This is a genomic window from Arthrobacter sp. 135MFCol5.1 (assembly GCF_000374865.1).
GTDB lineage: Bacteria > Actinomycetota > Actinomycetes > Actinomycetales > Micrococcaceae > Arthrobacter.
In genome coordinates, this window is the sequence record NZ_KB895467.1 from 1 (window position 1) to 96,650 (window position 96,650).

Consider the following 96,650-nt stretch of genomic DNA (forward strand, 5'->3'; position numbering starts at 1 on the left):
CTGCTTGCGTCCACTATGTGGTTCCCAACCAACAACCCCCACACCCGGGGTTTGATACGGCACGGAACCAACAATTGAATACAACAACACCACACATGTTGTAACCACAGTCTTCCCACCAACCCCAGGGTTGGGACGGGTAACAAGGTTACGGCGGTCATAGCGTGGGGGAAACGCCCGGTCCCATTCCGAACCCGGAAGCTAAGACCCACAGCGCCGATGGTACTGCACCCGGGAGGGTGTGGGAGAGTAGGACACCGCCGGACACACATTGGTCGAGGCCCCAACCACACGGTTGGGGCCTCCCACATTTAAAAACACCACCACCCACCCACACGACCACGCCCGCTCACACCCGACACGTAACCCCGCAACCCCCGCACACATCTGAGCGGGCGTTGGGGGAGAAGCTGCAGGCAGTGAGCGGGCGTCGGGGTTGGAGTTGCAGGATGTGAGCGGGCGTTCGGGTTGGAGCTGCAGGCAGTGAGCGGGCGTCGGGGTTGGAGCTGCAGGATCTGAGCGGGCGTTCGGGTTGAGGCTGCAGGATGTGAGCGGGCGTTCGGAGCACGAGCCAGGCCTCCTTTGTGAAGATTGCCACGATTCGGCCGTCAGGGCTATCGCCGTCCCGGGGGATTTGGCGTCTCCACTAGAATTGATGAAGATACACGGACTTCGAAGCGGTTGATTTCGGGTTGCGTAGGAAACAAAACGAGCGGCTGCAGTTGCGCCAGTGGTCGGCTCATAACAGGAGGAATCCAAATGGCCGAGCACAACGGTGGCAACCGCGGCAATGACCGGGGGGCCTTCCGAGGCAACAACAATTCCGGCGGGGACCCGCGCGGGTTCCGCTCCAGGTCAGACCGTGACCCCCGTGGCGGTTCTGCAGGTGGCGGTGATCGTGATCGTAAGCCGTTTGGTGATCGTCCGCGTCGTGACGGTGAAGGGGATCGTCGCGGATTCAGCGGTGGTGGTGATCGTGATCGTAAGCCGTTCGGTGATCGTGATCGTAAGCCGTTTGGTGATCGTCCGCGTCGTGATGGCGAGGGGGATCGTCGTGGATTCAGCGGCGGTGGTGACCGTGATCGTAAGCTGTTCGGTGATCGTGATCGGAAGCCGTTTGGTGATCGTCCGCGTCGGGATGGTGAGGGTGACCGCCGTGGGTTCAGCGGCGGTGGCGACCGTGATCGTAAGCCGTTCGGTGATCGTGATCGTAAGCCGTTTGGTGATCGTCCGCGTCGGGATGGTGAGAGTGACCGTCGCGGGTTTAGTGGCGGCGGTGACCGTGATCGTAAGCCGTTCGGTGATCGTGATCGTAAGCCGTTCGCTGACCGTGATCGTAAGCCGTTTGGCGACCGTGATCGAAAGGCGTTCGCTGACCGTGATCGTAAGCCGTTCGGCGACCGCGATCGTAAGCCGTTTGGTGACCGTCCCCGTCGTGATGGCGAGGGTGACCGCCGCGGATTCAGCGGCGGCGAGAACCGCAAGCCGTTCGGGGACCGCCAGGACCGCGCGCCCCGCAGTTTCGATCGTGGAGATTCCCGTGCAGACTCCGGGCGGGGCGGCTCAGGTCCCCGCGGCTTCGGCCGTGACCGCCAAGAGGAGCGGCCCGTCCGCGTGCCGAACGCAGCCGATCTCCGCAGCGCCAACCGGCCGGACCGCGAACGTTCGCCCGAAATCGATGAGGACGTCACGGGTAAGGAACTGGACCGCGCCACCCACCACCAGATCAAGACCCTCGAGCCGAAGAGCGCTGAGTGGGTGGCCCGCCACCTGGTGATGGCCGGCCGGTTGATCGATGACGAACCTGAGCTGGCGTTCCAGCATGCCCTCGCCGCGAGCCGGCGTGGTGGACGGCTTGCGGCCGTCCGTGAAGCGGTGGGCCTGACCGCCTACGCCGCCGGGCATTACGGCGAGGCGCTCCGCGAATTCCGCACGTTCCGCCGGATCAGCGGCTCCAACGTCCACCTACCTGTCATGGCCGACTGCGAACGCGGCCTGGGACGTCCGGACAGGGCGCTGGACGTTGCCCGTTCCGAGGAAGCCCAGGACCTTGACGCACCCGGCAAAGTGGAACTGGCTATCGTCGCCGCCGGCGCCCGCACCGACCTCGGCCAGCTGGATGCCGCTGTAGCCGAGCTCGAGATCCAGCAGCTGGACATCAACCGCGCATTCTCCTACAGCCCGCGGCTGTTCCGCGCCTACGCTGACGCCCTCGCCGCTGTTGGCCGCCAAGCAGAGTCGGAGAAGTGGAGCAGGCAGGCCGTCGTTGCCGAAAACGCCCTTGGCCAAGGCGTCGATGAAGAACCCGAAATCATCGACCTCGGCTGGGATGAAGAGGAAGAAGCCCGGGAAGAAGCCGAACGCCGTAAGCTGCTGGACCGTGCGTCCGCGTCCCCGGAAGCACGGGGCTCCGAAACCGAAGACGCCGCCGCTCCTTCCCCGGAAAGCGCCCAGGCTGGTCGCGCCACCGCGGCCAAGACGGTCCAGGACAGCAACCTCGACGACCAGGACGCCGACTACTTCGTCTCCGACGACGCCGAATCCGACCCGGACTCGGTGGAAGAGGACGAGCTTGTTACCGATGCCTCGGAACAAAGCCACGAAGACGGGGCAGCCAGCGCCCAGCACTCCGACGAACGCCGGGAGGACTGACGCCGGATGAGTGACGCTTCCCTGGTTTCCCGCTTCGACGCACTCCTCGCAGACCTGGACGGCGTGGTCTACGCCGGCCCGCACGCCATCCCGGGAGCCGTCGATGCGCTGAAGCAACTCTCCGGGCTGGGCATCGGGCTGGGCTACGTAACGAACAACGCCTCCCGCTCCCCGGCGGAGGTGGCCGGGCACCTTCGCGAGCTTGGTGCCCCGGCAGAGGACAACCAGGTGGTCAGCTCGTCCCAAGCGGCGGCGGACCTGCTGGCCTCGCTTCTCCCGGCCGGCTCACGGGTCCTGATCACCGGCAGTTCCGCGCTGGCCCGGGAAATAGAGTTGGCAGGCCTGGTACCGGTTGGCAGCCAGGACGAGGAACCCGTGGCCGTGGTGCAGGGCTTCAGCCCGTCCATCGGCTGGAAGGACCTGGCGGAAGCCACCTATGTGGTGTCCGCCGGTGCCCTGTGGGTTGCAACAAACACCGACATGTCCATTCCGCAGGCCCGCGGCATCGCACCCGGGAACGGGACCCTGGTGGCCGCCGTCGCGGCGGCGACCGGACAGAAGCCCAAAGTCGCCGGCAAACCCGAGGCGCCGCTGTTCCACTCCGCCGCCAAGCGCCTCGGTGCCGAGCGTCCCTTGGTCGTGGGCGACCGGCTGGACACGGACATCCTGGGCGGCAACAACGCAGGCTTTGCCACGGTCGCCGTCCTGACCGGCGTCGACACCCGGGAAAGCATCCTCGCGGCGCGGTCCGCGGAACGGCCCGACTACATCATCGAAGACCTTGCCGGGCTGCACCGTCCGTACCCGGACGTGACGCACGACGACGGCACGTACGCATGCGGCCAGGCGACGGCACGCGTGGCCAACGGCGCGGTGGGCATCATTGGCAGCAAGGAAGACCTTGATTCCTGGCGGGCAGCATGTGCCGCCTGGTGGGCTGCGACCCCGGACGCATCCGCCCCGCAGGCGCCCAAGCTGGTGTGGATGGATCACTAGGATGGTTCCATGACTGAGCTGACCGAACCGGACAACGTGCCAGCCCAGCCTGCTCCCGAGTGGCCGCAGGCCGTCGGACAGGACATCCCCGATCCAGGCGTGGCGCAGGCGGTCGACCGTCTCCAGGAGATACCCCGGCTTCCAACCGCCGGTCACGAAGACCTGTACAACCGGCTTCACGACGACCTGCTGGCCGCGCTCAACACCGACCCCACGGATAGCGCACCTGCCGCCAATGCTCCCGCAGGAGGCAGCGCCTGATGCCCGTCCGCCTCGACCAGGCACTGGTGGCCCGCGGCCTGGCACGGTCGCGCACGCACGCGGCGTCGCTCATCGCGGAAGGCAAGGTCAGTTCCGGCGGCCAGGTCCTCGCCAAAGCATCCCTCCAGATCGATGACGGCCGGGACATCGCCGTCGAGCATGATGACCAGGATGTTTACGCCAGCCGTGCCGGTCACAAGCTGGCCGGTGCCCTTGACGCCTTTCCGGCGATCACCGTCCAGGGCAAGAGGTGCCTTGACGCCGGCGCCTCCACCGGCGGCTTCACGGACGTCCTGCTCCGCCGCGGGGCCGCGCACGTGGTGGCGGTCGACGTCGGGCACGGCCAGTTGGTGCCGCACCTCCGAAACGACCCGCGCGTGGCCGTCCACGAGGGAATGAATGTCCGGTACATGGCGCCGGAGGACATCGTCGGGACGTGCGCCCTGACGGTGGCCGACCTCTCCTTCATTTCGCTCACCCTGGTGGTGCGGCCGCTGGCGGCCTGCACCGACCCTGGCGGCGACCTGGTGCTCATGGTGAAGCCGCAATTCGAAATCGGCAAGGACCGCCTGGGCAGGACTGGCGTGGTCACGTCGGAGCGCGAACGCAGGCTGGCCGTAGAGAAAGTCGCCATGGCGGCGCTCGACGCCGGCCTGGACCTGTGCGGGCTGGCGGTCAGCCCGCTTCCGGGACAGGATGGCAACGTCGAATACTTCCTGTGGATAAAACGCAGGAACACCCAAGACTTGCCTAAGATCGAAGAGCGAGAGGCAGCAGCCGCTGCGTTGCTCGGACAAATCTGGCCGAACCACTAGAGAGCGGAACCTGATGAGCAGGCGTGTATTGGTCCTTGCCCACACCGGCCGCGAGGAATCACTGAAGGCTGCCTGGGAAGCCTGCGCCCTGCTGCACGCGTCGGGCATCGTCCCTGTGATGCAGGAGTCCGAGCTGGGGGACATGGAGCGTTTTTTTGGCCACCTGGCCCAGCCGGTGGAGGTGCTCCACGACCATGTCCAGCTGTCCGACGTCGAACTCGTCATGGTCCTTGGCGGCGACGGAACCATCCTGCGCGCAGCCGAACTGGTACGCGAGGAGGACGTGCCCCTGCTGGGCGTCAACCTTGGGCACGTGGGCTTCCTGGCCGAAAGCGAACGGGCGGACCTGGCCCAGACCGTCGACTGGATCGCCAGCCGTGAATACACGGTGGAAGAGCGGATGACCATTGACGTCCAGGTGTGGGTCAGGGGACAAAAGATTTGGCACACCTGGGCTTTAAACGAAGCCGCCATCGAGAAGGCCAACCGCGAACGGATGCTCGAAGTTGTGACCGAAGTGGATGAGCGCCCGCTCACGTCCTTTGGCTCGGACGGCATCGTACTGGCCACCCCAACCGGTTCCACGGCCTACGCGTTCTCTGCCGGCGGACCCGTGGTCTGGCCGGAAGTGGAAGCCTTGGTGATCGTGCCCATCAGTGCGCACGCGCTGTTTGCCAAGCCACTGGTTGTCTCGCCCCGGTCCAGGCTGGCCGTCGAGGTGCTCGGCCGGACCGACGCGCAGGGTGTGCTGTGGTGTGACGGCCGGCGCTCCGTGGACCTGCCGCCCGGCGCCCGCGTCGAGGTCACCAAGTCCGCCAACCCGGTGCGGCTGGCCCGCACCCACCAGACCCCCTTCTCCGCCCGCCTGGTCCGCAAGTTCGAACTGCCCATCCACGGCTGGCGCGGCCCCGTGCCCAAAGCCGACGCAGTGCACACCGGCCCCATCCCGCTGGTCCGCACGCCACGGCCCATGCCGCCGCTGCAGGTCCCGGAGCCGGACGGCGCCGGCGGCGACCCCGATCCGTCGACTGCAAAGTGAATCCATGATTGAAGAACTGAGAATCCGCGATCTGGGCGTCATCACCGACGCAACGCTGCCGCTCGGCCCGGGCCTGAGCGTGGTGACCGGCGAAACCGGTGCCGGCAAGACCATGGTGGTCACCGCCGTCGGCCTCCTGCTGGGTGCCCGGTCGGATGCCGGGGCCGTCCGCAGCGGCGCGAAGAGCGCCACGGCCGAGGCCGTCCTGAAGCTTGAAGCCGGGCATCCGGCCATCGCCCGCGCCCTTGATGCCGGCGCGGAAGCAGAAGAGTTCGACGACGGCGCCGAGCTGATCCTGGCCCGCCGCCTGGGCGCGGACGGACGCAGCCGGGCGTTCCTGGGCGGCCGGGCCGCTCCGGTGGGTGTACTGGCCGAGATCGGCGAGTCGCTGGTGGTGGTGCATGGCCAGTCGGACCAGATCCGGCTCAAGAGCGCCACGGCCCAGCGGGAGGCGCTCGACAAGTTCGCCGGCGATGCCCTGGCCGGGCCCTTGGCCGCCTACCAGGAGCTCTACGGCCGGTGGAAGGCCAGCCAGGCAGAGCTGGACAGCCTGCGCAGCGCCGCCCGCGACCGGCTCCGGGAAGCGGAGTCGCTGGAGGCGGCCCTCGCGGAGATCGACGGCGTGGACCCCCAGCCCGGCGAGGACGAGCAGCTGAAGGCCGAAGCCGTAAAGCTTGCGAACGTTGAGGAACTCCGGATCGCCGCCAGCACCGCCCACCAGGCCCTCATCGCCGAGGACTTTGGCGAAGCCGCCGATGCAACCGCGCTTGTGGATGCTGCAAAACGCACCCTGGAGCATGTGGCAGAGCACGATGCCGAGCTCGGTTCCGCCGCCGCACGCTTGGCCGAAGTTGGTTTCCTGCTCAACGACATCGCCACGGAACTTGCCAGCTACCAGTCAGGACTTGACTCGGAAGGGCCGGAACGGCTTGCCGAAATCGAGGACCGCAGGGGCGCCTTGGCCAAGCTGGTCCGCAAGTACGCACCCACCATTGACGAGGTGCTGGTGTGGGCTGAAACCGCGCGGGTTCGGTACGACGAACTGCAGGACGACTCCTCCCGGATCGAGGCGTTGGACGCCGAGGTGGTGCGGGCCGAAGCGGAGCTCCAGAAGCACTCGGCGGCCATCAGCAAGATCCGGTCCAAGGCCGCCAAGGACCTCTCGGCCCGTGTCAGCGCCGAATTGACGGCGCTGGCCATGGCAGACGCCACCCTGGTGATCAACCTGGAACCAGCCGGACAACTGGGCCCGCACGGCGCGGACGACATCAGTTTCCTGCTCCAGCCCCATTCCGGCGCTCCGGCCCGGCCGCTGGGCAAGGGTGCATCCGGCGGTGAATTGTCCCGCGTCATGCTGGCCATCGAGGTAGTGCTTGCCGCCGTGGATCCGGTCCCCACGTTCGTCTTCGACGAGGTGGACGCCGGGGTGGGCGGACGGGCCGCCGTTGAGATCGGCCGGCGCCTGGCGATGCTGGCCCGACACGTGCAGGTGCTGGTGGTCACCCACCTTCCCCAGGTGGCTGCTTTCGCTGACCAGCACATCACGGTGACCAAAACCTCGGTCAGGGGAGCGGACGGCAAAACCGCCACAGGCTTCACGTCCAGTGATGTCCGCCTCCTCGACGGTCCCGAACGGGTCCGTGAACTGGCCCGCATGCTGGCAGGCCAGGAGGACTCCGAATCCGCGCAGGCACACGCCCGCGAACTGCTGGACGACGCCAAGCTCCTGCCCCAGCGGGCCTGACGGGACAACGACGGGATGGCTGAATTGATGATAGGCTCGAATTCCGTGGTGCAGCGATCAAATTCCCGTGTAAATTCCCGGTTCCCGGGCTCCTCCAAGACGACGAAGCACATTTTCGTCACCGGCGGTGTGGCGTCCTCGCTCGGTAAGGGACTGACGGCTTCAAGCCTTGGTCACCTGCTCCGGGCCCGCGGCCTGTCCGTGACGATGCAGAAGCTCGATCCCTACCTGAACGTGGATCCGGGCACAATGAACCCCTTCCAGCACGGCGAGGTCTTCGTGACCGACGACGGCGCCGAGACGGACCTCGACATCGGGCACTACGAGCGCTTCCTCGACGAGAACCTTGAAGGTTCCGCGAACGTTACCACCGGCCAGGTGTACTCCACGGTGATCGCGAAGGAACGCCGCGGCGAATACCTCGGCGACACCGTCCAGGTCATCCCGCACATCACGGATGAGATCAAGCGCCGCATGCGCCTGCCCGCCGAGGGAAAGAACGCCCCCGACGTCATCATCACCGAAATCGGCGGCACCGTTGGCGACATCGAGTCCCAGCCGTTCCTCGAATCCGCCCGCCAGGTCCGCCAGGACATCGGCCGCGGCAACGTCTTCTTCCTGCACGTCTCGCTGGTGCCCTACATCGGGCCGTCCCAGGAATTGAAAACCAAGCCCACGCAGCACTCCGTGGCCGCGCTGCGCTCCATCGGCATCCAGCCCGAAGCGATCGTGATCCGTTCGGACCGCGAAGTTCCCGAAGCCATGCGGGAAAAGATCGGCCGGATGTGCGACGTCGACATCGACGCCGTGGTCAACGCCGCCGACGCCCCGAGCATCTACGACATCCCCAAGACCCTGCACTCCCAGGGACTGGACTCCTACATCGTCCGCGCCCTCGACCTGCCGTTCAAGGACGTCGACTGGACCAGCTGGGACAAACTGCTCGACGCCGTCCACAACCCCAAGCACCACGTCGAGATCGCCCTGGTGGGCAAGTACATCGACCTGCCCGACGCCTACCTTTCGGTGACCGAAGCACTGCGCGCCGGCGGCTTCGCCAACGAGGCCAAGGTGAAGATCCGCTGGGTCCCGTCCGACGAGTGCGAGACGCGCGAAGGCGCCATTAAAGCGCTCGACGGCGTCGACGCCATCTGCGTGCCGGGCGGCTTCGGCATCCGCGGACTGGAAGGGAAGCTCGGCGCCTTGAAGTTCGCCCGCGAAACCAAGCTCCCCGTCCTGGGTTTGTGCCTGGGCCTGCAGTGCATGGTCATCGAGTACGCCCGCAACGTGGTGGGCCTGGAGGGTGCCTCTTCCAGCGAGTTCGAACCGGACTCCAAATACCCCGTCATCGCCACGATGGAGGAACAGCTCGAGTTCGTCGAAGGGGGCGGAGACCTCGGCGGAACCATGCGCCTGGGCCTCTACGAAGCCAAGCTTGACGAAGGCTCGGTCATCGCCGGAACGTACGGCGCCACCACCGTCAGCGAACGCCACCGGCACCGGTACGAGGTCAACAACAAGTACCGCCAGCAGATTGCCGACAAGGGCCTGGTCTTCTCAGGTACCTCGCCGGACGGCAAGCTGGTGGAGTTCGTCGAGCTGCCCGCCGACGTTCACCCGTACTACGTGGCCACGCAGGCGCACCCCGAGCTGAGCTCGCGGCCCACCCGCCCGCACCCGCTGTTCGCCGGCTTGGTCAAGGCGGCCCTGGACCACCAAGGCGCCCGATCCCAGGCGGTTGCCGACACGGCTGCGCCCGTGGCCGGGAAGGCCGCGGCATCCGGTACGGTTACCGCTAAGTAGTCAATAGAGCAGAAGAAGGACGGCGCGATGCCTGGTACACCTGAAACCACCCCTGCAACGCAGGTTTCGGATGCACCAAGCCCGCGCCGTCTTTTGTCTACCGAGAAGGTGTACCAGGGCCGGATCTGGGACGTCGTCAGCGACACTTTCCAGCTTTCCGAGTCCGGGGATGCGCTGACCCGCGACTACATCGACCACCCCGGGGCAGTGGCTGCCCTGCCCATGGATGCCGAGGGCCGCATCCTGCTCCTGAAGCAGTACCGGCACCCGGTAGGGATGGATTTGTGGGAGGTGCCGGCCGGCCTGCTCGATGTCGAAGGCGAAGATTTCGTGGTGGGCGCCGCCCGCGAACTTGCCGAGGAAGCCGACCTTGCCGCCGGAACCTGGAACGTCCTTGCCGACGTCTTTAATTCGCCCGGCTCGTCCAGCGAAGCAATCCGTATCTACCTGGCCCGCGACCTCACCGAGATCCCGCACCACGAACGCCACGAGCGGACCGACGAGGAAGCGGAGATCGAGTTCCACTGGATCAGCCTGGACGATGCCGTGGCCTCCGTCCTGGCCGGGCGCCTGCACAACCCGTCCGCTGTCGTCGGGATCCTTGCCGCCGCAGCCGCCCGTGCCGGCAACTTCCAGGTACTCCGCCCCGCCGACGCCCCCTGGCCCGCGCACCCCAGCCAGCGCTGATGGGTCCCGGTCCTTCGGCTGAACCGGTGCCTTCCGCCGGACCGGCGCCGCGAACCGCTGCGGCCGCTGCAGACGCGGAACCGGCAGCAGGACGTTCCGGGGCCATCGACCGGGCCATCACCGATTATTTGCAGCACGTGGGCGTGGAGCGGGGATTGGCCGCCAACACACTGGCGGCCTACCGCCGCGACCTCGCCCGGTACGCCCGGTACCTCGCGGCCGCCGGCTGCAGCCGCCCGGAGGACATCACCCGTCATCATGTCACCGGCTACGTCCGCGCCCTCTCCGACGGTTCCGACGGCGGCTCCGCCTTGGGAGTGCGGTCAGCGGCCAGGACAGTGGTGGCGGTAAGGGGACTGCACAAGTTCTGGGCCCTCGAAGGGTACACGCCGGCCGATCCCGCCAGCGAAGTCCATCCGCCGATGGCCGGCAAACGGCTGCCCAAAGCCATCAGTGTGGACGAGGTGACCCGCATCCTCGAGGCCGCGGGCACTGATACTGCCACCGGGTTGAGGGACCGGGCCCTGCTCGAATTCCTCTATTCCACCGGAGCGCGGATCAGCGAGGCGGTGGGGCTGGACGTCGATGACATCACCCTCGCGGAGCCCGGGGCGGGTCCCGCCATCGTCCGGCTGTTCGGCAAGGGCTCGAAGGAACGGCTGGTCCCGCTGGGGTCGTACGGGGCACGCGCCCTCGATGCCTACCTGATCCGCGGCCGCCCGCTGCTCGCCGCCAAGGGCAAAGGCACACCGGCCCTGTTCCTCAATGCCCGCGGCGGACGGATCAGCAGGCAGAGCGCCTGGACCATCCTGAAGGCTGCTGCGGAGAAAGCCAACATCACCAGGGACGTCTCACCCCACACGCTGCGCCACTCGTTCGCCACCCACCTCCTCGAAGGGGGCGCCGATGTCCGGGTGGTGCAGGAACTGCTGGGCCACGCCTCCGTAACCACCACCCAGGTCTACACGCTGGTCACCGCCGACACACTGCGGGAGATCTATGCGGCGGCGCATCCCCGGGCGTTGGGCTGAACAGCCGGACTACCTGCCGGGCCACTGTCCTCTTCCGAAAAAATATTCCGGTGCTCTGTAAGAAACGCTCCCGCCCGGGACACTTAGTCTTCACAAGGAAGTCATCACGGGGTCCGGGGGAAACACTATGTTGGCCGCAAAAGAGCAGGCGTTCATTGAACTCCACACTCAGCACTTCGGGCGGATGTACCGCTACATCGCCTGCCGTATCACCGACCGGTACCGGGCGGAGGAACTGGCGGCGGACGTCTTCAGGATTGCCTGGGAGAAACAACTGCCGGAACCGCCCGGCATCGGCTGGCTGCTGGCCACTGCGCGGCATGTTCTCGGAAATGAGTACCGGGGCCGCCATCGCCGCCAGGAGCTGATCGGGCGCCTGAAGGACCAGGCCCGCGGACAGTGCCCTGAACCGGACACGGCGGAACAGGAGGCTGTGGCGGAAGTTCTCATCCGCCTGAGGGACCGGGACCGGGAAGTCCTGATGCTCAGCTACTGGGACGATCTGACCATCCCCGAACTGGGCCAGGCCGTGGAATGTTCGCCCGGCACCGCCGCGGTGCGGCTGCACCGGGCCCGGCGCGCGTTCGCGAATGCCGCACCCCCGCACCTCATGACCGAACGGAAGGATTAGCCATGGACCGCATCGAACAGCTGATGAAAGCTGCCAAACCCCGGACCAGCGAATCGGACCGGGTCGCCGGCAATGACGCCGTCCGCTCCATCATCCTTCCCGCCGACCCGGACGTCCTTTACCCGGCCGGGACCACGCCAGGAAGGCGCGCTCCGGTCCGGCGAACAGCCGCGCGGACCGCTGCCGGCGCCGTCCTCGCTGCCGCGGCGGTGGCGGGAGCAGTGGTGGTGGGCGGCAGCATGATGCCGCAACCGGTGCCTGCGCCGGCAGGGACCGGCACTGCCCCCGCCGCAACGGCCGGCCCCGCGGCGACCCCAACTCCGGCCCCAAGCCTCACGGCAAGCACCGGGCTGCCGGTGACGGCGTCTACCGCCCCCGCCAGCAATGGAACGGCAACGCCGGAAACGGGCGGTGTTGCGTGCACCATGGACAATGTTGACCTGCAGCGCAGCGACCAGCAACGAGCTATCCTGCCGATTCCCGCGGACGAACAGAAGTACTACACGGTCCTGGGCTGTGCCGGCGGATGGCTGGCGTTCTCCATCTCCGATGAAGGGGCCAGGGCGCAGCAGCTCGACGGCGGCAACGCCTGGTACCAGCTGGCCAGGGTGAAGGATGGCAGGTTCCTTTGGGACTTCCGGCAAATCTACTCAAGTGTCTTCAACTGGGAGTTCCAGGCCATGAACAACCAGGGCCTGACACCCCAGCAGGCGATGGACAAGGAATTTGGGCAGAAGGGGATCCCGGTGGAACTTCGGCCGGAACTCGTTGGTGATGGTCCGGCCGCCCGGTAACGCCGCCCGCTGCCGCCGGTTATAGGGTTGGGCACATGAGATACACCCCAGTCACCCTCTGTTTCCTCCTGCGGGAGGGGCCAACTGGATCCGAGGTACTGCTGGGACTGAAGCAGACGGGCTTCGGCAGGGGCAAGATCGTGGGCATCGGCGGCCACGTGGAACCGGGGGAGACCGACGCGCAGGCCGTGATCCGTGAGGTGCTCGAGGAAACCGCCGTCGTGCTCCGCCACGAAGATCTGTCCGACGCCGGAACCGTCCGCTTTGTTTTTCCGGCGCGGCCGGAATGGAACATGGCCACCCGGCTCTTCACCGCGCGCACCTGGCACGGCGATCCGGTGCCCAGCGATGAGATCCTGCCTGAGTGGTTCAACGTGGAGGCCCTCCCGGTGGAGCGCATGTGGCAGGACGCCGACCACTGGCTGCCTGTGGTGCTCGAAGGCCGCCGGGTGAACGTGGTGGTCACCATGCACACCGATAACGAGTCCGTCGCGTCGTCTGAAAGCCTCCTGGGCCAGGAGGGCGGCCAGGGCTGTTAAACGGCCGACGGCGGGCGGGCACCTGGGTGCCCGCCCGCCGTCGGCCGTTCCTGCCAAACGCTAGGGAAGGTGCCGTTCCTCCACGCCGTTGTACTCGCTCAACGGCCTGATCAGCGAGTTCGAGTCCAACTGCTCCATGATGTGCGCGGTCCAGCCGGTGATCCGGCTGGCCACGAACAGGGGAGTGAAGGTGGGGGTGTCGAAGCCCATGAGGTGGTAGGTGGGCCCGGCGGGGTAGTCGAGGTTGGGCTTGATGGCCTTGGCCTCGTCCATCGCGGTTTCCAGCCCGTTGTACAGTCCCAGCAGCTCCGGGCGGCCGTAGTGGGCGATCATCTTGTCCAAGGCGGCCTTCATGGTGGGAACCCGGGAGTCGCCGTGCTTGTAGACGCGGTGGCCGAATCCCATGACCTTCTTCTTCTGGGCCAGGGCATCTTCCATCCATGCTTTGGCCCTGGCGGCGGCTTCTTCGAGGGATTCCTCCTGCCGGATGCCGATCTCGTCGAAGGTGTGCATGACGGCTTCGTTGGCGCCGCCGTGCAGCGGACCCTTGAGGGCTCCGATGGCTCCGGTCACTGCGGAGTGCAGGTCCGAGAGTGTCGAGGTGATCACGCGGGCGGTGAAAGTCGAGGCGTTGAAGGAGTGCTCAGCGTAGAGGATCATCGAGACGTTGAAGGCCTCCACCACTTCCGGGACCTGTTCTTCGCCGAAGGCCATCCAGAGGAAGTTTGCCGAGTAGCCCAGGTCATCGCGCGGTTCAACCACGTCCTGGCCGTGCCTGCGGCGCTGGTCGTAGGCCACCACCGCGGGCATGGCGGCGAACAGGTCGATGGCCTTGGCCATGTTGGCGTCCCGGGACGAATCTTCGGCCAGGGGGTGCCGTGCGCCCATCACCGAGGCTGCGGTGCGGCAAACATCCATCGGATGGGCCGTGGTGGGCAACGCGTCGATGACTGTCTTGACCACCGGATCCAGGGCCCGGCCGGCCCGTTCCCGCGCGGAAAACTCGGCGAGCTGTTCTTTCGCGGGCAGCTCCCCGTTCCACAGCAGGTAGGCGACTTCCTCGAAGCTGCACTTGGCAGCCAGTTCCTGGACAGGATAGCCGCGGTAGAGCAGCGAGTTGGTGTCCGGGTTGACCTTCGATACCGCGGTGTAATCCACCACGACGCCGGCGAGGCCTTTTTTGATCTCATTTTCAGCCATGCTGAAACTCCTTTGTTCCTAACGCCTGTTGACCGGCCGGGGCCGGCAGTCCGGTGGGGGTGTCAGATTCCGGGGATCTGGAAGTTGAAGACCCCGGTGTCAAAGCGGTTGTAGGCCTCGTAGTCGACGAGGTCATAGAGACGCGCGCGGGTCAGCATGCTCGAAACCTGGGCCTCCTGGGTGCCGTCGGATTTGATCGATTCCAGAGTACGCTCAGCAGCGCCCATGGCACTACGGAGCAGCGTGACCGGGTAGATCACCATGTTGACGCCGACGCCGGCCAGTTGGTCAACCGTGAAGAGGTCGCTTTTGCCGAACTCGGTCATGTTGGCCAGGATCGGGACGTCCACGGCATCGCGGATGGCCTGGAATTCGCTGAGGTCCTTCATGGCTTCCGGGAAGATTGCGTCCGCTCCCGCGTCCACGAGGGCCTTGGCGCGCTGCTGTGCCGCCTCGAGTCCGTCGGTGGCCCTGATATCGGTGCGCGCCATGATCAGGAAGTTCGGATCGCGCCGGGCGTCGGCCGCGGCGCGGATCCGCTTGGTGGCGGTCTCGAGGTCCACCACGTTCTTGCCGTCGAGGTGGCCGCAGCGCTTGGGGTTGAACTGGTCCTCGATATGCAGGCCGGCCAGGCCCGCGTTCTCGAGTTCCTGCACGGTGCGTGCCACATTCATGGGTTCGCCAAAGCCGGTGTCGGCGTCCACGATCGAGGGCAGGTCTGTCATCCGGGCGATCTGCCCGGCCCGGGTGGCCACCTCGGTAAGGGTGGTCAGCCCGATGTCCGGCAGGCCGAGGTCGTTGGCGAGGACCGCGCCGGAGATGTACACCCCGGCGAAGCCCTTTTCCTCGATCAGTCGCGCGGAGAGCGGGTTGAAGGCACCGGGGAACTGCTGGATGGTCCCGGAGGCCAGCAGTTGCCGAAACCGGATCCGCTTCTGTTCCGGGGTGGTCTTCGAATACAGCATCAGAAGAGTCCCTTCGGTGCTGCCGCCAGGTCGATGACGCCGGGGGCGGCGGTGATGTTCAGCTGGTCCAGCTCGCCCGCGGCGAGGTCGGGGAGGCGTTCGACGGCGGCGAGGAACCTTTCGATCTCGGCCTCCTCCACGAGCCCGGCGGCAAGGGTACGGAACTTGTTGACGTACTGCTCCCGGGCGAACGGCCGGGCGCCCAGCGGGTGGGCGTCGGCGACGGCGATCTGGTCGGTGATGACGGTGCCGTCCTTGAGCGTGATTTCCACCGAACCGCCGAAGGCCTTCTCGGCGATGTCCGGGGAGTGGTAGCGGCGGGTCCATTCGGGATCCTCGACCGTGGTGACCTTGTGCCACAGTTCCACCGTGTCCGGGCGGCCGGCTCGTTCCGGGGCGTACGAGTCGACGTGGTGCCAGGCGCCGTCCTGCAGCGCGACGGTGAAGATGTACGGGATGGAGTGGTCCAGGGTCTCGCGGGACGCGGTGGGGCTGTACTTCTGAGGGTCGTTGGCGCCGGAGCCGATCACGTAATGCGTGTGGTGGCTGGTCTTGATCAGCACGGACTCGACGTTGGCCGGGTCGGTGACCTCCGGGTGTTCCCCGTGCAGCTTGCGGGCCAGGTCGATCCAGGCCTGGGCCTGGTATTCGGCGGAGTGCTCCTTGGTGTAGGTGTCCAGGATGGCACGCTTGGCCTCGCCGTCCTCTGGCAGTGGCACCGAGTAGTTGGCATCGGGTCCATCGAGCATCCACGCGATCACGCCGTCTTCGCCTTCGTAGATGGGCACGGGGGAGGTCTGGCCGCGCATGGCACGGTCGGCGGACTCCACGGCCATCTTGCCGGCGAAGGCGGGGGCGTGGGCCTTCCAGGTGGAGATCTCGCCCTTGCGTGACTGGCGGGTGGCGGTGGTGGTGTGCAGTGCCTGGCCCACGGACTGGAAGATAGTTTCGACGTCGAGGCCCAGCAGGGTGCCGATGCCGGCCGCGGCGGAGGGGCCGAGGTGGGCCACGTGGTCGATCTTGTGTTTGTGCAGGCAGATGGCTTTGACCAGGTTGACCTGGATCTCATAGCCGGTGGCGATGCCGCGCACCAGGTCCTGGCCGCTGGAGCCGACGTGCTGGGCAACGGCGAGGATCGGCGGGATGTTGTCGCCCGGGTGGGAGTAGTCCGCGGCCAGGAAGGTGTCGTGGTAGTCGAGTTCGCGGACCGCGACGCCGTTGGCCCAGGCCGCCCATTCCGGGGCCACGCGCTCCTCGATACCAAAGACCTTCGAGCCCTTGCCGCCGGTGGTAGGGCCGTGGGTGAGCGCCTGGGCGCGGGCGGCAACGATGGGGGCCCGGTTCAGGGACGCGATGGCCACGGAGGCGTTGTCGATGATCCGGTTGATCACCATGTCGGTGACGTCATCGGTAACCGCCACAGGATCCGCGGCCACCTTGGCGATCTTGAAGGCAAGCTGGTCCTCGCGGGCCAGGTTCTCTTCGCTCTTGTAGACGCGGACGTGGTGTTCCTTAACCATGGTGCTCCTTGTGGTGGGATGCGTGGGTTGCTTTGACGTGGGAGAGGCTGCGGTGCAGGTGCACAATCGTGGCTGCTTCGGCGAGCCTGGGGTTGCCTGCGGCGATTGCCTCGGCGATCGCGGCGTGCTCGGCGGCCGCGGCCGCCAGGCGCGCGGCGTCATCGGCGGCCAACCTGCGGATGCGGACCAAGTGCACGCGAAGGCTTCGCATGGCCTGGGCCAGGTAGGAGTTGGAGATGGCGGCATCGATGGCGGTATCCAGGCGTCCCACCAGCTCGTAGTACTCGTGGCGCGTGGGATCGTTACCGTTGATCATCTCCGGTGCGCGGACCAGCTCGCCGCGCAACTGTTCGAAGGTGGCGGCATCGCCGCGGCTGGCGGCCAGCGCAGCGGCCTTGCCTTCAAGGGTTTCGCGCAGTTCGAACAGTTCGTCGATGTCCTCAAGGGAGATATCGGTGACCACCACGCCGCGGCCGCCCGGCGTCGTCAGGCCTTCCGCGGTGAGCCGGCCGAGGGCCTCGCGGAGCGGGGTGCGCGAGACGCCGAGCCGTTCGGACTGCTCCACCTCGGCCAGGACCGTCCCGGGGGCAAGCCGCCATTCGACAATGTCGTCCCGGAGGGCGGCGTAGGCCTTCTCGCTGGCACGCACGGGAGTCTCCTTCCTCGGTAGATGAACATCAGTGTATACAAAGACTGCTGATCGACCAAGCAAATTCACCCATCTCCTGCCTTTTGCCGCAGTTCTGTATACACGGGTCTTGTGGTGAGCCTCCTAAGGAACTAGCATGACCTGCATCACAATGTCGTGGACGGGATGACTTCATGGGCACCAGCAGCTATCGGGAATGCTATGGGCGCAGCGTGCAGCGGCCGGAGGACTTCTGGCGAGACGCCGCCCGGGCCGTCGACTGGAGCGTCCAGCCGACCCGCGCCCTGGATTCGAGCCGCGCCCCGCTCTACCGCTGGTTCCCCGACGGTGAGCTGAATACCTGCTACAACGCGCTGGACCGGCATGTGGCCGCAGGCCGCGGAGAACAGACGGCACTGATCTACGACTCCGCCATGCTGGGCATCCAGCAGCGCTTCAGCTATGCAGAACTCACCGAACTTGTGGCCCGTTTCGCCGGAGTGCTCCGGCGTAACGGTGTGGGCAAGGGCGACAGGGTGGTGATCTACCTGCCCATGATTCCTGAGGCCGCCATCGCCATGCTGGCCACTGCCCGCCTGGGCGCGATCCATTCGGTGGTCTTCGGCGGCTTCGCCCCCAAGGAACTTGCCGCCCGGATTCGCGACGCCGCCCCCGCCGTCGTCGTCACCGCCTCGGGAGGGCTCGAGCCCTCCCGCCGGATCGAGTACCTGCCGGCCGTCGCCGAGGCGCTGGAGCTCGCCGGAACGCCGGCGACCCCGGTGCTGGTCAAGGGCCGGGACGGCTTCAAGGACTCCGCGGCGGACCACGCCGGCTGGCTGGACTGGGAGAGCGAAATGGCATCCGCGGATCCCGCCGCACCGGTGGACGTCATGGCCACGGATCCCCTCTACATCCTGTACACCTCCGGGACCACAGGCACCCCCAAAGGCGTGGTGCGGGACAACGGCGGCCACGCCGTCGCCTTGCGCTGGACCCTGGAAAACATCTACGACGTCGGTCCCGGCGACGTCATGTGGACCGCCTCGGACGTGGGCTGGGTGGTGGGCCACTCCTACATTGTCTACGGTCCGCTGCTGGCCGGCGCCACCACCGTGATCTACGAGGGCAAACCGGTGGGACCCCCCGACGCCGGTGCGTTCTGGCGGGTGATCCAGGACCACAGGGTCAACGTGCTCTTCACCGCCCCGACCGCGCTGCGGGCCATCCGCAAGGCCGACCCGGAGGCCATGCTGGTGAAGAACTACGACATCTCCAGCCTGCGGACCCTCTTCGCCGCGGGGGAGCGGCTGGACACGGACACCTTCCACTGGGCCTCCCGCGTCCTCGGCGTGCCCGTGGTGGACCACTGGTGGCAGACCGAGACCGGCTGGGCCATCTGCGCCAACCCGCGCGGACTGGACACACTGCCGATCAAGCCGGGCTCGCCCAGTGTTCCGATGCCCGGCTTCAGGCTGCGGATCCTCGACGCGGCCGGCCAGGAGGTGGAAGCCGGCACCGAGGGCAACATAGTCCTCGACCTGCCGCTCCCGCCAGGCACCCTTGCCACCCTGTGGCGGAATGACGAACGGTTCATCTCCTCCTACCTGCAGGCGTTCGAGGGGAGCTACGCCACCGGAGACTCCGGCTACCGGGACAAGGACGGCTACCTCTTCGTGATGGGCCGCACCGACGACATCATCAACGTCGCCGGGCACCGGCTTTCCACCGGTGCCATGGAGCAGGTGATCGGCCAGCACCCGGCCGTTGCCGAATGCGCGGTGATCGGCGTCGCGGACTCCCTGAAGGGCCAGCGCCCCAGCGGCTATGTAGTGCTCAAATCCGGGGTGGACATATCCCCGGAACTCCTGGAGAAAGACTTGGTCGCCCTGGTGCGGCGGGACATCGGCGCGGTGGCGGATTTCAAGCACGTCACGGTGGTGGAGGCCCTGCCCAAGACCCGATCCGGAAAGATCCTCCGCAAGACCATGCGGCAGATCGCCGACGGAGAGGAGTACACCGTGCCGTCAACCATCGAGGACCCCGGGGTCATCGGCCAACTGGCCGGCGTACTGCGGCCGGAACGCGCAGCCGGAGACTGAGCCGCAGGAGTATACGGCCCTGGACCTCAGCGGGCGGTCCACCGGTATTCGTTCTCCGGCCTGCCGGGGGTGCCGTAGCGGGCCGTACGGGAAACGGTGCCGGCATCGGCAAGGTACTCCAGGTACCTCCGTGCCGTTACCCGGGACATTCCCAGGGCCTCCATGACTTCGGTGGCAGAGACTGCCCCGGGCTGTTGGCGGAGGAACTCCTGGACTGAACCGAGGGTGGAGGTGGAAAGCCCCTTGGGCAGCGGCAACTCCGAGGGAGCCCGCAAGCTGGCGAAGGCTTGGTCCACATCACTCTGCGAAGCGCCCCCTCTGCCTGCCCCGGCACCTGCCCCGGCCAGCTGCTGCCTGAACTGGCGGTAGCTTTCGAGCTTGTCGGAGAACGTGGCGAACGTGAACGGCTTGATCAGGTATTGGACCACGCCGATGGCGACGGCACTGCGGACGATGGCCAATTCGCGGACGGCGGTGATGGCGATGATGTCGGCAAGGATTCCGGCCGAACGCATGCGCCGGGCAATGTCCAGGCCGTGCAGGTCCGGCAGGTTCATGTCCAGCAGGACCAGTTCCACGGGCTCTCCGGCCGCCACGAACTCGTTCAGCAGCCGCAGGGCCGACTGGCCGTCCGGGGCGGTCCCGGCGAGCTCGAATCCGGGCAGCCGCCCCACGTAGGCGGCGTGGGCTGCGGAGGCGATCGCTTCATCCTCAACGACGAGGACCCGGATGTTGCTCACTGGCTGTGCTCCTTTTCCGGGGGCACCGCCGCGGGCAGGAATACTTCGAACTTGGCGCCGTTCCGTCCATTGATGGCCAGCGTACCGCCCAAACGCCCCACAGCCTGCCGGACCAGCGCCAGTCCGACCCCCCGGCCTCCGGGACCGGCCGGCTTCGTGCTGAAGCCATGCCGGAAGATCAGTTCGGCATCGGCCGGGTCGATGGGGGTCCCGGAATCGTTGACGGCGATGTCCAGTCCTTCCTCGTCCGCTTCCAGGGTCAGCTGGACCCGCCGCGGAGCGGGAGCATCGGCTGCCGCGTCAATGGCGTTGTCCAGCAGGTTGCCCATGATCGTCACCAGGTCCTGGACGGCCACACCAGGCGTCGAGCCCGAACCCAGGGTGGACACGTCCAGCTGCACCCCGCGTTCGTGGGCCTCGGCCACTTTTCCCATGACCAAGGCGCCCACCACCGGTTCGTCGATGGAGCTCACCATGTCATCGGTCAGCTGCTGGCTCAACGCCAGGTCCTTCGTGGCAAAGTCCAGGGCCTCCCCGGTCCGGCCCAGCTCAAGGAGCGAGACCATGGTGTGCAGCCGGTTGGCGTGTTCGTGGGTCTGCGCCCGCAACGCATCGGACAGGGTCCGCATGGTCTGCAGCTCGTTGCCCAGCGCTTCGATCTCCGTCCTGTCACGGAGTGTCGCAACCGTTCCGTACACCGGCACCTTGCCGCGCGCACCGGGGGACTCCGGACCCCGGGCGGGGCCTTGGTTGACCACCAGCACGCGGGAACCTGTCAGGACCATCTCGTCCTTGGTGGTGCGTCCGGACTCGAAGAGGCTGCGAAGCTCGCTGTCCAGCGGGAGATCGGCCAACGATGGCGGCTTGGTGGGATCATTGCTTCCGGTCTCGGCAAGGCCCAGCAGCTCGGCGGCCTGGTCGTTGTACATCACCACCCGCTTCCTGGCATCGATCAGGATCAGCCCTTCGCGGACCGAGTGGAGTACCGACTCGTAGTAGGCGAAGAGCTGGGCCAATTGTTCGGGGCCCCAGCCGCGGGTCACTCGGCGGAGGTACCGGCCCAGCAGCCACGAGGCCAGGGACCCGCCCACCAGCAGGGCAATTCCCAAGGCGAGCAGCACGGGGAGCCGGGCAGCGAAGGCAACGTCGACGTTGCGGACCGTAACGCCAACAGCCACCAGTGCCTTGATTGTTCCCGCTGAATCCTTGACCGGAACGATGGTCCGGACGGAAGGGCCGAGGGTACCCGCCGTGACTTCCGTAAAGGTGCGCCCCTGCAGGGCGGCATCGATGGAGCCGATGTAGGGCCGGCCCAGTTCCTCATCCCTGGGATGCGTCCAGCGGGTCCGGTCGGGGGCCATGATGGTGATGAAGTCTACCCGTGCCGCGGCGGTGACATCCTTGGCGTACGGCTGCAGCAGGACGGAGGGGTCCGGCGTGGCAGCGGCCTGCAGCACGAGCGGATTGGCGGCGATGGAGGCGGCCACGCCTTCCATCCGGCGGCCGGCTTCATCATAGGTCCGGTCCCGTGCGTCGAGGTAGGCGGCAGTTCCTACGATGGCGATGAAGCACACCACGATCAGCAGGTTTGCCACGAAGAGCCGGCGGGCGATACTCCAACGGTGGATCATGCGTACCTCCATCTGACCCTGCGGGTGCCGCGACCAATATGAACGCAACGGTGAGCTGGATCACGGGGTGCCCAATGATGGATATCACATTGCAAGGACGTGTCGAGCCCAGAGCCTGTGCCGCAGCGTCTATCAGAATATCCACAAGGAGACACATCATGGCTTCTCAACGAGGAGAGTCGCTCGGAACTGCGACGCCGCGGCGCAAGGGACTGGACAAGTCCCACTACCTGTACATCGCCGTCATCTCGGCAGTTATCCTGGGCGCACTGGTGGGCCTGCTGTTCCCGGAGGTCGCCAAGAACCTCAAGCCGCTGGGCGACGGGTTCATCAAGCTCATCAAGATGATGATCGCGCCGGTCATCTTCTGCACTATCGTCCTGGGCATCGGTTCCATCGCCAAGGCGGCTACCGTGGGCAAGGTGGGCGGCCTGGCGCTGGGTTACTTCGTCATCATGTCCACCTTCGCCTTGGCCATCGGCCTGGTGGTCGGCAACCTGATCCACCCCGGTGAGGGCCTGAAGCTCACGCCCTACGATCCCAACAAGAAGGCAGCTACGGACAGCACCGTCGACTTCCTGCTTGGCATCATCCCCAGCGACATCCCCGTGCTGCCCACCCTGCTGGCGGCAATCCTGGTGGGCTTCGCACTGCAAAAGATGGGCCCCCAGGGCGCTCCGATCCTGAAGGCCATCGGCCACGGCCAGGCCCTGGTGTTCCGCATCCTCATCATGATCATGTGGCTCGCTCCGGTCGGCGCCTTCGGTGCCATCGCCGCCGTCGTGGGCGCCACCGGCGTCCAGGCCATCGTGAGCATGTTCACCCTGATGGTGGCGTTCTACATCACCTGTGCGCTGTTCATCGTCGTGATCCTCGGCGGGCTCCTCCAGGTGGTGGCCGGCGTCAACATCTTCAAGCTCATGAAGTACCTGGCCCGCGAATACCTCCTCATCTTCTCCACGTCCTCCTCCGAGGCTGCGCTCCCGCGGCTGATCGCCAAGATGGAACACCTGGGCGTGTCCAAGCCCGTCGTCGGCGTCACCGTTCCCACCGGATACTCCTTCAACCTTGACGGAACAGCCATCTACCTGACCATGGCGTCCCTCTTCGTTGCCAACGCCATGGGTACCCCGCTGGACCTCGGCGCCCAGATCTCCTTGCTGATCTTCATGATCATTGCGTCCAAGGGCGCCGCCGGCGTGACCGGCGCCGGGCTGGCCACCCTCGCCGCGGGCCTGCAGGCACACCGTCCCGAGCTGCTCGGCGGCGTGGGAATGATCGTCGGCATCGACCGCTTCATGTCCGAAGCCCGTGCGCTGACCAACTTCACCGGCAACGCCGTCGCCACCGTCCTGATCGGCACCTGGGTCAAGGAGATCGACGGCGGCCAGGTCACCCGCGTCCTCTCCGGCGAGGCCCCGTTCGATGAGCAGACCATGATCGCCGGGCATGGCGAAATGGCACCAAAGGAAGAAGGCGCCCGCGAGGTCGCCAAGGCCTGACCGTCACCTGCGGCAACGCCCGAAACCGCCCCTGCAGCCCCCGTTGCAGGGGCGGTTTTGTTGTATTCAACCCACAACCTTCGACCTCAACTAGAGGGTCAAGGCTCAACATTCGCGGAAAGTCAAGTTCCGTCGAATGCCGTGTCGGGCGCTGTAACCTAAGGATCAGAACGAACGGCGCTGGCGAGCCAGCGGCAGGAAATCACCGTCATCGAAAGTGTGGACAGATACGTGAGCAGCGAACAGGGTTCAGCAACTCTGGAGGGCACGGAATTCGACCTGGAAAACGCGGTGATGGGCCCCACCGGGCGCCCATACCGGGAGTTCCCGGAACCCGCGCCGCTGTCCTCCCACGGCCCGGCCCGCGTCATTGCCATGGTCAACCAGAAGGGCGGCGTCGGGAAGACGACCTCCACCATCAACCTCGCCGCAGCGCTCGCGGAATACGGCCGCCGCGTCCTTCTGGTGGACTTTGACCCCCAGGGCGCGCTCTCGGCTGGCCTGGGCGTCAATCCGCACGAGCTTGACCTCACCGTCTACAACGTCCTGATGGACCGCAAGGTGGACATCCGCGACGCCATCCACCAGACCGGCGTTGAGAACGTCGACCTCCTGCCGGCCAACATCGACCTCTCCGCCGCGGAAGTCCAGTTGGTCAACGAAGTGGCACGCGAGCAGGTCCTGGACCGTGCGCTCAAGAAAGTCGAAGACGATTACGACGTCGTCCTCATCGACTGCCAGCCGTCCCTCGGCCTCCTGACTGTCAACGCCCTCACGGCAGCGCACGGTGTCATCATTCCGCTGATCTGCGAGTTCTTTGCGCTCCGCGCGGTGGCGCTCCTGGTCGAAACCATCGACAAAGTCCAGGACCGGTTGAACCCGCGCCTGCAGGTGGACGGCGTGCTGGCCACCATGTACGACGCCCGCACCCTGCACAGCCGGGAGGTCATTACCCGCCTGGTGGAGGCCTTCGGCGACAAAGTCTTCGAGACCGTCATCAAGCGCTCCATCAAGTTCGCCGACGCCACCGTCGCCGCCGAACCCATCACCAGCTACGCGGGGAACCACGTGGGGGCTGACGCCTACCGCCGGCTGGCCAAGGAACTGATCGCCCGCGGCGGCGCACCGTAACCAACGCCGTGGCCGAATCAAAGCCCGGCTTCGAGGTGCGGCTGGCCAACTTCACCGGCCCTTTCGATCTCCTCCTGGGCCTCATTGCCAAGCACCAGCTGGACATCACCGAGGTGGCCATCGCCATGGTGACGGATGAGTTCATCAAGTACATCCGGAAACTCCAGGAGCTCGGCGAAGAATGGGCGCTGGATGAGGCAAGCGAATTCCTGGTGATCGCCGCGACGCTTCTCGACCTGAAGGCGGCACGACTCCTCCCCGCCGGCGAGGTCGAGGATGACGAAGACATCGCCCTCCTCGAAGCGAGGGACCTGCTCTTCGCCCGGCTGCTCCAGTACAAGGCCTTCAAGCACGTGGCCGGAATCCTGGGCGAGACCCTGCATCAGGAGGGCCGGCGCTTCCCGCGGCAGGTGGCACTGGAGGAGCAGTTCGCGGCGATGCTTCCCGAACTCGTCTGGAAGCACACGCCTGAACAATTCGCCGCCCTGGCCGGGGCCGCACTGCGGCCCAAGGCCCCGGCGCAGCCGCCGCAGGTGGCCCTAGGCCACCTCCACGGGGGCAACGTCAGCGTCAAGGAGCAGGCCGAGATGCTGGGCCTGCGCCTGCAACGGCAGTCCCCGCTGACCTTCAGCTCCCTGATCGCCGACGCCGGGTCAACCATGGTGGTGGTCGCCCGGTTCCTGGCGCTGTTGGAGCTGTTCCGGGACAAGGCGGTCTCGTTCGACCAGCTGTCCCCGCTGGCAGAGCTGGCGATCCACTGGACAGCCGATGGCCGGGACTGGTCGGCCGAGCATCTCAGCGAAGAATACGAGGAACAACTGTGAACCTGGAACCGCAACAACCGGAGCCGGGGGCGGACTTTGGGGATGACCACGACGCCGACGGGCTTCCCGGGGGCGCCAAGGCCGCCCTTGAGGCCGTCCTGATGGTCCTGGACGAGCCGGCCACGGAGGATGAGCTCGCCGCGGGGGTTGGCCTCACGCCCGCCACGGTGCGCTCCCTGCTGGAAGAACTTCAACGCGAGTATGACGGCTATACTGTTAACGCCCCGGATATGGAGAATGCCAGCCACGCTGGCTTTGGCTCCAGGCCCCGGGGTTTTGAATTGCGGAACATCGCCGGTGGCTGGCGGATCTACTCCCGCGCCGAATTTGCCGACATCGTGGGCAAGTACGTGCTCGACGGGCAGACCACCAGGCTCACCCAGGCGGCATTGGAAACACTGGCTGTCATCGCGTACCGCCAACCCGTTTCACGGGCCAGGGTGTCTGCAATTCGCGGAGTCAATGTTGATTCTGTCGTACGGACACTCGCCCAGCGCGGGCTGATCGAGGACGCGGGAACCGATCCCGAGTCCGGCGCAATCCTTTACCGGACCACCTCCTATTTCCTTGAACGGATGGGAATCGGTTCAGTGGAGGAGTTGCCCCACCTGTCGCCGCACCTACCGGGTCTCGATGGGATCGCAGAGTTCTACGACGCCGACATGATGTAGGCAGGGCACTCCCTGTCCGCGTCAATTCACTTACCAGGGCAGACGAAGTCTGCACGGCTGGCTAGGGTTGTCCTTGGACATCTCTGCGGGCCAAAACATCGAAGGACGGGTCATGACACAGGCGGGACGCCAGGGTTCACCACGTAACGGATCAGGACGCGGCGGGAGCGACCGCAACGCGTCACAGCGCGGGAATTCACCCCAGCGCGGCAACCAGGGCGGAGGCTCCCGGGGCGGCGCGGCAAAGCGTTCGTCCGCCTTCGGCGGCGACCGCCCGCAGCGGGCGCCGAAGCCGCGCGAGGAGCGCTTCATCGACCCCGACCTTGCCGGGGACCAGCAAGGACGCCCAGCAGGAGGCTCCAAGCCGGCGGCGCCGTCGTCGCGCAAGCCCGCTGCCCGCAAACCGGGATCCAAGAAGGCACCCGGAACTCCCGGCGCACCCAAGACCAAATCGCGCACGGGTGCACCCGGCGCTGCTGCGTCCCGCGCCTTCGGCAGCGAACGCTTCGGCCAGAACCTTGGCCCGGTCCGCAAACCTGCCCGCAGGAAGGGCCCCCGCGGCAACGTTCCCCAGTCCGAACTCCACGATGCCGACGGCGTCCGCCTCCAGAAGGTGATGGCGTCGGCTGGTGTGGCGTCCCGGCGTGTCTGCGAAGAGATGATCGCGGAGGGCCGCGTGGAAGTGGACGGCCAGGTGGTCACCGAGCTCGGTGTCCGCGTCGATCCCAAGACCGCCGTCATCCACGTCGACGGCCTGCGGATCCAGCTGGACGAAAACCTGGTCTACATGGTGTTCAACAAGCCCAAGGGCGTGGTGTCCACCATGGAGGACCCGGAGGGCCGCCCCTGCATCAGCGATTTCCTCAAGAACAACAAGAACACCGGCGAACGCCTCTTCCACGTGGGCCGGCTGGACGTCGCCACCGAGGGGCTGCTGCTGCTGACCAACGACGGCGAGCTCGCCAACCGGCTGACCCACCCCTCCTACGAGGTACCCAAGACCTACCTGGTCCAGGTGCGCGGGCCGTTCCCGCAGGGTGTCGGTGCCCAGCTGAAGGCCGGCGTCGAGCTTGAGGACGGCTTTGCCAGCGTCGATTCCTTCCGGCTGGTGGACTCCACGCCCGGCCACGTGCTGATCGAGGTTGTGCTCCACTCCGGCAAGAACCGGATTGTGCGCCGCCTCTTCGACGCTGTCGGGTTCCCGGTCCAGCGGCTTGTCCGCGTCAAGGTGGGCCCCATTGGGCTCGGAGACCAGCGCCAGGGCAGCATCCGCAACCTGGGCAAGCAGGAAGTCGGCCACCTGCTGGCATCCGTAGGGCTCTGATCCATGTCCGCGTTCAAAAGCCACGGCCGCGGCCACCTGGACGGGCCTGTGGTGGTCATTGGCGCCGGACTGCTGGGTGCCAGCATCGGGCTGGGCCTGCGTGGGCGCGGCGTAGCGGTGTTCCTGTCCGACCCCTCACCCACCAACCAGGCGGTGGCGGTGGATATCGGGGCGGGCCGCCCGCTGTCCGAGCTCGGCAGCGGAAAAGCCCAGCTCGTCGTGGTTGCCGCCCCGCCGGACGTTACGGCCGACGTCGTCTGCCAGGCGCTCTCCGACTACCCTGACGCCGTGGTCGTGGACATTGCCAGTGTCAAGGCGGACATCCTTGCCCGGCTCCGGAGCCTGGGCGCCGACCTTTCACGGTATGTGGGCACCCATCCCATGGCCGGAAGGGAAAAGTCCGGTCCGGTAGCCGCCCGCGGCGAGCTGTTCACTTCCATGCCGTGGGTGCTCTGCCCGTCGGAGGAAACCTCGGACCACGCTTTGCAGGTGGCCCGCTCGCTTGCCTCGGACCTGGGAGCCGTCGTCTCGCAGTTCACGGCGGAAGAGCACGATGAAGCCGTCGCCCTGGTGTCGCACCTGCCCCAGGTCATGTCTTCGCTGCTGGCGAGCAGGCTGCAGGGCACGCCGCTGCATGCCCTGTCCCTGGCGGGGAACGGCCTGCGCGACGTCACCAGGATCGCCGCCAGCGATCCCACCCTGTGGGTTCAAATCCTTGGCGGCAACGCGGCCAAGGTCGTGGAGATCCTTTATGGCGTCCGCGAGGACCTGAACCGGCTCATCGGAACCTTGGAGCAGCCCACTGCACCGGGTGCCCGCCTGGACCTTGCCCAGCTCATCAGTGAGGGCAACGCCGGGCAGGCGCGGATTCCCGGCAAGCACGGCGGGCCACCACAGGCGTATTCCTGGCTGACGGTGCTGGTGGATGACAAACCGGGCCAGATCGCGCAGCTGCTCACCGAGATCGGTGAAATCGGCGTGAACGTCGAAGATCTTCGGCTGGATCATTCATCCGGACAAAACGTCGGCATGGTGGAATTGTCAGTGTTGCCGAACAAGCACGACCACCTGATCGAAGCCCTCAACGACCGCGGATGGCGGGTACTTCAGTAATGACACAGGAACTTCTCGAAACCATGCGCGCGCTGCGCATCGGCCGGCCCCTGGTGGTCGCCATCGACGGGCCGTCCGGCTCCGGCAAATCCAGCGTGAGCAAGGAGGTCGCCCGCCGGCTCCGTCTTGCCTACCTGGACACCGGTGCCATGTACCGTGCCCTGACCTGGTACTGCGTGAGCGAGGGCATCGACCTGGCGGACACCCCTGCCGTGGAGCAGGCGTCCCGCGACTTTGTGCTGGAATTGAGCACCAGCCCGCAGGAGGAATACGTGCGGGTAGGCGGCGTGGACGTCACTGATGCCATCCGTGAGCCCGCGATCTCCTCGGCCGTCAGCGCCGTCGCCACCACGCTCGGCGCCCGGACCGAACTGATCCGCCGGCAGCGGGACCTGATCGAAAAGCACCACCGCCGCATGGTGGTGGAAGGCCGGGACATCACTACCGTCGTCGCGCCCGGCGCCGAAGTGCGCATGCTCCTCACCGCCAGCGAGGAAGCCCGGCTGCGCCGGCGCGGCATCCAACTGGGCGGCACCCAGAACGCCGAGCAACTTGCCGCCCAGGTCACGCACCGGGATGCCAAGGACTCAACCGTGGTCAATTTCACGCAGGCGGCGGACGGCGTGGTCACCCTGGACTCCTCGGACTTGGACTTCGAGCAGACGGTGGACGCCGCGCTCGTGATCGTCACCAAGGTGCTCAACCGTGACTGACACCGGAGCCGGCCTGCCGTCCGGTTTGACCACGGTATGGAGCAGGCCCGTGGGCTGGGTGCTGGACCATGTGGTCTACCGGACCTCCGTGACCGGCAGGAGCAACGTCCCCACCGGCGGTCCCGTCATCTTTGCGGCCAACCACATCAGCTTCCTGGACGGGCCGGTGATGTTCGGCGCGGCCCCACGGCCCATGCACATCCTGGTGAAGCAGGAGATGTTCAAAGGCTTCCTGGGCCGGGTGCTCACCGCCTCCGGACAACTTCCTGTGGACCGCCGGGGGGACAGGGGTGCGCTGCAGCGCTGCAAGGCCGTGCTCGACGCCGGACGCTGCGTTGGGATTCTCCCCGAGGGAACGCGGGGGAGCGGGGCAGCAGAAGACATCAACGGCGGCGTGGCGTGGCTGGCCCTGAACACCGGCGCGCCGGTGGTTCCGGTGGCCATCCTCGGGACCCGCCAGGGAGCCGAACACCTGGATTCGGTTCCGCGGCCCGGGCGGCGTTTCCACGTCAGCTTCGGGACAGCCCTTACCCTGGCCCGCCGGGCCGGCGAAAGCGGGCGTGCTTCAATGGACAGGGCGGCGCAGGAAATCCGCGCGGCCCTGGCGGGGCATGTCCAGGACACCATCACCATCAGCGGGCAGCCCTTGCCTTTCGCTGATCACCAAGACCTGACAGCAGTAGCCGGGGACGCCGGCAGATGACCACTAAGGACAGTGCAATGAGCGACACCACCCAGACTTCCGGGCATTCCGGTGCCGGCGATGACGAATACGTACCCTCCGGCAGCGACCAGGTCGCCGAACGGCTGGCGGCAATAGACGACGACGAAGCGGAGCTGCGTGCCGCCTCCCTCCGGGCCGGCCTTGAGGACTACGACCTCGACGAGGACGACGCCGCCCTGCTCAGTGGAGACTACGGCGACGAAGACCTTGAGGGTCCGCTTAAGCTGGATCCGGTCCTGGCCATTATCGGCCGCCCGAACGTGGGCAAGTCCACGCTGGTGAACCGGATCCTGGGCCGGCGTGAGGCCGTGGTGGAGGACACCCCCGGCGTTACCCGGGACCGCGTCATGTACTCGGCGAACTGGAACGGCCGCAACTTCACTTTGGTGGACACCGGCGGATGGGAACATGACGCCCGCGGCATCCACGCCCGCGTGGCCGAGCAGGCCGAGATGGCCGTGGAACTTGCCGACGCCGTCCTCTTCGTGGTGGACTCCGCCGTCGGAGCCACCGCCACGGACGAAGGCGTCATGAAGATGCTTCGCCGCAGCAAGAAGCCGGTCATCATGGTGGCCAACAAGGTGGACGACTTCGCCCAGGAAGCGGACAGCGCCGCACTGTGGGGCCTCGGCTTCGGCCAACCGTACCCGGTATCAGCGCTGCACGGCCGCGGCGTGGCAGACCTCCTGGACCACGTCATGGACATCCTCCCCGAGTTCTCCACCGTCGAGGGCGTGGAACGATCCGGGGGTCCCCGCCGGATCGCCCTGATCGGCCGTCCCAACGTGGGCAAGTCCTCCCTGCTGAACAAGCTCGCCGGATCCGAACGCGTGGTGGTGGACAACACCGCCGGCACCACCCGTGACCCCGTGGACGAATTCATCGAACTCGGCGGCCGCACGTGGCGCTTCGTGGACACCGCCGGTATCCGCCGCCGCCAGCACATGGCCCAGGGTGCGGACTACTATGCTTCCCTGCGGACGCAGGCCGCCCTCGAAAAGGCGGAGGTCGCCGTCGTCCTCCTGGCGGTGGACGAGGTCCTCAGTGAACAGGACGTCCGTATCCTGCAACTGGCCATCGAGTCCGGACGCGCCCTGGTGCTGGCCTTCAACAAGTGGGACCTGCTCGACGACGAACGCCGCCGCTACCTCGAGAGGGAAATCGAGCAGGACCTTGCCCACGTCGAATGGGCTCCGCGGGTCAACATCTCCGCCAAGACCGGCTGGCACAAAGACCGCCTGGTTCCGGCCCTGGACCTGGCCCTGGAGAACTGGGACCGGCGCATCCCCACCGGGCGCCTCAATGCCTTCCTCGGCGAACTCGTGGCCGCGCACCCGCACCCGGTCCGTGGCGGCAAACAGCCGCGCATCCTCTTCGGTACCCAGGCCTCCAGCCGGCCGCCGAAGTTCGTCTTGTTCACCACCGGCTTCCTGGACCCCGGGTACCGCCGGTTCATCACCCGGCGGCTGCGGGAAACCTTCGGCTTTGAAGGTACTCCCATCGAGGTGAGCATGCGCGTGCGTGAGAAGCGCGGCCGCAAGCGTTAATTGCGACACACCTTGGGGCTGATCGCCGGAAAGTGTCACTGGCACCCCTCCGGATCGTGTAAGCTCTTCTAGGTGGTTCGGCCGGACTGCTGATGGAAATCCTTGGAGGAATCCTTGGATCCGGGTCAGCGGAGAACGGCGGAACCAGCGGGCTGTAGCGCAGCTTGGTAGCGCACTTGACTGGGGGTCAAGGGGTCGCAGGTTCAAATCCTGTCAGCCCGACCAAAAAGCGGAAAGCGCCGGAGATCATCTCCGGCGCTTTCCGCTTTTTTGGCGTTCCCGGCCGTTCCCGGTCCGGCCGGATGCCTGGTTCCGGGACTGCCTATTTCAAGAACTTCGACGTCCTCCGGTCCGCCAGGATCTTGCCCTTGGTCTGGCACGTGGGGCAGTACTGCAGCGCCGTGTCCGCGAACGACACTTCACGCACGGTGTCGCCGCACACGGGGCAGGGCTGGCCGGCGCGGGCGTGCACCCGCATGTGGCTTCGCTTGACGTCCTTGAGGTCTTTGGGCGGCTTGCCGCGGGCTTCCACCAGCGCCTGGCCCAACACGCTGTGGATGGCGTCGTAGAGCACCTGGACCGTCTCCCGGTCCAGGGACTTGGCGATGGCGAACGGGGAGATCCGCGCGGCGTGCAGGATTTCGTCGCTGTAGGCATTGCCGATGCCGGCAATGACGCTTTGGCTGCGCAGCAGCCCCTTGATCTGCTGCGAACTGCCCTGCAGGATCTCCGCCAGCATGCCGGCGTCGAACGCCTCCGTGAACGGATCGGGACCCAGCGCCGCAATTCCCGGCACATCCTGCGGATCGCGCACCACATAGACCGCCAGGCTTTTCTTGGTGCCCGCTTCGGTCAGGTCCAGGCCCCGCGGGCCGTCCGGGCCGGCAAAGGTGCACCTGACGGCGATCAGGCCCTTGCCCATTCGAAGCTGGCTGTCGGCGGGGGAGTCGGTGAAGCGCACCCACCCCGCTCGCGCCAGGTGGAATACCAGCGACACGCCCGCGGTGTCGATGCTGATGAACTTGCCGAACCGCCGGACCCCGGAGACCAGCTGTCCCTCAAGGGCGCTGAAGGGCGGGTCGGCGGTCTTGAGGACGGCGAAGGACACGATCTGCAACCTTGAGATCGTGCACCCGCGCAGCTGCTCGTCCAGGAACGTGGCCAGGCCGGCCACTTCGGGCAGTTCCGGCATGGCTTGCCCGCCCCGCCGCAGGGATGCTGCACCAGTGCTTGCACTCATGGGTCCCATCTTGTCAGAAACCCCGGTGCCCGCCCCGGCAGTTGTGCCTATACTTTCAGCGGCGGCCCGATTTCCGGGCCCCTCGTGACCTTGGCGCGCACCCCGATGAAAGGCCCCCCATGAGCAACATTCCCGAAGACCTGTCCTACACCGCCGAACATGAGTGGGTTACGGCCCCCAATGCCGACGGCGTGGTCCGCGTGGGAATCACCGACTTCGCCCAGGACGCGCTTGGCGACGTCGTCTACGCCCAGATGCCCGAAGTCGGCACGAAGATTACGGCGAACGAAGTGGTGGGCGAGGTCGAGTCCACCAAGAGCGTGAGCGACATCTACGCACCCGTTTCCGGCGAAGTCGTGGCGCGCAACGACTCCCTGGACAGCGATTCCGCCCTGATCAACACCGATCCCTACGGTGATGGCTGGCTGATCGAGGTCAAACTGGCCGAACCTGACGCCGTCGAGTCGCTGCTCAGTGCATCGGAGTACGAACAACAGGTAGGCTAAAGCTAACCGGTTAATCCGGTCCGGCCCCGCGTCGCAGGCAGGACGTCTTCGCACGTCAGTGGCCGGATCGGGCGCCGGCGCCGGACCTGCCGGGCAGGGCCGGTGAGCAATCGTCGGTTGCGGGCCAAGGCCCTGCACATCTAAGAGGAGGAATCCATGGCTGGCCACAGACACAACCCTGCCGATGGGGATTACGGCACGGGTGCGGCTAAGGCGTCGGAGACCACCTCGATCCATCTCACGCCGGTCACCGATGAGCCCACCATCGCCCCGAAGCTTTCTTCGGACGAGCGCAATTCCGTGGAGGCCCTGCCTGCCGGTTCCGCGCTGCTGGTAGCGCACAGCGGCCCGAACGCCGGTGCCCGGTTCCTCCTGGATTCGGACGTGACCACCGCCGGCCGCCACCCGGATGCGGATATCTTCCTGGACGATGTCACGGTCTCGCGCCGGCACGTCGAATTCCGCCGCACCGCTCGCAGCTTCGAAGTCGTGGACAAGAACAGCCTCAATGGCACCTACGTCAACCACGACCGGGTGGACAGCGTGGAGCTCAAGTCCGGCAGCGAAGTCCAGATCGGCAAGTTCCGCCTCACCTTCTACCTGAGCCCTGCCACGGCTGCAGGCCGCAGCTGACCCGGGGACCACTGCCTGTGGCAATGGCACAACCGGAACGCCGGGGCCCCCAGGTCCTGAATATCGGCGAGGTCCTCGCCCAGCTCAGCGCTGACTTCCCGGGCATGACGGCGTCGAAAATCCGCTTCCTTGAGGAAAAGGGCCTGATCAATCCGCGCCGCACACCTGCCGGCTACCGCCAGTACTCCGACGGCGACGTCGAACGCCTGCGGTTCGTGCTGGCCCTGCAGCGCGACCAGTACCTGCCCCTGAAGGTCATCAAGGACTACCTTGACGCAATCGACAGGGGAGAGCGGCCGGAAAACCTGCCCCCCGGCGTCGTGGTGTCCCCTCGTATTGTCTCGGACGAACTTGCCGCCGAGTTGCAGAACCGGGGCAGGAAACTGAGCGAGGAGCAACTTCGGACCGAATCCGGAGCCAGCGTCCCCCTGCTGCAGTCCCTGCTGAGCTTCGGCCTCATCAGCCACAGCAACGGCCAGTTCGATGAGCATGCCCTCCAGGTTGCCCGCGCGTGCGTGCAGCTGGAAAGCCATGGGCTCGAGCCGCGCCACCTTCGCCCCTTCCAGGCGGCGGCCGAGAGGGAATTCGGCCTCGTGGAACGTGCCGTCGCGCCGCTGGCCTCGCGCAAGGACTCGGCATCGCAGGCACGCGCGGCCGAGGCCGCCCGCGAGATCAGCGATCTTTGCCTCACCCTGCACCGGGCCCTGGTGCAAGACCACATCTCACGCATGGACATCTGATGATTGAAGTAGAGATCGTAGGCGTTCGCATCGAATTGCCGTCCAACCAGCCGCTGGTCCTGCTCAAGGAGATGCACGGCGAACGCCACGTGCCCATCTGGATCGGCACCCCCGAGGCCAGTGCCATTGCGCTCGCCCAGCAGGGTGTTGTCCCGCCCCGGCCCATGACGCACGATCTCCTGGTGGACGTGGTGGAGTCGCTGGGGCACTCCGTGGTCAGCGTCAACATCGTGGCCGTGGAAGACAACATTTTCTATGGCCAGCTGCAGTTCGAGAACGGCACCACGGTCAGCTCCCGGGCCTCCGACGCCCTGGCCATCGCGCTGCGGGCCAAGTGCCGGATCTGGTGTGCCGATTCGGTCATGGACGAGGCCGGAGTGCGCATCACGGAACATGATGAGGGGGAGGACACCGAGCCGGGCCCCACGGTGGACGAAGAACGCGAAATGCGCCGGTTCCGCGAGTTCCTTGACGACGTGGAGCCCGAGGATTTCGACGGCTAAGGTCACGTTAAGGTTAAAGTTGAGGCTGAAAGTTTCGACACGCCTCTTCCAACCCCTCAACGTCTTTGACCTGGGGACCTGCCGGGCCTAACGTCGAAGTATCAAGTTCCCTTGCTTACGGCAGCCGCGCAAGTCACACTGGAAAGTGCGCCCCGCGACAATTACACGCATGGTCTTCATGCCGAAGCTGCCTTAGAGAGTTCCTGGGAGCGTACGACAAGGAGGATCCAGGTGAGTCCCAAAGGCGAAGCAGGCGGGCTGAAACAGCCCACAGCTGGTGTTGCTGTGCCCGTGAGCGGTGCCCAGGGCCTCCTGTTCACCGAGGACCTTCCGGTACTGGATGAGGACGCAGGCTACCGCGGCCCCACTGCCTGCAAAGCCGCAGGCATCACTTACCGGCAGCTCGACTACTGGGCGAGGACCGGTTTGGTTGAACCCGCCGTCCGCGGTGCCGCCGGCTCCGGCTCACAACGGCTGTACGGCTTCCGGGACATCCTGGTCCTCAAAGTGGTCAAGCGCCTCCTGGATACCGGGGTCTCCCTGCAGCAGATCCGGACCGCCGTCGAACACCTCCGGGAGCGCGGCGTCGAGGACCTGGCACAGATTACGCTCATGAGCGACGGTGCAAGCGTCTACGAGTGCACGTCCGCGGATGAGGTCATAGACCTCGTCCAGGGTGGCCAGGGAGTCTTTGGCATCGCCGTTGGCCGTGTCTGGCGGGAAGTGGAAGGCAGCCTCGCGTCGCTGCCCAGCGAACATGCCGCGGAGCAATCCTTTCCCGACGACGAACTGAGCAAGCGCCGTGCGGCGCGGAAGATCAGCTGACACCCGTTCCAATATTTAAGGGCCACCCTCCGGACGGAGGGTGGCCCTTAATTGTTGGAACGGGTCCTAGCGGGTACGGCTCCGCAGGCCGGCGCCTGCGGCCATGAGGTTGGCCAGGAGGTCGTCAAACAATGCCGCCGCGGACTTGGCCGAATCGCCGGGCCAGTGATGCACGGGGTGGGCCGCACCCTGGATCTGCTGCCAATTGGCCTGCTCCGGGATCCTCGGGCTCAGCAGGAGTTCGCCGAACATGGACTCCATCTCCGCCAGCCGGTAGGTGTGCTCGGAGGAACCCGTGCGGACCCGGTTGGCCACGATGCCGGCAGGCGAAAGATTGGGGGCGAACTCCTGGCGGAACAGCTGGATGGCGCGCATGGTGCGTTCCGTGCCTGCCACCGAGAAGAGGCCGGGCTCGGCGACCAGGGCCACCTTGTCGCTGGCGGCCCATGCCATGCGGGTCAGCCCGTTGAGGGACGGCGGGCAGTCGATCAGGACCAGCTGGTAGTCCCCGGCGCCGGCAAGTACGGCCGACAGCCTGCGGAGGTCGCGGCGGCCAAGGTCCGGCCGATCGTAGATGCCCGTGTAGGCGGAGCCGACGGCGACGTCCAGGACGGCGGGCCCGGAACCGTTGGCCGGGACGCGGTCAGCCCAGTTGCTTCGCACCACGTTCTCGGCCATCTTTGCCCGGCGGGGGCTCTTCAGCATCCTGCCGATGTCCAGATGGTCTCCGGGCTGGACTCCCAGTGCCGTGGTGGCGTCGGCGTGCGGATCTAGGTCCACCACCAGTGTGCGAATTCCGGCGGCCAGCGCCGCAGACGCCAATCCTGTGGTGACGGAAGTCTTGCCGACTCCACCCTTAAGGCTGCTGATGCTGACTACTTGCACTTGAGAGACCAAAACCTAACGCCGGATGCCGTGTTGGGGGTAATGTTTGCCTCGGCAGAGCCGAAGCCGGACGGTCCTGCCGCCCTACTCATCATATGTTGATGCGTCGGCGAATCCTGTTTTATCGGGCGTCGGCATGGCACCGACTGTGCTGCCGGGGCGGTTTCCGCCAGCCACGCTGAAAGCGTTCGGGACATGACGGGGAAATCTGTGATGGTGGCCACAAAGATTTGTGTTTGTCCTTGTAGGTCCTAGACACTGTGACCACTCATTCGATCCACCCCGCAATGATGCAGGAGAAGTATGTTTTCCAAAGTTCTGGTGGCCAACCGCGGTGAAATCGCGATCAGGGCCTTCCGCGCCGGCTATGAGCTGGGTGCCAAGACCGTTGCCGTTTTTCCGCAGGAGGACCGAAACTCGATCCATCGCCAGAAAGCGGACGAGGCCTACCTGATCGGCGAGGAAGGACACCCTGTCCGGGCCTACCTGGACGTGGCTGAGGTGGTCCGGGTTGCCAAGGAGTCGGGCGCGGACGCGATTTACCCGGGTTACGGCTTCCTCTCCGAGAACCCGGAGCTTGCCCGCGCGGCGAAGGCCGCTGGCATCACTTTCGTTGGTCCGCCTGCGGAAGTGCTGGAGCTTGCCGGCAACAAGGTGGCTGCCCTCAAGGCTGCCCGCGAGGCCGGTGTCCCCGTACTGAAGTCCAGCGAGCCCTCCAAGGACCTGGACGAGCTGCTGGCGGCCGCCGACGAGATCGGATTTCCCATCTTCGCAAAGGCTGTAGCGGGCGGCGGCGGCCGCGGCATGCGCCGGGTGGACACCCGCGAAGCCCTGCCTGAGGCCCTGAAGTCCGCGATGCGCGAGGCGGACGCTGCTTTCGGTGACCCCACCATGTTCCTGGAGCAGGCCGTCCTGCGCCCCCGCCATATCGAGGTGCAGATCCTTGCCGACGCAGAGGGCAACGTCATGCACCTCTTCGAGCGCGACTGCTCCATCCAGCGGCGGCACCAGAAGGTCATCGAGATCGCTCCCGCCCCCAACCTCGATGAGGGAATCCGGCAGGCCCTCTACCGGGACGCCGTGAAATTCGCCAAGGCCCTGAACTACGTCAACGCGGGCACGGTCGAATTCCTGGTGGACACCGAGGGTGAGCGGGCCGGCCAGCACGTCTTCATCGAAATGAACCCTCGCATCCAGGTGGAGCACACCGTCACCGAGGAAGTCACGGACGTGGACCTGGTCCAGGCCCAGATGCGGATCGCCTCCGGCGAGACCCTGGCCGACCTTGGACTGTCCCAGGACACCGTTAAACTCCGCGGCGCCGCCTTGCAGAGCCGCATCACCACCGAGGATCCCGCCAATGGTTTCCGGCCCGACGTCGGAAAGATCACCGGCTACCGCTCGGCCGGCGGCGCCGGCGTGCGGCTCGACGGCGGCACTGTGTACTCCGGTGCCGAGATCAGCCCCCACTTCGACTCCATGCTGGTCAAGCTCACCTGCCGCGGCCGGGACTACCCGTCAGCGGTGGCCCGTGCCCGCCGTGCCCTGGCCGAGTTCCGCATCCGCGGTGTCTCCACGAACATTCCCTTCCTCCAGGCCGTCCTGGACGACCCCGATTTCATCGCAGGCGATGTCGCCACCAACTTCATCGACCAGCGCCCTGAACTGCTCAAGGCCCGTGTGTCGGCCGACCGTGGCACCAAGCTCCTGACGTGGCTGGCCGAGGTCACCGTCAACAAGCCCAACGGCGAGCTGACCGTGCACTCCAACCCCGCCGACAAGCTGCCGGACGTCAAGGGCAAGGAGGCGGCAGCGGGTTCGCGCCAGAGGCTCCTTGAGCTGGGCCCGGAGGGCTTCGCCAAGGCATTGCGCGAGCAGACCGCCGTGGCGGTCACGGACACCACGTTCCGCGACGCACACCAGTCCCTGCTGGCCACCCGCGTCCGCACCCGCGACCTCGTTGCCGCCGGGCCCGCCGTCACGGCGTTGCTCCCGCAGCTGCTGTCCGTTGAGGCGTGGGGCGGCGCAACCTACGATGTCGCCCTCCGCTTCCTCGGTGAGGACCCCTGGGACCGGCTCGCCGCGCTGCGCAAGGCGATGCCGAACGTGTGCATTCAGATGCTCCTTCGCGGCCGCAACACGGTTGGCTACACGCCGTACCCCGAAGAAGTGACGGAGGCCTTCGTGAACGAGGCCGCCGCCACCGGCATCGACATCTTCCGTATCTTTGACGCCTTGAACGACGTCAGCCAGATGGCCCCGGCCATCCGGGCGGTCCGCGCCACCGGCACCGCCGTCGCCGAAGTGGCGCTCTGCTACACCGGCGACATGCTGGACCCGGAAGAGAAGCTGTACACCCTTGACTACTACTTGGAGTTGGCGCAGAAGATCGTGGACGCCGGCGCCCATATCCTGGCCATCAAGGACATGGCGGGCCTGCTCCGCCCTGCGGCCGCGGCAAAGCTCGTGGCCGCCTTGCGGGAACGGTTCGACCTGCCCGTCCACCTGCACACGCACGACACGGCGGGCGGCCAGCTGGCCACCCTGCTCGCCGCCATCGACGCCGGTGTGGACGCCGTGGATGTCGCAGCGGCATCGCTGGCCGGCACCACCAGCCAGCCCTCGGCGTCGGCCCTTGTAGCGGCCCTGGCCCACACGCCGCGCGACACCGGCATCAGCCTGGACGCGGTCAGCTCGCTGGAACCGTACTGGGAAGCGGTGCGCCGCGTGTATGCCCCGTTCGAGTCCGGCCTGCCGGGCCCCACCGGCCGCGTATACAAGCACGAAATCCCCGGCGGCCAGTTGTCCAACCTCCGCCAGCAGGCCATGGCATTGGGCCTGGGGGAGCGCTTCGAAGCGATCGAGGACATGTACACGGCCGCGGACCGGATCCTGGGCCACTTGGTGAAGGTGACGCCGTCCTCGAAGGTGGTGGGTGACCTCGCGCTCCACTTGGTGGGCCTCAACGCCGATCCCGCGGATTTTGAAGCGAATCCACAGAATTACGACATCCCCGACTCCGTCATCGGTTTCCTGTCCGGCGAGCTCGGTGATCCTCCGGGAGGCTGGCCCGAGCCCTTCCGCACCAAGGCCCTGCAGGGCAGGAGCGTAAAGGTCCGCGATGTCGAGCTCAGCGCCGAGGACAGCGCGGCCCTGAAGTCCGATTCGAAGACCCGCCAGCACACGCTGAACCGGTTGCTTTTCGACGGACCCACCAAGGACTACCTCAAGAGCGTGGACACGTACGGCAACATCTCCGTGCTGGATACCCGGGACTACCTCTACGGACTCCAGCGCGGCACCGAGCACGAAATCCAGCTGGAACGCGGCGTCCGCCTCATCGCCTCCCTGGAAGCCGTCTCGGAGCCGGACGAGAAGGGCATGCGCACCGTCATGTGCACCCTCAACGGTCAGTCCCGGCCGGTCGTGGTGCGGGACCGTTCCGTGGTCAGCAACGTCAAGGCGGCCGAGAAAGCCGATCCCGGCCAGCCGGGCCAGGTGGCGGCACCCTTCGCCGGCGCCGTCACTGTCACCGTCAAGCCCGGCGACACCGTCAAGCCCGGAGACACCGTGGCAACGATCGAAGCGATGAAGATGGAAGCTTCCATCACGACGCCGGTAGCCGGCAAGGTGGCCAGGCTCGCCATCTCCGCCGTCGAGCAGGTCCAAGGCGGGGATCTGCTGCTGGTGATCGAGGAGTAGACGGGCCACAGCCAGGTAAACGAAGGGGGCCTCCCGGCAACGGGAGGCCCCCTTCGTCTGCTGGCGCCTTGCTACGAACGCGGCGCGGAGTACATTTCCTCGATGACCGTTTCGAAGTCCTTTATCACCTGGGCCCGCTTCACCTTCATGGAAGGGGTCAGGTGCCCGGAAGCCTCGGTGAAGTCCGCCGGAACGATCCGGAAGGACTTGATGGCTTCGGCCTGCGAGACCGACGTGTTTGCCGCGGTGATCAGGTCCTGCACCGCCGCCTTCACTACCGGATTGCCCGCGGCCTGCTCGAGCGTCGTGTCCGCTGGAAGGCCGTGGCGCTGGAGCCAGCCCGGCAGTGCTTCCTGGTCCAGGGTCACCAAGGCGCCGATGAAGGGCCTGTTGTCGCCCACCACCAGGACCTGGGAGACCAGGGCGTCGGCGCGGATCTGGTCCTCCAGGAGGGCCGGGATCACGTTCTTGCCGCCGGCGGTAACGATGATCTCCTTCTTCCGCCCGGTGATCCACACGAAGCCTTCCTCGTCCAGCCGGCCGATGTCTCCGGTGTGGAACCAGCCGTCGGTGAACGCCTCGCCGGTGAGGTCCTCCCGTCGGTAGTAGCCCCGCATGACGCAGACGCCCTTGGCCAGGATCTCGCCGTCGTCGGCGATCTTGACCGCGTTGCCCGGCAGCGGCTTGCCCACCGATCCGATCTTGATCCGTGACGGCGTGTTGACCGTGATGGGAGCGGTGGTCTCGGTGAGGCCGTATCCCTCCAGCACCTGCAGCCCGATTCCTTGGAAGAAATGACCCAGCCGCTCGCCCAGGGGGCCGCCGCCGGACACGGCGTGCGCGACGTGTCCGCCCATTGCCGCCCGCAACTTGCCGTACACCAGTTTGTCGAACAGGGCGTGGCGCAACTTCAGGCCCAGCCCCACCCGTCCGTCCTGGCGTGCCTTGGAGAACGCAATGGCGGTGTCGGCTGCCCGGTGGAAGATGGCGCCCTTGCCGCCGTCCTCCGCTTTGGTCAGTGCGGAGTTGTAGACCTTCTCGAAGACCCTCGGTACCGCCAGGATGAAGGTGGGCTCGTAGCTCTGCAGGTCGCCCAGGAGGTTCTTGATGTCGGGGGTGTGGGCCACGGTGGTGCCGGCGGCCATCGCAAGCACGGAAATGAAGCGGGCGAACACGTGGGCCATCGGCAGGAACATGATGGTCTTGGCGTTCTCGTGGACGATGTCGCCGATGATGGCCAGGGCGTTGTCCGAGAGCTCCACGAAGTTCCCGTGCGTCAGCTCGCAGCCCTTGGGCCGTCCCGTGGTTCCGGAGGTGTAGATGATGGTGGCGACGTCGCCAAGGTTCGCTGCGCTGCGTCGCTTTTCGAGTTCTTCATCGCTGACGTCCCGGCCGGCATCGCGGAGCGCGTCCAGTCCCTGGCCCTCAAGCTGCCAGACGTGCTGCACGGCCGTGAGCCCCTCAGCCGTAACGGCCTGGCGGATGACGTTCTCGTGGTGCGCGGATTCGCCGAAAGCGGCCACAGCGCCCGAATCCCCGAGGTTCCAGGCGACCTGGGACGGGGACGACGTTTCATAGATGGGGACCGACACTGCACCGGCGAACCAGATGGAGAAGTCGACCAGTGCCCACTCGTAACGGGTGCGGGACATGATGCCCACGCGGTCGCCTGCAGCAACGCCGCTGGCGATCAGGCCCTTGGCCAAGGCTCTGACATCTGCCAGGAAGTCCGTGGCGGCAACGTTCTGCCACGCGCCCCCGGCATCCAGGCGCGAAAACAGTGCCGGATTGCTGGCCTTGCCTGCCTGCCGCAACACCAGGTCGGTGATGTTGGATTCGGGTGGGACAACAACCAGGGGCGGAACACTGAATTCGCGCACTATAGCTCCTTTGATATCTGAAGTCCCGCGCAGGGGGTTGCCTAAAGACTAATACCCCGGGCGGGACTGTGCAGTACATAAACCTACTGGCGAGTAACTTAGCCGTCAATGAGAGCCGTGTGCGCCCGCGTATGTCAAGACAATTCCGGTGCCCGCCTAGAATGGTGGACTATGTACGGAGCGTTGCCCGGCGATCAGGCCGGCCCCCTTGGAAGACCGGCTCCCTGGCGGCGCCGTCCCGCCATCCAGCGCGCCGGACGGTTGCACGGCGGCGGCGTCCGCGGGCACCTCCGCCTTGGCCGCAAGGGATTGGCCATCGGGATCGATATCGGGGGGACCAAGGTCGCCGCGGGCGTTGTGGACGCCGAAGGCCGGATTCTCAGCGAAGCGCGCCGGTCCACGCCTGGCACCGACCCGCGGGCGGTGGAGCAGGTCATTGTCGAACTCGTCGAGGAACTGGGCCGGGGCCACCGCATCTGGTCGGTGGGAATCGGCGCCGCAGGGTGGATGGACCTGGCCGGCGGAACCGTCCTCTTCAGTCCGCATCTGGCCTGGCGCAACGAGCCTCTCCGCGAGAACCTGCAACGGCTCCTTCGCCGTCCCGTGCTCCTGACCAACGACGCCGATGCTGCGGCGTGGGCGGAATGGCGCTTCGGTGCCGGCCAAGGGGAGGACCGCCTGGTGTGCATCACCCTTGGGACTGGAATCGGCGGGGCCATGGTGATGGACGGCAGGGTGGAACGCGGCCGCTTCGGAGTTGCCGGCGAGTTTGGCCACCAGATCATCATGCCCGGCGGCCACCGGTGCGAGTGCGGCAACCGCGGATGCTGGGAACAATACGCATCGGGCAACGCCCTGGGCCGCGAGGCCCGGCTCCTCGCCCGGGCAAATTCGCCCGTAGCCCAGGACCTGCTGGCGGCCGTGGGCGGACGTCCGGAGGCAATCACGGGTGCCATCGTCACGGAACTGGCCCTGGCAGGCGACCGTGCCTCGCGCGAACTGATCGAGGAAGTGGGCGAATGGCTTGGCCTGGGACTGGCCAACCTGGCCGCAGCCCTCGATCCAGGCATGTTCGTCATCGGCGGGGGCTTGTGCTCTGCGGGTGACCTGCTGGTGCAGCCGGCCCGCAAGGCGTTCTCCCGGAACCTCACCGGCCGTGGCTTCCGGCCGGAAGCGGCCATCGAACTGGCGGCCCTGGGTCCCAATGCCGGCCTGATCGGCGCAGCCGACCTCTCCCGCGTCAGCAGCCGCGTCCGCAGCTGACCTGGCCGGGGAGCCCTGCTAGACCCTCGCGCCGTCGTCGTCGCCGTTGTTTTCCTGCGGCAGCTTCATGATCAGGTACACGGTCGCGAGCACGAAGACGGCAACAATGCCGACGATCGCCAGCAGGGGTGCCGACCGCCAGAACATTGCCGACAACAGCAGCGCCACCGGTCCGCCCACGGCTCCCAGCCACGCCAGCATGGTCAGCGGATCGGTGCCGGCCAGGCTGGGCGGCTCCTCGGGCACGAACTCACCGCCGTCGTCGTCAACCTCATAGTCGCGGGGTCCCTCGGACGGGCCGGCAGGCTCCGTGCCCGTCCCGCCGGCGGCTGCCGCCTGGCGCTCCGCCGCCGGCATCCCTGCCAGCCCCAGGGGGTCGAAGTCCTGGAACGACGGCGGCTGGTGGGTTTCCGGCGCTCCGGACACCTTCCCGGACGGTGGCAGCTGGCCGCCTGCCGGGGTATCAGGGCGCGTTGCCACGGTGTCCGATTCGAGCCGTGCCACCAGGTCCAGCCAGACGGCGTCATCCTGGCTGGCCCCCGGATCCGGCTGGCCCGGGTCATGCCTGTTCATGGCGGCCCTCCTGCCCAGCAGCGGCGGGACTGGCCGGGGGCGCGGCGTTCAGGACCCGCCGAATGAAATCCACCGAGCCCTCGAAAATCAGATCTGCGTCGTTGTCCAGGGTGGCGACGTGGTAACTGTTTTCCAGCCGGACCACGTCCAGGGGTGCGTTCGCCAGCCCGCGCCGAAGGACAGCCATGCTGGCATCGGACACCACATGGTCCACGGTTGACCGGTACACCTGGACCGGGGCGGTGATCCGGGGGAGGAGCCGGACGGTGTCCTTGAACATCTTGTTGAGTTCGTGGGCGGCGGCCACCGGGGTGCGTGCGTAGGCGCCCTCATCCACGCCGGCTTTGAGGATGTCGTTGCCGATGGACGGGGTGCTCTTCAGGACCAGCTTCAGGATGCCCGCCAGCGGCGCGCGGGGGTCGTCGACCACCAGGCCGGGGTTCACCAGGACCACTCCCGCCACCGGTCTGGTTGCGGCAATCCTCAGCGCCAGGGCACCGCCCATGCTCAGCCCGGCAGCGAAAACCCGGTCGCACTGGGAGTCCAGCTCGAGGAACGCTTCATCGAGGGCGCTGTGCCATTGCTGCCAGCGGGTCCGCGAGAGGTCCTGCCACGTCGTGCCGTGGCCCGGAAGCAGCGGCATCCGGACGGCGAACCCGGCCTCGGCGAACGCCGTGGCCCAGGCGCGCAAACCATGCGGGCTTCCCGTGAAGCCATGGGACAGGACGATTCCGGTGCGGGGACCTCCGCCGCTGAAGGCACTGGAGAAGGGGCTGTGGTCGGGGCCGGAGGTCATGGGGTCTCCAAGGTACTGGTGCGGCGGGCGTGGGCGGCGACGAATGCTTCCGATTTCTCGAAGATCGCGGGCGCGTCCACGTCCAGAGTAGCCACATGTCCGCTGCTGGCAAGCTCCACCACCTCGGCGAGGTTTCCCCGCAGCCCTTTCTCCAGGAGGGCCAGGGATGATGGCGGGACCACGGCGTCCGTCCGCGATTTGAAGACCTGGACCGGGGCGTCCACTTTCGGCAGCCCGCGGATTGCGGCGCCAAAGAGCTTCTTGAGCTCATGCACGGCCGCCAACGGAGTCCGCGAATAGTCGCCGTCGTCCGTTGCCGCCGCCGTAGGCTGGTCCTCCTGGATGGGAATCGTGGTCCGCTGGAAGTACTTGAGGACACCGATCACGCGCACCCGGCGGTCATAGAAGCTCAGGCCCGGGTTGACGATGGTGACCCCCGCAGCGTGGTGGCGGGAGGCCGCAAGCAGGGCGATCGCACCGCCCATGGAGAGGCCGGCGGTAAACGTCATTTCCGTCCGCGCGGAAAGATCCAGGAAGGCTTCCTCGTAACTGCGGTACCAGTCCTGCCACCCTGTTCGGGCGAGCTGGCGCCAGTGGGTCCCATGTCCCGGCAACAGGGGAACGGACACCGCGTATCCCTGGTCCGCCAAGTGGGTTGCCCACGGCAGCACGCTTAGCGGGCTGCCGGTGAACCCGTGGCAGATGGCGATGCCAATCCGCGCATTGGGGCCGTGGCCTGGATAGCTGAAAGCGGCCGGACGGGGCGGGGTGCTGCTTTCAGTCATGACTCCATCGTGTCACTGTTCCTGCCAAATCTCACTAGAGTAGGGTTGCATTGAATCGCTGGCCAGGCCCGACGCCGGGGCTGGAAGCCGCCTTCCGGAGAGGTTCGCCACGTGTTCTATTGGGTCATGAAAAGGATCTTCCTCGGTCCGGTGATCAAGATGCTTTTCCGGCCGTGGGTCAAGGGCCTGGACAACATCCCTGCGCAGGGGGCCGCCATTATCGCCTCCAACCACCTGTCATTCTCGGATTCCATCTTCATGCCGCTCATGGTCCGCCGCCCGGTGGTGTTCCTGGCAAAGTCGGAATACTTCACGGGAACCGGGATCAAGGGCAGGTTGACGGCGGCGTTCTTCCGCCTGACCAACCAGCTGCCCATGGACCGGTCCGGCGGTGCGGCCTCGGCGGCGTCCCTGAACGCCGGGATGGACGTGCTCACCTCCGGCGGCCTGCTGGGCATCTACCCCGAGGGCACGCGCAGCCCGGACGCCCGGTTGTACCGCGGGAAAGTGGGTGTTGCCCGGCTGGCGCTGCAGGCGGGAGTTCCCGTCATTCCGGTGGCCATGATCGGCACCGACAAAGTCCAGCCCATCGGCAAGCGGCTGCCCAACATCCGCAGGATCGGCATGATTTTCGGCGAGCCGCTGGATTTCAGCCAATACCGCGACCAGGCGGAAGACCGCACCGTGCAGCGGCTTGTCACCGACGAGATCATGACCAACCTGATGCGGCTGTCCGGCCAGGAGTACGTGGACGAGTACGCCGCCGTGGTCAAGCTGCGGCTTGCCGGCAAGCCCGTGAAACCCCAGGCGGCAGCCGAGCCACTGGCCGCGCCGGTCGCCGCCGACGGCGAGTTCGTCCAGGGCAGCGGCCCGAAGGCCCCGGCGGAAGGCACTCCGGCCCCGGAGGACGACGCCGGGACATCCGCCGCCAGGTAACAGCACTGGGCTTTCCTGTGCTGTTATGACGCCGGTGCCCGGCTGAGTGACGACGCTGTGCCCGCCGGCCCCGCCCGGACGCTAGTCTTAGATGGTGACTGAGCTATCCGCAAAACCTGCCTTTTCGCTGTCCAGTACCGCCCAGAGCGGGGCGGCCAACTATCCCGGACTCGACAACTGGCGGGACCTTCCCATCTCGCAGCAGCCCAGCTGGCAGGACCGCGGCGTCTTCGAGGCCTCGGTAAAGGAACTTTCCGTCCTTCCCCCGCTGGTTTTCGCCGGTGAAGTGGACGTGCTGCGCGAGCGGCTCGCCGCCGCGGCCCAGGGCAAGGCCTTCCTGCTGCAGGGCGGCGACTGCGCCGAAACGTTCGAGGCCGCCACGGCGGACAAGATCAGCGCCCGCGTCAAGACCATTCTGCAGATGGCGGTGGTGCTCACGTACGGGGCGGCAATGCCGGTCATCAAGATGGGCAGGATGGCGGGCCAGTTCGCCAAGCCCCGTTCCTCAAACGACGAAACCCGCGACGGCGTCACGCTTCCCGCGTACCGCGGCGACATTGTCAACGGCTACGATTTCACGCCCGAGTCCCGCGGCCATGACGCCGCCAGGATGCTCCGCGCCTACCACACCTCGGCGTCCACCCTGAACCTCATCCGGGCCTTCACCCAGGGTGGATTCGCGGACCTCCGCTCGGTACACCAGTGGAACAAGGGGTTCACCGAAAACCCGGCCCACGCGCGCTACGAGTCACTGGCCCGGGACATCGACCGCGCCATCAAATTCATGGACTCCTGCGGCGCCGACTTCGAAGCCCTCAAGCGGGTGGAGTTCTTCGCCAGCCACGAGGCATTGCTGCTTGATTACGAGCGCGCCCTGACGCGCATCGACTCCCGCACCGGTTTCCCCTACGACACCTCGGCCCACTTCTTGTGGATCGGGGAGCGCACCCGGGAACTGGACCACGCACACGTCGACTTCCTCTCGCGGGTGCGCAACCCCATCGGGGTCAAGCTCGGCCCGTCCACCACCGGTGATGACGCCCTGCGCCTGATCGACAAGCTGGACCCTGACCGCGAGCCCGGCCGCCTGACCTTCATCACCCGCATGGGTGCCGGCAACATCCGCGAGAAGCTGCCTGCCGTCGTCGAGAAGGTCACAGCGTCCGGTGCCCAGGTGCTGTGGGTCACCGACCCCATGCACGGCAACACCGTCACGTCGCCCAACGGCTACAAGACGCGCAATTTCGACGACGTCATCGACGAAGTGCGCGGCTTCTTCGAAGTGCACCACGGGTTGGGCACGGTACCGGGCGGCCTGCACGTGGAGATGACCGGCGACGATGTGGCCGAGTGCCTGGGCGGCGCGGACCCGATCGACCAGGATGCCTTCCTGGACCGCTATGAATCCGTGTGCGATCCCCGCCTGAACCATATGCAGTCGCTGGAAATGGCGTTCCTCGTCGCCGGGGCCCTCGCCAAGAACTAGGCCAGGTTGGGGCCGGCACTGCCGGCCCCAACCTCCTACACCACGGTGATGGTGATGACGGAACCCTCCGGGACCTTCCGGTTAACCGGTTCCTGGTCCCGGACGGTGCCGAAGAAGCCGCCGAGGATGTTGTTGACCCGGACCTGGAAGCCCAGCGCTTCCAAGGCCTTCCGCGCGTCTGCAGCCTGCTTGCCGATGAAGCTGGGGACATCCACCATCTTTGGCCCCTTGGAAAGGGTCAGGGTGACCGTCCCGCCGCGGGTCAGTGTCCCGGTAGCCGGAGTCTGGCTGACCACGGCGCCCTCGGGAACGGATTTGTCGAACACCGCATCGGGTGATGTGTCGGCAGTGAGCCCCGCGGCCTTAATTGCGGCGACGGCGTCGTCCTTGGCTTTGCCCACGACGGAGGGAACGGGGATCGGCTGCGGTCCCTTGGATACCACCATCTCCACAGGCGTGCCGTGCCGGGCTGGAGTGCCGGCCGCCGGATTTTGCGAGAGCACCGTGCCGGCCGCGGTTTGGTCGTCATACTGTTCGTTGACCGGGCCCAGCGCCATTTGGGCTGCGTTGAGGGCGTTCTTCGCGTCCGTCAGGGTTCCGCCCGTGAGTTTGGGCAGGGGGAAGAGCTGCGGTCCCTTCGAGACCAGCAGGGAGACCGGTTGGAATTTCCGGATCTCCGTTCCGGCGGACGGATCGCTGCCCACCACCAGCCCGGTGGGCACCTGGTCATCGAAGACATCGCTGGTGGTGGAATGGAAACCCACCCCGTTGAGCAGCTGCTGGGCCTGCGCCACCGTTTTATTGGCGACGGCCGGCACCTCGGCCGCGGCGCCTGGTCCCATGCCGAAAAACCATCCGGCGCCCGTGGCCAGCAGGGCGGCAACAATAAGCACGACAATCCACACGATGCCGCGTCGGCGGGGGTTGCCCTCCCGGAGTGTCCGCGCCGGAGTGGCGGCCGCCCGCGCGCGGACCTTTTCGTCCTCCCTGTCCGACCGGCGCTGCGCCCGCTTGCTGAGCCGGGGCGGCGGCGCAGTCCAGGCGTCGTCGGCGTCGTCGGGAAGTGCGAGGTCCGGCCGCCTGGAGTGGAACATCAGGGCTTCCGTAGCAGCCCCGCCGTCCGTGCTGTCCTGCTGCAGCGGTTGCCGTCCGGGGGGATAGCCGGGGGCAGCCGGCCGTGCGGGGGGGATCAGCGTTGTGGGATTGCTGGCGCGGGCCAGGACCTCGGTCTGGTGCTGGGCCGTTGCTGCTGCAGCTGCGGGCGGCTGCAGGTCAAGTTCGGCATCCGTGAGGTTGGTCCGGATGTGGCGCAGCTCCTGGAGCAGCGCATTGCCGTCGACCGGCCGGTTTTCCGGATCATTGGCGGTGCACCACTGCACCAGCTCATCGACTTCCGCTGCGAGGCCGGGAACCAAGGCCGACGGCGGCCCGACCGTTCCGTTGACATGCTGGTAGGCGACCTGGATGGGGACGTCACCCTCGAACGGCTGCCGCCCCGTCAGCATTTCGTACAACATGATGCCCACGGAATAGACATCGCTGCGCTCGTCCGCCGGTTGGCCCAGGACCAGCTCGGGGGAGATATAGGCGACGGTGCCGATCAGCGCACCGGTGCTGGTGGAACTGGTGACCGCGCGGGCCAGGCCGAAATCGCCAATCTTTATCCTGCCGTCATCGGCGATCAGGACATTCTCCGGCTTGACGTCCCGGTGGATGAAGCCTGCTGCGTGCGCGGCTCCCAGGCCCTCCACCACGGGGTCGATCAGGGCCAGCGCCAGCCGCGGCGAGAGGGCGCCCCGTTCCCTGAGGACGTCCCGAAGCGTGTGGCCCTTGATGTACTCCATGACGAGGTAGGCGGTGTTGCCGTCGTTGCCCTGGTCCAGGACACCCACCACGTGCGGGTGCGAGAGGCGCGCGGCGGCCTTCGCTTCGCGGCCAAGCCTGCCAAGGAAGCTTTCGTCGGCGGCGAGGTGCGGGTGGAGCACCTTGAGCGCCACTTCGCGGTCCAGCCTCTGGTCGACGGCCAGGTAGACGGTGGACATTCCGCCGCGGGCGAGTCTGGAGGCCACTGCGTAGCGGTTGTCCACCAGTGTCCCTGCAAGGGGGTCTGTCACGTGTTCCTGCACCTTACGATCCTAATCCCGCGGCAAAAGGCATCCGAAACGGAAGCGGGTCCGAACCGGTAACGGTTCGGACCCGCGGTGTTTCATCCGGAGCCGGTGATGCCCGGGGGCTCAGCTGTAGTTTTTCTGGTTTGCCTTGATAGCGGCTACGTAGGCCTTGGTGTCGTCGTACATTCCGTACTTGCTCACCGAGTACTGGCCTTGGTAGTACCCGGCGATGGCCGTGTCCTGGTCCTTGCTGGTTGCCAGCAACTGGCGAAGGATGGCGATGCCTGCCGTCGCGTTGTCGTAAGGGTCGAGCAGGTTCAGCTTGCGCCCGACCAAGTCGGATGCCCACTGCCCGGAGCTGGGAATGACCTGCATGGTTCCGATCGCGTTCGCAGGTGACACGGCCCGCTGGTTGAAGCCTGACTCCTGGTAGGCAAAGGCGAGGGCCAGCGAAGTATCCACGCCCATTCGACGGGCGGTATCCGCCACGATGTTCTTCATTTCATCCCTCGAAGGGACGGGGGACGCGTTGAGGAGGGCTTTGTTCTCGTTGGCCGAACTCACGACCGCTGCCGGGTAGCTGAAGCCGAGGAAGGTGCTGGGGACCAGGGGAGCGGGGGCAGGCTGCGGGGCTGCGGGGGCGGGCTGCGGGCCTGCCTGTCCGGCGCCGCCGGGGATGACCAGTTTGCTGCCGGGGTAGATGACGGTGGTCATGCTCAACTGGTTCGCGGAGAGCAGGTCCGACAACTTGACCCCGTGCCGGGAGGCAATGGCTGAGAGGGTGTCACCGGCCTTGATCGTGTAGGAACCAGAGGCCGGAGCGGACGTGACGGCCAAGGCGGGTGCAGGAGCAGCCGGGGCGGGAGCCGCCGGTGCCGGTGCAGCAGGGGCGGGAGCGGCGTTTCCGGCGCTGACCTTGATCTTCTGGCCCGGGTAGATGATGGAGCGCATCGACAGGTTGTTCCAGGCAAAGACGTCGGAGAGGCCCACATTGTGCCGCGCGGCAATGGCACCCAAGGTGTCTCCAGGCTTCACCGTATAGGTTGCGCCGCCCGGGGCTGCCGGTGCTGCCGGAGCCTGCGCTGCCGGAGCCGGCGAGGGGGCTGCCGGTGCTGCCGAGCCGGACAGTTTGATCTTCTGGCCGGGGTAAATGATGGTGTTCGGCTGGAGGTTGTTCAGCTTGAGGATTTCCCCTGTGTCCAGTCCGAAGCGGCCGGCGATCGCGCTCACGGTGTCGCCCCGGACGATGGTGTACTCCGCAGGGGGCGCCGGCTGTGCGGGCTGCAGGGTGGCCGGAATGGTGGTGGAGACAGAAGAGGCGGGGATGACCGCGCCGGAAACCTGGGCAGCTGCCTGGGCTTTCATGGCCGCTGCAAGGCTGCTGGGAATGGTGCGTACCGGCTGCGCTGCCGCTGCGGGTTGGGCAAGGGCCAAGGATGACAGGACAACCGCTGGCAGTGCCGCGGTGGTGGCGGCAATCATCGGCAGGCTCGGCTTGGGGGGCTGCTTGGGCGAGCGGGACATCGACATGGAAAGAATCCTCTTCTCAACTGCGGGCGCGGACGCGGGCGGGGATGCCGCTGTCAATCTTGATACTACTGTGACTTAAGTTATTCGTGTTACAACTGTGATCAAAGTGAATCTCTCACGAATTTGCGATTAGCACAAGAAGCCGGAGAATGCCCGGAATGGCCACTTTCATGGAGTGTCCCGGGGCGGCCAGGCAAATGAATTGCCCCGACTAGGCGACAAGGTACGCAGCGTGGCAACCTTGGTCCGTGAGTAATGTAGAAAACCTGGTGGGTGAGTGGTTGCCGCTGCCCGACGTCGCACGTTTGTTGGATGTTTCCGTCACGAAGGTCCATGGCCTGATTGACGACCATGCTTTGGCCGCGGTGCGGGTTGGGGAGCGGAAGATCCGTTCGGTTCCCGCAGAATTCATCCAGGATGGCCAGGTAGTGGACAGCCTTAAAGGCACCATTGTGGTGCTCTCCGATGCAGGTTATTCGGATGAAGACCTCATTGTGTGGCTGTTTACCGCCGATGAATCATTGCGCGGCCGCCCTATTGATGCATTGCGGGAAGGCCGCAAGACGGAAATCAGGCGCAGGGCCCAAACTCTCGCCTGGTAAATTGCCGCTTTAGGAGGCTCGGCTGACGGTTGCTTCAGCCAGCCTCCGCAGGGCGGTCTTGGGCAGGTCTTCCAGTTCGAGTTCCTCGAGGGCATCAAATGCCGCGGCACCGAATTCCCCGATCAGGACCTCCGTAGCCTGCAGCGCGCCGGAATCCTCGATGATCCGCCTGATGTCGAGGATGTCCGCCTCGGAAAGATCGGGGCTGCCGAGGCTGGCGTCGATAAAGGCCGACTCCGCGGGTGATGCCTGGTCCAGGGCCAGCGCCACCAGGACCGTGCGCTTGCCCTCCCTTAAATCGTCCCCCGCGGGCTTGCCCGTGGTCAGCGGATCGCCGAATACCCCCAGGACGTCGTCGCGGAGCTGGAATGCTTCGCCGAGCGGCAGGGCGAACGCCGAGTAGCCGCGGAGCAGCTCGTTGGACGCTCCAGCCAAGGCTCCGCCCAGTGCCAGCGGATGTTCGGTGGAGTACTTGGCGCTCTTGAACCGGATGATGGACTGGGCCCTGCCGACCGCTCCGGCGCGGTCCCGGACCGGCCCTGCCACTTCCTCTAGGATGTCCAGGTACTGTCCGGCCATTACCTCGGCGCGCATGAGGTTGAAGATCAGCCGTGCCCTGCTGCCTGAGGCTGCACGCTCGCCGATGTCGGTGAACGCTTCCTCGCTGAAGGACAGGCAAAGGTCGCCGGCAAGGATGGCTGCTGCCTGGCCGAAGCGTTCGCCGTCCAGGGCCCAGCCCTGCGCGGTATGCAGCTGGCTGAAACGCCGGTGCACGCTGGGACCGCCACGCCGGGTGTCCGAACGGTCGATGATGTCATCGTGGATCAGGGCAGCGGCCTGGAACAATTCAAGGGCGGCACCTGCCGTCACAACCTGGCTGGCTCCGGCCTCCCCGCCGGCGCCGCGCCAGCCCCAGTAGCACATGAGCGCCCGCAGGCGCTTGCCGCCGGTGACCAGGTTCGAGATGGAGCCCATGATGGGCTCGATGTCCGGCGAGATGCCGGACATGATGGACTGTCGCTTGGTCAGGAAGCCGGTCAGTTCGCCGGCCACTCCCGCCACGAAGTCTGCCTGTTCATTCCTCAGCTGCTCCGCGGCCGTCACTTGGCCGACTCAGCTGCGACGTTCGCGCCGATCGTGAACGTGGAAACGCCGGAAGCCTCCACCACCGCGAGGTTCACGGTCTCATTGTCGCCACGGACGAAGTCCTTGGAAGCAACCCCGCCCACGGTATCGCCCGGCACCGCCTTGAAGCCCTGGCCTTCGAGGGCCTTGGTGTAGAAGTCGATGACGGCGCTGGTGGGAGCCGATACCGTGCCCACCAGCGCGGCCGTTGCCGGGGTGGATGCCTTGTCAAAGCTGCTGGACACCACCGTGGCCCCGGTCATCAGGGGAAGAAGCTGCTGGGGAAATCCTTCGACGACGGCGCCGACCGTTGCCGACGTGTTGGGGGATGCCGACGGGCTGGGCGAGGCCGTGAGGGTGGACTGCGTGGCGGCAATGGAAGCGGTCTGGGAGGACTCTGCCTGGCCTGACGGGGCTTGGCTGCACGCGGCAAGGGCGAGGACCCCGACGGCGGCAAGCGCGGCCAGGCCAGCTGGCTTGAAGTTTCCAATAACCGTCACAGAGACTTTCCTCCTGGTGTTGTGGGCGGAATCAGCCTCCAGTTTAGCCAGCCTCCGGAGGGGGCGGCGCAAACCGATAGGATTGCAGCCGTGGTGCCCGCAGGTATGAACCAGCCAGCCGCCGCGCCCCTTCCGGGCCGCCGGCGTTCCTGCATCATGCATGTGGACATGGATGCCTTCTTTGTCTCTGTCGAACTCCGTACCCGCCCCGAACTCCGCGGCAAGCCCGTGATCGTTGGGTTCCCGGGGGAACGGTCCGTGGTCCTGTCGGGTTCCTATGAAGCCCGGGCTTTTGGAGTGAAGTCTGCGATGCCCATGGCCGTGGCGATGCGGATGTGCCCGCAGGCCGTGGTGATTGAACCCCGGCACAAGCTCTACTACGAGGTCTCCGGGCAGCTGATGGCGATTTTCGAATCCATCACCGGGCTCGTGGAGCCGTTGAGTGTTGACGAAGCCTTCCTTGACGTCACCGGTGCGCTGCGCCGGCTGGGGCCGCCCCGGGGGATCGGGGAGCTGATCCGGCGCAGGGTGGCCTCGGAGCTGGGGATCACCGCCTCGGTGGGGATAGCGGAAACGAAGTTCGTGGCCAAGATCGCCTCCACCCGGTGCAAGCCCGACGGGCTCCTGATGATTGGGCCCGACGAAACCGTTCCGTACCTCCACAGCCTCCCGGTTGGCGCACTGTGGGGCGTCGGCGCCAAGACGGGTGAGGCGCTGGCGAACATGGGCATCAAGACCGTGGCCGACGTCGCGGCAACCCCGGTCTCCTCGCTAAAGAAGGTCCTGGGCGCCGCCGGGGAACACGTGCACCAGCTCGCCTGGGGCATTGACCCCCGTCCCGTGACCCCGGTGCGGCTGGAAAAGAGCATCGGGGCGGAAGAGACGTTCGCCGTGGATACGGCCGACGACGCGCTCCTGAGGCGGGAACTGCTCCGGCTGTCCCACCGGACGGCGACGCGGCTGCGCAGCTCGGGCATGGTGGCGCGGACCGTAGCCTTGAAGCTCCGGTTTGCAGACTTCTCCACCATCACCCGCAGCAGGACGGTCCACACCCCGGTCGACAGCGCCCAGCTGATCTATGCGGTGGTACTCCAGCTGTTGGAGTCCCTTGGAACCAGGGCAATGACCGTGCGGCTCGTGGGGGTCCGGGCCGAACAGCTTGAGGAAGCGGCGCGGACCTCGCTGCAGCTGAGCATCGACCGCAGGGATGAGAACTGGCGGGCCGCCGAGCAGGCGCTGGACGAGGTAACGCGCAGGTTTGGCAGCAAGTCTGTCCTGCCCGCACGCCTGATGGAGCCGGACATCCCTTCAGGGGACGGAACGGCAGGTCCGGCCTGACCGCCGAAGTCATTGCCGTCTTTCAGATCAGGCCTCAACAATCTATCCTTGGATATACATAGTTTTCGAGTGAATGGACTTACTGCCGGACCCTCTTGGACATGCTCCCGCCCCCGCGACTGCATGTAAGGTTCCCGTCTTGGCCGCCGCCGGCCGGACGGGAACTTTCCAGCTACAGCAGACGTTTTAGGGGTCAGAAGTAGTGGCTGGGATCAGCCCGGACGTTGGCCTACAAAAGGAGGTCGTGATGCCGCTGTCGGAGCACGAACAGAAGCTGCTTGAGCAGCTTGAGAAGCAGCTTCACGAGGACGATCCGAAGTTCGCGAACTCGATGGGTTCGGACCCCGGGCGGTCATGGTCCACGAGGCACGTGGTCATCGGAGTCCTGTGCGCGCTTGCCGGCGTCTTCCTGTTACTGGTTGGCGTCACCCTGCAGAACATTTTCGTCGGCGTCCTGGGCTTTGTGGTCATGGGCGGCGGAGTATATTTTGCCACCATGCGCAGTTCCCGGGGCCGCCCTGGTTCCAAGGCCGGAACGGGAAAGGCCGGCAAGCCCCGGAGTTCCTTCATGAGCAGCCTCGAGGAACGATGGGACGAGCGCCGCAGGGGAGAGTCCTGAGCGGCCTCCCGGCTACGCCGCCCCGCCCCTCCATTTCGCTCCCCTGACGTTGGGGAATCGCACGTAAAGGCCCGCTTCGGCGGGCCTTTCCTTGTTTAACCGGCGGGTGGCCGCCTCATGGTCCCGAGTGGGCCGGTTTCGGGTAAAAGTCCTCCACTTTCCACCACCAGGGCATTTTCCGCATCTTTTCAGGGGTGACATCCCATAAACGCGGCGCTGGAAAGGCCGTTTTGCGTTGACTGTGGTGGAAAGTGGAGTAATGTGGAGGACATAAGAGGGTGGTTGCAACACAGGGGATGTGCAGTTCCTGACGGCGGACAGGCGGTGGGCCAGTGTTTCTGGGCACTCACTCGCCACGTCTGGATGAAAAGGGACGGATCATTCTCCCCGCAAAGTTCCGGGAGGAGCTTGCCAGCGGGCTGGTGCTCACAAGGGGCCAGGAACGTTGCATCTACGTCTTCAGCGAGAAGGAATTTGCACGGGTCCACGAGCAGATGCGGGAGGCGCCAATCTCCTCCAAGCAAGCACGTGACTACATCCGCGTTTTTCTCTCTGGAGCCTCGGACGAGGTACCTGACAAGCAGGGGCGCGTGACCATTCCACCAGCGCTCCGGGAGTATGCAGGACTCGGAAGGGAACTTGCCGTGATCGGCGCCGGTACCCGCGCCGAGATCTGGGACGCCCAGGCTTGGAATGAATACCTTGCGGAGAAGGAAACCGCCTTCTCCGAAACTGACGATCCCATTCCTGGCATTCTCTGAATCCGGAACGGGCAGCAGGTGGCTTCTTGGATGAGATCTCCAGCCGGCCCATCGGCTGCCAACCTGGCTCAACTTCCCCTGAGCCAGGCGGGCAGGACGGTAGGCGCGGATGGGGATCTGGTCCCAGAAGCAGAAGGTGACAACGACGGCGGGAAAGGACCAGGCATGACAGATGAACCGAAGCCCACGTCCGAACGCCATGTGCCGGTCCTTCGGGACCGGTGCATCAATTTGTTGGCACCGGGATTTGAAGCTGCGAGGCTGCGGGGCCAGACTCCTATAGCCGTCGACGCGACCCTGGGCATGGGCGGTCACTCAGAGGCGATGCTCCAGCGGTTTCCCGACCTCCACCTCATCGGGATCGACCGCGACGAAGAAGCGCTGGCCCTCGCGGGGGAGCGGCTGGCGCCTTTTGCGGCGCGCACCGACCTCGTCCACGCCGTCTATGACGAAATCCCGGAGGTGCTGGCAGACCTCGGCGTAGCCGAAGTACACGGGATCCTCATGGACCTGGGGGTCTCCTCCCTGCAGCTGGATGAGCGTGAGCGCGGCTTCGCGTACTCCTTCGACGCACCCCTGGACATGCGGATGGACACCAGCCGGGGCCAAACGGCGGCGGATGTTGTTAACACCTACAGCGAAGCGGACCTGGTCAGGATCATCCGCAAATGGGGCGAGGAAAAGTTTGCAGGACGCATAGCAAACCGGATTGTCGCCGCCCGCGCCGTCAAGGAGTTCACCACCACCGGCGAGCTCGTGGAACAGATCCGCTCGGTTGTCCCTGCCTCGGCCGCGAAGTCGGGCGGACATCCCGCCAAGCGGACGTTCCAGGCGTTGCGGATCGAGGTCAACGAGGAACTGGACGTCCTGGAACGGGCCGTACCTGCCGCCGTCGACTCCCTGGCCATGGGCGGGCGCATCGTGGTGATGTCCTACCACTCCCTGGAAGACAAGATCGTCAAGGGCGTGTTCCAGGCGCGGTCCAAGTCATCGGCTCCCCTCGGCTTCCCGGTGGAGCTGGAAGAGCACAAGCCCGAGCTGAAAACCCTCACCAAGGGCACCGAGGTGCCCACCGCCGTCGAAATCGCCGAAAACCCGCGCGCTGCCTCCGCCAGGCTTCGTGCCGCAGAACGAATCAGAGCCAGGAGAGCTGCATGAGCACCGCCGCCGTCAAGAACTTTCCCGTCGTTTCCGGCAGCTCGGCGCCCGCCAGCAGGCCCGCGGGCCGGCCTGACGAAGTTCGCAAGGGACGGACCCCGCTCTCCGTGGTCCGCACGGCCCCGCGCAAGCGCCGGGCCCCGTTCGTCGTGATGTGCTTCGCCATGCTGGCCGTCGCGCTGGTGGCAGTGCTCGTCCTTAACATTTCGGTCTCCACGGCCCAGTACCAGCTCGTTGAGCTCCGGGCCAAACAGAGCTCCTTGACCAAGGCAAACCAGGACCTCACCCAGCAGGTGCAGAACTTCGAGGCACCGCAGAACCTGGCCGCCAAGGCAACTGAACTGGGCATGGTGGCCTCCACGGTCAAAGGCCAGATCGACTTGTCCACATTGTCCGTGACCGGAAAGGCGACGCCCGCGGTCAAGGGCGCACCGGCAGGGGCAGTCATCCCGTCGCCGGCTGTGGCGGGCCAGCTCATCGTGCCCCCGGCGGCCAAGGACGCAACGGCAGGCAAGGCGACGCCGCCGGACGCCGGCAGGACGTCCTCGGCCCCGGCAGCGGAGGCGGCCCAAGCCGCGGCACAGGCACAAGCCGCCGCGCAGGCCGCAGCAGCGGCCGCTGCAGCGGCTCCGGCGCCTGAACTGCACGGCGGCTCCATCCCGGCGCCGCAGCAGAAGGTCCCCGGACAGTAAGTCGCCAGGCAGGACAAGCAGCAGGTCGAACAGCAAGGAATATCACGGTGGCGCAAACGACCGGCAAAGCCGGAAAAGGCAAGGCACCCAACGCCACGAAGCGCTTGCGTCTGGGGCTGGGAATCATGCTCACCCTCCTGCTGGTGGTGGGCGGGAAGTTGTTCCTGGTCCAGGGACTCGACGTCGGCGGCATGGCGGAAGCAGCCCTGAACAGCCGGATGACCTCGGCGATCCTGCCGGCCGAACGCGGCAGCATCCTGGACTCCCGCGGCACCGTGCTCGCCAACAGCGTGATCCGCTACAACATCGTGGTGGACCAGCGCGTCAACACCAAGACAGACTCCTACAAGCGGTACGAACCGCAGGCTGACGGCCACGACAAACTGGTGGACATCAGCCGCGACCAGGCAATTTCGGAACTCGCTGCAGCCCTCGGAATGGACACCGCCGCTGTCCGGGACGCCGTGACCGGCCAGCAGCCCTATTACATCGTGGCCAAGGACGTGAAACCCGACGTCGAGGACCGCATCTCCAAGCTCCAGGTCCCGGGCATTGTTGCCGAGGGCGTCAGCAAGCGCGTCTACCCCAACGGCGCGGTTGCGGGCGGCGTGGTGGGATTCCTGCAGGACGGCACCACCGGCCAGGCCGGCATCGAGCAGACACAGGACGACAAGCTGAAGGGCACGGACGGCAAGCGGCTGTTCGAGATCGGCGCGGACGGACTGCGCATCCCCGTGGGCCTCGACCAGCTGACACCGCCCCAGAATGGCAAGGACGTCAAGCTCACCCTCAACTCCGACCTCCAGTACTTCGCCCAGCAGGCCATCCAGAGCCAAGCGGACAAGCTCAGTGCCGAATGGGGCGTCATCATCGTGATGGATGCCAAAACCGGCAACCTCCTTGCCCTGGCGGACACCAACGCACCCGATCCCAATAACCCGGGGCTGGTGGCCGCGAAGGACCGCGGCACACGTTCAGTGACCGCGGCCTACGAGCCCGGATCAGTGGAAAAGATGATGACCGCGGCGGCGGTCATCGATGAAGGGCTGGCAAGCCCGCTGGACAAGTTCACCATTCCGCCGACGTACACCGTGGACGGCCAGACCTTCAGTGACGCCTTCACCCACGGGACAGAGGAACGGACCCTGGCCGGCATCATCGGGTATTCCATGAACACCGGAACCGTCATGGCCGGCCAGCGGCTCAGCAAGGAACAGCGCTACGACTGGCTGAAGAAATTCGGCATCGGCGAAGCGCCCGACATCGGACTGCCCGCAACGGCAGCGGGCATCCTGTCGCCGGCTGACCAGTGGGACGGACGCCAGCAGTACACCGTCCTGTTTGGACAGGGCGTTTCCCAGTCCACGCTCCAGACCGTCCGCGCCTACCAGAGCATCGCCAACAACGGTGTCATGCTGCAGCCGCGGCTGATCGATTCCTACATTTCCCCCGACGGCACGGAAGAGAAGGTCCCGGCCCAACCCTCGCGCCAGGTGGTTTCGGGAAGCACCGCGCAGCAGGTCAAGGACATCCTGGAGAGCGCCGTCACAGAAGGCGAGATCAAGGACGCCGGTATCGACGGCTACCGGGTGGGTGCCAAGACCGGCACGTCGGAATCCCCGTGTGACGACGGCAAATCAGGCTACTGCGGCTACACGGCCTCCATCGTTGGAATGGCGCCGATGGATGATCCGCGGTTTATTGTGGAGGTGGTGCTCCAGCGGCCGAAGGGCAGCATCTACGGCATCACCAACGGGCCGGTCTTCCGGTCCGTCATGAGCCAGACGCTGCGGACCTACAACGTACAGCCTTCAACCGGAGCGCCGGCCAGGTTGCCCCAGTACGCGAAGTAGCCGCTGCGCCACGCTGGAAACACCAGCAGCATCCAGCGCATCACAGTGCCCGGCGCGAACCATGGCGGGCACGCACTAGCACCATCGGAGATCCCCTTGTCAGAGTTCACGACGCCCGGCGGCGACGCTGCCCGGGATGAAAACCCGGCCCGCTTCCGGCCTTCTGCCGTAGCGCCCGTTCCGCTGGCCGCCGTCGGCAATGCCCTGGGAGTAACGGTTCCCGCTCCGGCCGCCGAGGTGCAGGTCAGCGGCATCTCCATCAACTCCCGCACCGTGGAGCCCGGCGACCTGTATGTGGCACTGCCCGGGGCAAGCCGGCACGGCGCGGACTTCGCCACGGACGCCATCGAAGCCGGTGCGGCCGCAGTGCTGACAGACGACGCCGGCGCCCGGCTCCTTGCCCTTGCCGCGGACACGCCCGTCCCGGTGCTGGTGGTGGACAGCCCGCGGAACGAGGTGGGGCCCCTCTCCGCGTTGATCTACCGGAGCCAGTCCGCGGATGGCCGTCCGCTGCAGCTTTTTGGGGTTACCGGAACCAACGGGAAGACCACCACCACCTACTTCATCACCTCGCTCCTGCGGGCCCTTGGACGGCAGGCGGGCCTGATCGGCACCATCGAAATCCAGGCCGGGGGAGAACCTGTTCCCAGCCTCCTCACCACTCCTGAATCACCCGAGGTCCACGGATTGCTGGCGCTCATGCATGAGCGCGGGCTCGACGCCGCAGCCATGGAAGTGTCCTCCCACGCCATCTCCTACCAGCGGGTGGACGGGCTGCTCTTCGACGTCGCCGGATTCACGAACCTCACCCAGGACCACCTGGACCTGCACGGAACCATGGACGGCTACTTCGCCACGAAGGCGGAACTGTTCACCCCCGCGCGCGCCAGGAAGGCCGTGGTGACGGTCGACGACGAGTGGGGCCGCCGGCTTGCCGGCGATGCCCAGGTGCCGGTCACCACGCTCAGCACCAGCGGCAACACGCCCGCCGACTGGCGCGTGACATCGACGTCGCCGCGCGGGCTCGGAACCGACGTCACCCTCACGGGGCCGGCAGGGGCCGTCCTGAACCTCCACACCGGGCTGCCGGGCAGCTTCAACGTTGCCAACGCGGCCCTTGCCGCACTGATGGTCCTTGCCTCCGGCGTAGACGCCGCAGACCTCCAAGCCGCACTGGACAGTGCCGACCCCTTTACCGTTGAAGTCCCGGGCCGCATGCAGCTGGTCTCCGACCGGCCCGCCGCCGTCGTCGACTTTGCCCACAACACCGACGCACTGGCGCGGGCACTGGAAGCGGTCCGCTCACCCGAGCCCGGCTCACGGCTGATCGTGGTGTTCGGCGCCACGGGGCAGCGGGACCAAGGCAAGCGTCCGGCCATGGGCGCCATTGCCGCGCGACTCGCTGACACCGTGATCATCACCGATGACGACCCGCACGACGAAGATGCCGCGGCCATCCGCGCGGACGTGCTGGCGGGGGCCCGGGAGGCCGTGCAGAATGAAGCGCTTGAAACAGAGCTGCTGGAAGTCTTCCCGCGGGCGGAGGCCATCCGCCGAGCCGCAGAACTCGCACGCCCGCAGGACACCCTTCTTGTCGCAGGCCGCGGCCACGAGGTCTGGCAGGAGGTAAAAGGCGTCAACCTCGCCCTGGACGACCGGGTGGAACTCCGCAGCGCCTTGACAGCCAGGGGATTCAACGTTCTCCATGACGACCGGATAGAGTCCTAGACCGAGATGATTGCATTTACTGCGGCGGAAATCGCCGAAATCACCAACGGGCGCCTGGACGCCGATCCCGGAATTACGCCCCTTTCGGTGGTGACGGATTCACGCGAAGCCACGCAGGGTTCGCTTTACGTCGCGAAGCCGGGCGAACAGGCCGACGGCCACGATTTCGTGGACGCCGCCTTTGCTGCCGGGGCCATTTTGGCCCTCGTTGAACGCCCGGTCGCTGCGCCGGACGGCCGGGGCTACCCGACAGTCCTGGTTGCCGATGCCGTCCTCGCCATGGGCGCCCTCGCCGCCGAAGCAGTCCGACGGATCCGCGCCGCTCGCTCGGCAGCAGGTGACCAGCTGACGGTCGTTGGCATCACCGGTTCAGCGGGTAAGACCACCACCAAGGACCTCCTGGCCGGCATACTCTCCACCCAGGGGGCAACCGTAGCGCCACAGGGTTCCTACAACGGTGAGGTTGGCGTCCCGCTGACAGTGTTCCGGGCCGGAACCGGCACCCGCTACCTGGTCATTGAAATGGGTGCCACGGGGATTGGACACATCCGCTACCTGGCGGAGATGGTCAAACCCGACATCGGAGTTGTGCTCGCCGTAGGAACGGCCCACGCAGGCGAATTCGGGGGAGTGGATAACATCGCCCGGGCCAAGGGCGAGATGGTTGAAGGACTCACCAGTGCGGGCACCGCGATCATCAACCTCGACGACGAACGCGTGGCTGCGATGCGCAGCCGGACCTCCGCGACGGTCCTCGGGTTCTCCGCGGAAGGCCGCCCGGATGCCGTGGTGCAGGCGCTGAATGCCGACACGAACGCTGAGGGCTGCCCGGAATTCGATCTCCAGTTGCCGGACGGCGAAGCGCCACGGCACGTCCGCAGCCGGCTCATCGGCGCCCACCACGTGGGTAACCTGCTGGCGGCAGCCTCAGCTGCGTGTGCCGCAGGGGTGCCGGGGGACCGCATCGCTGAATCACTGAGCCAGCAGGCCGCCGCGAGCCGCTGGCGGATGGAACGCACCGAACGCCCGGACGGCGTCACGATCATCAACGACGCTTACAACGCCAACCCTGAATCAATGCGTGCCGCCTTGCGCACCCTGGCCGACCTTGGCCGGGGCCGCCGGACCTGGGCGGTCCTGGGCGCCATGCTGGAACTTGGCGAAGATTCCATTCGCGAGCACACCGCGGTGGGCACCCAGGTGGTACGGCTCAACATCTCCAGGTTGCTGGTGGTTGGCCGCGAAGCCCGTGCACTCTACGTTTCCGCCGTCCAGGAAGGATCCTGGGGCGACGAATGCCTCTTCGCCGAAACCGCCGAAGAGGCCTACCAGATCCTTGACGCCGAACTGCAGCCAGGGGACCTGGTGCTGTTCAAGTCGTCCAACAGCGTTGGGCTTCGCCATTTGGGCGATCGGATAGCATTACCCCCATCCCCGACACCTGCCGATGAAAGGAGCACTCTGCTGTGATTGCTCTCCTGATCGGTGCGGGCCTCGCCCTGCTGTGCGCCCTCGTCGGCACCCCCTTGTTCATCCGGCTGCTGGTCCGCCGCGGCTATGGCCAATTCATCCGGGACGACGGCCCCACCTCGCACCACACCAAACGCGGCACGCCCACCATGGGTGGCACCGTCGTCGTTGCCGCGGTCCTGCTCAGCTATGGGCTCACCCACCTCATCATGCTGATGATGAACCCCGACTCGCCCGGTCCCTCCGCCTCTGCCCTGATCCTGCTGTTCCTGATGGTGGGCATGGGCCTGGTGGGATTCCTGGACGACTTCATCAAGATCTCCCGGCAGCGGAGCCTTGGTTTGAACGCGAAGGCCAAGCTGATCCTCCAGGCGGCCGTAGGCATCATCTTCGCCATCCTGGCGCTGAACTTTCCCAACGACGCCGGGCTCACGCCGGCGTCCACCAAGATTTCCCTGGTCCGGGACCTGCCATGGCTGGACCTCGCCTTCGGCGGGACTGTCCTGGGGGCGATCCTGTTCGTCATTTGGTCCAACCTGATCGTCACGGCGGCCACCAACGGCGTCAACCTCACCGACGGCCTGGATGGCCTGGCCGCCGGCGCCTCCATCATGGTGTTCGGTGCATATACGCTGATGGGCATATGGCAGAGCAACCAGGCCTGCGGGTCGCCCCGGGAAGCCGGCAGCGGCTGCTACCTGGTCCGGGATCCTCTGGATCTGGCACTGCTTGCCGCCATACTGAGTGCAGCACTGGTGGGATTCCTCTGGTGGAACACCTCGCCGGCCAAGATCTTCATGGGCGACACCGGCTCGCTGGCCATCGGTGGAGCGGTGGCCGGATTCGCCATCCTTTCCAGGACGGAACTGCTCCTGGGGATCGTTGGCGGCCTCTTCGTCCTGATCACCCTGTCAGTCATCATCCAGGTGGGCTACTTCAAAGCCACGGGCGGAAAGCGAGTGTTCAAAATGGCGCCGCTGCAGCACCACTTCGAACTGAAGGGGTGGGCCGAGGTCACCGTTGTGGTCCGGTTCTGGATCCTGGGCGGCCTCTTCGTCGCCGTGGGCCTGGGCATCTTCTACGCTGAATGGGTTGTACTGCTGTGACCGTTTCCCCCCGCCTGGCCAACCTCGTCTCCTGGGACTCCGATTGGGCCGGCCTGCGTGTTGCCGTCACCGGCATCGGCGTCTCCGGGTTCGCAGCGGCAGACACCCTGATCGAACTTGGCGCACGCGTCGTGGTGGTGGATGCCGCCACCAGCGACACAGCGCGGGCCCACGCCGACACCCTGAAAATCGTGGGTGCGGCCGACGTCCTGCTCGGTGCGGAAGCCGTCAACCATGTTCCGCTGATCGACGGCGAACTCCCTGAACTCATCGTCACCTCACCAGGCTGGCGCCCGGACCAGGCCCTCCTCGCCGCTGCGGCCCGTGCGCACATCCCCGTGTGGGGAGACGTCGAGCTCGCCTGGCGGGTCCGGATCAGGGAAGGCCGCAAGACTGCCGACTGGCTGGCGATTACGGGAACAAACGGCAAGACCACCACGGTCGGCCTGACGGAATCGATGCTCCGGGCTGCCGGGCTCAAGGCCATCGCCGTGGGCAATGTCGGGACACCCATCCTCGATGCCCTTCGCGATCCGGTTGACTACGACGTTTTCGCCGTCGAGCTCTCCAGCTTCCAGCTGCATTGGGCCGAATCGCTCTCCCCGGTGGCCAGCGTGTGCCTCAACGTGGCCGAGGACCACGTTGACTGGCACGGCTCCTATGACTCGTACCTGGCGGACAAGGCCAAGGTTTACGAACACACCCAGAAGGCCTGCATCTATAACGCCGAGCAGATTGAAACCGAACGCATGGTGGAAAACGCCGACGTCGTTGAGGGCTGCCGTGCAGTGGGCTTCACCACGGTCACGCCCGCCGTCAGCATGCTCGGAGTGGTGGAAGGGCTGCTCGTGGACCGGGCGTTCATTGAAGAACGCCGCGACAGTGCAGCGGAACTTGCCTCCATGGCCGATCTCGGTCCGCTGGCACCGCGCCACATGGTGGCCAATGCCCTCGCCGCCGCGGGCCTGGTCCGTGCCTACGGGGTTGAGGCCAAGGCTGTCCGCCAAGGCATCCTCGACTATGTGCCGGGGGACCACCGCATCCAGCCGGTGGCTCGCATGAACGGCGTCCTCTGGGTCAACGACTCGAAAGCCACCAACCCGCATGCCGCGTCGGCATCCCTCTCCGCCTTCACCAAGGTGGTGTGGATAGCCGGTGGGCTCTCAAAGGGCGTCAGCTACGACGACCTTGTCAGGCAGCACGCCGCCCGGCTCAAGGCGGTGGTCCTGATCGGAACAGACACGGGCCCGCTGCGTGAGGCCCTCCAGCGACACGCGCCGGATGTCCCGGTCATCGAGCCGGACGCGGGCGACACTGAAGAGGTGGAGACTGCTTCGGCGCCCGGTGCCACACCGGCCGGATCCCCGGCCAACGGACAAGTGGTGATGACCCGGGCCGTCGCGTCAGCAGCCCGGCTCGCCGAATCAGGCAACACCGTGCTGATGGCTCCGGCAGCGGCCTCCATGGATCAGTTCTCTTCCTACGCTCACCGTGGTGGTGCATTCATCGACGCTGTCCGCGAGCTGGTGGAAGGGCAGGCCCAGACCGGCGAGGAGTAACAATGGTCAGCACGCCCACCCGGCCGCCGGGCAGCAAGTCGCGCTCCGGTTCCGCAGCCAAGGACGCGCGGCCGCCGGCTTCAGCCCGGATGAGACTGCAGGCACTGCACCACAAGTTCTGGTCCGCCCTGGAGGGTACCGGAACCTCCAGGAACGGCTCCACCTACTACCTGATCCTCGGAGCCACCCTTGCGCTGACCGCCATCGGCATCATGATGGTCCTCTCCGCTTCCAGCGTCGAATCGATCGCAGCCGGCAAATCCCCCTATGGGGACGCCATGAAGCAGGGCGTTTTCGCGGCGATCGGTATCTTCACCATGTTCGTCCTTTCGCGCATCAACGTCGTGTGGCTCAAGCGGCTGGCATGGCCCGCCGTCGGTGCCGCCGTGCTGCTGCTGGGGCTGGTCCAGGTAGTCGGCTCGGAGATCAACGGCAACAGGAACTGGATCGACGTCGGCGGCATCACCTTCCAGCCCTCGGAAGCGGCAAAGCTGGCCCTTGCCCTCTGGATGGCCACCGTCCTGGCCATGAAGGGCAGGCTGCTCAGCCGGTGGCAGCACGTGTTGGTTCCGGCGGTCCCCATGGCCGCGGTCGTCATCGTCCTGATCCTGGTGGGCAACGACCTCGGCACGGCCATGATCATCATGATGATCGTGGCCGCGGCCCTCTTCTTCGCGGGCGTACCGCTCTATCTGTTCGGGATCGCGGGCATCATCGCCGCCGCCGGTACCGCCTTCATGGCCGTCACCAGTTCCAACCGGATGTGCCGGATTACCTCCTGGTGGACCGGGCAGTCCTGCGCCGACGGCATCGACGCCAACTACCAGGCAACCAACGGCCTCTACGGCCTCGCCTCCGGAGGCTGGCTCGGCGTGGGCCTGGGCCAGAGCCGGCAAAAGTACAGCTGGATCCCCGAGGCCCACAACGACTTCATCTTCGCCATCATCGGCGAGGAACTCGGCTTGGTGGGGACCGTCGTCGTACTGGTCCTGTTCGCCATCCTGGGCGCCGCGATCTACCGCGTCGTGGTGGCACAGGAGGACATGTTCCACCGCGTCCTGGCCGGCACCATCATGGTCTGGCTGCTGGGGCAGGCCACCGTCAATATGTCCGTGGTCACCGGGCTAATGCCCGTCATCGGCGTGCCGCTGCCGTTCATTTCCTACGGCGGCTCGGCCCTGCTGATGTCACTGTGCGCCATCGGCGTGGTTCTTTCACTTGCCCGGGAACAAATGGCCCCAGCCATCCGGCCCAAACGGATGCTCAAGCTCAAGGCCCGGAAAGACCGCCACAAGAGCCAACCCAAGAATTCCAGAAAGCGTGCTTAACCTCAGATGACACCTGCCACACCCTCTATCGTCCTGGCCGGCGGCGGAACCGCCGGCCATATCAGCCCGCTGCTCGCCATCGCCGCGGCGCTCCGGAGCGAAGCGCCGGGGGCGGACATCCTTGCCGTCGGAACACCCTCGGGGATGGAAACGCGGCTGGTGCCGGCGGCCGGCGTCCAACTGGCCACCATCGACCGCGTGCCCTTCCCGCGGAAACCGTCAGCGGACCTGTTGCGCCTGCCCGGCAGGCTGGCCGGCGCCGTCCGCCAGGCCGGGGCCATCCTGGACCGGGCGCACGCTGATGTTCTGGTGGGAGTGGGAGGGTATGTCTGCACCCCCATGTACCTGGCCGCCCGAAAGCGCCGCATTCCCGTGGTGATCCACGAGGCCAACGCGCGCCCGGGACTGGCCAACCGGGTCGGGGCATTCCTCAACGGCAGGGTGGCCGTGGCATTCGAAGGCACCCCGCTCCGGAACGCCGTCCACGTGGGAATGCCCATGCGGAAGGAAATCTCCGGGCTGGACCGCAAAGCTGCCAGGACTACGGCCAGGGCAGCCCTGGGGCTTGATCCCCAGCAGCCCACGTTGATTGTGACGGGCGGTTCCTCCGGGGCGCAAAGCATCAACCGGACCATCGCCGCCGCCGTGGGCCGGCTTGCCGACGCGGGCATCCAGACGCTGCACGTCACCGGCCGCGGCAAGACCGTGCTGGACGGGGCCGGCCAACCCCTCACCGCAGCCGGGTACCGGCAGGTGGAATACATCGACGGCATGGAGCTCGCCTACGCCGCGGCGGACCTCCTGCTGGCACGCTCGGGCGCCGCGACCGTCTGCGAGGTAGCCGCCGTGGGCGTTCCCGCCGTCCTGGTACCGCTGCCCATCGGCAACGGTGAACAGGCCCTCAACGCCGCCGGCCTGGTGGCCGCAGGCGGCGCCGTGCTGGTGGCCGACCGTGATTTCACGCCCGACTGGGTGGAACGCGAACTGATCCCCCTGGTCACCGACAAGGCCCGGCTCGCGGCCATGGAAGCCAAGTCCTACCGGCTCGGTATCCGAAACGCCGACCAGCGGATGGCTGGTCTCGTCCTGGAAGCGGTATCCGCATGAACCCCCACACCAACGCAGGCACGGACATCCTCGGCAAGGTGCACTTCATCGGCATCGGGGGAGTGGGCATGTCCGCCGTGGCACGGATCATGGTGGCCCGCGGCGTCCCGGTCAGCGGATCCGATGCCAAGGACCTGCCCGTCATGTCGGACCTCGCGGCGGCCGGTGCCCGCATCGCGGTCGGGTACGACGCGGAGAACCTGGGAGACGCGGAGACGGTGGTGGCCGGATCGGCCATCAGGGACGATAATCCGGAACTGGCTGCCGCGAGGCAGGCAGGGCTGCCAGTCCTGCACCGCTCCGAGGCCCTCGCCGCCACCATGGGGGATGACGCCGTGGTGACGGTGGCGGGAACGCATGGAAAATCCACCACGACCTCCATGATCACCGTATTGCTGCGGGCCGCCGGGCTGGACCCCTCCTTCGCCGTGGGGGCCAACATTCCGGCGCTTGGCGTCAATGCCGCCCACGGGACATCGGGCATCTTCGTGGCGGAGGCCGACGAATCCGATGGCTCCTTCCTCAATTACCGGCCACGGATCGCCGTCGTCACCAACGTCGAGCCCGACCACCTCGACTACTACGGCACAGCCGAAGCCGTCTACGAGTCCTTCGACCGGTTCACCGCCCTGCTGCCCCCTGACGGGCTCCTCATTGCCTGTGCTGACGACGCCGGGGCGCTGGCCCTCGCGGAAAGGACCAGGGCCCGCGGCGCCACGCGGGTGGTCCTGTACGGCACGAACGAAGCCGCGGACGTTCGGTTGCTCGACGACGGTCCTGGCCGCGTCGCCGTGGCAAACCCCGCCGGGCAGTTTCCGCTGGCCTTGCAGGTTCCCGGCCGGCACAACGCACTCAACGCCGCGGCGGCGTTTGCCGTGGCCCTGGAGCTGGGCGTGGAGCCGGCGGCCGCCGCAGCCGGCCTTGCCAGCTTCTCGGGAGCGTCCCGCCGCTTCGAACTGAAGGGCACGGCGAGGGGGGTTCGCGTCTTCGACGACTACGCCCACCATCCCACGGAAGTCCGCGCTGCCCTTGCCGCGGCCCGCTCCGTCGCCGGAGACCACAAGGTGCACGTCCTGTTCCAGCCGCACCTGTTCTCCCGGACCCGGGAGTTCGCCGCCGAATTCGCCGATGCCCTGAACCTGGCAGACACCGCCCTGGTCCTGGACATCTACCCTGCCAGGGAGGACCCCATTCCGGGCGTCACCAGCCAGCTCATCGCCGACCACCTCACCGGGGGAGGACGGCTGGTAGCCGCCGATGACGCCGTCGCCACCCTGGCGGCAGCTGCTGGCGACGGCGACGTCGTCCTCACTGTCGGTGCCGGCGACGTCACGGCCTACGGTCCCCGGATCGTGGAGGCGCTCCATGCCTAGCTCGCGCCGGCCCACCTACGCCCCTCCGAAGGGAAGCAATCGTGCCGACACCACGGCGGGCACCGCTTCCCGGAAAGACCCGGCGAACGGGGCGCCCCGTGCCACCGGTGGGGACGTCATCACCGCCTCCCGCGGCATCCAGGACCCGGCCCCGGAACAATCGGCGACAGCGCAGGAACCCGCCGGCGCGACGGTCCTGGCGTTCCCGGAGCCCAAAGCCAAACGACGCCGGAAGAGATTCCTCATTGCCCTCGGAACCGTGTTGGTGCTGGTGGCAGGCATCCTGGCCGGTGCCATCTATTCACCCGTCCTCGCCCTGCAGACGATCTCGGTCAGCGGCACCCGGCTCCTGACGCCCGCCCAGGTCCAGGCGGCCCTGGAGCCGCTCCGCGGCAAGCCGCTGCCACAGATCAGTGAAGACGACGTACGCGGCCTTCTCGGGCCCCTGGTCCAGGTCAAGTCCGTCTCGGTCGAGGCACGGCCGCCTTCCACGCTCGCCATTTCCGTGCATGAGCGGGTTCCGGTAGCCCTGGTCAAGCAGGGGGAGCAGTACCAGCTGGTGGACGTCGACGGCGTCCAGCTCGGTACCACGGCCGACCCGGCATCGGCCTCGCTGCCGGTGATTGACGGCGGTGCCGGAGCGATCGGCCAGGACCTGTTCCGTGCCACGGCGGCAGTCCTGGGTGCATTGCCCGCGGACGTGCTGGCCAAGCTGTCCAACGCCTCAGCCCAGTCCGTGGATGCCGTGGAGCTGAAGCTTGTGGACGGCCAGACGATCGTGTGGGGCAACGCGTCGGAGAAGGAACTCAAGGCCAAGGTGCTGGCCGCGCTCCTGAAGGTTCCGGCGGATCCGAAGAACCCCGTCAGGGTCTACGATGTCAGTGTGCCCCGGCACCCCGTGACGCGCTGAGCGCTTTCTTTCCCCGTATTAATCCGACACGCGGACCCGGTCATTGAATGTCGGAACCAGAGGAAATACCGTCACAGACATGAGTTACTTGACATAACTATAACCTTCAAGTCGAAGGTTAAGGTTGCAGACTTCAAGCTCACCATCAGTTTTCGCAATACAGACACGAACAAGGGACACGTAACGTGGCAGCTCCGCAGAATTACTTGGCCGTCATCAAAGTCGTCGGCATCGGCGGCGGTGGCGTGAACGCAGTCAACCGCATGATCGAGGTCGGCCTCAGGGGTGTTGAGTTCATCGCCATCAACACCGACGCCCAGGCCCTGCTGATGAGCGACGCCGACGTCAAGCTCGACGTCGGGCGCGAGCTGACCCGAGGCCTGGGTGCCGGCGCCAACCCGGAGGTGGGCAAGCAGGCTGCCGAGGACCACGCTGACGAGATCGAAGAAGTCCTCCGCGGCGCCGACATGGTCTTCGTGACCGCCGGCGAAGGCGGCGGAACGGGCACCGGCGGCGCTCCCGTCGTCGCCCGGATCGCACGCTCCCTGGGGGCCCTGACCATTGGCGTGGTCACCCGACCGTTCACCTTCGAGGGCCGGCGCCGCGCCGGCTCCGCCGAGGCCGGCATCGACGCCTTGCGTGATGAAGTGGACACCCTGATCGTGATCCCCAATGACCGCCTGCTCTCCATCAGCGACCGCAACGTTTCGGTGCTGGACGCCTTCCGCTCCGCCGACCAGGTCCTGCTGTCCGGTGTCCAGGGCATCACCGACCTCATTACCACCCCCGGCCTGATCAACCTCGACTTCGCGGACGTCAAGTCCGTGATGCAGGGTGCCGGTTCCGCGCTCATGGGCATCGGGTCGGCCCGCGGCGAAGACCGCGCCGTCAAGGCTGCCGAACTGGCCATTGCCTCCCCGTTGCTGGAAGCCTCCATCGACGGCGCGCACGGCGTGCTGCTCTCCATCCAGGGCGGCTCCGACCTGGGCCTGTTCGAGATCAACGAAGCCGCACGGTTGGTCCAGGAGGTGGCCCACCCCGAGGCCAACATCATTTTCGGTGCCGTCATTGACGACGCCCTGGGCGACGAAGCACGCGTCACCGTCATCGCCGCCGGCTTCGACGACGTCAAGGCCACCTCACCGTCCATGGACCAGTCACAGCCGCAGACCGCCCCCCAGCGGCCCGCTGCCCCCGCTGCCGCCCCCGCCTCGGCCCACTCCCAGGGCGGAAACCACCAGGGCAACGGAAGCCACCAGCAGAACGTGCAGCCCATCCACGCCGGCGTTGGTGCGGCGGGCCTGAGCAACTGGGGCCAGCAGCGTCCGTCTGCCGTCCCGGCCGACTCCGGCTTCGACGTCGACCTCCCGTCCGTAGTGGAGCCGGACCTGACCGGCAACCACCCGGACGACCTGGATGTCCCCGACTTCCTGAAGTAGGCACCGGCTTGTTCCATTGGCGCGCCGACATCCTGCCCGGGGTGTCGGCCGCATTCACCGACGCGAGTGCCGGAAACCTGGCCCTCCACGTGGGAGACGACCCCGCCCGGGTCATGGAGCGCCGGAGCCGCCTGGAGGAATCCATCGGCGCCGCTCCGCGGTCACTGCGCTTCATGAACCAGGTCCACGGAACCACCGTCGCTTTAATGGACGCGGACTCTCCCGTTCCCGAAGCCGACGCCATGGTGTCCCAGGGCATTCCCCTGGCCGTCATGGTGGCGGACTGCATCCCGGTCCTGCTCGCGGGGGAGTCGGCCAACGGGCCGGTTCTCGCCGCCGTCCACGCCGGCCGTCCCGGGACCGCCAACGGTGTGCTCCCGGCGGCCGTGGAGGCCATGGAATCCCTGGGGGCGTCCCGCGTCCGTGCCTGGCTGGGGCCCTCCATCTGCGGTGCCTGCTACGAAGTACCCGCCGCGCTGCGCGAGGAGGTAGCCGCCAAGTTGCCCGCAACGTGGAGTACCACCTCCTGGGGGACCCCCGGGCTGGACCTCCCGGCCGGTGCCCGGAGCCAGCTCAAGGCCGCCGGCGTGGAAGTGGCCTACTCCGGTCCCTGCACCCTCGAGACCGACACGCTGTTCTCCTACCGCCGCAACCGGAACACCGGCCGTTTCGCCGGACTGGTGTGGTGCCATGACTGAGTATCCGCAGGACCCCCGGGACCCGGCGTCCGATCCCCGCGCCGCGGAACTCGCCATCAGGCTGGCCGCGGTACGCCACCGGATCGCGGCCGCCGCCGAGGCGAGCGGCCGCAGCGGCCGGCCGCCGTCGCTCATCGTGGTCACCAAGTTCCACCCGGCCGCGGACATCCGCCGGCTCGCGGCCCTCGGGGTCACCGATGTGGGCGAGAACAGGGACCAGGAGGCAGCGGCGAAGGCCGACGAACTGGCCGGACTGGCCCTCAACTGGCATTTCGTGGGCCAACTGCAGAGCAAGAAGGCAAGATCGGTGGTCCGGTACGCCGCCGCCGTCCACTCAGTGGACCGCCTCCAGCTCGTGGACGCCCTCGGCAAGGCAGTGCGAAACGAGATGGATTCCGGCGGGCGGGACCCTTTGGCGTGCTTCATCCAGGTCAGCCTGGAGGACGACGGCGGCACGCACCGCGGCGGGGCGGCCCTGGCCGATGTGCCACTCCTGGCGGAGAGGATCGCCGCGTCAGCCGGCCTCCACCTTGCCGGCGTCATGGCCGTTGCGCCGCTGGGCGCGTCACCGGAGCCGGCCTTCGAGAAGCTCGCTGCGGTCTCGGCCCGCCTGGTGGCCGACCACCCGGGGGCGGCTGCCATCTCGGCCGGCATGAGCCAGGACCTGGAGGCGGCCATCAAGTTCGGGGCGACACACCTGCGGATCGGTTCCGATATTCTCGGTTCGCGTCCCGCGGTGGGGTAGCGTCGGACCTGTTGGAAGTGATGGGCGGGGGACTCCAGTGCTGTCAAGTCATTGGGCGGCCCGCTTACGGGACACGATTAGGAGTCGACCATGGCCGGCGCTCTGCGCAAGACAATGATCTATCTTGGGCTCGCCGACGGCGATGAGCATTACGAGTCCGAGCAACAGACCACACGTAAGGATGAGGACGAACCCATGGAAGTCGACCGCGAGGAACGCCGTGCCCCGGCACCGGTCCGCGAAGTCAGCCGTGAGGCGTCCTACACCCCTGAAGAGGAATACCGCGCCCCAGTGACCCCGATTAAGCGTGCGGCCTCGAGCCGTGAAGAAAACACCGGACTTCGGCAGATCACTACCATCCATCCCCGCTCCTACAACGATGCCAAGCTCATCGGTGAGAGCTTCCGGGACGGTATCCCGGTGATCATGAACGTCACGGACATGGGCGAGGCAGACGCAAAGCGCCTGGTGGACTTCTCGGCCGGACTCGTCTTCGGCCTCCGCGGCAGCATCGAACGGGTGACCAACAAGGTGTTCCTGCTCTCGCCGTCCTACGTCGAAGTGATCGGTGACGACAAGAAAGTCAGCGACACCCAGGCCAGTTTCTTCAACCAGAGCTGACGGCCAAGGCCGACGACAGATGCCAGGCAGGGACACCTGTCTGGCATCTGTGCTGAAATAGACTTGACAACTGCAGCACACCGCGGCATCCGAACGGGATGGTCCGCACGAAATATGGAGATATGAAATAAGTCATGGGAATTGTTTTCGGACTTCTCTATCTCGTGTTGCTGCTGTTCTTCGTGGCCCTCATCATCCGCCTGGTCTACGACTGGGTGCAGATGTTCGCGAGGGAATGGCGGCCACGCGGTGCGGCCCTCGTGGTGGCGCACGCTGTGTATTCCATCACTGATCCGCCGCTCAAGGGGCTGCGGCGGTTGATCCCGCCCCTTCGGCTTGGCGGCATCTCCCTGGACCTGGGCTTCCTGATCCTGTTCATCGGCGTCAGCATTGCGATGAGCATCACCAGGAATCTGGCCTGATCCACCAACAAAGACTTGGCAATGCAGGATGATCCTCCCGGGAACAGCTACTGTAAAGCGAAGAAACCTCCCGTTTGACACCGCGGTGTTGAATTAGAGTAAGCAGACCAAATTTAGGTACCGTAGTTTTGACGGCCGGAAGGCCTACTGACTAACCAGACCAGTGAGGTGACCAGATGGCTTTGACGCCAGAAGACGTTGTCAACAAGCGCTTTCAGCCCACCAAGTTCCGCGAGGGCTATGACCAGGACGAGGTTGACGACTTCCTGGACGAAATCGTCGTCGAACTCCGCCGCCTGAACCAGGAAAACGACGAGCTCCGCAAGAAGCTCGCCGACGCCGGCTCCAGCGTCCCGGCAAGCACCACCGCCGCACCTGTGGTTGAGAAGGTCCCCGCCCCGGTCAAGTCCGACAAGGATGAGGCCCGCGAGAAGGCTGAAGCCGAAGCGAAGGCCGCCGAAGCCAGCAAGAAGAAGGACGTCGAGCCGGCCGCTCCGGTTGCAGCCGCCCCCGCAGCGCCCGCCGCCTCCACTCCTTCCGCCGAGTCCGCTGCCGGCCTGCTGGCCATGGCGCAGCAGATGCACGACCGCCACGTCGCCGAAGGCCAGGCCCAGAAGGACAAGATCATCGCCGAGGCGCAGATCGAAGCCAGCAGCCTCGTCAACGACGCACAGGAAAAGTCCCGCAAGATCCTGGGCGCACTGGAGCAGCAGCGTTCGGTCCTCGAGCGCAAGGTGGAGCAGCTCCGCGGCTTCGAACGCGACTACCGTTCACGCCTGAAGGCCTACATCGAAGGCCAGCTCCGCGACCTGGACGCACGTGGTTCCGTTGCGACGCCGGAAGTCAGCGAAGCAAACTAACCCTGGCAACACGTATTCTGAAAGCCGGTGGCTGAGGATTCCTCGGCCACCGGCTTTTGGCATTGACACCTAAGTTTTTCGAAGTGAAAGCACCATGACTGACGAACTTGCAGCCGACGCCGCACGGCCGGCCCCCTCCTCTCCGCGCCCCCGACGGGCTGTGCTGCTGTCCCTCTTCGGCGGGTTCGCGGTCTTTGCCTACGTCCTGGACCAGCTCACCAAACTCTGGGTGACGTCCACCATGGTGGAAGGCGAAAGGATCCCGGTCCTGCCGCCCCTGCTGCACTGGTACTTCATCCGGAACTCAGGTGCCGCGTTTTCGATCGGGGAGAACGTCACCTGGGTGTTCTCGATCATCATGGCCGGCGTCGCAATCGCCATTCTCTTCCAGGTCCGGAAGCTGGGCTCGGCCTGGTGGTCCCTGGCTCTCGGGCTGCTGCTGGGCGGCGCCCTGGGCAACCTCACCGACCGGCTCTTCCGCGAGCCCTCCTTCGGCATGGGCCATGTGGTGGACTTCATTCAGCTTCCCAACTTCGCGATCTTCAATATCGCGGATTCCGCCGTCGTGTCTGCCGTCGCCATCATCTGCATCCTGACCATTCGCGGAATCGCGCTGGACGGAACGCGCCTCGGGACTGCACACAAGGACAAGCCCGGCCATGAGTGAGCGAATCGTCGTGGCCGAGGAATTCGGCGGGACCCGGGCCGACGCCGGACTGGCCGGCCTCCTGGGCGTGTCCCGGTCCGTGGCCGCATCCTTGCTGGCCGAGGGCCATGTCCTCACCCGGGGGAAGGCGCTCGGGAAATCGGCAAAACTTGTGGCGGGGGATGTCCTTGACGTCACCGTCCCGGAGCGGCGGGACCCGCTGGAAGTCGTGGAGGAAGTTGTGGAAGGCCTGAAGATCCTGCTGGACGACGAGGACTTTGTCGTCGTCGACAAACCCGTGGGTGTCGCTGCGCATCCCTCGCCCGGCTGGGTTGGCCCCACTGTGGTGGGCGGACTGGCCGGTGCAGGCTACCGCATCTCCACCTCCGGCGCACCGGAGCGGGCGGGGATCGTGCACCGGCTCGACGTCGGCACCTCCGGGGTGATGGTGGTGGCGAAGTCCGAGCGGGCCTACACAGCCCTCAAGCGGGCCTTCAAGGAGCGCACTGTGGACAAGGTGTACCACGCGGTGGTCCAGGGCCTCCCGGACCCGCTGACAGGAACCATCGACGCGCCCATCGGACGGCATCCCGGCCACGACTGGCGCTTTGCCGTCATCGAGGACGGCCGGCCCTCGGTAACCCATTACGAAGTCCTGGAGGCTTTCGGGAAGGCAAGCCTGGTGGAAGTGCACCTGGAGACGGGCCGGACGCACCAGATCCGGGTCCATTTCTCAGCCCTCCGCCATCCCTGCGCCGGTGACCTCACCTATGGCGCCGACCCGCGCCTCGCGGCCACCCTGGGGCTCACCCGGCAGTGGCTCCACGCCCGCCAGCTGGGATTCGACCACCCGGTGACAGGGGAACGCGTCACTGTCACCAGCGACTATCCGCAGGACCTGGCCTACGCCCTGGAACTGCTGGAGTCGGGACAGGCCTGACACGGGCGGCCTGGCCGGGCCGCCAACTGCCAGCGCTTAGAATGGTGCGGTGAGTTCCAGCAAAGATTCGTTTGTCCACCTGCACACCCACACCGAATATTCCATGCTGGATGGAGCTGCCCGCCTGGGCGAGCTGTTCGATGAAACCGAGCGCCTGGGGATGCCGGCCCTTGCCACCACAGACCACGGCTACTTGTTCGGGGCGTTCGATTTCTGGCGCAAGGCCACGGACAAGGGCATCAAGCCGATCATCGGCGTCGAAGCCTACGTAACCCCCGGCACGGCCCGCACGGACAAGGAACGCGTCCGCTGGGGCGACGAATCCCAGCGCAAGGACGACGTCTCCGGTGGTGGCTCGTACACCCATATGACGCTCCTGAGCTACAACAACGTGGGCATGCGGAACCTCTTCCGGGCCTCCTCCATCGCCTCCCTCGATTCGGTGTTCGGCAAGTGGCCGCGGCTTGACCGCGAACTGCTCAACACCTACTCCGAGGGGCTGATTGCCACCACCGGATGTCCCTCCGGCGAAGTGCAGACCAGGCTCCGGCTCGGCCAGTACCGCGAAGCGCTGGAGGCGGCCGCCGAGTTCCGGGACATCTTCGGCGCGGAAAACTACTTCTGCGAGCTGATGGACCACGGGCTGGACATTGAGCGTCGGGTCACCGGCGACCTCCTGAGGCTCGCCAAGGACCTCAACCTGCCGCTGGTGGCCACCAACGACCTCCACTACACCCACGAGCACGATGCCAAGGCCCATGAGGCCCTGCTGGCCATCCAGTCGGGCTCCACGCTGCTCGAACCCACGTACGACAACGGCGGTTCGCGGTTCGCCTTCTCCGGCAGCGGCTACTACCTCAAATCCCCGCAGGAGATGCGCGAGCTTTTCCGCGACCACCCGGAAGCCTGCGACAACACCCTGCTGATCGCTGAGCGCTGCGAGGTGTCCTTCAATACGGACGCCAACTTCATGCCCAGGTTCCCCTGCCCGCCCGGCGAGGACGAGACCTCGTGGCTGGTCAAGGAAGTGGACAAGGGCCTGCAGTACCGCTACCCGGGAGGCATCCCGGACGAGGTCCGCAAGCAGGCGGACTACGAGCTCGGCGTCATCACGTCCATGGGGTTTCCGGGCTACTTCCTGGTGGTTGCCGACTTCATCAACTGGGCCAAGAACAACGGCATCCGCGTTGGCCCCGGCCGTGGTTCGGGTGCCGGTTCCATGGTGGCCTACGCTATGCGCATCACCGACCTCGACCCCCTGCGCCACGGCCTGATCTTCGAACGGTTCCTGAACCCGGACCGCGTCTCCATGCCCGACTTCGACGTCGACTTCGATGACCGGCGCCGTTCCGAAGTGATCGACTACGTGACCCGCAAGTACGGTGACGAACGCGTCGCCATGATCGTCACGTACGGCACCATCAAGACCAAGCAGGCCCTCAAGGACTCCTCCCGGGTCCTGGGCTACCCGTTCAGCATGGGTGAACAGCTGACCAAGGCCCTGCCCCCCGCCGTGATGGCCAAGGACATTCCGCTCGCGGATATCCAGAACCCCGAAGCCAAGCGCTACAGCGAGGCCGGCGATTTCCGGCAGCTGATCGCCACCGACCCGGAAGCCGCCAAGGTCTTCGAAACGGCCCTTGGCATTGAAGGGCTGAAGCGCCAGTGGGGCGTGCACGCAGCCGGCGTCATCATGTCCTCGGACCCCATCATCGACGTCATCCCCATCATGCGCCGCTTCCAGGACGGCCAGGTGATCACCCAGTTCGACTACCCGACGTCCGAGGGCCTTGGCCTGATCAAGATGGACTTCCTGGGCCTGCGGAACCTGACGATCATTTCCGATGCCCTCGAGAACATTAAAATGAACCGCGGCATCGACCTCGACCTGGAAAACCTGGAGCTCGACGACGCCCCGTCCTACGAACTCCTGGCCCGCGGCGACACCCTGGGCGTGTTCCAGCTCGACGGCGGCCCCATGCGTTCCCTGCTCAAGCTCATGAAGCCTGACAACTTCGAAGACATCTCCGCCGTGCTGGCGTTGTACCGGCCAGGCCCCATGGGCGCCAATGCCCACACTGACTACGCGCTGCGCAAGAACGGGATCCAGGAAGTCATTCCCATCCACCCCGAGCTGGAGGAACCGCTCAAGGAGATCCTCGGCGGCACGTACGGCCTGATCGTGTACCAGGAGCAGGTGATGGCCGTGGCGCAAAAGCTGGCCGGCTACTCGCTGGGCCAGGCAGATATCCTCCGGCGCGCCATGGGCAAGAAGAAGAAGTCGGAACTGGACAAGCAGTTCGCCGGCTTCTCCCAGGGCATGCAGGACAACGGTTACTCCATGGAGGCCGTCAAGACCCTGTGGGACATCCTCCTGCCCTTCTCCGACTACGCCTTCAACAAGGCCCACTCCGCCGCGTACGGGGTGATCTCCTACTGGACGGCCTACCTGAAGGCGCACTATGCGCCGGAGTACATGGCTGCACTGCTGACCTCCGTCGGTGACGATAAGGACAAGTCGGCAATCTACCTGAACGAATGCCGCCGCATGGGCATCACGGTGCTTCCGCCGGATGTCAATGAGTCGGCCCTGAACTTCACCCCGGTGGGCAATGACATCCGCTTCGGCATGGGCGCTATCCGCAACGTGGGTGCGAACGCCGTCGATGCCATGGTCACCGCGCGCGAGAGCGAAGGTGCCTACACGTCCTTCAAGGACTTCCTGATGAAGGTTCCGGCGGTGGTGTGCAACAAGAGGACCATCGAATCCCTGATCAAGTCCGGGGCCTTCGACTCCCTGGGCCATCACCGGCGTGCGCTGGCCATGATCCACGAAGAGGCAATCGACTCCGTCATCACCTTGAAGCGGAACGAGGCGATCGGCCAGTTCGACCTCTTCGCCGGCTTTGAGGAAGCCGAATCGGAAGCGTCGCTCAGCATCGAAATCCCGGACCTGCCCGAGTGGGAGAAGAAGGACAAACTGTCCTTCGAACGGGACATGCTGGGCCTGTACGTCTCGGACCACCCGCTGCAGGGCCTCGAGGGGCTGTTGAGCCAGCACGCGGAGATGAGCATCACGACCATCATCGGCGAAGACGGGCCGCAGGACGGCGCCATCATCACCATCGCCGGCATGATCACCTCGTTGAGCCGCCGCATCGCCAAAGCCAGCGGCAATGCCTACGCCCGGGCCGAGATCGAGGACCTCGGCGGTTCCATCGAAGTGATGTTCTTCGGCCAGGTCTACGGGCCTATCGCCTCCGTGCTCGCCGAGGACCTGATCGTGGTGGTCAAGGGGCGCCTGCAAAAGCGCGACGACGGCGCAATCACCCTCAACTGCATGGAGTTGTCCGTTCCGGACCTGAGCGAAGGCCTGCACGGGCCGCTGGTCATCACCATGCCCACCTACAAGGCAACCGAGGCAGTGGTGACGGAGCTGGGGGACGTGCTGCGCACGCACCGGGGCAACTCGGAGGTGCGGCTGCACCTCCAGGGCGACACCCGCACGGAAGTCATGGGCCTGCCCGTCCACCTGCGGGTGAACCCCAGCCCGTCGCTGTTCGGCGACCTGAAAGTGCTGCTGGGGCCGGCCTGCCTGGACGCCTGACGCAGGGGAGCACGACGCCGGAAGCCGGCTTCCGGCGTCGTCCGCGCCTTTGGCGTCTGGTCGCTTCAGCCCGGACCCGGGACGATGGAGTGCGCTAGATTTCGTAGTCCAGCGGGACAGGCTGCCCGTAGGCGCCCCCGTGGTAGAGCAGCGGCGCACCATCGCCGCCCACCTGGCCGTCCACCACCTGGACCACCACCACGGCATTGTTTTCGAACGACAGCCGCATCTGCACCTCGCCGATGAGCCAGCCGGCCACATCCTTCAGGATGGGCACCCCGTGCGGTCCGATTTCCCAGTGGTTCCCCTCGAACCGGTTGCCGGGCCGGGCGAACCGGGCTGCCAGTTCCTGGTTTTCGAGGCCCAGCATGTGCACGCCCAGGAACTGGGTGTTGGCAACGGCGGGCCAGGACCTGGAACTGCGGGCCATGTTGAACGTGAATCGCGGCGGTTTGGCCGACAGGGAGGCCACCGATGTTGCGGTGAATCCGTAGGGCTCGTCCTGGTAGTTCACGGTGATGATGGCGACGCCCGCGGCATGCCGCCGGAACATCTCCCTGAACGTCTGCTCAAAGGGCTCGCTGTTGTCGGTCACCGGAACTCCTGCACTAAGTGGCATATCTCTTTCCCCAAGCGTATTGGCCCGCGGGCCAGGCGGGAAAACACAGAGCCCTTGAACCGCTGACGGGCTCCGCAGGAACCTTTGTTAAGGTGTCTGTCATGACGAACTTTGGCCGCCCCGCGCGGCGGCTGCCCTGGTCCCTGCTGCTGGTCCCGGCGGCGGCAGGCGTTCCGGCCGGGCTCCTCTGGTGGCTGCTTGCCCCTGGCGGCCTGAACCTGATCACCCGGAACCCCGCTTTGGCATCGGGAACGGCACCGCTGGTGTGGCTGCCACGCGACCTGACACTTGCCGGGATTATGGTGCTGGCCGGTTGCCTGCTGGCCGTGTTCCTGGCCGACGGCAAGCGTCCGGACCCCCGGACGGCTCTGCTGGCGGGCCTGGTCGGCGCGGTGGCCGGCAGCCTGGCCGCCTGGGGAACCGGCCTCCTCGCGGGCCGGCTCTGGGGCCCGGCGGTGGACACCTCGGCCAATGCCAGCATCGCCTTCTCGCTCCGGGCGTTGCCGGTGCTGCTGCTGTGGCCGGCTGCCACGGCGGTCTCGGTCTTCGTTTTGGAGTTGGTGGGGATGGCAGGCCGGAAACCCGCCGGCACCGGCGGCGGAACGGCGGGCGGGAACAGCGCCGTAAAATAGTCCGGTGACCACTTCCCCGCAGCCTCCTGCCCCCGCGACTACCGCCGTCGACTTCCGCACCATCGACCTTCGCGGCCGCACCCTGACCCTGGCGGCCCTGCGCGCCGCCGTTCCGCGCGCCAAGGGCCAGACCGTGGCGGACGCCGAGGAAAAGGTCCTGGACATTATCGCCGCCGTCCGGCAGCGCGGCTTCGCGGCGTTGTCTGACCTTGCGTCAAGGTTCGACGGCGTGGATCAGCGCCATCCGCTGGTTCCCCGGGAGGCGATCGCCGCAGCCCTGGACGGTCTTGACCCGAAGGTGCGGGCAGCACTGGAGGAATCCATCAGCCGGGCACGGAAATTCGCCGACCGGCAGCGGCCCCGCAACGTTGACGTCGAACTGGGCGACGGCGCCGTCGTCAGCCAGAACTGGGTCCCCGTAGCGCGCGTTGGGCTGTACGTTCCGGGCGGCCTGGCAGTGTATCCGTCATCGGTGATCATGAACGTGGTGCCGGCGCTGGCGGCAGGGGTGGAATCCATTGCCCTTGCTTCGCCGCCCCAGAAAGAATTCGGCGGCCTGCCGCACCCCACCATCCTCGCCGCTGCGGCGCTGCTGGGTATCACCGAGGTCTACGGCATCGGCGGCGCACAGGCCATCGCCGCGTTTGCCTATGGGGTGGACGCCGGCGACGCGGGCCCCGCACTGGAACCGGTGGACGTGGTGACCGGGCCCGGCAACATCTTCGTCGCCACCGCCAAGCGCCTGGTCAAGGGAGTGGTGGGCATCGATTCGGAGGCAGGAACCACGGAGATCGCCATCCTTGCCGACGACTCCGCCCAACCGGCGCTGGTGGCCGCCGACCTGCTCAGCCAAGCCGAGCACGACCCCAAGGCAGCATCGGTGCTGGTCACCGATTCGGAGCCGTTGGCCATGGCGGTACGGGACGAGCTCGATCGGCAGGCCGCCGCAACCAAGCACTCCGCCCGCGTCCGGGAGGCCTTGTCCGGCCCCCAGTCCGGCGTCGTCCTGGTGGACAACCTGGACCAGGGAATCGCCGCGTGCGATGCCTACGCCGCCGAGCACCTGGAGATCATGACGCGGGACGCCGCCGCCGTGGCCGCGCGGATCCGGAATGCCGGCGCGATCTTTGTGGGCGACTACAGCCCCGTCAGCCTGGGGGACTACTGCGCAGGCTCGAACCACGTGCTGCCTACCAGCGGGACCGCTGCGTTCTCGTCCGGGCTTAACGTCACCACGTTCCTGCGCGCCATCCAGGTGGTCAATTACAGCCGGGAGGCCTTGGCGGAGGTCAGCGGCCACATTGTGAGCCTGTCCCGTGCCGAGGACCTGCCGGCCCACGGGGACGCCGTCAGCGCGCGGTTTCCTGGACGTGATTAGCCACTACATATAGGCCAACGGATACTACATGTAGTAATTACAGGCTTGTTATTACCCGGGATGCAGCCGTAAACTGGGACGGTAACACTGCGGTCCGGCGGCACTGCCGGTTTCGTTGCCGTTAGACGCCGGAAGGGAAGGGGAAACGCCATGTATTGTCCGTTCTGCCGCAACCCCGATTCCCGCGTCGTTGACAGCCGGATGGCCGATGACGGCTCGGCTATCCGACGCCGGCGCCAGTGCCCCGAATGCGGGCGCCGGTTCACCACCGTCGAAACCACCAGCCTCTCCGTCATCAAGCGCTCCGGCGTGGGCGAGCCGTTCAGCCGCAGCAAAGTGATCAACGGCGTGCGCAAAGCATGCCAGGGCCGGCCGGTCAGCGAAGACGACCTCGCCATGCTGGCCCAGGAGGTGGAAGAGCAGATCCGTTCCTCCGGCGCCGCCGAAATCGACGCGCACGAGGTAGGCCTGGTCATCCTCGGACCGCTCCAGAAGCTGGATGAGGTAGCGTACCTGCGCTTCGCCAGCGTGTACCAGGCATTCGAGTCCCTGGAGGACTTCGAATCGGCTATTGCACTGCTCCGCCACGAAGCCGTGGAAGGCGCCAAGGGCGCCTCCGGCCCGAAGAGCTCCGAGAAGAGCCCGCTCTAAGCTCCGGTGGCGGCAGCGGAGGGGAAGCCGCAGCCGCCACCGGCACCACCTTTACTTGGTGAGCTTGTGCTGCAATGCGATTTCCAGGGCCGCGCCAACGATCCCGGCCTCGTTCCGCAGGACGGCCGGAACAATCGGCGTCCTTAACTTGAGGTTGGGAAGGTACTCGTCCGCGCGCTTGGAGATTCCGCCGCCGACGATGAACAGCTCCGGGGAGAACAGGAACTCCACATGCGAGAAGTACCGCTGCAACAGCACGCTGTACTCGTCCCAAGAGAGCCCGTCCCGTTCGCGGGCCACGGCGGAGGCCTTCGATTCGGCATCGAAGCCGTCGATCTCCAAGTGCCCCAGTTCCGCGTTCGGCACCAGCTTCCCGTCGAAAATGAAGGCGGAGCCGATGCCTGTGCCCAGGGTGATGACCAGGACGGTGCCGGCGACTCCTTCGCCGGCACCGTACCGGGCTTCGGCCAGGCCCGCGGCATCGGCGTCGTTGATGACCTCCACGGGGCGGCCCAGCCGCTCGGTGAGGAGGGCGTCAATGTCCGTATCCAGCCAGCTCTTGTCCACGTTGGCGGCGGAGTGGACCACGCCGTGCTGGATGATGCCGGGGAAGGTCACGCCCACGGGGGAGCCGGCCTCCGGGGCCTCGGGGCGCGCAGAGAGCTCGGCGACTACCAGGGCCACTGCTTCGGCAACGGCCTCGGGCGTGGCGGGCTGCGGGGTGGGCACCCGGAAACGCTCGCCCAGGAGCTTGCCCTTCTTCAGGTCGACAATGCCGCCCTTGATGCCCGTACCGCCGATGTCGATGCCGATCAGTGGTGCGTTCTTGTGCGACTTCTCGTCCTTCTTGGCCAATGGGATTCCGTTCTAGGCTGGGGCGGGCAGGGAAGGGGCGGCCGGGGGCAGCCCCACAACAGGGTGGATCCTGCACCGGCATCGGATGCCGTGTGCGGGCAGGGGACAGACTACGGCAGGGTGAGGATTTCCGCACCGGTCTCGGTAACCAGCAGGGTGTGCTCGAATTGGGCGGTGCGCTTGTGGTCGCGGGTCACCACGGTCCAGTCATCGCTCCACATGTCCCATTCGACGGTGCCGAGGGTGAGCATCGGTTCGATCGTGAACACCATCCCCGTTTCGATCACGGTGTTGTAGGCGGGGGCGGCGTCGTAGTGCGGGATGATCAGTCCGGTGTGGAAAGCCTCGCCGACACCGTGGCCGGTGAAGTCCCGCACCACGCCGTAGCCGAAACGCTTGGCGTACGACTGGATGGCGCGGCCGATCACGTTGATTTCCCGGCCCGGTGCCACCGCCTTGATGGCCCGGTTGAGCGACTCCTGGGTGCGCTCCACCAGGAGCCGTGATTCCTCGTCCACGTCACCCACCAGGAACGTGTAGTTCGTGTCGCCGTGGACCCCGTTGATGAAGGCGGTGATGTCGATGTTCAGGATGTCGCCGTCCTGGACCACGGTGCTGTCCGGGATGCCGTGGCAAATGACCTCGTTCAGCGACGAGCACAGGGACTTGGGGAATCCGCGGTAGCCGAGCGTGGAGGGGTACGCGTGGTGGTCCAGCAGGAATTCGTGGCCCACCCTGTCCAGCTCATCGGTGGTGACACCGGGCTGGATGTGCTTGCCGACCTCCACGATGGCCTGGGCCGCGATCCGCCCGGCGACGCGGATCTTCTCGATCGTTTCGGCGGACTTGACCTCCGAACCCGTGAATTTGGCCGGGGCAGGCTTGCCGACGTACTCCGGACGGGGGATGGACGCCGGGACGGAACGCTGCGGGCCTACGGTACCCGGGGTGAGGGTTCCGGTGGGTGCAGTAGAGGCAAGGGAAGGCATAGATTGATCATATAAGGCACCGCAGAACGCCTAACAACCGACAAGCGGCGGAGGGCACACGTAAGTGTTTGTGTTACGTGGATCACCCCGCTGCTTTCCTGTCGCCGGAACGAGGAGCAACGATGACTGAGTACTGGTTCAACGTCAACACCCACGAAGTGGAAGAAGACCGGCTCTCCGACTGGAGCCAGCTCATTGGGCCCTACAAGACCCGGGAAGAAGCCGAACACGCCATCGAGAAGGTCAAGGCGCGCAACGAGGCCTGGGAAAAGGGCGACGACGACTGACCGGTTGGGTGGGCAGGCCGGCCGGGTGCCGGCCCGCCTGTTCCGCCCGCGTCGGCGGGGTGACGTTGAAAGCTAGAAGGAGTGTTCCGGGCCGGGGAACTGGCCGGAGCGGACGTCGTCGCCGTAGGCGGTGGCGGCGTCGAGCAGGGTGGTGCGCAGGTCCGCGTACTGTTTGACGAACTTGGCCATCCGGCCGCCCCGCAGGCCGGCCATGTCCTGCCAGACAAGGACCTGGCCCGTGGTCGCGTTCCCGGCGCCAATGCCGATGGTGGGGACGTCCACGGCAGCGTCCACCGCGGCCGCGGTGTCGGCCGGGACCATTTCCATGAGCACGCAGAATGCGCCTGCGTCGGAGAGGGCGCGGGCATCGTCGATCAGGCGTTGGGCGTCGTCGCCCCGGCCCTGCACGCGGTATCCGCCCAGTGCGTGTTCGCTTTGCGGGGTGAAACCGATGTGGGCCATGACCGGGATGCCCGCCTGCACCATTGCTCGCACCGTTGGGGCGTAGTACGCGCTGCCCTCGATTTTCACCGCATGCGCCAGGCCTTCCTTCAAAAAGCGGACACCGGTGGCGACGGCCTGTTCGGCACTGACTTCGTAGCTGCCGAAGGGCAGGTCCGCGACCACCATGGCGCGCTTCGCGGTCCTGGCCACGGCGCGGCACAGCGGCAGCAGTTCGTCCACGGTGACCGGAAGGCTGGTTTCGTTGCCGTAGACGTTGTTCGAGGCCGAATCACCGACCAGCAGCACTTCAATGCCGGCAGCGTCAAAGATCTCCGCCGTATATTGCTCGTAGGCGGTGAGCATGGCGAACCTGGTGCCGTCCCGCTTGGCCTGCTGCAGGTGGTGGATCCGGACCTTGGCCGGTTTTCGTCCGGCGGCAGGAGCCTCGTGCTGGCCGGGTCCGCTGCCGTACGGGGCGGGTACTTCGGCGGACGCGCTGGAGTCGGAGCTGTTGCTGGTGGCCATGGGATGAGCGTAGTGCGGGACCTGCCGTGCTTTCTACCGCAGCCGGTTCCGGGCAAAGGTGATTAGCGTCATAGCGGCCGTGCCGGAACGCCGTTGACGTCCGGCACGGAAGCCGCAAGGGCACCTCCCGGACCGCTCCGGAGGTTAATGCTGTGTTACGCACGGCTCAGGCTCAAGCATCGGCGCCGAATGATTAGTACAGTGTTGATGAACTGCTGCCGGCTTTCCCCTTTGCGCGGGCCCCGGAGCATGAACGTTGACCGGAGAAGAGGCCATCATGGACCGCCAGCAAGAATTTGTCCTGCGCACGATCGAAGAGCGCGACGTACGTTTCGTGCGCCTGTGGTTCACCGACGTCGTGGGATCGCTGAAGTCCGTAGCCCTGGCGCCGGCCGAGGTCGAGGGCGCCTTCGAGGAAGGCCTTGGCTTCGACGGCTCCGCCATCGAAGGGCTGGCCCGGGTCTTCGAATCCGACATGCTGGCCCAGCCCGATCCGTCCACCTTCCAGATCCTGCCCTGGCGTGGCGAGACGGAACAGACCTCGCGCATGTTCTGCGACATCCTCACTCCCGACGGCGAACCCTCGGCAGCGGACCCCCGCAACGTCCTTAAGCGCACGCTGGCCAAGGCCGCGGACATGGGCTTCACGTGCTACACCCACCCCGAAATCGAGTTCTACCTCCTGAAGTCCCAGGAACCGGGCCCGAACGGTGCACCGGTGCCGGTTGACGAGGGCGGCTACTTCGACCATGTCCCGGGTGGCGTGGCCCAGGACTTCCGCCGCACCGCCGTAACCATGCTGGAATCGGTGGGCATCTCGGTGGAATTCAGCCACCACGAGGCCGGACCCGGACAGAACGAGATCGACCTCCGCTACGCCGACGCCCTGCAGACGGCGGACAACATCATGACCTTCCGTACCGTGATCAAGGAAGTGGCCCTGCAGCAGGGCACGTACGCCACCTTCATGCCCAAGCCGTTCACCGACCACCCGGGCTCCGGCATGCACACGCACTTCTCCCTGTTCGAAGGCGATACCAACGCGTTCTTCGAAGCCGGCGCCGAGTTCCAGCTGTCCAAGACGGCCCGGCAGTTTATTGCCGGCGTCCTCAAGCACGCCCCGGAATTCACCGCCGTCACCAACCAGTTCGTCAACTCCTACAAGCGCCTTTGGGGCGGGGGCGAGGCTCCGAGCTACCTGAGCTGGGGTCACAACAACCGGTCCGCGCTGGTCCGCGTGCCGCTGTACAAGCCGGGCAAGGGCCAGTCCGCACGGATCGAATACCGTGGAATCGACTCAGCGGCCAACCCCTACCTGGCCTACGCCGTCCTGCTTGGTGCAGGCCTGAAGGGCATCGAGGAAGGCTACGACCTGCCTGCGGCGGCCGAGGACGACGTCTGGTCGCTGAGCTCGGCCGAACGGCGCGCCATGGGCCACGATCCGCTCCCGGCCAGCCTGCACGATGCCATCCGTTCCATGGAAGATTCCGAACTGATGCCGCAGATCCTGGGCGAACAGGTCTACGAGCACTTCCTGCGCAACAAGCGAGCCGAATGGCAGGACTACCGCCTGCAGGTGACGCCCTACGAGCTGCAGCGCAACCTCGGCATTCTCTAGGTGCCCGGCGTGAGCCTGGCACGCCGCCTCATCGCGGCCGGATTCAGCGACCTGGAGAAGGGCGAACGGTTCCTGGCCGCGCGCGAACTCGAGGGGCTGGACCAGGACAGGCTCTTCGCGGGACTGCAGCTTGCTGCCAGCCCGGACACTGCACTGCAGTCCTTGGTCCGGCTGATCGAAAGGCACCCGCAGCTCCGGGACCTGGCGGGCGCCGAACTGGAGGCCAGCGAACCGCTGTACCGCGTCCTGGGAGCCTCCGAAGCGCTGGGGGAGTTCCTCATCCGGCACCCCGAACACCTGGCCGCATTCCGGGTCCGGGCCAGCCCCGAACCGCTGCCCGCCGATCCTGACAGGCTGCGGGCAACACTCCTGCAGTCAGTGGGTGCCGACCCGCGCGCCGCCCGCCCCGTCGCCGCAGTGACCGGCGCCGACGCCTATGCCGCCCTGCGCACGGCGTACCGGCGCGGCCTGGTGGACCTGGCCGTCAAGGACCTCTGCGCCGCCGATCCGCTGGACTTCCTGCCGTCCGTGGGCCGTGAACTGGCGGACCTCGCGGCCGCTGCCATCGAAGCCGCCCTCGCGGTGTCACGCGCCGAAGCGGCCGGCCAGTTCGGCGCCGCCGACGTCGCGGACGTGGGCCTCGCCGTCATCGGCATGGGCAAATGCGGAGCCCGCGAGCTTAACTACATCTCCGACGTCGACGTCATCTACGTGGTGGACGCCGGAAGCCTGGAAGACGCGCACGCCAACACTATCGGCACCGCCCTGGCCAGCGGCATTTCGCGGGCCATCTCGTCGGTGGCACGGGAGCCCGGGCTGTGGGAGGTGGACGCGAACCTCCGTCCGGAAGGGAAATCCGGTCCGCTGGTCCGCACCCTCGCCTCGCACGAAACGTACTACGCCAGGTGGGCTGAAAGCTGGGAATTCCAGGCGCTGCTGAAAGCACGGGCCATGGCCGGCGACGCCGCGTTGGGCCGGCGGTACGAGGAAGCCGTGGCACCGCTGATCTGGAACTCGGCGGGGCGCGAAGGCTTCGTTGAATCCGTCCAGGCCATGCGGCGAAGGGTGACCGAGCACATCCCGCCCGCGGAGGAACAGCGGCAGATCAAGCTGGGCCGCGGCGGGCTTCGTGACGTCGAATTCACCGTCCAGCTCCTTCAGCTGGTGCACGGCAAGGCTGATGAGTCATTACGACGACGGGACACCACCTCCGCGATCGCCGCGTTGTCCGCCGGGGGGTACATCGGCCGGTCTGACGCCGCCGCGTTCGACAATGCCTACAGGTACCTGCGCCTGCTGGAACACCGGATCCAGTTGTTCCAGCTGCGCCGTACCCACCTCATGCCAGTGGCGGAGCCGGCCCTGCGCTCCCTGGCCAAGGCCGTGCTGGGACCATTCTCCAATGAGCGGCCCGGACCCGACGCACTGCTGTCCGCGTGGCAGCGGACCAAACGCTCGGTCCGGGAACTGCACGAACGCATTTTCTACCGGCCGCTGCTGAACACGGCAGCCAAGCTCAGCACCGAGGACGCAAAGCTGACGCCGGAAGCCGCCCAGGGGCGCCTTGCCGCCCTCGGCTACCGCGACCCGCAGGGGGCGATGCGCCACATCGAGGCGCTGACGGCCGGAGTCAGCCGCCGCGCGGCGCTCCAGCGGCAGCTGCTGCCCATCCTGCTGGACTGGCTCGCCGAGGGGGTCGACCCCGACGCCGGCCTCCTCGCGTTCCGGCGCGTCAGCGAGGCGCTCGGCACCACGCACTGGTACCTGGGCATGCTCCGGGACTCCAACGCCGCCGCTGAACGACTGTGCCATATGCTCTCCAACTCCCGGCTGATCGCCGACCTGCTGGAAGTATCGCCGGAGTCCGTGGCATGGCTGGGGCAGGACAAGGACCTGGTGCCGGTGGGCTTCGAAGCCCAGTGGCATGAAATCACCGCCAAAATGTCCCGGCACGCGGACCCGGAGAGCGCTATGCGCCTGATCCGCCTGATCCGGCGCCGGGAGATCCTGCGCATTGCCATCGCCGACTCGGCGGGCCTCCTTGACCAGGACCAGGTGGGCCGGGCGCTGGCGGATACGGACCGTGCGGCGGTCCTGGGCGCACTCAGGGTGGCAGAGGGGATCGTTTCCGCCGGCGGGCCACTGAAGACCACCGTCCTGGTGGTCGCCATGGGACGCCAGGGCGGCCGGGAGATCGGCTACGGCTCCGATGCCGATGTCATGTACGTGCACCGGGCCCTCCCGGGCTTCACGGAGGCCGAGGCACAGGAACAGGCCACCCGCCTCGTCGCAAAGGTCTCCAGCCTGCTCACCCAGCCATTGAAACCGGCCATCATGGCCGAACGCGTGCTCCAGATGGATGCCGACCTCCGGCCGGAGGGCAAGAACGGGGCCATGGTGCGCTCCTTGGACTCCTTCGCCGAGTACTACCGCAGGTGGTCCCTGGTGTGGGAGGCGCAAGCACTGCTGCGGGCACGTCCGATGGCCGGCGACGATGCACTCGCCGCCGATTTCCTGGACCTGATCGATCCCATTCGGTATCCGGCGTCGCTGTCCGACCAGGACGTGCGTGAGATCCGGCGCATCAAGGCCAGGGTTGAATCGGAGCGGCTGCCGCGCGGCGCCGACCCCGCACGGCACCTGAAGCTGGGCCGCGGCGGCCTAAGCGACGTTGAGTGGCTGGTGCAGCTGCTGCAGCTCCAGCACGCCGGGAAGCATCCGGAACTGCGAACCACGTCCACACTGGAAGCCCTGTCCGCAGCGGCCGGCCTGGGGCTGCTGGACGATTCCGACGCGGTTCTCCTGATAGATGCCTGGCGGCTGGCAAGCCGGATCCGGTCCGCCAACGTCATCTGGAGCGGCAAGGCCTCTGACCTCCTGCCATCCTCCCGCCGGGACCTGGAAGCCGTAGCGCGCTGGTGCGGCTACGAGCCGGGCCGGGCCGCAGCGCTGGAAGAGGACTACCTGAGGGTGAGCCGGCGGGCCCGGGCGGTCTTTGAACGCGTCTTCTATGGGCAATGAGGATCCGGGCTGGGTCTGGCTCATCCCGCTCCGCGACCTCGACCCGGACGCCCGCGCCATCCAGCTCGGTGCCGTTGCCGGCCTGGGGCTGCTGCCAGGCCAAGAGCGCTTCGTCGGCGACCCCCTGCGCATGGCACTGGCAGGGCTGGAAGAAGAATCCCGGCGCCCGTACGTCGTGGAGTCCTCCGGGTCCGCCGTTGGGGTGTTGACGCTACAGCTGGGCGCCGCTCGGCTGGCCGGTTGGCGCGACGACGATTCAGCCTGGCTGCTTCGCGGTTTCCTCATTGACCGCAGGTTCCAGGGAAAAGGGCTGGGGACGCTCGCCGCCGTTGCCGCCGTGGACGCCGCCCGGCGGCTCACCGACCGGCACCACAGCGGTGAGGCCGGCGTCGTCCTGTCCGTCAATGAGGCAAACCTGGCAGGACTGTCCGCCTACCGGCGGGCCGGTTTCGCCGATGCCGGACAGTACCTGGGTGGCTCCGCGGGGCCGCAACGGACCATGTTCCACCGTTTCGGCTGCGCGGCGCGGCCGTAACTCGCCGGACCGGCATTGCGCTCAGCAAGCGTTTGCCCGATCATGTGGATTGGCGGTGTTCTTCAACCTTGTTGGGGGGAAGGCTGTACTGAGTCTTCGTCTCGGGGGGCATTCGTCAGGGGGTCCGGCTCCCGGTCTCAGCACGTCTGGAGCCGGGCCCCCACCTTTCCGCTCACCGTTCCCGCGGGCTTGCGCCAGGGTACGGAAAAAGGCGGCCACCGGATGGTTCCGGTGGCCGCCTTTTTCGTTAGGTCAGCAGGCCTGGCAGGCAGGCTGCCGGCTAGACGCCGTAGTAGAGCTCGAACTCGTAGGGGTTCGGGCGCAGCGACAGCGGGCGGATCTCGTTCTCGTACTTGTACTCGATCCAAGTGTCGATCAGGTCCTGGGTGAAGACGCCGCCGGCCTGCAGGAACTCGTTGTCCTCGCGCAGCGCCTCCAGGGCTTCCTCCAGCGTGCCCGGAGCCTTCGGGATGTCCTTGGCTTCCTCGGCCGGGAGCTCGTAGAGGTCCTTGTCGATCGGAGCCGGCGGCTCAATGCGGTTGCGGATGCCGTCGATGCCGGCCATCAGCTGGGCCGCGAAGGCCAGGTACGGGTTGGAGGAGGGGTCCGGAGCGCGGAATTCGATGCGCTTGGCCTTGGGGTTGGAGCCCGTGATCGGGATACGGATACCAGCGGAGCGGTTGCCCTGCGAGTAGACCATGTTGACCGGTGCTTCGAAGCCCTTGACCAGGCGGCGGTAGGAGTTCACCGTGGGGTTGGTGAAGGCCAGGACGGCGGAGGCGTGCTTGAGCAGGCCGCCGATGTACCAGCGGGCGGTGTCGGACAGGCCGGCGTAGCCCTTCTCGTCGTAGAACAGCGGCTCGCCGCCGTTCCACAGCGACTGGTGGCAGTGCATGCCCGAGCCGTTGTCACCGAAGACGGGCTTGGGCATGAAGGTGACGGACTTGCCCCAGGCGTCCGCGGTGTTCTTGATGACGTACTTGAACTTCTGCAGGTCATCGGCCGCGTGGGTCAGGGTGGTGAACTTGTAGTTGATCTCGGCCTGGCCGGCGGAGCCAACTTCGTGGTGGCTGCGCTCGACCTCGAGGCCGGCTTCGTCCAGGGCAACGCACATGGCATCGCGCAGGTCGGCCTGCTTGTCGGTGGGGGAGACCGGGAAGTAACCACCCTTGACCGGGGTCTTGTAGCCCAGGTTGCCGCCCTCTTCCTCGCGGCCGGTGTTCCAGTGGGCTTCCTCGGAGTCGATCTTGTAGAAGCTGCCCTGCGGGGAGGACTGGTACTGGACGTTGTCGAACACGAAGAACTCGGCTTCGGGAGCGAAGAACGCGGTGTCGGCGATGCCGGTGGAGGCCAGGTAGGCTTCTGCCTTCTCGGCCACGCCGCGGGGGTCGCGGTGGTACGGGTCGCCGGTGCGCGGGTTCACGATCGAGAAGTTCAGCGCGAGGGTCTTCTCCATGCGGAAGGTGTCCAGGAACGCGGTGGTCACGTCCGGGATCAGCTGCATGTCAGATTCGGCAATGCCCTGGAATCCGCGGATGGAGGAACCGTCGAAGAGCTGGCCGTTGACGAAGAAATCGGCGTCAACACTCTTGGCGGGGACGTTGAAGTGCTGCTGGACGCCCGGAAGATCGGTGAAGCGGATATCGACGAACTTTACATCTTCGTCCTTGATGAACTTGAGGACTTCGTCCGCAGTCTTGAACATCTATGCTCCTAACGCATATGTAAATATCTGGCATGCAAGCCATGTGGTCCAGCGCAATCCAAAGGCAGGGAGAACGCAAGGTTTTCCCTGCTGGTACACCTGCCGTGGGGATTTGCTTGAAACTTCTCACAGCCTATGGATCAGGCATTTCCCGTCCGTGTCCGCATTGTTTCGGGCAGGTTACAGAATGCCCTGCTATGGAAACGCTATCGCCCGTCCACAGTGTGGTCCAACCCCATCCACACTGTGGGCGCCCCTGCCGGCCGCAGGGCCGGTAGGCTTGGACGGTGGTAGATCGCAAAGACATTGGCTCCTGGCTCAGCGGACCGGACACCTCCGGCGTCTCGAAATATCCGGGGGAGCGGCTGGGCCTGCCGGAGTCCGGTCCCGGCTCCATCGCACGGGCAGGGCGGCGGATCGTCGCGATCATGATCGACTGGGGCATTGCGCTGCTGATCAGCAATTTCGCCTTCGGTGGCGACTCCTGGGCGACGCTCGGGGTCTTCGCGATCGAGCAGATCCTGCTGGTGGGAACCCTCGGCTACAGCATCGGCCACCGGGTGATGGGCATCGCCGTGGTGAGGCCCGGCGGCGGTACCCCGGGACCGCTCGCGGCCCTGGTGAGGACGGTGCTGCTCTGCCTGGTCATCCCCGCCGTCATATTCGACCCCGACCAGCGCGGCCTTCATGACAAGGCCATGAATACGCTGCTGGTCCGCCGGTAGCCGCTGCCCTTGCTAGGTGCGGCTGGACGTGAGGCGGGCCGGGGTGCCCTCCGGCGCGGGGGCGCCAAGGTAGCCGCGGCGTCCGGCCCAGCGCTCGAACAGGATGGTCGCGAACGGGAAGATCGCGGAGAAGCCCACCAGCGCCGCCACCCGGAAAGGCCACCGCTGCACACGCCATAGCGTGAGCGCTGCCAGGCCGTAGCCGATGAACAGCGCGCCATGGACCGGGCCCGCCACCTGGACGCCAACTTCGGTGGTTCCGGCGATCCATTTGAAGTACATCCCGGCCAGCAGTGCTGCCCAGCTGCAGGCTTCGGCGATGGCGAGGATCCGGAAAGCCCGGATCACGGTGGTCCTCAGCGGCATGGTGGTGTTCCTGTCGTTGGTAGGTGCACGGTCCGTCATACGGTGGCCGCCGCGTGGGCGGCAAGAAAAAACGCCCCGGCAGCCGGCTGTGCCGGTTCCGGGGCGTTCGGCCAGCTAGCGTCCGCGGTTGGGACGGGCCTTGTACGGGTCGATGCCCTTGGGGATCGGCAGCCGGGTGCCCATGGAGGCAATGCGCTTGGACACGGTGCTGACCTCCAGCTTGGTCAGTTCGTTCTTCATCTTGCCCATCTTCTTGGCCACCTGGCTCAGCGGGACCTGGCCTTCGCCGTGCCCGGTCTGGATCGTGTGGACCGGAACGTTGGGCAGGATCCGTGCGAGGCGCTTGCGTTCGGCATCCAACAGGGGCTTCACGCGGTGGGTGGGGCCTTCACTGACAAGGACGACGCCGGGACGGCCTACCGCACGGAACACGGCATCCTGCGTGCGGGGGTTGACAGCCACAGGCTGTTCCTCGGTGATCCAGCCACGCCGCAACGTGCCCAGCGCGGCACCGGAGGCGCCGGGCTGGTTTTCGATTTGCGCGAACGCTGCGCGTTCGGCACGGCGGGAGAGAATGAAGGTGGCCGCCAGCAGGCCCAGCGGAATACCGATGATCAGGCCGGTGATCCAGTTATCCAGCCAGAAGCCCACCAGGAAGCTCACGGCTACAACGCCCAGGAACACCAGGAGCATCAGCCACGGAACCATGGGGTCGTGGCGGCGGGTCATGGTGAAGACCTCGCCGATCTGCTTGAGCCTGCTGGGCTTCTTGGCCTTCGCTTCCTTCGGCTTGCGCGAGAACAGGCCGCGCTTCACCGCGCTTGGGCCCGCCGGGGTGGAGTTGCTGGAGTCAGGGGATTTAGCCATAGTGCCTCAATTCTACGTGACTTAAACGCCAAGGCCGGACGCCGGAATCGTCCGGTGTCCGGCCCTGGGCCAGCCAGTGCGGGGGCGCGTCAGGAATGCGCTCCGAGGAGGGTGCTGGCTTCCTGGCGGGTGGTGCCGGAGTCTTGGATGCCGTCGGCGATGTGGGCGAGTTCGGCGGGGATGTCGCGGCCTTTTTTGCGCATGGCGGTGGCCCAGAGGCGGCCGGCGCGGTAGGAGGAGCGGACCAGGGGGCCGGACATGACGCCGAGGAAGCCGATGTCCTGGGCTTCGTGCTGGAGGTCCACGAATTCATGGGGTTTGACCCAGCGGTCCACGGGGAGGTGGCGTTCGGAGGGGCGGAGGTATTGGGTGATGGTGATCAGGTCGCAGCCGGCTTCGTGGAGGTCGCGGAGGGCTTCGGAGATTTCCTCGCGGGTTTCGCCCATGCCCAGGATGAGGTTGGATTTGGTGACCATGCCCAGGTTGCGGCCTTGGGTGATGACGTCCA

General features: G+C 66.5%; 86 protein-coding genes, 1 tRNA gene, 1 rRNA gene and 2 pseudogenes. 66 read left to right on the plus strand and 24 right to left on the minus strand.

The genetic code is table 11. The features are described 5' to 3' along the window. Nucleotides 1–149: 149 nt before the first annotated feature. The 14 genes from rrf to C563_RS0118200 all read left to right on the plus strand — a co-directional run bounded on the left by rrf (nucleotide 150) and on the right by C563_RS0118200 (nucleotide 12,992). Nucleotides 150–266: ribosomal RNA gene (gene rrf, locus C563_RS0118140) — 5S ribosomal RNA — on the plus strand. A 605-nt stretch (nucleotides 267–871) separates the two neighbouring features. Beyond that, the gene (locus C563_RS22865; protein WP_231369927.1) at nucleotides 872–1,777 is read left to right on the plus strand and encodes a hypothetical protein; all 906 of its coding nucleotides are present in this window, start codon (nucleotides 872–874) and stop codon (nucleotides 1,775–1,777) included. Beyond that, the gene (locus tag C563_RS22870; RefSeq protein ID WP_231369929.1) at nucleotides 1,777–2,652 is read left to right on the plus strand and encodes a hypothetical protein; all 876 of its coding nucleotides are present in this window, start codon (nucleotides 1,777–1,779) and stop codon (nucleotides 2,650–2,652) included. The genes C563_RS22865 and C563_RS22870 overlap by 1 nt, the downstream gene beginning before the upstream one ends. 6 nt (nucleotides 2,653–2,658) lie before the next feature. After that, entirely contained in the window at nucleotides 2,659–3,648 is a 990-nt protein-coding gene (locus C563_RS0118150) for an HAD-IIA family hydrolase (protein ID WP_018763497.1), read from the plus strand. Between the two features lie 9 nt (nucleotides 3,649–3,657). Continuing rightward, entirely contained in the window at nucleotides 3,658–3,909 is a 252-nt protein-coding gene (locus tag C563_RS0118155; protein ID WP_018763498.1) for a hypothetical protein, read from the plus strand. Beyond that, complete coding sequence (locus C563_RS0118160) at nucleotides 3,909–4,724, plus strand: TlyA family RNA methyltransferase (RefSeq protein WP_018763499.1); 816 nt, start codon at nucleotides 3,909–3,911, stop codon at nucleotides 4,722–4,724. Before C563_RS0118155 ends, C563_RS0118160 begins: the two co-directional genes overlap by 1 nt. A gap of 13 nt (nucleotides 4,725–4,737) precedes the next feature. Then, nucleotides 4,738–5,763: an NAD kinase gene (locus tag C563_RS0118165; RefSeq protein WP_026265079.1), complete on the plus strand. Its 1,026-nt coding sequence runs from the start codon at nucleotides 4,738–4,740 to the stop codon at nucleotides 5,761–5,763. Nucleotides 5,764–5,767: 4 nt separating this feature from the next. Further along, a complete protein-coding gene (gene recN / locus C563_RS0118170) occupies nucleotides 5,768–7,507 on the plus strand; it encodes a DNA repair protein RecN (protein WP_018763501.1) in 1,740 nt (579 codons plus the stop codon). A 27-nt stretch (nucleotides 7,508–7,534) separates the two neighbouring features. Then, a complete protein-coding gene (locus tag C563_RS0118175; protein ID WP_043424439.1) occupies nucleotides 7,535–9,310 on the plus strand; it encodes a CTP synthase in 1,776 nt (591 codons plus the stop codon). Nucleotides 9,311–9,337: 27 nt separating this feature from the next. Further along, a complete protein-coding gene (locus tag C563_RS0118180; RefSeq protein WP_026265080.1) occupies nucleotides 9,338–9,997 on the plus strand; it encodes an NUDIX domain-containing protein in 660 nt (219 codons plus the stop codon). Continuing rightward, on the plus strand, nucleotides 9,997–11,028 hold the full coding sequence (xerD, locus tag C563_RS0118185) for a site-specific tyrosine recombinase XerD (RefSeq protein ID WP_026265082.1): 1,032 nt from the start codon (nucleotides 9,997–9,999) through the stop codon (nucleotides 11,026–11,028). Before C563_RS0118180 ends, xerD begins: the two co-directional genes overlap by 1 nt. A gap of 127 nt (nucleotides 11,029–11,155) precedes the next feature. Beyond that, a complete protein-coding gene (locus tag C563_RS0118190) occupies nucleotides 11,156–11,659 on the plus strand; it encodes an RNA polymerase sigma factor (RefSeq protein ID WP_018763505.1) in 504 nt (167 codons plus the stop codon). 2 nt (nucleotides 11,660–11,661) lie between these two features. After that, nucleotides 11,662–12,453, plus strand: a complete 792-nt coding sequence (locus C563_RS0118195) for a hypothetical protein (RefSeq protein WP_026265083.1) — start codon at nucleotides 11,662–11,664, stop codon at nucleotides 12,451–12,453. Between the two features lie 35 nt (nucleotides 12,454–12,488). Beyond that, nucleotides 12,489–12,992, plus strand: coding sequence for an 8-oxo-dGTP diphosphatase (locus tag C563_RS0118200; RefSeq protein ID WP_018763506.1), 504 nt, complete (start codon nucleotides 12,489–12,491; stop codon nucleotides 12,990–12,992). Nucleotides 12,993–13,052: 60 nt separating this feature from the next. Here C563_RS0118200 and C563_RS0118205 read toward each other — a convergent pair whose 3' ends face one another. The 4 genes from C563_RS0118205 to C563_RS0118220 all read right to left on the minus strand — a co-directional run bounded on the left by C563_RS0118205 (nucleotide 13,053) and on the right by C563_RS0118220 (nucleotide 17,326). Next, nucleotides 13,053–14,192, minus strand: a complete 1,140-nt coding sequence (locus tag C563_RS0118205) for a bifunctional 2-methylcitrate synthase/citrate synthase (protein WP_018763507.1) — start codon at nucleotides 14,190–14,192, stop codon at nucleotides 13,053–13,055. 62 nt (nucleotides 14,193–14,254) lie between these two features. After that, complete coding sequence (prpB, locus tag C563_RS0118210) at nucleotides 14,255–15,157, minus strand: methylisocitrate lyase (RefSeq protein WP_018763508.1); 903 nt, start codon at nucleotides 15,155–15,157, stop codon at nucleotides 14,255–14,257. Next, complete coding sequence (locus C563_RS0118215) at nucleotides 15,157–16,677, minus strand: MmgE/PrpD family protein (RefSeq protein WP_018763509.1); 1,521 nt, start codon at nucleotides 16,675–16,677, stop codon at nucleotides 15,157–15,159. Before C563_RS0118215 ends, prpB begins: the two co-directional genes overlap by 1 nt. Next, the gene (locus tag C563_RS0118220; protein ID WP_018763510.1) at nucleotides 16,670–17,326 is read right to left on the minus strand and encodes a GntR family transcriptional regulator; all 657 of its coding nucleotides are present in this window, start codon (nucleotides 17,324–17,326) and stop codon (nucleotides 16,670–16,672) included. The genes C563_RS0118215 and C563_RS0118220 overlap by 8 nt, the downstream gene beginning before the upstream one ends. A gap of 173 nt (nucleotides 17,327–17,499) precedes the next feature. Between C563_RS0118220 and C563_RS0118225 the strand changes: the two genes are divergently transcribed. Then, nucleotides 17,500–19,404, plus strand: a complete 1,905-nt coding sequence (locus C563_RS0118225) for a propionyl-CoA synthetase (protein WP_018763511.1) — start codon at nucleotides 17,500–17,502, stop codon at nucleotides 19,402–19,404. A gap of 26 nt (nucleotides 19,405–19,430) precedes the next feature. On the opposite strand, the gene C563_RS0118230 is transcribed toward C563_RS0118225, so the two are convergent. Both C563_RS0118230 and C563_RS0118235 read right to left on the minus strand, forming a co-directional pair. Then, the gene (locus C563_RS0118230) at nucleotides 19,431–20,144 is read right to left on the minus strand and encodes a response regulator (protein ID WP_018763512.1); all 714 of its coding nucleotides are present in this window, start codon (nucleotides 20,142–20,144) and stop codon (nucleotides 19,431–19,433) included. Further along, the gene (locus tag C563_RS0118235) at nucleotides 20,141–21,775 is read right to left on the minus strand and encodes a sensor histidine kinase (protein WP_018763513.1); all 1,635 of its coding nucleotides are present in this window, start codon (nucleotides 21,773–21,775) and stop codon (nucleotides 20,141–20,143) included. The genes C563_RS0118230 and C563_RS0118235 overlap by 4 nt, the downstream gene beginning before the upstream one ends. A gap of 158 nt (nucleotides 21,776–21,933) precedes the next feature. Between C563_RS0118235 and C563_RS0118240 the strand changes: the two genes are divergently transcribed. The 10 genes and pseudogenes from C563_RS0118240 to C563_RS0118285 all read left to right on the plus strand — a co-directional run bounded on the left by C563_RS0118240 (nucleotide 21,934) and on the right by C563_RS0118285 (nucleotide 31,549). Then, complete coding sequence (locus C563_RS0118240; protein ID WP_018763514.1) at nucleotides 21,934–23,277, plus strand: C4-dicarboxylate transporter DctA; 1,344 nt, start codon at nucleotides 21,934–21,936, stop codon at nucleotides 23,275–23,277. A gap of 231 nt (nucleotides 23,278–23,508) precedes the next feature. Next, entirely contained in the window at nucleotides 23,509–24,408 is a 900-nt protein-coding gene (locus C563_RS0118245; RefSeq protein ID WP_018763515.1) for a ParA family protein, read from the plus strand. 8 nt (nucleotides 24,409–24,416) lie between these two features. Continuing rightward, the gene (locus C563_RS0118250) at nucleotides 24,417–25,232 is read left to right on the plus strand and encodes a segregation and condensation protein A (RefSeq protein ID WP_018763516.1); all 816 of its coding nucleotides are present in this window, start codon (nucleotides 24,417–24,419) and stop codon (nucleotides 25,230–25,232) included. 2 nt (nucleotides 25,233–25,234) lie between these two features. Then, complete coding sequence (gene scpB / locus C563_RS0118255) at nucleotides 25,235–25,903, plus strand: SMC-Scp complex subunit ScpB (protein WP_051083583.1); 669 nt, start codon at nucleotides 25,235–25,237, stop codon at nucleotides 25,901–25,903. Nucleotides 25,904–26,015: 112 nt separating this feature from the next. Beyond that, nucleotides 26,016–27,227 carry a pseudouridine synthase gene (locus tag C563_RS0118260; RefSeq protein ID WP_018763518.1) on the plus strand — a complete coding sequence of 404 codons (1,212 nt, stop codon included), beginning with the start codon at nucleotides 26,016–26,018 and terminating at the stop codon, nucleotides 27,225–27,227. A 3-nt stretch (nucleotides 27,228–27,230) separates the two neighbouring features. Then, on the plus strand, nucleotides 27,231–28,340 hold the full coding sequence (locus C563_RS0118265; protein WP_018763519.1) for a prephenate dehydrogenase: 1,110 nt from the start codon (nucleotides 27,231–27,233) through the stop codon (nucleotides 28,338–28,340). Then, the gene (gene cmk / locus C563_RS0118270) at nucleotides 28,340–29,053 is read left to right on the plus strand and encodes a (d)CMP kinase (RefSeq protein WP_018763520.1); all 714 of its coding nucleotides are present in this window, start codon (nucleotides 28,340–28,342) and stop codon (nucleotides 29,051–29,053) included. Before C563_RS0118265 ends, cmk begins: the two co-directional genes overlap by 1 nt. Then, a pseudogene (locus C563_RS0118275) lies at nucleotides 29,046–29,763 on the plus strand (lysophospholipid acyltransferase family protein). Before cmk ends, C563_RS0118275 begins: the two are co-directional and overlap by 8 nt. A gap of 10 nt (nucleotides 29,764–29,773) precedes the next feature. Next, nucleotides 29,774–31,324: a ribosome biogenesis GTPase Der gene (gene der, locus C563_RS0118280; protein ID WP_018763522.1), complete on the plus strand. Its 1,551-nt coding sequence runs from the start codon at nucleotides 29,774–29,776 to the stop codon at nucleotides 31,322–31,324. A 148-nt stretch (nucleotides 31,325–31,472) separates the two neighbouring features. Then, a tRNA-Pro gene (locus tag C563_RS0118285) sits at nucleotides 31,473–31,549 on the plus strand. A gap of 97 nt (nucleotides 31,550–31,646) precedes the next feature. Here the strand turns inward: C563_RS0118285 and C563_RS0118290 are convergent. Continuing rightward, on the minus strand, nucleotides 31,647–32,516 hold the full coding sequence (locus C563_RS0118290) for an Fpg/Nei family DNA glycosylase (protein ID WP_018763523.1): 870 nt from the start codon (nucleotides 32,514–32,516) through the stop codon (nucleotides 31,647–31,649). Between the two features lie 167 nt (nucleotides 32,517–32,683). Here C563_RS0118290 and gcvH point away from each other — a divergent pair, with 167 nt between their 5' ends. From gcvH to C563_RS0118315, 5 genes are all read left to right on the plus strand, one after another. After that, nucleotides 32,684–33,070 (plus strand): glycine cleavage system protein GcvH, encoded by a 387-nt coding sequence (gene gcvH, locus C563_RS0118295; RefSeq protein WP_018763524.1) that lies wholly within the window; start codon nucleotides 32,684–32,686, stop codon nucleotides 33,068–33,070. 156 nt (nucleotides 33,071–33,226) lie between these two features. Further along, nucleotides 33,227–33,703, plus strand: a complete 477-nt coding sequence (locus tag C563_RS0118300; RefSeq protein WP_018763525.1) for an FHA domain-containing protein — start codon at nucleotides 33,227–33,229, stop codon at nucleotides 33,701–33,703. Between the two features lie 23 nt (nucleotides 33,704–33,726). Beyond that, nucleotides 33,727–34,443, plus strand: coding sequence for a transcriptional regulator FtsR (ftsR, locus tag C563_RS0118305; RefSeq protein ID WP_018763526.1), 717 nt, complete (start codon nucleotides 33,727–33,729; stop codon nucleotides 34,441–34,443). After that, nucleotides 34,443–34,946, plus strand: a complete 504-nt coding sequence (locus tag C563_RS0118310) for a bifunctional nuclease family protein (protein ID WP_018763527.1) — start codon at nucleotides 34,443–34,445, stop codon at nucleotides 34,944–34,946. The genes ftsR and C563_RS0118310 overlap by 1 nt, the downstream gene beginning before the upstream one ends. Nucleotides 34,947–35,177: 231 nt before the next feature. After that, entirely contained in the window at nucleotides 35,178–35,771 is a 594-nt protein-coding gene (locus C563_RS0118315) for a MerR family transcriptional regulator (RefSeq protein WP_018763528.1), read from the plus strand. A 66-nt stretch (nucleotides 35,772–35,837) separates the two neighbouring features. On the opposite strand, the gene C563_RS0118320 is transcribed toward C563_RS0118315, so the two are convergent. Beyond that, nucleotides 35,838–36,656 carry a ParA family protein gene (locus C563_RS0118320; protein ID WP_026265085.1) on the minus strand — a complete coding sequence of 273 codons (819 nt, stop codon included), beginning with the start codon at nucleotides 36,654–36,656 and terminating at the stop codon, nucleotides 35,838–35,840. Nucleotides 36,657–36,959: 303 nt separating this feature from the next. Here C563_RS0118320 and C563_RS0118325 point away from each other — a divergent pair, with 303 nt between their 5' ends. Next, nucleotides 36,960–40,358, plus strand: a complete 3,399-nt coding sequence (locus C563_RS0118325; RefSeq protein WP_018763530.1) for a pyruvate carboxylase — start codon at nucleotides 36,960–36,962, stop codon at nucleotides 40,356–40,358. A gap of 71 nt (nucleotides 40,359–40,429) precedes the next feature. Here the strand turns inward: C563_RS0118325 and C563_RS0118330 are convergent, their stop codons facing one another. Further along, nucleotides 40,430–42,238, minus strand: coding sequence for an AMP-dependent synthetase/ligase (locus C563_RS0118330; protein ID WP_018763531.1), 1,809 nt, complete (start codon nucleotides 42,236–42,238; stop codon nucleotides 40,430–40,432). A 171-nt stretch (nucleotides 42,239–42,409) separates the two neighbouring features. On the opposite strand from C563_RS0118330, the gene C563_RS0118335 reads away from it, so the two are divergent. Further along, nucleotides 42,410–43,501: an ROK family glucokinase gene (locus C563_RS0118335; RefSeq protein WP_026265086.1), complete on the plus strand. Its 1,092-nt coding sequence runs from the start codon at nucleotides 42,410–42,412 to the stop codon at nucleotides 43,499–43,501. An 18-nt stretch (nucleotides 43,502–43,519) separates the two neighbouring features. On the opposite strand, the gene C563_RS0118340 is transcribed toward C563_RS0118335, so the two are convergent. The 3 genes from C563_RS0118340 to C563_RS0118350 are packed head-to-tail and all read right to left on the minus strand — an operon-like array spanning nucleotide 43,520 to nucleotide 45,655. Further along, the gene (locus C563_RS0118340; protein ID WP_018763533.1) at nucleotides 43,520–44,074 is read right to left on the minus strand and encodes a hypothetical protein; all 555 of its coding nucleotides are present in this window, start codon (nucleotides 44,072–44,074) and stop codon (nucleotides 43,520–43,522) included. Further along, nucleotides 44,061–44,870: an alpha/beta hydrolase gene (locus tag C563_RS0118345; protein WP_018763534.1), complete on the minus strand. Its 810-nt coding sequence runs from the start codon at nucleotides 44,868–44,870 to the stop codon at nucleotides 44,061–44,063. Before C563_RS0118345 ends, C563_RS0118340 begins: the two co-directional genes overlap by 14 nt. Beyond that, nucleotides 44,867–45,655: an alpha/beta hydrolase gene (locus C563_RS0118350; RefSeq protein WP_018763535.1), complete on the minus strand. Its 789-nt coding sequence runs from the start codon at nucleotides 45,653–45,655 to the stop codon at nucleotides 44,867–44,869. Before C563_RS0118350 ends, C563_RS0118345 begins: the two co-directional genes overlap by 4 nt. Before the next feature lie 111 nt (nucleotides 45,656–45,766). On the opposite strand from C563_RS0118350, the gene C563_RS0118355 reads away from it, so the two are divergent. Further along, nucleotides 45,767–46,591: a lysophospholipid acyltransferase family protein gene (locus tag C563_RS0118355; protein WP_018763536.1), complete on the plus strand. Its 825-nt coding sequence runs from the start codon at nucleotides 45,767–45,769 to the stop codon at nucleotides 46,589–46,591. A 91-nt stretch (nucleotides 46,592–46,682) separates the two neighbouring features. Continuing rightward, nucleotides 46,683–48,077: a class II 3-deoxy-7-phosphoheptulonate synthase gene (locus C563_RS0118360; RefSeq protein WP_018763537.1), complete on the plus strand. Its 1,395-nt coding sequence runs from the start codon at nucleotides 46,683–46,685 to the stop codon at nucleotides 48,075–48,077. 35 nt (nucleotides 48,078–48,112) lie between these two features. Here C563_RS0118360 and pknB read toward each other — a convergent pair whose 3' ends face one another. After that, entirely contained in the window at nucleotides 48,113–50,203 is a 2,091-nt protein-coding gene (gene pknB / locus C563_RS0118365; protein ID WP_018763538.1) for a Stk1 family PASTA domain-containing Ser/Thr kinase, read from the minus strand. A gap of 108 nt (nucleotides 50,204–50,311) precedes the next feature. After that, complete coding sequence (locus tag C563_RS0118370; RefSeq protein ID WP_018763539.1) at nucleotides 50,312–51,718, minus strand: lytic transglycosylase domain-containing protein; 1,407 nt, start codon at nucleotides 51,716–51,718, stop codon at nucleotides 50,312–50,314. 248 nt (nucleotides 51,719–51,966) lie between these two features. Between C563_RS0118370 and C563_RS0118375 the strand changes: the two genes are divergently transcribed. Beyond that, complete coding sequence (locus C563_RS0118375; protein ID WP_026265088.1) at nucleotides 51,967–52,320, plus strand: Rv2175c family DNA-binding protein; 354 nt, start codon at nucleotides 51,967–51,969, stop codon at nucleotides 52,318–52,320. Between the two features lie 9 nt (nucleotides 52,321–52,329). On the opposite strand, the gene C563_RS0118380 is transcribed toward C563_RS0118375, so the two are convergent. Continuing rightward, entirely contained in the window at nucleotides 52,330–53,424 is a 1,095-nt protein-coding gene (locus C563_RS0118380; protein WP_018763541.1) for a polyprenyl synthetase family protein, read from the minus strand. Further along, nucleotides 53,421–53,945: a hypothetical protein gene (locus C563_RS0118385; protein ID WP_018763542.1), complete on the minus strand. Its 525-nt coding sequence runs from the start codon at nucleotides 53,943–53,945 to the stop codon at nucleotides 53,421–53,423. The genes C563_RS0118380 and C563_RS0118385 overlap by 4 nt, the downstream gene beginning before the upstream one ends. Nucleotides 53,946–54,050: 105 nt before the next feature. On the opposite strand from C563_RS0118385, the gene dinB reads away from it, so the two are divergent. From dinB to dnaE, 23 genes are all read left to right on the plus strand, one after another. Continuing rightward, complete coding sequence (gene dinB / locus C563_RS21610) at nucleotides 54,051–55,283, plus strand: DNA polymerase IV (RefSeq protein ID WP_018763543.1); 1,233 nt, start codon at nucleotides 54,051–54,053, stop codon at nucleotides 55,281–55,283. 247 nt (nucleotides 55,284–55,530) lie between these two features. Further along, entirely contained in the window at nucleotides 55,531–55,902 is a 372-nt protein-coding gene (locus tag C563_RS0118395) for a DUF3040 domain-containing protein (protein ID WP_018763544.1), read from the plus strand. Between the two features lie 332 nt (nucleotides 55,903–56,234). After that, the gene (mraZ, locus tag C563_RS0118400) at nucleotides 56,235–56,663 is read left to right on the plus strand and encodes a division/cell wall cluster transcriptional repressor MraZ (protein WP_018763545.1); all 429 of its coding nucleotides are present in this window, start codon (nucleotides 56,235–56,237) and stop codon (nucleotides 56,661–56,663) included. Nucleotides 56,664–56,828: 165 nt separating this feature from the next. Continuing rightward, entirely contained in the window at nucleotides 56,829–57,821 is a 993-nt protein-coding gene (rsmH, locus tag C563_RS0118405; RefSeq protein WP_018763546.1) for a 16S rRNA (cytosine(1402)-N(4))-methyltransferase RsmH, read from the plus strand. Continuing rightward, a complete protein-coding gene (locus C563_RS0118410; protein WP_018763547.1) occupies nucleotides 57,818–58,513 on the plus strand; it encodes a hypothetical protein in 696 nt (231 codons plus the stop codon). Before rsmH ends, C563_RS0118410 begins: the two co-directional genes overlap by 4 nt. Nucleotides 58,514–58,560: 47 nt before the next feature. Continuing rightward, nucleotides 58,561–60,366 carry a peptidoglycan D,D-transpeptidase FtsI family protein gene (locus C563_RS0118415; protein WP_018763548.1) on the plus strand — a complete coding sequence of 602 codons (1,806 nt, stop codon included), beginning with the start codon at nucleotides 58,561–58,563 and terminating at the stop codon, nucleotides 60,364–60,366. A 96-nt stretch (nucleotides 60,367–60,462) separates the two neighbouring features. Beyond that, nucleotides 60,463–62,094 (plus strand): UDP-N-acetylmuramoyl-L-alanyl-D-glutamate--2,6-diaminopimelate ligase, encoded by a 1,632-nt coding sequence (locus C563_RS0118420; RefSeq protein ID WP_018763549.1) that lies wholly within the window; start codon nucleotides 60,463–60,465, stop codon nucleotides 62,092–62,094. A 6-nt stretch (nucleotides 62,095–62,100) separates the two neighbouring features. Further along, nucleotides 62,101–63,564 carry a UDP-N-acetylmuramoyl-tripeptide--D-alanyl-D-alanine ligase gene (locus C563_RS0118425; RefSeq protein WP_018763550.1) on the plus strand — a complete coding sequence of 488 codons (1,464 nt, stop codon included), beginning with the start codon at nucleotides 62,101–62,103 and terminating at the stop codon, nucleotides 63,562–63,564. Continuing rightward, nucleotides 63,561–64,670, plus strand: a complete 1,110-nt coding sequence (gene mraY / locus C563_RS0118430; RefSeq protein WP_018763551.1) for a phospho-N-acetylmuramoyl-pentapeptide-transferase — start codon at nucleotides 63,561–63,563, stop codon at nucleotides 64,668–64,670. Before C563_RS0118425 ends, mraY begins: the two co-directional genes overlap by 4 nt. After that, on the plus strand, nucleotides 64,652–66,229 hold the full coding sequence (murD, locus tag C563_RS0118435; RefSeq protein WP_026265089.1) for a UDP-N-acetylmuramoyl-L-alanine--D-glutamate ligase: 1,578 nt from the start codon (nucleotides 64,652–64,654) through the stop codon (nucleotides 66,227–66,229). The genes mraY and murD overlap by 19 nt, the downstream gene beginning before the upstream one ends. 2 nt (nucleotides 66,230–66,231) lie before the next feature. Further along, nucleotides 66,232–67,557 carry a putative lipid II flippase FtsW gene (ftsW, locus tag C563_RS0118440; RefSeq protein WP_018763553.1) on the plus strand — a complete coding sequence of 442 codons (1,326 nt, stop codon included), beginning with the start codon at nucleotides 66,232–66,234 and terminating at the stop codon, nucleotides 67,555–67,557. 6 nt (nucleotides 67,558–67,563) lie between these two features. Beyond that, nucleotides 67,564–68,664, plus strand: a complete 1,101-nt coding sequence (gene murG, locus C563_RS0118445; RefSeq protein ID WP_018763554.1) for an undecaprenyldiphospho-muramoylpentapeptide beta-N-acetylglucosaminyltransferase — start codon at nucleotides 67,564–67,566, stop codon at nucleotides 68,662–68,664. Then, nucleotides 68,661–70,037: a UDP-N-acetylmuramate--L-alanine ligase gene (murC, locus tag C563_RS0118450; RefSeq protein ID WP_018763555.1), complete on the plus strand. Its 1,377-nt coding sequence runs from the start codon at nucleotides 68,661–68,663 to the stop codon at nucleotides 70,035–70,037. Before murG ends, murC begins: the two co-directional genes overlap by 4 nt. Then, nucleotides 70,030–70,947, plus strand: a complete 918-nt coding sequence (locus tag C563_RS0118455) for a cell division protein FtsQ/DivIB (protein WP_018763556.1) — start codon at nucleotides 70,030–70,032, stop codon at nucleotides 70,945–70,947. Before murC ends, C563_RS0118455 begins: the two co-directional genes overlap by 8 nt. A gap of 185 nt (nucleotides 70,948–71,132) precedes the next feature. After that, a complete protein-coding gene (gene ftsZ / locus C563_RS0118460; protein ID WP_018763557.1) occupies nucleotides 71,133–72,386 on the plus strand; it encodes a cell division protein FtsZ in 1,254 nt (417 codons plus the stop codon). An 8-nt stretch (nucleotides 72,387–72,394) separates the two neighbouring features. Further along, nucleotides 72,395–73,084, plus strand: a complete 690-nt coding sequence (locus C563_RS0118465) for a polyphenol oxidase family protein (RefSeq protein ID WP_018763558.1) — start codon at nucleotides 72,395–72,397, stop codon at nucleotides 73,082–73,084. Continuing rightward, nucleotides 73,077–73,829: a YggS family pyridoxal phosphate-dependent enzyme gene (locus tag C563_RS0118470; RefSeq protein WP_018763559.1), complete on the plus strand. Its 753-nt coding sequence runs from the start codon at nucleotides 73,077–73,079 to the stop codon at nucleotides 73,827–73,829. Before C563_RS0118465 ends, C563_RS0118470 begins: the two co-directional genes overlap by 8 nt. 90 nt (nucleotides 73,830–73,919) lie before the next feature. Next, entirely contained in the window at nucleotides 73,920–74,450 is a 531-nt protein-coding gene (locus C563_RS0118475) for a cell division protein SepF (RefSeq protein WP_018763560.1), read from the plus strand. Nucleotides 74,451–74,584: 134 nt separating this feature from the next. After that, nucleotides 74,585–74,872, plus strand: coding sequence for a YggT family protein (locus tag C563_RS0118480; RefSeq protein ID WP_018763561.1), 288 nt, complete (start codon nucleotides 74,585–74,587; stop codon nucleotides 74,870–74,872). Nucleotides 74,873–75,048: 176 nt separating this feature from the next. Continuing rightward, the gene (locus C563_RS0118485) at nucleotides 75,049–75,732 is read left to right on the plus strand and encodes a DivIVA domain-containing protein (protein ID WP_018763562.1); all 684 of its coding nucleotides are present in this window, start codon (nucleotides 75,049–75,051) and stop codon (nucleotides 75,730–75,732) included. A 94-nt stretch (nucleotides 75,733–75,826) separates the two neighbouring features. Further along, entirely contained in the window at nucleotides 75,827–76,399 is a 573-nt protein-coding gene (gene lspA, locus C563_RS0118490) for a signal peptidase II (RefSeq protein WP_018763563.1), read from the plus strand. Then, a complete protein-coding gene (locus tag C563_RS0118495; RefSeq protein ID WP_018763564.1) occupies nucleotides 76,392–77,318 on the plus strand; it encodes an RluA family pseudouridine synthase in 927 nt (308 codons plus the stop codon). Before lspA ends, C563_RS0118495 begins: the two co-directional genes overlap by 8 nt. Nucleotides 77,319–77,367: 49 nt before the next feature. Beyond that, nucleotides 77,368–80,925, plus strand: coding sequence for a DNA polymerase III subunit alpha (dnaE, locus tag C563_RS0118500; RefSeq protein WP_018763565.1), 3,558 nt, complete (start codon nucleotides 77,368–77,370; stop codon nucleotides 80,923–80,925). A 94-nt stretch (nucleotides 80,926–81,019) separates the two neighbouring features. Here the strand turns inward: dnaE and C563_RS0118505 are convergent, their stop codons facing one another. Next, on the minus strand, nucleotides 81,020–81,520 hold the full coding sequence (locus C563_RS0118505) for a flavin reductase family protein (protein ID WP_018763566.1): 501 nt from the start codon (nucleotides 81,518–81,520) through the stop codon (nucleotides 81,020–81,022). A 125-nt stretch (nucleotides 81,521–81,645) separates the two neighbouring features. On the opposite strand from C563_RS0118505, the gene C563_RS21615 reads away from it, so the two are divergent. The 3 genes from C563_RS21615 to nrdR all read left to right on the plus strand — a co-directional run bounded on the left by C563_RS21615 (nucleotide 81,646) and on the right by nrdR (nucleotide 84,205). Continuing rightward, complete coding sequence (locus C563_RS21615) at nucleotides 81,646–82,176, plus strand: hypothetical protein (RefSeq protein ID WP_018763567.1); 531 nt, start codon at nucleotides 81,646–81,648, stop codon at nucleotides 82,174–82,176. 4 nt (nucleotides 82,177–82,180) lie between these two features. Next, a complete protein-coding gene (hisD, locus tag C563_RS0118515; RefSeq protein ID WP_018763568.1) occupies nucleotides 82,181–83,554 on the plus strand; it encodes a histidinol dehydrogenase in 1,374 nt (457 codons plus the stop codon). Between the two features lie 150 nt (nucleotides 83,555–83,704). Then, complete coding sequence (gene nrdR, locus C563_RS0118520) at nucleotides 83,705–84,205, plus strand: transcriptional regulator NrdR (RefSeq protein WP_018763569.1); 501 nt, start codon at nucleotides 83,705–83,707, stop codon at nucleotides 84,203–84,205. 51 nt (nucleotides 84,206–84,256) lie between these two features. Here nrdR and ppgK read toward each other — a convergent pair whose 3' ends face one another. Both ppgK and map read right to left on the minus strand, forming a co-directional pair. Beyond that, nucleotides 84,257–85,060, minus strand: coding sequence for a polyphosphate--glucose phosphotransferase (gene ppgK, locus C563_RS0118525; protein ID WP_018763570.1), 804 nt, complete (start codon nucleotides 85,058–85,060; stop codon nucleotides 84,257–84,259). Between the two features lie 110 nt (nucleotides 85,061–85,170). Continuing rightward, nucleotides 85,171–86,049, minus strand: coding sequence for a type I methionyl aminopeptidase (gene map, locus C563_RS0118530; RefSeq protein WP_018763571.1), 879 nt, complete (start codon nucleotides 86,047–86,049; stop codon nucleotides 85,171–85,173). Between the two features lie 122 nt (nucleotides 86,050–86,171). Between map and C563_RS22510 the strand changes: the two genes are divergently transcribed. Then, nucleotides 86,172–86,336 (plus strand): SPOR domain-containing protein, encoded by a 165-nt coding sequence (locus C563_RS22510; RefSeq protein ID WP_018763572.1) that lies wholly within the window; start codon nucleotides 86,172–86,174, stop codon nucleotides 86,334–86,336. 72 nt (nucleotides 86,337–86,408) lie between these two features. Here the strand turns inward: C563_RS22510 and panB are convergent, their stop codons facing one another. Further along, entirely contained in the window at nucleotides 86,409–87,305 is an 897-nt protein-coding gene (gene panB, locus C563_RS0118540; RefSeq protein WP_018763573.1) for a 3-methyl-2-oxobutanoate hydroxymethyltransferase, read from the minus strand. 277 nt (nucleotides 87,306–87,582) lie between these two features. Between panB and glnA (C563_RS0118545) the strand changes: the two genes are divergently transcribed. Genes glnA (C563_RS0118545) through C563_RS0118555 form a run of 3 tightly spaced genes read left to right on the plus strand, consistent with a single transcriptional unit; the run spans nucleotide 87,583 to nucleotide 92,479 of the window. Then, nucleotides 87,583–88,923: a type I glutamate--ammonia ligase gene (gene glnA, locus C563_RS0118545; protein WP_026265091.1), complete on the plus strand. Its 1,341-nt coding sequence runs from the start codon at nucleotides 87,583–87,585 to the stop codon at nucleotides 88,921–88,923. Nucleotides 88,924–88,932: 9 nt separating this feature from the next. Further along, on the plus strand, nucleotides 88,933–91,944 hold the full coding sequence (locus C563_RS0118550) for a bifunctional [glutamine synthetase] adenylyltransferase/[glutamine synthetase]-adenylyl-L-tyrosine phosphorylase (RefSeq protein ID WP_018763575.1): 3,012 nt from the start codon (nucleotides 88,933–88,935) through the stop codon (nucleotides 91,942–91,944). Beyond that, nucleotides 91,934–92,479, plus strand: a complete 546-nt coding sequence (locus C563_RS0118555) for a GNAT family N-acetyltransferase (protein WP_018763576.1) — start codon at nucleotides 91,934–91,936, stop codon at nucleotides 92,477–92,479. Before C563_RS0118550 ends, C563_RS0118555 begins: the two co-directional genes overlap by 11 nt. Nucleotides 92,480–92,759: 280 nt before the next feature. Here the strand turns inward: C563_RS0118555 and glnA (C563_RS0118560) are convergent, their stop codons facing one another. Beyond that, nucleotides 92,760–94,184 (minus strand): type I glutamate--ammonia ligase, encoded by a 1,425-nt coding sequence (gene glnA, locus C563_RS0118560; RefSeq protein ID WP_018763577.1) that lies wholly within the window; start codon nucleotides 94,182–94,184, stop codon nucleotides 92,760–92,762. Nucleotides 94,185–94,471: 287 nt separating this feature from the next. On the opposite strand from glnA (C563_RS0118560), the gene C563_RS0118565 reads away from it, so the two are divergent. Further along, nucleotides 94,472–94,909 carry an RDD family protein gene (locus C563_RS0118565; protein ID WP_018763578.1) on the plus strand — a complete coding sequence of 146 codons (438 nt, stop codon included), beginning with the start codon at nucleotides 94,472–94,474 and terminating at the stop codon, nucleotides 94,907–94,909. Nucleotides 94,910–94,921: 12 nt separating this feature from the next. On the opposite strand, the gene C563_RS0118570 is transcribed toward C563_RS0118565, so the two are convergent. From C563_RS0118570 to C563_RS0118580, 3 genes and pseudogenes are all read right to left on the minus strand, one after another. Continuing rightward, complete coding sequence (locus C563_RS0118570) at nucleotides 94,922–95,275, minus strand: DUF3817 domain-containing protein (protein ID WP_018763579.1); 354 nt, start codon at nucleotides 95,273–95,275, stop codon at nucleotides 94,922–94,924. 114 nt (nucleotides 95,276–95,389) lie between these two features. After that, nucleotides 95,390–96,142, minus strand: a complete 753-nt coding sequence (locus C563_RS0118575) for a DUF4191 domain-containing protein (protein WP_018763580.1) — start codon at nucleotides 96,140–96,142, stop codon at nucleotides 95,390–95,392. 89 nt (nucleotides 96,143–96,231) lie between these two features. After that, nucleotides 96,232–96,650, minus strand: a pseudogene (locus tag C563_RS0118580) (lipoyl synthase); the annotation flags it as partial.

Excerpts from the sequence above, each read along its gene's own strand:
- C563_RS22870 (WP_231369929.1), top strand. The coding sequence starts at position 1,777 with ATGGCCGGCCGGTTGATCGATGACGAACCTGAGCTGGCGTTCCAGCAT.
- C563_RS0118150 (WP_018763497.1), top strand. The coding sequence starts at position 2,659 with ATGAGTGACGCTTCCCTGGTTTCCCGCTTCGACGCACTCCTCGCAGAC.
- C563_RS0118155 (WP_018763498.1), top strand. The coding sequence starts at position 3,658 with ATGACTGAGCTGACCGAACCGGACAACGTGCCAGCCCAGCCTGCTCCC.
- C563_RS0118160 (WP_018763499.1), top strand. The coding sequence starts at position 3,909 with ATGCCCGTCCGCCTCGACCAGGCACTGGTGGCCCGCGGCCTGGCACGG.
- C563_RS0118165 (WP_026265079.1), top strand. The coding sequence starts at position 4,738 with ATGAGCAGGCGTGTATTGGTCCTTGCCCACACCGGCCGCGAGGAATCA.
- recN (WP_018763501.1), top strand. The coding sequence starts at position 5,768 with ATGATTGAAGAACTGAGAATCCGCGATCTGGGCGTCATCACCGACGCA.
- C563_RS0118175 (WP_043424439.1), top strand. The coding sequence starts at position 7,535 with ATGATAGGCTCGAATTCCGTGGTGCAGCGATCAAATTCCCGTGTAAAT.
- C563_RS0118180 (WP_026265080.1), top strand. The coding sequence starts at position 9,338 with ATGCCTGGTACACCTGAAACCACCCCTGCAACGCAGGTTTCGGATGCA.
- xerD (WP_026265082.1), top strand. The coding sequence starts at position 9,997 with ATGGGTCCCGGTCCTTCGGCTGAACCGGTGCCTTCCGCCGGACCGGCG.
- C563_RS0118190 (WP_018763505.1), top strand. The coding sequence starts at position 11,156 with ATGTTGGCCGCAAAAGAGCAGGCGTTCATTGAACTCCACACTCAGCAC.
- C563_RS0118195 (WP_026265083.1), top strand. The coding sequence starts at position 11,662 with ATGGACCGCATCGAACAGCTGATGAAAGCTGCCAAACCCCGGACCAGC.
- C563_RS0118200 (WP_018763506.1), top strand. The coding sequence starts at position 12,489 with ATGAGATACACCCCAGTCACCCTCTGTTTCCTCCTGCGGGAGGGGCCA.
- C563_RS0118205 (WP_018763507.1), bottom strand. The coding sequence starts at position 14,192 with ATGGCTGAAAATGAGATCAAAAAAGGCCTCGCCGGCGTCGTGGTGGAT.
- prpB (WP_018763508.1), bottom strand. The coding sequence starts at position 15,157 with ATGCTGTATTCGAAGACCACCCCGGAACAGAAGCGGATCCGGTTTCGG.
- C563_RS0118215 (WP_018763509.1), bottom strand. The coding sequence starts at position 16,677 with ATGGTTAAGGAACACCACGTCCGCGTCTACAAGAGCGAAGAGAACCTG.
- C563_RS0118225 (WP_018763511.1), top strand. The coding sequence starts at position 17,500 with ATGGGCACCAGCAGCTATCGGGAATGCTATGGGCGCAGCGTGCAGCGG.
- C563_RS0118235 (WP_018763513.1), bottom strand. The coding sequence starts at position 21,775 with ATGATCCACCGTTGGAGTATCGCCCGCCGGCTCTTCGTGGCAAACCTG.
- C563_RS0118240 (WP_018763514.1), top strand. The coding sequence starts at position 21,934 with ATGGCTTCTCAACGAGGAGAGTCGCTCGGAACTGCGACGCCGCGGCGC.
- C563_RS0118260 (WP_018763518.1), top strand. The coding sequence starts at position 26,016 with ATGACACAGGCGGGACGCCAGGGTTCACCACGTAACGGATCAGGACGC.
- C563_RS0118265 (WP_018763519.1), top strand. The coding sequence starts at position 27,231 with ATGTCCGCGTTCAAAAGCCACGGCCGCGGCCACCTGGACGGGCCTGTG.
- cmk (WP_018763520.1), top strand. The coding sequence starts at position 28,340 with ATGACACAGGAACTTCTCGAAACCATGCGCGCGCTGCGCATCGGCCGG.
- der (WP_018763522.1), top strand. The coding sequence starts at position 29,774 with ATGAGCGACACCACCCAGACTTCCGGGCATTCCGGTGCCGGCGATGAC.
- C563_RS0118290 (WP_018763523.1), bottom strand. The coding sequence starts at position 32,516 with ATGCCGGAACTGCCCGAAGTGGCCGGCCTGGCCACGTTCCTGGACGAG.
- gcvH (WP_018763524.1), top strand. The coding sequence starts at position 32,684 with ATGAGCAACATTCCCGAAGACCTGTCCTACACCGCCGAACATGAGTGG.
- C563_RS0118300 (WP_018763525.1), top strand. The coding sequence starts at position 33,227 with ATGGCTGGCCACAGACACAACCCTGCCGATGGGGATTACGGCACGGGT.
- ftsR (WP_018763526.1), top strand. The coding sequence starts at position 33,727 with ATGGCACAACCGGAACGCCGGGGCCCCCAGGTCCTGAATATCGGCGAG.
- C563_RS0118310 (WP_018763527.1), top strand. The coding sequence starts at position 34,443 with ATGATTGAAGTAGAGATCGTAGGCGTTCGCATCGAATTGCCGTCCAAC.
- C563_RS0118325 (WP_018763530.1), top strand. The coding sequence starts at position 36,960 with ATGTTTTCCAAAGTTCTGGTGGCCAACCGCGGTGAAATCGCGATCAGG.
- C563_RS0118335 (WP_026265086.1), top strand. The coding sequence starts at position 42,410 with ATGTACGGAGCGTTGCCCGGCGATCAGGCCGGCCCCCTTGGAAGACCG.
- C563_RS0118340 (WP_018763533.1), bottom strand. The coding sequence starts at position 44,074 with ATGAACAGGCATGACCCGGGCCAGCCGGATCCGGGGGCCAGCCAGGAT.
- C563_RS0118345 (WP_018763534.1), bottom strand. The coding sequence starts at position 44,870 with ATGACCTCCGGCCCCGACCACAGCCCCTTCTCCAGTGCCTTCAGCGGC.
- C563_RS0118350 (WP_018763535.1), bottom strand. The coding sequence starts at position 45,655 with ATGACTGAAAGCAGCACCCCGCCCCGTCCGGCCGCTTTCAGCTATCCA.
- C563_RS0118360 (WP_018763537.1), top strand. The coding sequence starts at position 46,683 with ATGGTGACTGAGCTATCCGCAAAACCTGCCTTTTCGCTGTCCAGTACC.
- C563_RS0118370 (WP_018763539.1), bottom strand. The coding sequence starts at position 51,718 with ATGTCGATGTCCCGCTCGCCCAAGCAGCCCCCCAAGCCGAGCCTGCCG.
- dinB (WP_018763543.1), top strand. The coding sequence starts at position 54,051 with ATGAACCAGCCAGCCGCCGCGCCCCTTCCGGGCCGCCGGCGTTCCTGC.
- C563_RS0118395 (WP_018763544.1), top strand. The coding sequence starts at position 55,531 with ATGCCGCTGTCGGAGCACGAACAGAAGCTGCTTGAGCAGCTTGAGAAG.
- rsmH (WP_018763546.1), top strand. The coding sequence starts at position 56,829 with ATGACAGATGAACCGAAGCCCACGTCCGAACGCCATGTGCCGGTCCTT.
- C563_RS0118410 (WP_018763547.1), top strand. The coding sequence starts at position 57,818 with ATGAGCACCGCCGCCGTCAAGAACTTTCCCGTCGTTTCCGGCAGCTCG.
- C563_RS0118425 (WP_018763550.1), top strand. The coding sequence starts at position 62,101 with ATGATTGCATTTACTGCGGCGGAAATCGCCGAAATCACCAACGGGCGC.
- murD (WP_026265089.1), top strand. The coding sequence starts at position 64,652 with ATGGGTTGTACTGCTGTGACCGTTTCCCCCCGCCTGGCCAACCTCGTC.
- ftsW (WP_018763553.1), top strand. The coding sequence starts at position 66,232 with ATGGTCAGCACGCCCACCCGGCCGCCGGGCAGCAAGTCGCGCTCCGGT.
- murG (WP_018763554.1), top strand. The coding sequence starts at position 67,564 with ATGACACCTGCCACACCCTCTATCGTCCTGGCCGGCGGCGGAACCGCC.
- murC (WP_018763555.1), top strand. The coding sequence starts at position 68,661 with ATGAACCCCCACACCAACGCAGGCACGGACATCCTCGGCAAGGTGCAC.
- C563_RS0118455 (WP_018763556.1), top strand. The coding sequence starts at position 70,030 with ATGCCTAGCTCGCGCCGGCCCACCTACGCCCCTCCGAAGGGAAGCAAT.
- C563_RS0118470 (WP_018763559.1), top strand. The coding sequence starts at position 73,077 with ATGACTGAGTATCCGCAGGACCCCCGGGACCCGGCGTCCGATCCCCGC.
- C563_RS0118475 (WP_018763560.1), top strand. The coding sequence starts at position 73,920 with ATGGCCGGCGCTCTGCGCAAGACAATGATCTATCTTGGGCTCGCCGAC.
- C563_RS0118480 (WP_018763561.1), top strand. The coding sequence starts at position 74,585 with ATGGGAATTGTTTTCGGACTTCTCTATCTCGTGTTGCTGCTGTTCTTC.
- C563_RS0118485 (WP_018763562.1), top strand. The coding sequence starts at position 75,049 with ATGGCTTTGACGCCAGAAGACGTTGTCAACAAGCGCTTTCAGCCCACC.
- lspA (WP_018763563.1), top strand. The coding sequence starts at position 75,827 with ATGACTGACGAACTTGCAGCCGACGCCGCACGGCCGGCCCCCTCCTCT.
- C563_RS0118495 (WP_018763564.1), top strand. The coding sequence starts at position 76,392 with ATGAGTGAGCGAATCGTCGTGGCCGAGGAATTCGGCGGGACCCGGGCC.
- C563_RS21615 (WP_018763567.1), top strand. The coding sequence starts at position 81,646 with ATGACGAACTTTGGCCGCCCCGCGCGGCGGCTGCCCTGGTCCCTGCTG.
- nrdR (WP_018763569.1), top strand. The coding sequence starts at position 83,705 with ATGTATTGTCCGTTCTGCCGCAACCCCGATTCCCGCGTCGTTGACAGC.
- map (WP_018763571.1), bottom strand. The coding sequence starts at position 86,049 with ATGCCTTCCCTTGCCTCTACTGCACCCACCGGAACCCTCACCCCGGGT.
- C563_RS22510 (WP_018763572.1), top strand. The coding sequence starts at position 86,172 with ATGACTGAGTACTGGTTCAACGTCAACACCCACGAAGTGGAAGAAGAC.
- panB (WP_018763573.1), bottom strand. The coding sequence starts at position 87,305 with ATGGCCACCAGCAACAGCTCCGACTCCAGCGCGTCCGCCGAAGTACCC.
- glnA (WP_026265091.1), top strand. The coding sequence starts at position 87,583 with ATGGACCGCCAGCAAGAATTTGTCCTGCGCACGATCGAAGAGCGCGAC.
- C563_RS0118555 (WP_018763576.1), top strand. The coding sequence starts at position 91,934 with ATGGGCAATGAGGATCCGGGCTGGGTCTGGCTCATCCCGCTCCGCGAC.
- glnA (WP_018763577.1), bottom strand. The coding sequence starts at position 94,184 with ATGTTCAAGACTGCGGACGAAGTCCTCAAGTTCATCAAGGACGAAGAT.
- C563_RS0118570 (WP_018763579.1), bottom strand. The coding sequence starts at position 95,275 with ATGCCGCTGAGGACCACCGTGATCCGGGCTTTCCGGATCCTCGCCATC.
- C563_RS0118575 (WP_018763580.1), bottom strand. The coding sequence starts at position 96,142 with ATGGCTAAATCCCCTGACTCCAGCAACTCCACCCCGGCGGGCCCAAGC.